At 61.1% G+C, this 95,639-nt stretch carries 90 protein-coding genes and 2 tRNA genes; 77 read left to right on the forward strand and 15 right to left on the reverse strand.

The genetic code is table 11. The features are described 5' to 3' along the window. The first annotated feature begins 81 nt into the window (after positions 1–81). A complete protein-coding gene (locus tag DXC52_RS01925; RefSeq protein ID WP_117745928.1) occupies positions 82–1,536 on the forward strand; it encodes a sugar nucleotide-binding protein in 1,455 nt (484 codons plus the stop codon). A gap of 102 nt (positions 1,537–1,638) precedes the next feature. Here the strand turns inward: DXC52_RS01925 and DXC52_RS01930 are convergent, their stop codons facing one another. Further along, positions 1,639–2,610 carry a glycosyltransferase family 2 protein gene (locus tag DXC52_RS01930; RefSeq protein WP_117745929.1) on the reverse strand — a complete coding sequence of 324 codons (972 nt, stop codon included), beginning with the start codon at positions 2,608–2,610 and terminating at the stop codon, positions 1,639–1,641. 160 nt (positions 2,611–2,770) lie between these two features. On the opposite strand from DXC52_RS01930, the gene DXC52_RS01935 reads away from it, so the two are divergent. The 3 genes from DXC52_RS01935 (at position 2,771) to DXC52_RS01945 (ending at position 4,526) form a co-directional block, all read left to right on the forward strand. After that, entirely contained in the window at positions 2,771–3,616 is an 846-nt protein-coding gene (locus tag DXC52_RS01935; protein WP_233504732.1) for an ABC transporter permease, read from the forward strand. Positions 3,617–3,627: 11 nt separating this feature from the next. Then, positions 3,628–4,395: an ABC transporter ATP-binding protein gene (locus DXC52_RS01940; protein WP_006236046.1), complete on the forward strand. Its 768-nt coding sequence runs from the start codon at positions 3,628–3,630 to the stop codon at positions 4,393–4,395. A 54-nt stretch (positions 4,396–4,449) separates the two neighbouring features. Further along, positions 4,450–4,526, forward strand: a tRNA-Arg gene (locus DXC52_RS01945). Positions 4,527–4,833: 307 nt separating this feature from the next. On the opposite strand, the gene DXC52_RS01950 is transcribed toward DXC52_RS01945, so the two are convergent. The 10 genes from DXC52_RS01950 to aroF all read right to left on the reverse strand — a co-directional run bounded on the left by DXC52_RS01950 (position 4,834) and on the right by aroF (position 14,862). Continuing rightward, complete coding sequence (locus DXC52_RS01950; RefSeq protein WP_055249956.1) at positions 4,834–5,835, reverse strand: hypothetical protein; 1,002 nt, start codon at positions 5,833–5,835, stop codon at positions 4,834–4,836. Beyond that, positions 5,835–6,284, reverse strand: coding sequence for a DUF4869 domain-containing protein (locus DXC52_RS01955; RefSeq protein WP_117745930.1), 450 nt, complete (start codon positions 6,282–6,284; stop codon positions 5,835–5,837). Before DXC52_RS01955 ends, DXC52_RS01950 begins: the two co-directional genes overlap by 1 nt. 130 nt (positions 6,285–6,414) lie before the next feature. Further along, positions 6,415–6,852, reverse strand: coding sequence for a type II 3-dehydroquinate dehydratase (aroQ, locus tag DXC52_RS01960; RefSeq protein WP_117745931.1), 438 nt, complete (start codon positions 6,850–6,852; stop codon positions 6,415–6,417). Between the two features lie 64 nt (positions 6,853–6,916). Further along, positions 6,917–8,167 (reverse strand): shikimate kinase, encoded by a 1,251-nt coding sequence (locus DXC52_RS01965; RefSeq protein ID WP_117745932.1) that lies wholly within the window; start codon positions 8,165–8,167, stop codon positions 6,917–6,919. Continuing rightward, positions 8,168–9,313 (reverse strand): prephenate dehydratase, encoded by a 1,146-nt coding sequence (gene pheA / locus DXC52_RS01970; protein ID WP_117745933.1) that lies wholly within the window; start codon positions 9,311–9,313, stop codon positions 8,168–8,170. Positions 9,314–9,366: 53 nt separating this feature from the next. Next, positions 9,367–10,464: a chorismate synthase gene (aroC, locus tag DXC52_RS01975; protein WP_117745934.1), complete on the reverse strand. Its 1,098-nt coding sequence runs from the start codon at positions 10,462–10,464 to the stop codon at positions 9,367–9,369. Between the two features lies 1 nt (position 10,465). Then, positions 10,466–11,785, reverse strand: a complete 1,320-nt coding sequence (gene aroA / locus DXC52_RS01980) for a 3-phosphoshikimate 1-carboxyvinyltransferase (protein ID WP_117745935.1) — start codon at positions 11,783–11,785, stop codon at positions 10,466–10,468. Beyond that, entirely contained in the window at positions 11,779–12,885 is a 1,107-nt protein-coding gene (gene aroB, locus DXC52_RS01985) for a 3-dehydroquinate synthase (RefSeq protein ID WP_117745936.1), read from the reverse strand. The genes aroA and aroB overlap by 7 nt, the downstream gene beginning before the upstream one ends. Before the next feature lie 36 nt (positions 12,886–12,921). Beyond that, positions 12,922–13,836, reverse strand: a complete 915-nt coding sequence (locus DXC52_RS01990; protein ID WP_117745937.1) for a prephenate dehydrogenase/arogenate dehydrogenase family protein — start codon at positions 13,834–13,836, stop codon at positions 12,922–12,924. A 3-nt stretch (positions 13,837–13,839) separates the two neighbouring features. Next, the gene (aroF, locus tag DXC52_RS01995) at positions 13,840–14,862 is read right to left on the reverse strand and encodes a 3-deoxy-7-phosphoheptulonate synthase (RefSeq protein WP_117745938.1); all 1,023 of its coding nucleotides are present in this window, start codon (positions 14,860–14,862) and stop codon (positions 13,840–13,842) included. Positions 14,863–15,066: 204 nt separating this feature from the next. Between aroF and DXC52_RS02000 the strand changes: the two genes are divergently transcribed. The 20 genes from DXC52_RS02000 (at position 15,067) to DXC52_RS02095 (ending at position 35,818) form a co-directional block, all read left to right on the forward strand. Then, positions 15,067–15,143: transfer RNA gene (locus DXC52_RS02000), tRNA-Arg, on the forward strand. A 76-nt stretch (positions 15,144–15,219) separates the two neighbouring features. Beyond that, the gene (locus DXC52_RS02005) at positions 15,220–17,937 is read left to right on the forward strand and encodes an HAD-IC family P-type ATPase (RefSeq protein WP_117745939.1); all 2,718 of its coding nucleotides are present in this window, start codon (positions 15,220–15,222) and stop codon (positions 17,935–17,937) included. Positions 17,938–18,040: 103 nt separating this feature from the next. Continuing rightward, positions 18,041–19,183: a zinc ribbon domain-containing protein gene (locus DXC52_RS02010; RefSeq protein ID WP_158554575.1), complete on the forward strand. Its 1,143-nt coding sequence runs from the start codon at positions 18,041–18,043 to the stop codon at positions 19,181–19,183. Positions 19,184–19,290: 107 nt separating this feature from the next. Continuing rightward, a complete protein-coding gene (locus tag DXC52_RS02015; protein WP_006236059.1) occupies positions 19,291–19,833 on the forward strand; it encodes a peptidylprolyl isomerase in 543 nt (180 codons plus the stop codon). Positions 19,834–19,844: 11 nt separating this feature from the next. Further along, positions 19,845–21,152 (forward strand): tetratricopeptide repeat protein, encoded by a 1,308-nt coding sequence (locus DXC52_RS02020; protein ID WP_233504736.1) that lies wholly within the window; start codon positions 19,845–19,847, stop codon positions 21,150–21,152. 124 nt (positions 21,153–21,276) lie between these two features. Continuing rightward, positions 21,277–22,308, forward strand: coding sequence for a rod shape-determining protein (locus DXC52_RS02025; protein WP_006236061.1), 1,032 nt, complete (start codon positions 21,277–21,279; stop codon positions 22,306–22,308). 78 nt (positions 22,309–22,386) lie between these two features. Next, a complete protein-coding gene (mreC, locus tag DXC52_RS02030) occupies positions 22,387–23,328 on the forward strand; it encodes a rod shape-determining protein MreC (RefSeq protein ID WP_082421788.1) in 942 nt (313 codons plus the stop codon). 11 nt (positions 23,329–23,339) lie between these two features. Further along, positions 23,340–23,906: a hypothetical protein gene (locus tag DXC52_RS02035; protein ID WP_117745941.1), complete on the forward strand. Its 567-nt coding sequence runs from the start codon at positions 23,340–23,342 to the stop codon at positions 23,904–23,906. A gap of 13 nt (positions 23,907–23,919) precedes the next feature. Next, positions 23,920–25,989 carry a penicillin-binding protein 2 gene (mrdA, locus tag DXC52_RS02040; RefSeq protein ID WP_117745942.1) on the forward strand — a complete coding sequence of 690 codons (2,070 nt, stop codon included), beginning with the start codon at positions 23,920–23,922 and terminating at the stop codon, positions 25,987–25,989. Between the two features lie 9 nt (positions 25,990–25,998). Next, positions 25,999–27,225, forward strand: a complete 1,227-nt coding sequence (locus DXC52_RS02045) for an FtsW/RodA/SpoVE family cell cycle protein (protein WP_117745943.1) — start codon at positions 25,999–26,001, stop codon at positions 27,223–27,225. 18 nt (positions 27,226–27,243) lie between these two features. Beyond that, positions 27,244–28,173 carry a YcjF family protein gene (locus tag DXC52_RS02050; RefSeq protein WP_117745944.1) on the forward strand — a complete coding sequence of 310 codons (930 nt, stop codon included), beginning with the start codon at positions 27,244–27,246 and terminating at the stop codon, positions 28,171–28,173. Between the two features lie 10 nt (positions 28,174–28,183). Then, positions 28,184–30,061: a TIGR03960 family B12-binding radical SAM protein gene (locus DXC52_RS02055; RefSeq protein ID WP_117745945.1), complete on the forward strand. Its 1,878-nt coding sequence runs from the start codon at positions 28,184–28,186 to the stop codon at positions 30,059–30,061. Continuing rightward, the gene (locus DXC52_RS02060; protein WP_117745946.1) at positions 30,058–30,870 is read left to right on the forward strand and encodes a TIGR03936 family radical SAM-associated protein; all 813 of its coding nucleotides are present in this window, start codon (positions 30,058–30,060) and stop codon (positions 30,868–30,870) included. The genes DXC52_RS02055 and DXC52_RS02060 overlap by 4 nt, the downstream gene beginning before the upstream one ends. A gap of 67 nt (positions 30,871–30,937) precedes the next feature. Beyond that, positions 30,938–31,312 (forward strand): 50S ribosomal protein L21, encoded by a 375-nt coding sequence (gene rplU, locus DXC52_RS02065; protein ID WP_035138585.1) that lies wholly within the window; start codon positions 30,938–30,940, stop codon positions 31,310–31,312. Between the two features lie 33 nt (positions 31,313–31,345). Beyond that, positions 31,346–31,603 (forward strand): 50S ribosomal protein L27, encoded by a 258-nt coding sequence (gene rpmA, locus DXC52_RS02070; RefSeq protein WP_006236075.1) that lies wholly within the window; start codon positions 31,346–31,348, stop codon positions 31,601–31,603. 85 nt (positions 31,604–31,688) lie between these two features. Continuing rightward, on the forward strand, positions 31,689–33,155 hold the full coding sequence (gene obgE, locus DXC52_RS02075; RefSeq protein ID WP_172544921.1) for a GTPase ObgE: 1,467 nt from the start codon (positions 31,689–31,691) through the stop codon (positions 33,153–33,155). A 3-nt stretch (positions 33,156–33,158) separates the two neighbouring features. Beyond that, complete coding sequence (nadD, locus tag DXC52_RS02080; RefSeq protein WP_089573445.1) at positions 33,159–33,836, forward strand: nicotinate-nucleotide adenylyltransferase; 678 nt, start codon at positions 33,159–33,161, stop codon at positions 33,834–33,836. A gap of 87 nt (positions 33,837–33,923) precedes the next feature. Beyond that, positions 33,924–34,457, forward strand: coding sequence for a bis(5'-nucleosyl)-tetraphosphatase (symmetrical) YqeK (yqeK, locus tag DXC52_RS02085; protein WP_192934390.1), 534 nt, complete (start codon positions 33,924–33,926; stop codon positions 34,455–34,457). Positions 34,458–34,484: 27 nt separating this feature from the next. After that, a complete protein-coding gene (gene rsfS / locus DXC52_RS02090; RefSeq protein ID WP_117745948.1) occupies positions 34,485–34,940 on the forward strand; it encodes a ribosome silencing factor in 456 nt (151 codons plus the stop codon). 137 nt (positions 34,941–35,077) lie between these two features. Further along, positions 35,078–35,818 (forward strand): transposase, encoded by a 741-nt coding sequence (locus DXC52_RS02095; protein ID WP_117745949.1) that lies wholly within the window; start codon positions 35,078–35,080, stop codon positions 35,816–35,818. 77 nt (positions 35,819–35,895) lie between these two features. Here DXC52_RS02095 and dinB read toward each other — a convergent pair whose 3' ends face one another. Beyond that, positions 35,896–37,149, reverse strand: a complete 1,254-nt coding sequence (gene dinB, locus DXC52_RS02100; protein ID WP_199409415.1) for a DNA polymerase IV — start codon at positions 37,147–37,149, stop codon at positions 35,896–35,898. A gap of 201 nt (positions 37,150–37,350) precedes the next feature. On the opposite strand from dinB, the gene rpsP reads away from it, so the two are divergent. The 26 genes from rpsP to DXC52_RS02230 all read left to right on the forward strand — a co-directional run bounded on the left by rpsP (position 37,351) and on the right by DXC52_RS02230 (position 63,979). Further along, complete coding sequence (rpsP, locus tag DXC52_RS02105; RefSeq protein ID WP_022094749.1) at positions 37,351–37,692, forward strand: 30S ribosomal protein S16; 342 nt, start codon at positions 37,351–37,353, stop codon at positions 37,690–37,692. A gap of 42 nt (positions 37,693–37,734) precedes the next feature. Beyond that, a complete protein-coding gene (locus tag DXC52_RS02110; protein WP_171021534.1) occupies positions 37,735–37,980 on the forward strand; it encodes a KH domain-containing protein in 246 nt (81 codons plus the stop codon). Between the two features lie 4 nt (positions 37,981–37,984). Further along, entirely contained in the window at positions 37,985–38,506 is a 522-nt protein-coding gene (rimM, locus tag DXC52_RS02115) for a ribosome maturation factor RimM (RefSeq protein WP_117745951.1), read from the forward strand. A gap of 10 nt (positions 38,507–38,516) precedes the next feature. Next, a complete protein-coding gene (trmD, locus tag DXC52_RS02120) occupies positions 38,517–39,275 on the forward strand; it encodes a tRNA (guanosine(37)-N1)-methyltransferase TrmD (protein WP_117745952.1) in 759 nt (252 codons plus the stop codon). Between the two features lie 2 nt (positions 39,276–39,277). Then, on the forward strand, positions 39,278–39,841 hold the full coding sequence (gene lepB / locus DXC52_RS02125) for a signal peptidase I (RefSeq protein WP_035138578.1): 564 nt from the start codon (positions 39,278–39,280) through the stop codon (positions 39,839–39,841). 59 nt (positions 39,842–39,900) lie between these two features. Further along, a complete protein-coding gene (locus DXC52_RS02130; protein WP_117745953.1) occupies positions 39,901–40,812 on the forward strand; it encodes a glycine--tRNA ligase subunit alpha in 912 nt (303 codons plus the stop codon). Between the two features lie 3 nt (positions 40,813–40,815). Further along, entirely contained in the window at positions 40,816–42,912 is a 2,097-nt protein-coding gene (gene glyS, locus DXC52_RS02135; RefSeq protein WP_117745954.1) for a glycine--tRNA ligase subunit beta, read from the forward strand. Positions 42,913–42,946: 34 nt separating this feature from the next. After that, a complete protein-coding gene (locus DXC52_RS02140) occupies positions 42,947–43,813 on the forward strand; it encodes a pyruvate, water dikinase regulatory protein (protein WP_117745955.1) in 867 nt (288 codons plus the stop codon). A 250-nt stretch (positions 43,814–44,063) separates the two neighbouring features. Then, positions 44,064–46,814, forward strand: coding sequence for a pyruvate, phosphate dikinase (gene ppdK / locus DXC52_RS02145; protein WP_117745956.1), 2,751 nt, complete (start codon positions 44,064–44,066; stop codon positions 46,812–46,814). A 209-nt stretch (positions 46,815–47,023) separates the two neighbouring features. Further along, positions 47,024–47,365 carry a 50S ribosomal protein L19 gene (gene rplS / locus DXC52_RS02150; RefSeq protein WP_006236098.1) on the forward strand — a complete coding sequence of 114 codons (342 nt, stop codon included), beginning with the start codon at positions 47,024–47,026 and terminating at the stop codon, positions 47,363–47,365. 93 nt (positions 47,366–47,458) lie between these two features. Beyond that, positions 47,459–48,247: a ribonuclease HII gene (locus DXC52_RS02155; RefSeq protein WP_117745957.1), complete on the forward strand. Its 789-nt coding sequence runs from the start codon at positions 47,459–47,461 to the stop codon at positions 48,245–48,247. Between the two features lie 189 nt (positions 48,248–48,436). Next, positions 48,437–48,922 (forward strand): YraN family protein, encoded by a 486-nt coding sequence (locus DXC52_RS02160; RefSeq protein ID WP_117745958.1) that lies wholly within the window; start codon positions 48,437–48,439, stop codon positions 48,920–48,922. Further along, positions 48,922–50,445, forward strand: a complete 1,524-nt coding sequence (locus DXC52_RS02165; RefSeq protein ID WP_055250022.1) for a YifB family Mg chelatase-like AAA ATPase — start codon at positions 48,922–48,924, stop codon at positions 50,443–50,445. Before DXC52_RS02160 ends, DXC52_RS02165 begins: the two co-directional genes overlap by 1 nt. Continuing rightward, complete coding sequence (locus tag DXC52_RS02170) at positions 50,442–51,377, forward strand: DNA-processing protein DprA (protein WP_055250024.1); 936 nt, start codon at positions 50,442–50,444, stop codon at positions 51,375–51,377. The genes DXC52_RS02165 and DXC52_RS02170 overlap by 4 nt, the downstream gene beginning before the upstream one ends. A 14-nt stretch (positions 51,378–51,391) precedes the next feature. Continuing rightward, positions 51,392–52,729 (forward strand): methylenetetrahydrofolate--tRNA-(uracil(54)-C(5))-methyltransferase (FADH(2)-oxidizing) TrmFO, encoded by a 1,338-nt coding sequence (gene trmFO, locus DXC52_RS02175; protein ID WP_117745959.1) that lies wholly within the window; start codon positions 51,392–51,394, stop codon positions 52,727–52,729. Positions 52,730–52,737: 8 nt separating this feature from the next. After that, positions 52,738–53,646 carry a tyrosine recombinase gene (locus DXC52_RS02180; RefSeq protein WP_265333306.1) on the forward strand — a complete coding sequence of 303 codons (909 nt, stop codon included), beginning with the start codon at positions 52,738–52,740 and terminating at the stop codon, positions 53,644–53,646. A 219-nt stretch (positions 53,647–53,865) separates the two neighbouring features. After that, positions 53,866–54,594, forward strand: a complete 729-nt coding sequence (rpsB, locus tag DXC52_RS02185; protein WP_006236109.1) for a 30S ribosomal protein S2 — start codon at positions 53,866–53,868, stop codon at positions 54,592–54,594. A gap of 45 nt (positions 54,595–54,639) precedes the next feature. Beyond that, positions 54,640–55,509: a translation elongation factor Ts gene (gene tsf / locus DXC52_RS02190; RefSeq protein ID WP_022094736.1), complete on the forward strand. Its 870-nt coding sequence runs from the start codon at positions 54,640–54,642 to the stop codon at positions 55,507–55,509. Positions 55,510–55,627: 118 nt separating this feature from the next. Next, entirely contained in the window at positions 55,628–56,350 is a 723-nt protein-coding gene (gene pyrH / locus DXC52_RS02195) for a UMP kinase (RefSeq protein WP_117745961.1), read from the forward strand. Positions 56,351–56,352: 2 nt separating this feature from the next. Beyond that, positions 56,353–56,889: a ribosome recycling factor gene (frr, locus tag DXC52_RS02200; protein ID WP_089573404.1), complete on the forward strand. Its 537-nt coding sequence runs from the start codon at positions 56,353–56,355 to the stop codon at positions 56,887–56,889. Between the two features lies 1 nt (position 56,890). After that, a complete protein-coding gene (locus tag DXC52_RS02205) occupies positions 56,891–57,685 on the forward strand; it encodes an isoprenyl transferase (RefSeq protein ID WP_055309876.1) in 795 nt (264 codons plus the stop codon). A 2-nt stretch (positions 57,686–57,687) separates the two neighbouring features. After that, the gene (locus tag DXC52_RS02210) at positions 57,688–58,587 is read left to right on the forward strand and encodes a phosphatidate cytidylyltransferase (RefSeq protein ID WP_233504739.1); all 900 of its coding nucleotides are present in this window, start codon (positions 57,688–57,690) and stop codon (positions 58,585–58,587) included. Then, entirely contained in the window at positions 58,587–59,774 is a 1,188-nt protein-coding gene (gene dxr / locus DXC52_RS02215) for a 1-deoxy-D-xylulose-5-phosphate reductoisomerase (protein WP_117745962.1), read from the forward strand. The genes DXC52_RS02210 and dxr overlap by 1 nt, the downstream gene beginning before the upstream one ends. A gap of 25 nt (positions 59,775–59,799) precedes the next feature. Continuing rightward, the gene (locus DXC52_RS02220; RefSeq protein ID WP_006236116.1) at positions 59,800–61,161 is read left to right on the forward strand and encodes an RIP metalloprotease; all 1,362 of its coding nucleotides are present in this window, start codon (positions 59,800–59,802) and stop codon (positions 61,159–61,161) included. 13 nt (positions 61,162–61,174) lie between these two features. Then, entirely contained in the window at positions 61,175–62,257 is a 1,083-nt protein-coding gene (gene ispG / locus DXC52_RS02225) for a flavodoxin-dependent (E)-4-hydroxy-3-methylbut-2-enyl-diphosphate synthase (RefSeq protein ID WP_229028270.1), read from the forward strand. Next, entirely contained in the window at positions 62,258–63,979 is a 1,722-nt protein-coding gene (locus DXC52_RS02230; protein WP_233504741.1) for a proline--tRNA ligase, read from the forward strand. A 178-nt stretch (positions 63,980–64,157) separates the two neighbouring features. Here DXC52_RS02230 and DXC52_RS02235 read toward each other — a convergent pair whose 3' ends face one another. The 3 genes from DXC52_RS02235 to rpmB all read right to left on the reverse strand — a co-directional run bounded on the left by DXC52_RS02235 (position 64,158) and on the right by rpmB (position 68,162). Continuing rightward, positions 64,158–64,922 carry an aminoglycoside phosphotransferase family protein gene (locus DXC52_RS02235; protein WP_006236119.1) on the reverse strand — a complete coding sequence of 255 codons (765 nt, stop codon included), beginning with the start codon at positions 64,920–64,922 and terminating at the stop codon, positions 64,158–64,160. 89 nt (positions 64,923–65,011) lie between these two features. Continuing rightward, the gene (gene adhE, locus DXC52_RS02240; protein ID WP_117745964.1) at positions 65,012–67,660 is read right to left on the reverse strand and encodes a bifunctional acetaldehyde-CoA/alcohol dehydrogenase; all 2,649 of its coding nucleotides are present in this window, start codon (positions 67,658–67,660) and stop codon (positions 65,012–65,014) included. Between the two features lie 313 nt (positions 67,661–67,973). Beyond that, positions 67,974–68,162 (reverse strand): 50S ribosomal protein L28, encoded by a 189-nt coding sequence (rpmB, locus tag DXC52_RS02245; protein WP_022094725.1) that lies wholly within the window; start codon positions 68,160–68,162, stop codon positions 67,974–67,976. A 451-nt stretch (positions 68,163–68,613) separates the two neighbouring features. On the opposite strand from rpmB, the gene pyrR reads away from it, so the two are divergent. The 27 genes from pyrR to DXC52_RS02380 form a co-directional block, all read left to right on the forward strand. Continuing rightward, entirely contained in the window at positions 68,614–69,198 is a 585-nt protein-coding gene (pyrR, locus tag DXC52_RS02250; protein ID WP_006236123.1) for a bifunctional pyr operon transcriptional regulator/uracil phosphoribosyltransferase PyrR, read from the forward strand. Positions 69,199–69,202: 4 nt separating this feature from the next. Beyond that, entirely contained in the window at positions 69,203–70,147 is a 945-nt protein-coding gene (locus DXC52_RS02255) for an aspartate carbamoyltransferase catalytic subunit (RefSeq protein WP_035138537.1), read from the forward strand. Continuing rightward, entirely contained in the window at positions 70,131–71,420 is a 1,290-nt protein-coding gene (locus tag DXC52_RS02260; protein ID WP_117745965.1) for a dihydroorotase, read from the forward strand. The genes DXC52_RS02255 and DXC52_RS02260 overlap by 17 nt, the downstream gene beginning before the upstream one ends. A 116-nt stretch (positions 71,421–71,536) precedes the next feature. Next, on the forward strand, positions 71,537–72,304 hold the full coding sequence (locus tag DXC52_RS02265; RefSeq protein ID WP_117745987.1) for a dihydroorotate dehydrogenase electron transfer subunit: 768 nt from the start codon (positions 71,537–71,539) through the stop codon (positions 72,302–72,304). Positions 72,305–72,318: 14 nt separating this feature from the next. Next, positions 72,319–73,227: a dihydroorotate dehydrogenase gene (locus DXC52_RS02270; protein ID WP_199409418.1), complete on the forward strand. Its 909-nt coding sequence runs from the start codon at positions 72,319–72,321 to the stop codon at positions 73,225–73,227. Then, positions 73,221–73,937: an orotidine-5'-phosphate decarboxylase gene (pyrF, locus tag DXC52_RS02275; protein ID WP_117745967.1), complete on the forward strand. Its 717-nt coding sequence runs from the start codon at positions 73,221–73,223 to the stop codon at positions 73,935–73,937. The genes DXC52_RS02270 and pyrF overlap by 7 nt, the downstream gene beginning before the upstream one ends. Before the next feature lie 240 nt (positions 73,938–74,177). Next, positions 74,178–74,486 carry an integration host factor, actinobacterial type gene (mihF, locus tag DXC52_RS02280; protein ID WP_006236130.1) on the forward strand — a complete coding sequence of 103 codons (309 nt, stop codon included), beginning with the start codon at positions 74,178–74,180 and terminating at the stop codon, positions 74,484–74,486. After that, positions 74,487–75,056, forward strand: coding sequence for a guanylate kinase (gmk, locus tag DXC52_RS02285; RefSeq protein ID WP_117745968.1), 570 nt, complete (start codon positions 74,487–74,489; stop codon positions 75,054–75,056). A gap of 5 nt (positions 75,057–75,061) precedes the next feature. Continuing rightward, positions 75,062–75,343, forward strand: coding sequence for a DNA-directed RNA polymerase subunit omega (locus tag DXC52_RS02290; RefSeq protein WP_055250050.1), 282 nt, complete (start codon positions 75,062–75,064; stop codon positions 75,341–75,343). After that, the gene (gene thiI / locus DXC52_RS02295) at positions 75,344–76,588 is read left to right on the forward strand and encodes a tRNA uracil 4-sulfurtransferase ThiI (protein ID WP_117745969.1); all 1,245 of its coding nucleotides are present in this window, start codon (positions 75,344–75,346) and stop codon (positions 76,586–76,588) included. It begins immediately after the preceding gene. A 214-nt stretch (positions 76,589–76,802) separates the two neighbouring features. Then, positions 76,803–77,513 (forward strand): ComEA family DNA-binding protein, encoded by a 711-nt coding sequence (locus DXC52_RS10200; protein WP_117745970.1) that lies wholly within the window; start codon positions 76,803–76,805, stop codon positions 77,511–77,513. Continuing rightward, entirely contained in the window at positions 77,510–79,813 is a 2,304-nt protein-coding gene (locus tag DXC52_RS02305; protein WP_117745971.1) for a DNA internalization-related competence protein ComEC/Rec2, read from the forward strand. Before DXC52_RS10200 ends, DXC52_RS02305 begins: the two co-directional genes overlap by 4 nt. A gap of 78 nt (positions 79,814–79,891) precedes the next feature. After that, positions 79,892–80,854 (forward strand): DNA polymerase III subunit delta, encoded by a 963-nt coding sequence (gene holA, locus DXC52_RS02310; RefSeq protein ID WP_117745972.1) that lies wholly within the window; start codon positions 79,892–79,894, stop codon positions 80,852–80,854. 133 nt (positions 80,855–80,987) lie between these two features. Next, positions 80,988–81,254 (forward strand): 30S ribosomal protein S20, encoded by a 267-nt coding sequence (gene rpsT / locus DXC52_RS02315; RefSeq protein WP_022094714.1) that lies wholly within the window; start codon positions 80,988–80,990, stop codon positions 81,252–81,254. A gap of 96 nt (positions 81,255–81,350) precedes the next feature. Continuing rightward, entirely contained in the window at positions 81,351–83,162 is a 1,812-nt protein-coding gene (lepA, locus tag DXC52_RS02320) for a translation elongation factor 4 (RefSeq protein ID WP_117745973.1), read from the forward strand. A 4-nt stretch (positions 83,163–83,166) separates the two neighbouring features. Next, on the forward strand, positions 83,167–84,210 hold the full coding sequence (gene dusB, locus DXC52_RS02325) for a tRNA dihydrouridine synthase DusB (RefSeq protein ID WP_117745974.1): 1,044 nt from the start codon (positions 83,167–83,169) through the stop codon (positions 84,208–84,210). Between the two features lie 2 nt (positions 84,211–84,212). Then, positions 84,213–85,445: a radical SAM family heme chaperone HemW gene (hemW, locus tag DXC52_RS02330; RefSeq protein ID WP_117745975.1), complete on the forward strand. Its 1,233-nt coding sequence runs from the start codon at positions 84,213–84,215 to the stop codon at positions 85,443–85,445. 58 nt (positions 85,446–85,503) lie between these two features. Next, positions 85,504–86,607: a DnaJ domain-containing protein gene (locus tag DXC52_RS02335; RefSeq protein ID WP_199409416.1), complete on the forward strand. Its 1,104-nt coding sequence runs from the start codon at positions 85,504–85,506 to the stop codon at positions 86,605–86,607. 81 nt (positions 86,608–86,688) lie between these two features. Next, the gene (gene dnaJ, locus DXC52_RS02340; RefSeq protein WP_117745976.1) at positions 86,689–87,837 is read left to right on the forward strand and encodes a molecular chaperone DnaJ; all 1,149 of its coding nucleotides are present in this window, start codon (positions 86,689–86,691) and stop codon (positions 87,835–87,837) included. A 9-nt stretch (positions 87,838–87,846) separates the two neighbouring features. After that, positions 87,847–89,139, forward strand: coding sequence for a MiaB/RimO family radical SAM methylthiotransferase (locus tag DXC52_RS02345; RefSeq protein ID WP_117745977.1), 1,293 nt, complete (start codon positions 87,847–87,849; stop codon positions 89,137–89,139). Then, positions 89,120–90,106 carry a PhoH family protein gene (locus tag DXC52_RS02350; RefSeq protein WP_117745978.1) on the forward strand — a complete coding sequence of 329 codons (987 nt, stop codon included), beginning with the start codon at positions 89,120–89,122 and terminating at the stop codon, positions 90,104–90,106. Before DXC52_RS02345 ends, DXC52_RS02350 begins: the two co-directional genes overlap by 20 nt. Beyond that, a complete protein-coding gene (gene ybeY / locus DXC52_RS02355) occupies positions 90,103–90,612 on the forward strand; it encodes an rRNA maturation RNase YbeY (RefSeq protein ID WP_117564282.1) in 510 nt (169 codons plus the stop codon). The genes DXC52_RS02350 and ybeY overlap by 4 nt, the downstream gene beginning before the upstream one ends. A 9-nt stretch (positions 90,613–90,621) precedes the next feature. Then, positions 90,622–90,999 (forward strand): diacylglycerol kinase family protein, encoded by a 378-nt coding sequence (locus DXC52_RS02360; protein ID WP_117745979.1) that lies wholly within the window; start codon positions 90,622–90,624, stop codon positions 90,997–90,999. Between the two features lie 12 nt (positions 91,000–91,011). Next, positions 91,012–92,088, forward strand: coding sequence for a GTPase Era (gene era / locus DXC52_RS02365; RefSeq protein ID WP_199409417.1), 1,077 nt, complete (start codon positions 91,012–91,014; stop codon positions 92,086–92,088). A gap of 15 nt (positions 92,089–92,103) precedes the next feature. Next, the gene (gene recO, locus DXC52_RS02370; protein WP_117745980.1) at positions 92,104–92,853 is read left to right on the forward strand and encodes a DNA repair protein RecO; all 750 of its coding nucleotides are present in this window, start codon (positions 92,104–92,106) and stop codon (positions 92,851–92,853) included. Positions 92,854–92,991: 138 nt separating this feature from the next. Continuing rightward, complete coding sequence (rpsO, locus tag DXC52_RS02375) at positions 92,992–93,270, forward strand: 30S ribosomal protein S15 (protein WP_035138510.1); 279 nt, start codon at positions 92,992–92,994, stop codon at positions 93,268–93,270. Between the two features lie 149 nt (positions 93,271–93,419). Next, a partial coding sequence (locus DXC52_RS02380; RefSeq protein WP_117745981.1) for a polyribonucleotide nucleotidyltransferase occupies positions 93,420–95,639 on the forward strand: 2,220 nt, incomplete at its 3' end.

A 95,639-nucleotide genomic window follows, 5' to 3' on the forward strand; every position in this document is an offset into this window, starting at 1 on the left:
GATGCAGGGCATGGGGATGATCCTGCGTCCCCGCGCGGGCGCCCCCGGTTATACAACCTCTTCGATAGGAGCTTTTCCCACATGGCAGACATCGCATTCGAGAAGGACCTCTCCGTCGCGGAGACCGGCATCGGGGGCCTCAAGGTCGTCGACCTCGCCGTCCACGGCGACTCGCGCGGCTGGTTCAAGGAGAACTGGCAGCGCGCCAAGATGTGCGCCCTGGGCATTCCCGACCTCCGCGTCGTCCAGAACAACATCTCCTACAACGACAGCCGCGGCGTCACCCGCGGCATCCACGCGGAGCCCTGGGACAAGTTCATCTCCGTGGCCCGCGGCTCGGTCTTCGGCGCCTGGGTGGACCTGCGCGAGGGAAGCGAGACCTTCGGCAAGGTGTTCACGACCGTTCTGGATCCCAGCAAGGCCATCTACGTCCCGCGCGGCGTGGGCAACTCCTTCCAGGCCCTGGAGGACGGCACCGCCTACACCTACCTGGTGGACGCCCACTGGTCGCTGGAGCTGAAGAAGACCTACACCTTCGTGAACCTCGCCGACCCGGAGCTCGCCATCGAGTGGCCCATCCCGCTCGACGAGGCCACCGTCTCCGATGCCGACCTCAACCACCCGATGCTCAAGGACGTCGTCCCCATGGCGCCCAAGAGGACGCTCGTCACCGGCTGCAACGGCCAGCTGGGCCGCGCGGTCCGCGCGCTCGCCGAGGAGCGCGGCGTGGCGAAGGACTTCGACTTCTGCGACATCGACACCTTCGACATGTCCGACCCGGCGGCCTATTCGCAGTACGACTGGTCGCTCTACGGCACCGTCATCAACTGCGGCGCCTACACCGCCGTGGATAGGGCGGAGACCGCCGAGGGCCGCGCGACCGCCTGGAAGGCCAACGCGACCGGCCCCGCCCTCCTCGCCCGCACATGCTCTGATCACGGGATCACCCTCGTCCACGTGTCCAGCGACTACGTCTTCGACGGCACCGCCGAGGTGCATGACGAGGACGAGCCCCTCAGCCCGCTGTCCGTCTACGGCCAGACCAAGGCCGCCGGCGACATCGCCGTGGCCGGCTGCCCCCGCCACTACATCATGCGCTCCAGCTGGGTCATCGGCGAGGGCCGCAACTTCGTCAAGACGATGAAGGGCCTGTCCGACCGCGTCGCCGACCCCGAGGACGGGCTCGAGCAGGTCACGGTCGTGGACGACCAGCTGGGACGCCTGACCTTCACGCGCGACATGGCCGAGGCCATCTTCCACGTGCTGGGGACGCACGCCCCCTACGGCACCTACGACTGCACCGGCTCCGGCACCGTCAAGTCCTGGGCCGATATCGCCCGCGCCGTCTTCGAGGCCGCCAACGGCAACGGGGACAGGGTCGTGCCGGTATCGACCGCCGACTACTACGCGAGCGCCGAGGGCCCCGTCGCCCTGCGCCCGGTCCACTCCGCGCTCGACCTGTCCAAGCTCGAGGCTGCCGGCTTCCACATGCCCGACTGGGAGGAAGAGCTGGGGGAGTACATCAAGACGCTCTAGCCGCTATTAACTTTTCGAGAGTAAAAGCCGCCGTTCTTTAACGGCGGCTTTTCTTGTTGGTGGCTATCTGCGCAGTGGTGCCAATAGTATTTTGCGGAAGATCTACCTCTCGCTTGGCATGGAAGTAGGGTGGCCGGGCTGGTCGTCGTAGGCGTATTTGCTGTACACGTTGACCTCCCACTGCTTTTTTTCGACCTTTGCTACAGAATCTAGGATGAAGCCGGTCGCAAGGCTCAGGCCGCACAGGAACATAAACGAGGCGGCGAGCACAGAGGTGGGGAAGCGCGGGACGAGGCCGGTCTGGAAATATTCGACAACGATGGGCATGCCCAGGGCGAGGCCGAATACCGCGAACAGAAGCGCAACGAGGCTGAAGAACTTCAGCGGGCGGTAGTCCTTGAACAGCGTGCCGATCATCGCAACGACTTTAATGCCGTCGCTCACGGTGTTGAGTTTGGACTCGGAACCCTCGGGACGGTCGCGGTACTCGATGGGCACATCTTTGATGCGCCAGCGGTGGTCGACGGCGTGGATCGAGAGCTCGGTTTCGATCTGAAAGCCCTCGGAAAGCACTGGGAAGGTTTTAACGAACGGGCGGCTCATGGCGCGGTAGCCTGTCATGACGTCATCGAAGCTGTAGCCATAGATCCACTTGATCATGGCGCGGACCAGATTATTGCCAAAGCCGTGGAAGGCACGCTTGTTCTCCTCGGCGTAGGTGCCGTTGGAAAGGCGATCGCCTACGGTCATGTCGGCCGTGCCGTTAAGGATGGGCTCGCAGAGGGCCTTGGCCGCCTCGGCGGGGTAGGTGTCGTCTCCGTCGACCATCAGGTAGCAATCGGCGTCGATATCGCGAAACATCTGGCGGCACACGTTGCCCTTTCCCTGACGGGGCTCAAAGCGGACTGTGGCGCCGTGCTCGGTGGCGATGCGTGAAGTATCGTCCGACGAGTTGTTGTCATAGACATAGACCGTCGCCTGCGGAAGCTCGCGGTGAAAGTCGTCGATGACTTTGCCGATCGTGAGCGCTTCGTTGTAGCAGGGGATGATCACGGCGATGGATTCAGAATTCACTCAATGCTCCTTAAACATTCAATCCTTGAAAGTATAGCCGTTTGGGCTTGGCATCCTAAGATGTGGGTTAGTTCTCCAGTTTTGTTGCGCGAATCGTTTGCATGACCGTCGGGTCTATACTGTTCGTTTGTCAACGATTACGAGTAAAGGAGTTGCATCCGTGTCGGATCAGACAAAGCAACAAGAAACTCGCAGTCTGCCTGCGACGTTTGCTAAGAACGAATTTGAGAAGGACGCGTTTATCCTTCGTCAGCTGGTTACCAAGGATTTTAAGATCAAGTATCGCCGCAGCGTGTTGGGTGTTGCGTGGTCGGTGCTCAACCCGCTGCTGATGATGATTGTCATGGCCATCGTGTTCTCGACGATTTTTGCCCAGGGCCGCAATGGCTCGATTACGCCCGAGATGTACCCGTTGTACTTGATCGTGGGTAACGTCACCTTTGCCGTTATGTCTGAGTCTACGAATCAGGCGCTGACGTCGATCGTGGGTGCGGCTCCGCTGCTCAAGAAGGTTAAAGTGCACCGCTGGGTCTTCCCAGTACAGAAGGTACTCTTCTCGCTGGTGAACTTTGCCTTCTCTCTGGTCGCCGTTGCCATTGTTATGCTGTGGTTCCACGTTATGCCATCTTGGCATCTCATTCTGCTGCCCGTTTGCCTACTTTTGCTCATGTGCTTCTGCATGGGCCTGGGCATGATGCTATCCGCCCTCACGGTTTTCTTCCGCGACGTTATGCATCTGTGGAGCGTCGTCATCACGGCATGGACTTACATTACGCCCATCTTCTGGACGACCGACTTCATTGCGCAAATGCCGCATCTCGTGCGCATTCTGGTCTATGCGAACCCCATGTACAACTACCTGCAGTTTATGCGTGATATCTTCCTGTTCCAGACCACGCCCTCGCTTATGACGTTTGGTATGTGCGTCGCTTGGGCGGTCCTTGCGCTTGTTATTGGCTACACCGTGTTCCATAAGTCCGAGCGCAAGTTCATCCTCTACATCTAAGGAGTGCTGTGATGACTGAATCTGTTGTTGATTACAGCGAACAGCCTCTGGCTGTCGAGGTCGACGACGTCACCATGATCTTTAACATGGCGTCCGAGTCGCTGACCAACCTCAAGGAGTACTTCATCAAGCTTGCCAAGCACGAGTTGTTCTTTGAGGAGTTTAGGGCGCTCAAGCATATCTCGTTTGATATTCATCGTGGCGAGGTCGTGGGCCTGGTGGGCACCAATGGCTCCGGTAAGTCCACGATGCTCAAGATCATCGCCGGTGTGCTTGAGCCAAGCGAGGGCAGTGTTAAGGTGCACGGTAACATCGCGCCGCTGATTGAGCTTGGTGCTGGCTTTGACCCCGAGCTGACCGCCCGCGAGAACATCTATCTGAACGGCGCCCTGCTCGGCTATACCAAGGAGTTCATCGACGCAAACTTTGACGGCATTATCGAATTCGCAGAGCTGCAGAACTTTGTCGATATGCCGCTTAAGAACTTCTCCTCGGGCATGGTGGCGCGTATCGCCTTTGCAATCGCGACGATTACCGAGCCCGATATTCTGATCGTTGACGAGACGCTGTCCGTCGGTGATGTGTTCTTCCAGCAGAAGTGCGAGGCCCGCATCCAGCACTTTATCCAGAGCGGTGACGTGACGGTTCTGTTCGTTTCGCACTCCATGGAGCAGGTTGAGCGCATCTGCCAGCGTGCCGTTTGGATTGAGAAGGGTGACCTTCGCATGGACGGCCCGGTCGATGAGGTCTGCAAGGCGTACCGCGAGCAGTTCAACTAGGTTATAATTACTTGCGCCTGACGGGCTTGCGCTTGCTTGGGCGTGCGGTTATTTGCTCCATTAGCTCAGTTGGATAGAGCAGGGGACTTCTAATCCCAAGGTCGACGGTTCGAATCCGCCATGGAGCACCATCGTTTATTAAGCCCGGACCGCTTGGTGGTCTGGGCTTTTTCACATGCCGGTGTTCTTTGTTCTTGCCGGGTATACGTTTAGGCCGAAGCCGTGGCGTGAGCTGCTATTGTGCTGCTGATGTGGATTGGTTATACGGCGCGCCAAAGGGGGCTGGAGCCGAGCGTGAGCAAGCCTCTGCTTATGACGCTGCCAGCATCGTGGTTCTTCGCGTCAATCGTACGCTGTGCCTGCGATATTGGATTGGCGTACGTGATCAAGAAGGCGTAACAAAAGCGGGGAGGACCAACTTGGCCCTCCCCGCTGTATCTAGTCTGCCTTCAGGCACTCGGGCAAGACGTTTGCAACTGCATTCATCGCCTGCGGCCTCAGGTACTGCTCATTGAGCTTTACCTTTCTGTAGGCGTAGCGAGTGTCTGCCGAGTATTTGATCAACACATCGGTGAAGAACCGCTCCCAGCTCAGGTAGTCGCGGCTTTCGATATAGCTTGAGGGATCCTCGAGGATTTTTAAGATATCGTTACTGGGAATGAGGCCAGATTGCAGGAGTGTCCACTCGAATGATTCGGGGAGGAACAAGCGTACGTTCTTGTAAACGCGCTGTCCGAGCACCTTTTCGATGTAGGGACCAAATGCTGCTCCGTCTCCAATAGCAAGGATGTTTTGCTCGGGACATTCGTGAATCGTACGTTTTAGATTCGCAACGCCGGTGGCGGTATAGCAGGGGATCCCGAGTCGGTTGCAAAGAGCGTCGTAGAATTGATAGCCAGATTTGCTATCCTCGACAACTACGGCGTCGGGTACCTCGAATCCAACATTTAGATCCTGATACAGCATACTTGCCGTGTGGTCATATAGCGGCTTGGTCACCGAGTAGAAGCGCCTGTCGCTCTTGCGGCCATTGATTGTTTTACTTGTCGTGTTGACTAGCTTCAGGATCTCATCAACGCTGTAGGGGAGCTCGTTGGCATCGCGACGAGATATCAGAACAAAATAGTTGGACGAGCCGTTGACGGCTTTGGCGAAGTCCTTTGAGTAGATAAACTCGTTACCCTCATCTAGAAAGACGATTGAATCTTCGATGATCGATAGCTCGCGCTCCCAGCGTCTGCCGGAAAGCGTTTCGCAAGGCACGTCGCAACTGAGTGCAACGCCGCTTTCCGGTCCTCGGTCGTTGTAGTCGCGAATCATCGAGATGAGCGTCGTTTTACCCGTGCCGCTGTTGCCGCGTATAAAGGAAATATTGCGCTTAAACGTGAGTGTGTATTTGACCTTTGCACGCTCTACGACAACGGTATGCGTTCCCTTCATTACTCATCAACATCCAAAAAGTCATTCGTGGCGCCGACAAACTCCTGCATGTTTCTGACGATGCGGCCATCGTTTTCAACGCGGATTTCAAAGCTCTTCCAGGGGAATTTCATGATGTGGTATAAGGTCACCATCACATCCTGCTCTTTGCCGATCTTGAGTAGCCAGCGGGCACAGTTGTCTCCGCAGGTGGATGCGTTGAACACCATATTTGGGAGATTGCGCACCAGCAGCAGCGTCTTAACGCCGCCGGACAGTTCGAGTGGGGTGATCGAGCCCAGCTGTTTGCTTACGATGTTGTGGGGACCGATGAGCTCTGATCCGTCCACGCTTTTAATAATCTGTGCGGCCATAGGGTCTTCGAACCATGAGTCCAAGTATGAGTTCCTAAAATAGGTTTCGGTATCGTAGATGGAACCGGGGTAATCCCCCAGATGGATGCTTAACATGCGCGTCTCCAGACGTTGTGTGACTGCAATGATTATATGCCAGTAATAAAGTGCCGCCAGTAGCGAGGTTGCTGCTGGCGGCACTGGCATTATTAGCGTGTGAATCGCGTTGATGGATTTGCTCGCGAGGCTACTTTTCGAGACGTTCCCTCAGCAGCTCCAGCGCGTGGGCGTAGCCTTGCAGGCCCTCGCCGGTGATGGTGGCGAAGCAGGCTAGGCGGGCGTAGCTCACCTGGCGGAAGTCTTCGCGCGTCTCTACGGCGCTGATGTGCACCTCGACGGCAGGGATGGCAACGGCCTTGAGGGCGTCGAGGATCGCCACGCTCGTATGCGTGTAGGCAGCCGGGTTGATGACGATGCCGTCGACCTTGCCGTAGGCCTCCTGGATCTTGTCGACGATGTTGCCCTCGTGGTTGGACTGGAAGACCTCGACCTCGTCGAAGCCCTGTGCGGCGCCCGCTTCCTGGCAGATCTGCACTAAGCGGTCGTAGTTGTCGCTGCCATAGATGCCCGGCTCGCGAATGCCGAGCATGTTGAGGTTGGGGCCGTTGATGACGAGTGCTTTCATGGTTGCTTCCTTTGCAGTCGAGAAACCACCACAAAGGTGCCTGTCCCCTTTGTGGTGGTTTTGGTTAGAGGGCGGGTGGGAGGGTGTCGAGGAGGGCTTGGGCGGTGTTGGCGGCGCAGTCGCGTGAGTCGATGATGTAGTCGGCCCAGGCGCGGTAGCGCGGCATGCGCTGCTCGGCAAGTTTATCGATGCCATCACGGGCGGTGATAGGGCGTCCCTTGTGGGCGAGTTCGTCGAGCTTGCGGTTGAGCATCACGATCTGGCTGTTTTGGTGCAGCAGCGGATAGTTTTCGTCGCGCGTGACCACGCCGCCGCCGGTGGAAAGCACCAGGCCGCTGCGCTTGGAAATGTCGGCCAGCTCCGCTGTCTCCTGCTCGCGGAAGGCGGCCTCGCCGCGCTCGACGATAAAGTCGGCGCAGGGCATGTCGAGGCGTTCCTCGAGGGCGCGGTCCAGGTCGATGTGCTCGCGACCCGTGAGCAGGGCAATCTGCTCACCCACGCGGGTCTTGCCCGAGCCCGGCATGCCGATCAGCGCGATGTTCTGTTCGCGGCGTGACAAGCGCTCCGTTATGTCCAGGATGCGCTCGCGCGGGGTGACCTGGCCGGTATAGCGCTCGACGGCCTGTGCCGCTTGGGCCACGAGCATCAGCAGTCCGCCGATGTAGGGGATGCCGCGGCGCTCGGCCTCGAACATCAGACCCGTGCGGGCGGGGTTGTAGACAATGTCGATGACGCCTTCGAGCGCATCGAGTCCTTCGAGCGTGCAGGGGGCGTCGGGGCAGTGGGGGAACATGCCGGCAGGCGTGCAGTTGACGAGCAGCGCGGCATCGGATTGCTGCGCGATGTTGTCGTAATTGACCTCGCTTGTGCGACCCACGGGTACGACGATGGCGCCCAGGTCGTCGAGTACCATGCTGGCCGTAGTGCCGGCACCGCCGGTGGCGCCGAGCACGAGGGCCTTCTTACTGGCAACCTCTACGCCCAGCTCCTCGACCAGGCACTGAAAACCGAAGTAGTCGGTGTTATCGCCGCGCAGGCGGCCGTCGGGCAGGCGCGTGATGGTGTTGACGTTGCCCATGCGCTCGGCGAGCGGGCTCAGCTCGTCCAGGTACTCCATGACGGCGCGCTTGTAGGGGATGGTCACGTTGGTGCCCTCCCACTCGTCGCCCGTCATAAAGGCCGCGAGGTCCTCGGGCTCGCGCTCAAATCGCACGTAATCGAGCCCAGCGAGCTCTTTGTAGATGGTTGGGGTGTAGCTGTGGCCCAACACGCGGCCCAGCACTCCGTAGGGGCGGGTTGCGGCGGTATCGGTCATCTAGAGCACCTCCGTGTAGCTGCCAAAGTAGGTGAAGCTTTCGCACACGTCGTCGATGGAATCGAGCAGGTCGTCGAGGGCCTTGCTGCCAAAGGGGCAGTCCAGATCAAAGTAGAACATAAACTCAAAGTCGCGGCCGGGGATGGGGCGGCTCTCGAGCTTGATGAGGTTGATGTTGAGTGCGTAGAAGCGCTCGAGCACGCGATAGAGGGCGCCCGGCTCGTTGGCCGTGGTGATCATGAGCGAGGTGCGATTAGCGCCGGGGTAGACGCGCGGCTCGCGGATGATGACGACAAAGCGCGTGTAGTTGTTGTCCGAGTCTTGGATATTGGGCTCCAACACCTCGAGGCCATACAGCGTGGCACAGCTGCGCGATGCGATGGCGGCAACATCGGTGCGTTCGGAGTTGGCGACCATCTCAGCCGACATGGCCGTGTTGGGGTACTTGGTGGCGCGCAGGCCGTGGTTCTCGATAAAGCCGGCGCACTGGGCAATGGCTTGGCCGTGGCTGTAGACCTCGCGCACGTCGGCGAGCTTGGTGCCGGGCTTGACGAGCAAGTTGTGGTCGATCTTGAGGCGAAGCGAGCGCACGATGTGGAAGTCGAACTGGGCGAGCAGGTCGTAGACGGCGTTGACCGAGCCGGCGGTGGAGTTCTCGATGGGCAGCACGCCAAACTCGCAGAACCCGTCGCGCACGGCGCGCATGACGCCTTCGAAGGTCTCGAAGAACGCGATGTCGGGTACGTCGAAGAGCTTGCACGCGGCTATCTGGCTATAGGCACCTTCCACGCCCTGGCAGGCGACGGTGGCCGTTTGAGGGAAGGGCGTGTCGGACGCTGCAGCCGTGGCGTGGGCCTTTTGCGAGACGGTGATGCCCTTGAGCTCGTTGATGTAGCGCTGCTGCTCGGCCTTGCTCATGTTCATGAGGAGACGGAACAGGGCGATGGTCTGGGCCTCGTAGCGCTCGGGTGCGCGGCCGGCGAGGTTGTTGAGTTTGGAGCGCTCGCGGGCGGGGTCGAAGACGGCCTTGCCCATCTCGATTTTTGACTTGGCGACCTCGGTGGCAATGTCCATGCGCTCGACAAAGCTGTTGAGGAGCGTGGCGTCGATGCCATCGATGGCCTGGCGAATATCGGCAAGGTCCATGGAGGCCCCTTTCACGTTACGGCTGAGTTGACAGGCAACCCAGGTGAGTCGGGTTAGAGCTGGGCGGCGTCCTCGAGGAGAGCGTCCCAGATGGCGAGGGCGGCGGCTGCCTCGGCTACGGGTACGGCGCGCGGGACGATGCAGGGATCGTGACGGCCGTGGACCGAGAGCTCGGCATTTTCCATGGCGTCCATGTCTACGGTCTGCTGCTCGCGGCCAATTGAGGGCGTCGGCTTTACGGCCATGCGCCACATGACGGGCGCGCCGGTCGAAATACCGCCCAGGATGCCGCCGGCGTTATTGGACTCGACCTTGATCTCGCCGGTCTCGGCATCGATGCGATACGGATCGTTGTTCTCGCTGCCGCGCATGGCGGCCACGGCAAAGCCCATGCCAAACTCCACGCCCTTTACGGCGGGAATGCCAAACGCGATTTGCGCGATGCGGTTCTCGATGCCGTCGAACATGGGGTCTCCCATGCCCGTAGGCAGTCCGTAGATGCCGCACTCCACGATGCCACCGATGCTGTCGAGTTCATCGCGCGCGGCCAGAATCTCCTCGCGCATGCGACCGGCAGCGGCGGCGTCAATGCAGGGCAGGTCGTTCGTAAGAATTGCCTTGCGGTCGGTCTCGCGATAGACCATATCGTCCATCGGCAGGTCGGAGATGCCGCCGATCTGCGCGACGTGCGCCATGACCTCAATGCCGCGGGCCTCGAGTGCCTGCAGCGCAATGCCGCCGGCGATGCATAAGGGTGCCGTTAGGCGGCCGGAGAAATGCCCGCCACCAGCGACATCGTGCATGTTGTGATACTTCACACGCGCCGGGTAATCGGCATGTCCCGGACGGGGCTTGCGGCGCAGCTCGGAGTAATCCTTGGAGCGCGTGTTGGTGTTCTCGATAATCGCGGCGATGGGCGCGCCGGTGGTATGTCCATCGACAACACCGGCGATGATGTGGGCTGCGTCAGCCTCGCGTCGTTTGGTCGCGGTCTCGTCGCGTCCGGGGGCGCGACGGTCGAGGAAGGCCTGCAGCTTCTCCTGGTCCACGGCGATGCCCGCCGGGATGCCATCGAGCGAGCAGCCGATAGCGGGGGAGTGCGATTGACCGAAGATGCTTAAGTGCAAGACGTTGCCAAAGGTCGAGGCCATGCTATTCCTCCTCGAGTGTGACCTTGCCGCCCAGCAGGCGGTAGTGGTCGAAGAAATCGGGATAGGACTTGTTGACGGCCTCGGCGCCGTGGATCACGACCTCGCCGGTGGCGCGGCTCGCGGCGATGGCGGCCATCATGGCGATGCGGTGGTCGTTGTGCGAATCGACCTCACCGCCGGTGAAGGCATCGACGCCCTTGATGATGAGGTCGTCGCCGGCAATACGCACCTGCGCGCCCAGCGCGGTGAGCTCGCGGGTGGTGGTGACCAGACGGTCAGATTCCTTGATGCGCAGGCGCGCACAGTCACGGATGAACGTGCGGCCCTGTGCCAGTGAGGCCACGGCCGAGATAACGGGCACGAGGTCGGGAATGTCGTGGGCGCTCATCTCAAAGCCGGCGAGCTTGTCGGACTGCACGGTGGCGGCGTTGGTGGAGCGCACGATGCGGGCGCCAAAGCGCGAAAGCGCGGCAAGCACGTTGCGGTCGCCCTGTGCGGAGCTCAGGGACACGCCCTCGACGGTGATGGGGTCGGTGCCGATAGCGCCGGCACACAGCCAAAAGGCGGCGTTGGACCAGTCGCCCTCGACGGCTACGCTGCCGGGCGTGCGGTACGAGCCGCTGTTTACGCGGAAGTTCGTGACCTCGGGCTGGCTGTCCTTGGACGGAATACGCTCGACGTTGACTTCGACGCCAAAGGCTTTCATGGCCTGGATCGTCAGGTTGATGTAGGGGCGGCTCTCAATGAGGCCGGTCACCTGCACGCAGGAGGGCTGGGCGAGCAACGGGGCTGCCAGCAGCAGGCCCGAGATGTACTGCGAGCTTACGTTGCCCGGCAGCACAAAGGTGCCCGGGCGCATGCGTCCGCTCGTCTTGAGCGGAAAACCGCCCAGGCCCTGCAGGTCGCAGCCGGCGGCAATGATCTCATCGGAGAGCGGGGAGAGCGGGCGGGCGCCCAGACGGCCCTGGCCCACAAAGGTTGCCTCTGCCCCCAGCGCGCAGGCGACGGGCAGCATAAAGCGGAGCGTGGAGCCGCTCTCTCCGCAGTCGAGCGTGCCGCCCGCAAGTGCCTTGAGCAAGCCGAACTCAATACTCTTCATAGTGGGATGGACCTGGAAGCCGTCCTCAACGGTCTCGATGCGGGCGCCCAGCGCCGTAAGGCAACGCACCGTGGCCTCGATGTCGGCGCAGGTGGTGTTACAGGTGACGTGTGTCTCGCCGTTGGCAAGCGCAGCGCAGATGATCAGGCGGTGCGCCATCGACTTGGACGCGATGGCGGGAACGGTACCCTTAAGTGGGGACGGGGTGATGCGGGCTAGCATGCGGATGCGTCTCCCTTCTGGCCGAGGCCCTCGGCAATGAGTTCGTGGAAAGTGGAAAGCGGCGTGCGGTCGATGCTGCAGCGGCCAATGCCGTGCGGAATCACCAGGTCGATGGTGTCGCCCGCGCGCTTCTTGTCGTGGAGCGCCTCGGCAAAGACGGCATCGGCATTGAGGTCGCAGCGGGTCTTGAGGCCGTGGCGGGCGCAGAGCTCCTCAATACGGCCGGGCAGTGCAGCATCGCAGACGCCGTGCAGGGCCGCGGCGCGCGTGATGATGCCCATGCCGATCGACACGCAGTTGCCGTGTCCAAGCTCAAAGTGCTCGCAGGCCTCGACGGCGTGTCCGGCGCTGTGTCCAAAGTTGAGGAGCTTGCGTTGGTTGGTTTCGCGCTCGTCGGCGACGACCACGGCGCGCTTGATGTCGATATTGCGGGCGATGATGAGCGCTGCGCGGGCCACATCGTGGTTGAGCAGCTCCAGCGTGAGCGGGGTCTTCTCCAGCTCGGCGAAAAGCTCCGGGTCGGCGATCACGGCGTGTTTCACAACCTCGCCGCAGCCGTCGGCGAACTGCTCGGGCGTGAGGGTGGCCAGGCACCCCACGTCGGCGATAACCACGCTCGGCTGCCAAAAGGCGCCGGCCAAGTTCTTGCCAGCAGCCAGGTCGATGGCCGTCTTGCCGCCCACCGACGAATCCACCATGGCGAGCAGGCTCGTCGGGATCTGCACAAACTTGCAGCCGCGCATGTAGGTGGCGGCCACAAAGCCCGCCACGTCGCCCACGACGCCGCCGCCGAGTGCCACGATCACGTCGGAGCGCGAAAGCTCGTGCTCGGCCACAAACTCCAAAATGGCAACATAGGTTTCGGCGCGCTTATGGGCCTCGCCGGCCTCGAAGGTGCAGATGCTCACCTCGTAGCCTGATGCCTCCAGGCTCTGCTTAACGGGCATCTGGTAGAGCGGGCCCACGTTGGTGTCCGTCACGATGACTGCCTTGGCGCCGCCGGCAGTGGCGCGCACGAGCGGTCCCGCCTGCTCCAGCAAAAACGTGCCAACATGCACCTGGTAGGGGCGTGCAGTGTCGATATCGATGGTAATCGCCATAAGCTTCGGTCCTTTCGACCTGGCGTGATAGGTGGTCTAGTGGGAGGCCTCGTCGTCGAGCGCGCGCTTAATGCGGTCGCCCTCGGCAAGGAGATTCTCCAGATAGCGCTGGTCGCGGTCCTTGAGCGCACGGCTGTAGGCGCCAAGCGACTCGATCAGGTGGTCGATTTCGAAGGCGAGCGCGTCGGCGTCGTCGATCATGAGCTCGGACCACATTTGCGGGTTGAGGTGCGCCACGCGGGTGAGATCGCGGTAGCTACCGGCCGAAAAGCCGTGGTGGACCTGGGCGGTCGGGCTTTTGACGTAGGCGTTGGACACCACGTGCGCAAGCTGACTCGTGAAGGCGATGACGCGGTCGTGCTCGGCGGCGCTGGTCACGCTGAACTTGCCAAAGCCCAAGGGGCGCACCATCTCGCGCACCTGGCCCAAAAGCTCCAGCTTAAGGGCATCGTCTACCGCGGGCGGAATGAGCACGAGCGGGGCGCCCTGGAACAGGTCGGCGCGGGAGTGCGCATAGCCCGAGTACTGCGTGCCCGACATGGGGTGCGCGCCCACAAAGTAAAAGCCGTGCTCGCGGGCAAGCTCAAAGGCGCGCTCGCACACAATGCCCTTGACGCCCACGGTGTCGATCACCACGGGACCCATGATGGCCTCGGTATCGGTGGCGTCGGCGAGTGCCTGGGCATGCGCCTCGAGCCACTCGATGCATGCCTCGGGATAGCAGGCAAGGACGATGATGTCGCATTCGCCGAGTGTCTTGTCGTTGAGCTCTCCGGCGACAGTGCCCATGCTGGCGGCCGTCATGACATCGTCATCGGGGTCCCAGGCCAGCACGCGGACGCCCGCCTGCGCATAGCCGCGGGCAAAACTGCCGCCGATGAGGCCAAGGCCGACGATGCCAGCGCACTTGGGGCCGCCCTGGTTAACGCGCGCGTTTCTCACCGTACCCATGGTTTACTCCATGGTCTCTTGGCAGACAACCTCGCGGATGGCGCGGATGCGGCGCATGGTGTCGTCGAATTGATCGGGGGTGAGGGCCTGGGCGCCGTCGGACCAGGCGCGGCTCGGCTCGTCGTGGACCTCGATCTCCAGGCCGTTGGCACCGCAGGCGGTCGCAGCGAGCGCCATGGGCTCGACGTAGCGGGTGTAGCCGGTGGCGTGGCTGGGGTCGGCAACGACAGGCAGGTGTGACAGGTGGTGCAGCACCGGCACGGCGTTGAGGTCGAAGGTGTTACGGGTGCGGGTCTCGAAGGTGCGGATGCCGCGCTCGCACAGGATGACGTTGTCGTTGCCCTCGCTCATGATGTACTCGGCGGCCATAAGCAGCTCATCGATCGTGCCGGACATGCCGCGCTTGAGCAGGATCGGGGTCTTGGTCTTGCCGACCTCCTTGAGCAGGGGGAAGTTCTGGGCGTTGCGGGCGCCGATCTGCATGACGTCAATCTTCTTGTCCAAGAAGACCTGCACGTCGCGTGGGTCCATGATCTCGGTGACGATCGGCATGTCGAGCTCGGCAGACGCCTCGCACAGCAGGTCGAGGCCGGCGGGGCCCATGCCTTGGTAGGCGTAGGGGGAGGTGCGGGGCTTGTAGGCACCGCCGCGCAGCATCGTGGCGCCGGCGGCCTTTACGCGGCGTGCGATGCGAATGAGGTTCTCGCCCTCGACGGAGCAGGGGCCGGCGATGACTTGGAACTGGTCGCCGCCGATCTTGACGCCGTGGCCACAGTCGATGACGGAGTCCTCGGGGTGGAACTTGCGGTTGGCACGCTTAAAAGGCTCGGAGACGCGCTGCACGCGCTCGACGACATCCATGGACTCGAGCAGGAACGGGTCGATCTTGGTCGTATCGCCCACCAGGCCGATGATGGTCTCGTTCTCGCCGCGCGAGACATCGGTCTTCAGGCCTTTTTTCTCAATCCAGCTGACGATATGGCCGACGGCCTCGTCGCTGGCGCTTTGCTTTAGAATTGCAATCATGGTGTGCCTCTCACCTCGATGGATAACCCTTGCAAAAACGGCCCGCATCGCGAGCCGTGTATATATGGTGCATGAGAGTTTATACTATCTGACTCGCTTTTGCCTTCTAAAGTGGGTCGTTGCACCGCGTCTTCCTCGGAATTGCAAAGCTTTTTCTTTTATTTTGATAGCCCGTGGCGCACTTGGGTATAATGCTAATCGTTGGCCCTATTAGCTCAGGGGATTAGAGCGTCTGCCTCCGGAGCAGAAGGCCGTTGGTTCGAATCCAACATGGGGCACCATCGAACGTAAGACCGTCCGAACCTCGCATGGTCCGGGCGGTTTTTCTTATACCGACGCGACGTGATGGGACGTGGTATGACAGCAACGGATATCGAGCGCGGACTTTCGACCGCCGAGGTCGAGGAGCGCATCGCCGCCGGTAAGATTAACCGCAACATGGAGCTCAAGACCAAGTCGGTCAAAGAGCTCATCATCGAGAACCTCTGCACGTTGTTCAATTTGATCAACGTGATCTTGGCGTTCCTGGTCATTCTGACCGGTTCGTTTAAGAATCTGACGTTCCTGTTCGTGGTGTTCCTCAATACCGCTATTGGCGTCATTCAATCCATGCGTTCCAAGAAGATGGTCGATAAGCTCACGCTGCTGACCTCTAAGAAGGCCATCGCGGTGCGCGACGGCGCCGAGGTGGAGCTCGACCTGGACCAGATCGTGCTCGACGACATCATCCGCCTGGGGCGCGGCGACCAGATTCCCGCTGACGCCGTGGTGGTTTCGGGCGAGGCACTCGTGAACGAGAGCCTGCTGACGGGCGAGAGCGACCTTATTAAGAAACAGCCCGGTTCCGAGCTCATGAGCGGCAGCTTTATCGACTCGGGCCTGCTGCGCGCCCGCGTGATCCATGTCGGCGCCGACAACTACGTGGCCAAAATTAATAACGAGGCCAAATACGTCAAAAAGGTCAATTCCGAGATCATGAACGCGCTTAACGCCATCGTGCGCTTTGCGAGCATCATCATGATCCCGCTCGGTTTGGCGTTGTTTGCCTCGAGTGTGAGTGGGCTGTGGGATGCCGCGGGAACCCCGGGCGATAGCGCGCTTTCGTGGTGCTTCTCCGAGCTGTTTGCTGGTCATGTGCCTTCGTCGGCGCTGCTGTCCACGGTGGGCGCCCTGCTGGGCATGATCCCGCAAGGCCTGGTGCTGCTGACCTCGTCAGTGCTCGCCATCGCCACGGTGCGCCTGGCCCGCCGCAAGGTGTTGGCGCAGCAGCTCTACTGCATCGAGACGCTCGCTCGCGTCGACGTGCTGTGCCTGGACAAGACGGGCACCATCACGTCGGGCCGCATGGAGGTCGAGGGCACGTATCCGCTGCCGGTTGAGGGTGTGAGCCTAGGCGCCGGCTCGGACGAGGCGGCTGTTCCCGTCGATACCACGGTGCTCGATTTTGCGCTGGCTAACGTCGCGCGTGCGACTTCGGCCGATGCCAATGAGACCTGTCAGGCGCTGCTCAACTACTACGCCGACCGCCCGGTCGAGGCGTCTGAGCCGCTGGCGGTCATTCCGTTCTCGTCGTCCAAAAAGTGGAGCGGTGCCTCGTTTGCGCAGGGCTCCTATGTGATGGGCGCAGCGCAGTTTGTGCTCTCTGATCGTGCGTTTGCGCAGGTCGAGAACCGTGTGGCCGAGCTTGCCGACACCTGCCGCGTGCTTGTGGTGGCTCGCGTGGACGGCTTTACGCCCGATGGCGATATGGTGGGCGAGGCTGAGCCCGTGGGCTTTGTGACCATCCGCGACGAGATTCGTACCTCGGCGGCCGAGACCATCGGCTACTTTAACGAGCAGGGCGTGACCCTCAACGTGATCAGTGGCGACGACCCGCGTACGGTGTCGTCGATCGCGCGTGTGGTGGGCGTGCCGGGGGCGGACGCTTATGTGGACGCCACGACGCTCGATACGCCGGCCAAGCTCGATGCCGCGGTGGACCGCTACCATGTCTTTGGTCGTGTGACCCCGCAGCAGAAGCGCGAGCTCGTGCAGGCGCTCAAGCGCCGCGAGCATACCGTGGCCATGACGGGCGACGGCGTCAACGACGTGCTGGCGCTCAAGGAGGCCGACTGCTCCGTGGCCATGGCGGCCGGCTCCGATGCCGCGCGCAACGTGGCCGAGATCGTACTCGTCGACAACGACTTTGCCTCGATGCCCGCCGTGGTGGCCGAGGGCCGTCGCTCCATCAACAACCTACAGCGTTCGGCCTCGCTGTTCCTGACCAAGACGCTGTTCTCGATGGGCCTGGCGGCGCTGTGTATCGCGCTGCCGCCGTACCCCTTCGAGCCCATCCAGATGACGCTCATCAACTTCTTCTGCATCGGCGCGCCGGGCTTTGTGTTGGGCCTGGAGCCCAACAATGCTCGCGTGAAGGGTGCGTTTTTGACCAACGTACTCAAGCGCGCACTGCCGGCGTCGATTGCGGTCATTTTGGCTGCGGCGCTCGATATCTTTGTGGCGCGCGTGTTTGGCTTTAGCCAGCTCACGCTGTCTACGATGTGCCTGCTTACGTCGTGCGCGGCGAGCGTCAGCCTGATTTGGCGCATCTCGCAGCCTCTCACGCCCTTACGTGTGGTGCTCTTTGTGTTTGTCGTCGCCGGCATCCTAGTGGGCGTTATCGGATTCCCGGAGCTGCTGTCTATTGCCAACCTGTCGATGGGCCAGATGGTTATCTTGGCTGTCATCGTGGTCTTTACCTGCTCGGTGTTCTTTAAGCTCGCCACGATGATGGATTCGCTCAAGCCGCGTCGTCGTCATGCCGCAACTGGTTTTGGCCGCGGTGTGCGCGTCCACCTGGGTCGCGGTGGCGGCAAGGTGAGCTCGACGGGCTCGACGGCCGAGCGTTTTGCCAAGCGCGTTGCCGCCGACATGGCGCAGCGACGCGAAGATCGCACCGCTCGCGAGGCCCGCGCACTCGAGGGCGTGGCCCAGGCCCAGCCCAAGAAAAAGAAGAGTACCGGAGCTAAGCGCTCTCGTGTGACCAAGTCCGCCCAAGGCATCAAAGTCTCGATGCCAAGCAAAAAGAAGAAGTAGCTACGCGCCCTGGCGATGTTGAATTGGTGCCTTGTTCCTGTGGGGCCGTGGCGATGTTATGCTCTAACCTCGATTGTTTGAATTGCTTCGAAAAGAGGATGCCGTGATCTGCCCGCATTGCCTTAAGACTATCGAGGACGGCGCCTCGTTCTGCCCCTACTGCAACGCCTATGTGGGTCCGGGCGATGGTCCCGAGCACACCGAGTTCGTGTTCTGTGAGGGCTGCGGTGCCCGTCTTTCTCCACATGATCGTACGTGCCCCAAATGCGGACGCCCCGCTCCGGGTATCCTCTCCGAGGACGCGGCCGCATCCGACCTGGCGGCGGGCCGCACGGCGGGCTTTCCGCGCCTAACGCAAGAGCAGATCGATACCGAGGTGCCGCATGCGCCGGCCTCTGCCGCTGCGGTGCTTTCGGATGCCGCCGATCCTAACGAGACCTGCGTGCTGCCGGCTTTCGATAAGGATTTCGGTATCCCCAAGGTCGATATTCCCACGCCCGTTTCCCTGCATGACGATGCTCAAAAACCCAAGCGCAAGGTGCATCCCGACGAGGATGCCTATCACAAGCACAAGCGTCATATCCCCAAGCCGCTCATTATCATCGCGGTCCTTGCCGTCGTTTGTGGCGGTGCCTATTGGTTCGTGACGGCCGATCCCATGGGTGTCATGCCTGGTTTTTACGACCAGTTTGGCCAGGCTGCGCAGACGACCTTCCCCACGCGCCAAAAGGGCGAGGCGACTGAGGACGATGCCAAGCAGGACGATGCTGCCGAGGTGGTCCAGGAAGAAACCGTGCTCACCGATGATCAGCTCTATACCAGACTCGACGGTCTGTATCAGACCATCGTGTCCTACGGTGATGAGGACCAGATCGGCGAGGTCATCGATTCCTTTAACAACGGCTATCTCCGAACGCCGCTGTCCACTCGCCAGGAGCTGTCGCAGAATGCCTACGCCCTGCGCGACCAGATCAAAAAGACGCAAGATGAGCTTAACAACCTTAAGTATCAGGACGATACGGTCTATGCGGATGACATCGCCCACTTAAAACAGCTTGCCGAGTGGATGTATGAGCGCGTCGACGTGATCTGCCAGAGCTGGGACATCTCGCTGGCCATTCCCGATGGTGAGTCGATGAGTTCCCACCAAAGCGAGATCCTGGCGCCCATCGCGCAGGGCGGCAACAGCGCGCTGAACCAGTACGACGCCAATGTGGGTTCCTGGAAGCCGCAGCAGCGTTCCTAAAATTAGTTCGCCATAGTCGGCATAATCTACGTGCGCAATTGATGTAAGCACGTGCTTATTGCTACAATTCGTACAAATATGCTTTAAACGCACGAGGAAGGAACCACATGTTTGGTTTTAAGAAAGAGCTCTACACGCCCGAGTATCAGCTTGCCGGCGACGAGTGCGCCGTTATCGAGACGTCGAAGGGTACCATCAAGGTCAAGTTTGACGGCGAGGGCGCTCCCATTCATGTCGCGAACTTCTGCGAGCTTTCCACGATGGGTTTCTATGATGGCCTTAAGTTCCATCGCTATGTGCCCGGCTTTGTCATTCAGGGCGGCGACCCCAATACCCGCGATATGTCCGGCGCCGACGTTGCTGCCGGTCTTGAGGGCCCCGACGGCATGCCCGGTACCGGTGGCCCCGGCTACTGCATCAAGGGCGAGTTTGCCACCAATCCGCGCAACAGCCATGTCGATGGTGCCCTTGCCATGGCACGCTCCATGGACCCCGATTCCGCGGGTTCGCAGTTCTACTTCTGCCTGGGTGCCCAGCATAACCTCGATTCCGGTTACACCGTCTTTGGTACCACGGTCGAGGGTCTCGATGTGATTTCGCAGCTGCGTGCCGGCGACGAGATCGTCCATGTCGAGATCGTTCACGAGTAAAGGGGACTTCCTTGAATAGCCAGCTGATCCAACAGGGCCGCGCCGCTTACCGCGCGGGTGATTTTTCCGCTGCAGCCCAGATGCTTGGGGCGGCAAAGACTCCCGATGAGATTATGGGCGAGGCCGACCACCTTCGTGGCAACGCCCTGATGCACCTGGGCATGTATGCCGAGGCCGCCGAGGCCTATGCTGCCGCCCTCAACGACGGCACCTATGGCAAGCGCGGCGCGCTGCTCACCAACCGCGGCAAGGCGCTCGCCGCCGTGGGCGACTACACGACGGCCGCTCAGGCGTTTTCTGCCGCTACGCAGGATGCTTCCTACGCCACGCCGTTCAAGGCCTATCTGGGCCTGGGTAACGCGCTGTTCCAGTCGGGTGACTATGCCAACGCGGGTACTGCTTTCCGTCAGGCTGCCATCGACGGCGCCAATCCGGCTCCTGCCGCCGCACTCGGCGAGCTCGGTCTTTGCTTCATTAAGCTCGGCCGTCCGGCAGATGCCGTGGAGACCTATCGCACGGCTATCGACTTTGCCGGCCCCCGCGACGACACGCGTGCGCTCAACGCCGGCATGGGTCAGGCGCTTTCTGCCGCCGGCCGTCCCTCCGACGCACTCGACGCCTTTAACGCCGCTACTGCCGATGGCATCTACCAGCTCACCTCCGAGCAGGCCGATGAGCTTGCCCGCGTGCACGATTCGCTTGCCGCGCTGTCTGCCCAGACGGCTATGGCCACGGCTCCGGCACCCGCGATGGACGCTCCTGCCGTTGATCCGCTCGATCCTACGGGCGCGACCGGTCAGTTTATGCCCGACCCCTCGGACACCGGTTTCTTTACGCTGTCCGAGTCCGAGATGGTCCAGCAGGATCGTCAAGATCGCAAGCAGGCCAAGGTCCGTCGTCGCCATCGCCACACGGGTCTCAAAGTCTTCATCGTGCTGCTTCTGCTCATTTTGATCGCCGCGGGCGGTCTGGGCTTTGCCTACACGCGCGGCTTTGGCTTCCCGTCCCAGGAGTCTGTCGTTACTGATCTGTTCCAGGCTGCCGGCGACGGTGACACCGCAAAGGCCGAGTCTTGCCTGGCCTCGAGCCTGCCCGAGGACGCCAAGTCGATGATCATCTCCTCGATTCCGCAGGGTGCCACCGTGTCCGTCGAGGGCATGGATCAGTCCATGACCGAGACGACCGCTAAGGTGAAGGCATCGCTGTCCAAGGGCGGCGAGCAGGAGTACACCGTCAAATTCGTGCGCTCCGACAACCATATCGGCTGGGCCGTTTCCTCGCTCGATATGGATTTCTCGGCTGCTGACAACCAGCAGTGACCTTATGGGATTTAGCTTTGCCCGGTGCTTCACCGCAAGTGAGGTGCCGGGCTTGCGCTAGTATGATGAGTTAGTAGTTTTCCAGCAATCATCCAACACATCAGGAGTTGCGTTGTTTTCTTTGATGGATATGTTCTTCGGTAGCTATGCGGGCGATCTTGCCATCGACCTCGGCACCGCAAATACGCTTGTCTCCGTGCGCGGCAAGGGCATCGTTATTCGCGAGCCCTCTGTTGTCGCCATCGACAAGAACGACGAGCGCATCCTGGCGGTCGGTATCGAGGCAAAGCGCATGCTCGGCCGTACGCCCGGCAACATCGTGGCCGTTCGTCCCCTGAAGGACGGCGTCATCGCCGACTTCGATGTTACCGAGGCCATGCTCCGCTACTTTATCGACAAGGCTTCCGAGAAGCGCTATCCGTGGACCCCGCGTCCGCGCGTTGTCGTCTGCGTTCCCTCCGGTGTCACGTCGGTCGAGAAGCGCGCTGTCTTTGAGGCCACGATCCAGGCCGGCGCTCGCCAGGCCTACCTGATCGAGGAGCCCATGGCCGCCGCTATCGGCGCCGACCTGCCCGTCGAGGAGCCCACCGGCTCCATGGTCATCGACATCGGTGGCGGTACCACCGAGGTTGCCGTTATCGCTATGGGCGGCATCGTCGTCTCGCAGTCCATCCGTATTGCCGGTGACGAGTTCGACCAGGCCATCCTCACGCACGTTCGCGATGCCTACAACCTGGCCATCGGCGAGCGTACGGCAGAGGACATCAAGATCAAGGTCGGCTCCGCCGTGCCGCTCAAGGACGAGCTCGATGTCGAGGTCAACGGCCGTGACGTGATCACGGGCCTGCCCAAGACCGTGCGCATCGAGAGCGAGGAGATCCGTCGCGCGCTCAACAAGCCGCTCGACGAGATGGCCAAGGCCGTTAAGGACGCCCTCGATGCCACGCCGCCCGATCTTGCCTCTGACCTTATGTACTACGGCATTTTGCTGACCGGTGGCGGCGCGCTGCTGCGCGGTCTCGACGTGCGCCTGCGCGATGAGACCGGCGTTTCGGTCAACGTCAGTCCTACGGCGCTTGATAACGTCGTTAACGGCTGCGCCCGCGTGCTCGAGGCCAATGCGTTTGATGGCGGCTTCGTCCAGACCAATGCTTAATTTCCAAAAGGTGGATTCCATTTGGCACGATCTTCGGGTTTCTCCACAAATCTGAATACCAAGCGACAATCAACGGGTATGCGCCCGTTGATTGTTTTCAGCCTGATTTCGGTGTTGCTGCTCACGTTTTACATCCGCGAGGGCGAGGCGGGACCGATTCATGCCGTGCGTTCGGGCGTAACGACGATTACCTCGCCGGTGCGCTTTGTGGGTTCGGCTGTGGCGGCTCCCTTCAATGCGATCGGCAACGTGTTCTCTAACCTTACGGCGTCGCAGGACACGCTTGACGAGCTTAAGAAGCAAAACGAGGAACTGACCTCTAAGGTCGCCGAGCTTTCTGAGGCTCAAAAGACTGCCGAGCGCCTGGAGGGCCTGGTCGGGCTGCAATCGACCTACAACCTCAAATCGACCGCTGCTCGTATTGTCGGCGCCTCCGGCGATGCCTGGACCTCGACCGTCACGATTGATAAGGGTTCTGCCGACGGGCTTACCATCAACATGCCTGTGACGAGTTCGGCCGGTGTTATCGGCCAGATTATCGAGGTATCGGCCAAAACGTCGACCGTGCGCCTGATTGGCGACGAGAACTCGGGCGTGTCCGCCATGGTGCAGGACACGCGCGCCCAGGGCATGCTGCAGGGTCAGGCTGACGGCACGCTGCGTCTTGAGTACGTGAGCGTCGACTCCGATGTTAAGGTTGGCGACATCATCGTGACCTCGGGCATCGGTGGCGTGTTCCCCAAGGGTCTACCGCTCGGCACCGTCTCGTCGGTTGAGAAATCGGCAAACGATGTGTACTACACCATTGTGGTGCGTGCTCAGACCACGGCCGAGAACAACGAGGAAGTGCTGGTTATTACCTCGCTGACCGACGAACAGTCGGCCTCGGATGAGGACGTGAGCACGGCCAACAGCACGCCGCAGGGAACGTCGCGCGATGCTGCGACCAAGACGAAGGACGAGAGCTCGGATGACAGTTCCGACACGTCCGAGACGACCGATTCTGGCTCGAGCGAATAGGGGGCATGTCCATGGATCTACACGAGCAGGGGATGAGCTCCCGCACGTTTGTGATCGCCGCCATCGTGTGCGTGCTGCTGCAGGCAGGCCTGGCACCGCAGATCTCCATTGCGGGCGGTCGCGTCAACTTCATGATTATCCTGGTGTGCCTAAGCGTGTTCTCGGGCGACCCGACCCGTGCCGTCGTGTGCGGTTTTTGCAGCGGCTTGTTTTATGACCTGTCCGCTGCCGTGCCGGTGGGCGTTATGTCGCTCCTGCTGACCGTGGGTTCTTTTGCCCTGGTGCACAGCGCCGTCGGTCAGACGGGCGGTACCCCGAGTGCGCGCGGCATCACTGTGGGCGCCTTCGCGCTCGTCATTAATGTGATCTACAGCATCATCTTGCTGTTTATGGGTTTGGAGACGAGCTTTGTTGTGGCGATCTTCGGCCATGCGCTGCCGTCCTCGATCCTGACGGGTCTGGTTGCCATTCCGTTTTTGATGTCCGGCGTCGTGCCGCAGTCCGGCTATGGATTCTCCGCACGTGGCGGACGCCAGACGGGTATGCGCTTTAAGCCCAAGACCCGCAAGCTCAAATAGGGGAGGCCCGTAGATGTCTTCCCAGTTGACGGTTATTATCGCCGGTATCGTGCTGGTTGTGGCCATCGTGGTCGCGCTGGTCATCATGCGTCGTGGCGATTCCCGTTTTACCTACGATACGCAGCATGGAACGGCCCCGCGCGCCACCGAGGGCGAGGGCAATACCGCGGCGACCGCCTTTAAGGGCCGCTTTTCCATCCTCACCACGGGTGTGGGTGCGATGTTTGCGGCACTTGCCGTCAAGCTGTGGGGCATGCAGATGGTCTCGTCGGACTATTACGAGAAGCAGGCCAATAGTAATCAGACTCGCACCGTTACCACACCCGCTGTGCGTGGTCGCATCCTCGACCGCAATGGCGTGGCGCTTGTCCAGAACCGTCCCTCACTTGCTGTCGTGGCCTACCGCGACCTTGCCGAGGATGAGGTTCTGGTTCGCCATCTTGCCAACGTGCTTGGAATGCCTTATGTGGCGGTCCTTCGCAATATTCAGGACAATACAGAGGGCGCTCAGAGCCTGCATACCATCGCGACGGACGTCCGTCGCTCCACGGTTGCCTATATCAAGGAGCACGCCGGCGAGTTCCCGGGCGTCAAGATTGCCGAGCGTACCGAGCGCCAGTATCCATACGGCGAGACGGCATGCCATATCTTGGGCTATACCGGCACCATTACCTCCGAGCAGCTCGAGGCCCAGAATAAGAAAACCTCTGGCGATGATGATGCTTCTGCTGGCAAGATTACGTACCAGTCGGGCGATATCGTGGGCCAGGCGGGCGTTGAGAGCTACTACGAAAACCTGCTGCAGGGTATTCGTGGCGAGCAGACCGTCAAGGTCGATGCCTCGGGCAATGTGACCGGTCAGGCCGGCGCCGTGTCCGCGAAGGCCGGCTCCGACATTAAGCTCACGCTCGACCTTAAGATCCAACAGGCCTGTGAGACGGCGCTGGCGAGCGCTATCGAGCTTGCCAAGACCACTGGCTACAGCAATGCCGGCAACGGCGCTGTGGTGTGTCTCGATCCCAACAATGGCGAGATCCTGGGCATGGCGAGCCAGCCCAAGTTCGATCCGTCCGTCTTTATCGGCGGCGTCTCAAATGACGTGTGGACCGAGCTCAATGATGACAAGGGTTCGCACCCGCTGCTCAACCGCGCCATTAGCGGACAGTACATGTCGGCCTCGACCATCAAGCCGCTCTCGGCACTGGCCGGTCTTGAGTTTGGAACCTACACTTCAACGCAGACAACCAACTGCACGGGTTATTGGACGGGTCTGGGCAAGGCTTGGGGCAAGCGCTGCTGGCTGACGTCTGGCCACGGCACCATGACGCTGCAGTCGGGTATCGCCAACTCGTGCGACCCCGTCTTCTACGACATGGGTAAGGCGTTCTTTTATGACGAGCAACATCCCGAGGGCCTGCAGGAGGTCTTTCGTCGCTGGGGCCTAGGCAAGACCTGCGGTATCGATCTGCCGAGTGAGGGCGCGGGTCGTATTCCCGATGCCGAGTGGAAAGAGTCGTACTTCACCGACGCCTCTGCCGAGGACCGCAAGTGGAATGCCGGCGATATGACCAACATTGCTATCGGCCAGGGCGACATCCTGGTGACGCCCCTGCAGATGGCGTGCGCCTATATGGGTCTTGCCAACGGCGGCAAACAGTACGTGCCTCACGTATTTTTGTCTGCCGTGTCGCGCGATGGCGACGGCGATGCCTATAAGTACAATGGCAAGGGCAAGAAGAAGCGCCTGGAGGCCAAGATCAACAGCGATTCGGATTTGGCTCTTGTTCGCAACGGCATGCACGACGTGATTTACACGGCATCGACGTCCCTGGCGGCGCACTTTGGCACCCTGACGCCGCAGGTATACGGCAAGTCGGGCACGGGCGAGAAAAGTGGCGAGGACGAATACGCGTGGTTCTGCGCCTATGCACCGGCCGATGATCCCAAGTATGTCATCGCTACCGTCCTGGAGCAGGGCGGCGGTGGCTCAGATACCGCGATGCATGTCGTGCGCGACGTGCTCGGCGTGATTTATGACGAGCCCGATACCTCTTCGGCCTCGGGCGATTCTTCGGTTCGATAGGAGGTTGCGATGGATTTTTCTCCGGCGGATCTGTTCCGTTCAACCAAGACCGGCTCTCGCAGCAGCCTGGACCGCGTCAACAAGCAACTTTCGGTCTCGCGCGGCACGTTTCGCCAAAAGGTGCATATCGGTGTGCTCGTGGCTACTGTGGCGCTCGTCGCCTACGGTGCCATCATTATCTGGTCGGCTTCGCAGTTTAAGGCCGATGCATCGTTTTCACGCCATCTTCTGGGAATTGGCATCGGGGCGGTGCTGGCGGTGCTGGTCTGGCGTACCGACCTGCGCGGTATTTCCAATTTCTCGACGGCGTTGCTCGTCATCGACCTGATCGTGATCTTCTCGCCCAAGATTCCGGGTCTGTCCTATACGGGCGGTCTGGGCATGACGGGCTGGATCAAGATTCCCGGTATCGGCTTGACGTTCCAGCCGGTTGAGCTTGCCAAGCTCATCACCATCTTCTTTATTGCTACGCTTGGTTCGCAGTATAACGGTCGCATCGATACCGTTCGCGACTACGTCAAGCTCTGCGGCATGCTGTCCATTCCGTTTTTGGCCGTCGTTGCCATGGGTGACCTGGGCTCGGGCCTGGTCGTGCTGGTTTCGGGCGCCATCGTCATCTGCATGAGCGGTGCACGCCGCGAATGGGTGCTGTCGACCCTGGCCCTGCTCGTGGGCCTGGTGGCCCTCGTCCTGGCGCTTGATTCGGTCTTTGATTCGTTGCTCGGCCACGATGTGCTCATCAAGCAGTATCAGATGAACCGTCTGACGGTCTTTATCGACCCCGATAATGCCGATTCGGACGATGCCTACAACCTGCAGCAGTCGCTTATCGCCGTTGGCTCGGGCGGCTTCTTTGGTAAGGGCCTGGGGCATGCGACGCAGTCGGCCGGCGGCTTTCTGCCTGAGTTCCACACCGACTTCGTCTTCGCCTTCCTGTCCGAGACCTTTGGCTTTTGCGGTTCCTTTTTGCTCCTGTGCCTCTACGTGCTGCTGATCTTTTCGACGATTCGCGTCGCCTTTAAGTGCGAGTCGCTGTTTTTGCGTCTTTCGTGTGTGGGCATCGTTGGCATGTGGGCGTTCCAGACTTTCGAAAACATCGGCATGTGCATCGGCATGATGCCGATTACCGGTATTCCGCTACCGTTTATTAGCTTCGGTTCGTCTTCGATGATGATTCAGCTGCTGACGGTGGGTATCGTACAATCCATATGGCGGCATCGTTCGGGCGCCGCGTAACCGCTGGAGGGGTTTGCTATGAAAATTCCCGTAGATAAGCTGACCCGCGCTTTTAAGATGGGCGCGTCCGTTAAGAAGGATTCCGATACGCCGGTGCGCGTCTCGGTCTATCTGGATTCGTCCGCCTCGCGCTTTCTGGCCGAGACGGTGCGTGACGCCTTTGTGCCGCAGACGACCTCGGGCATTGTGCGCGTCGAGCGTCTGGGGGAGGAGCGAATTGCTCCAAAGACCGATACCGATGTGGTGCTGGTGCTCTCGTGTGGTTCCGACCGCTTGGAGAGTGCCGTGCAGGAGCTCGTGATCGCCGGCGCGCCCGTGTGCGTGCTTGCCGAGTCTGCTGTGGAGGTGCCGTTTATCGAGGAGTCCACGCCCATGCTCGGCGTGGTAGCGGCAATCGATAAGACGTATCTGCTCGAGACGCTTGCCCGCTGGATTCTCGATCGCACCGACAAGGAAACGGCTTTTGCGGCGAACTTTGCCTTCATGCGCATCGCGGCGGCCAACCGTATCATCACCTCGTGCGCGCTCACCAATATGGCGACCGGTGCACTGGTGTTTTTGCCGGGCGCCGATTATCCCGTTATGGCGCTGGCGCAGGTGGGCATGCTCTTTGAGCTCGCGGCCGTCTTTGGACGCGGCATTAAACCCGAGCGTGGCTACGAGGTCGCGGGCGTGCTTGCCGGCGGTCTTGTGATTCGCGCGGTCACCCGCGCGCTCGTCAAGCAGACGCCGCATATTGGGTTTGCCGTCAAGGCGCTCACTGCTGCCGCGGGCACCTATGGCATGGGCCGTGCGCTCGTTTCGCTCTACGAGCGCGATGTCGACTACAGCCGTGCCAATGAGGTGGTCACTGCCACGTTTTCCCGCGTTCGCGATCTTGTGACCACGGTCGCGGGCGCTACCCGTCCTATGGCGTCCTACCAGGACGCATCAGATCTCGCTGCTTAGGGGTTTTCCGTTGCGCGTTCCGTACCAAGATTGTTTTCATTTAATTGAGCCGTTGCTCGCCAAGGTCGAGAAGCCGAGCCGCTATATCGATCACGAGTGGGGCACGCTTTCCAAGGCCGATGCCGACTACCGTTGCTGCCTGATCTACCCGGATGTGTACGAGGTTGGTCTGCCCAACCAGGGCATCGCCATCCTCTACAACATCCTTAACCAGGCCGAGGGCATCTCCTGCGAGCGCGGCTATGTGCCGTGGCCCGATATGGGTGACGCCATGCGCGAGGCGGGCATTCCGCTGCTGTCGCTCGAGGGTGCAGCGCCGGTCGCTTCGTTTGATATCGTCGGCCTGCATGTGCCGCACGAGATGGCGGTGACGAACTTCCTCGAGGCTCTCGACCTCGCTGGCATTCCGCTGTTAGCGGCCGACCGAGGTGAAGACGACCCCATCATCATCGCCGGCGGCCCCTCGGTGTACAACCCCGAGCCGTACGCGGCCTTCTTCGATGCCATCCTCATCGGTGAGGGCGAGGAATCGCTGCTCGAGACCTGCCAGCTGCATCGCCGCCTGCGTGACGAAGGAGTCCCGCGCGCGCAGATTGTTGAGCAGCTTGCATCCATTGCCGGCAACTACGTGCCGTCACTCTATGAGGTTCGTCATGACGAGCCCTGCTCGCCGCATGGCTACACCGTGCCACGTGAGGGCAAGGATGCGCCGACCGTGGTCTACAAGCGCGTCGTCGAGGATTTCGGCGCCACGAATCCGCTGTCGCAGTCGTGCGTGCCCTATGCGCAGCTGGTTCACGACCGCCTGTCTATCGAGATCCTGCGCGGCTGCGCCCGCGGCTGTCGTTTTTGCCAGGCCGGCATGACGTATCGCCCGGTGCGCGAGCGCTCGACCGACCAGATCGTCTCGTCGGTGATTCAGGGCCTGGAAAAGACTGGCTATGACGAGGTGTCGCTGACCTCGCTCTCCACGACCGACCACTCCTGCATTCGCGACGTGCTCGGCAGGCTCAACCGTCGCCTGGAGGATACGGGTATTCGCGTGTCTATTCCGTCGCAGCGCCTGGATTCGTTTGGCGTGGATATGGCCGAGTCGGTCGCCGGCGAAAAGAAGGGCGGACTGACGTTCGCGCCCGAGGCCGGCAGCCAGCGCATGCGCGACATCATTAACAAGAACGTGACCGAGGAGGACCTGGACCGTGCGGCCAAGGCGGCCTTCGAGGCCGGTTGGAACCGCATGAAGCTCTACTTTATGATGGGCCTTCCCGGCGAGCGCGATGAGGACATCGTGGCCATCGCCAATCTGGCCGATCACGTGCTGGAGCTCGGTCGTTCCGTGGTGCCCAAGGCTCGTCGCGGCTCGATTTCGGTGTCGATCTCGGTTTCGGTCTTTATCCCCAAGGCTGCCACGCCGTTCCAGTGGTGCCCGCAGCTCGACTACGACGACGTCAAGCGTCGCCAGAAGCTGCTTATCACGAGCGTTCGCAACCGTGCCGTCCGCGTGCATTACCACGATGCCGAGACCTCGCTCATCGAGGCCGCGCTTTCCCGCGCCGGTCGTGACATGACGCCCGTCATCATCGATGCTTGGCGCTCGGGCTCTCGCTTTGACGCCTGGGTAGAGCATTTCTCGCTCGATAACTGGAAGGAAGCTGCTGCCAAAAACGGCATCGACCTCAATGAGCTCGTGCACCTGCCCTACGAGTTGGACTGGCGCCTGCCGTGGGAGCACGTGAGCCCCGGCTGCACGCGCGGCTTCCTCGAGCGCGAGTACCGTCGCTCGCTCGAGGGCGTCACGACTCCCGACTGTACCCGCACGTCGTGCACCGGCTGCGGGATCTGCCCCACGCTCCACGCCAAAAATGTATTGATGGGTGATCGCGCATGAGTGAGCGCCTGACCGACAACCCCACGCTCTTTAGACTTCGTGTTCGCTATGGCAAGCGCGATCGCCTTAAGTACCTGGGCCATCTCGAAGTGATCCATACCATTGAGCGCATCGTGCGCCGTGCGGGACTTCCCTATGCCGTCACGCAGGGCTTCTCTCCGCACATGCGCGTGGGCTTCTCTTCGGCGCTACCGGTTGGTACGTCGTCGACCTGCGAGTGGTATGACCTGTTTATGACCGAGTTCGTGGCGCTCGACGAGGCGTTTGAGCGCCTGGCTGCGGCGTCTCCGGCCGATCTGGCGCCCATCGAGGCGGCGTACATCGACGTGCGCACGCCGGCATTGACGGCGCAGCTCACGCGCCTGTCGTATCGCATCGACTTACACCTGGATCCCGAGGCGCCCGTAAGCGCCGACGAGGTGCGTCGTGCGATCGACACGCTGCGCGCGGATCATGGCATCGACTACGCGCGCGGCAAAAAGAGCAAGCGCTTGGATTTGGATCACACGCTCGTTGGCTATGAGCTCACGGCGGGGGAGCGCCCGGACCATTTGGTTCTCATGCTCGACACCCATGCCGACAACGAGGGCTCTATGCGTCCGGAAATTTTGCTTTCTGCTGCTGATGTTTTGTTGCAGGGCTTGACCCCGGGCGTGGATGCACCTATTGTTTCCACCGGTATGCAAGACCTCGTGACCATCTGCTCCTACGATGTCGAGCGTCAGAATCAAGCATGCGAGGACGACGAGGGCCGACTCGTCAGCCCCATACCTGTGCGAACTTGTGGATTTGCTCCACATACTCGTTGACGGGGGTATTTTCGCCTGCTACTATATTCGGCTGTTGCACTAACTGATGCATGAAGGGCAAGTAAACATGTACGCAATCGTTAACACGGGCGGCAAGCAGTACAAGGTCGCCACCGACGATGTCATCACCGTCGAGAAGATCGAGGGCAATGAGGGCGACAAGGTCACCCTGCCGGTTATCTTCCTCAACGATGGTAAGAAGATCGTCACCGATCCCGACAAGCTGGCCAAGGCCAAGGTTACCGCTCAGATCGTTGAGCAGTTCAAGGGCGAGAAGCAGCTGGTCTTCAAGTTCCACAAGCGTAAGCGCTATCGTCGTCTGAAGGGTCACCGTCAGCAGCTCACCAAGCTGAAGATCGTGAAGGTCCAGGCTACGTCCCGCGCCAAGAAGGCTGTCAAGGCAGAGGCCGAGGCTGTTGCCGAGGCTCCCGTCGCCGAGTAGATTACACTCGTAACGAAAGAGTAGGTATACACAATGGCACACAAAAAAGGACTCGGTTCCTCCCGTAATGGCCGTGACTCCCGCGGTCAGCGCCTTGGCACGAAGCGCTATGCCGGCCAGACGGTAACCACGGGCACGATTCTCGTCCGTCAGCACGGCACGCACATCCACCCGGGTGAGAACGTTGGCCGTGGTAAGGACGACACGCTGTTCGCGCTGGTCGACGGTACCGTTGAGTTCCACAAGGGTATCAAGCACAGGGTCAGCGTACGCCCGCTCGCGAACGCGTAATTCACCCTTCATAGAGCACATATGTGGGAGGCACTTGAGTTTTAGGATTCAAGGGTCTCCCTCTTTTTTGTAGGAGGCGATTCTGTTGTCACAGTTCACCGATATCAGCCGCATTAACGTGTGCGGCGGCGACGGCGGAGCCGGATGCATGTCGTTTAGGCGCGAGGCATTTGTCCCCAAGGGCGGCCCCGATGGCGGCGACGGCGGTCGTGGCGGCAATGTCGTCATCCAGGCCGATGCTCAGCTGTCTTCGCTGATCGATTACCGCTTTAAGCATCACTTCCGCGCCGAGCGCGGCACGCACGGGCAGGGTGCCCGTCGTAACGGTAAGAGCGGCGAGGACCTGATTCTCAAGGTCCCTATGGGTACCGTGGTGCGCGAGCTCGATCCCGAGACGCAGACCCCGATGTTCGAGATTGCCGACCTGGTGCACGACGGCGAGCGCGTCGTCGTGGCGCCCGGCGGTGCCGGCGGTCTGGGCAACACACACTTTGTGACGTCGGTGCGTCGCGCTCCGGCCTTTGCCCAGCTCGGCGAGCCTGCCGAGGAACACTGGATCGAGCTCGAGATGAAGCTTATGGCCGATGCCGCGCTTGTGGGCTTTCCCTCGGTGGGTAAGTCATCGCTCATTGCGCGCATGAGTGCCGCCCGCCCCAAGATTGCTGACTACCCGTTTACCACGCTCGTGCCGAACCTCGGCATGGTGCGTGCCGGTGAATATTCTTACGTCGTTGCCGACGTTCCCGGTTTGATCGAGGGCGCGAGCGAGGGCAAGGGCCTGGGTCACCAGTTCCTGCGCCACATTGAGCGTACGGCACTCATCATGCACGTCGTCGATATGACGGGTGGTTTTGAGGATCGCGATCCGGTCGAGGACTATCGCATCATCAACCGCGAGCTCGAGCAGTATGGCGCCGAGCTTTCGGAGCGTCCGCAGATCGTCGTTGCCAACAAGTGTGATGCGCCGGGCACGGCCGACAAGATTGCCGACCTTAAGCGTGCGGCGCTCGACGATGGCCATATGTTCTTTGCCGTGTCTGCTGTTACGGGCGCCGGCCTCAACACGCTGATGCTTGCCGTGGGCGAGCAGGTGGCTAAGCTTCGCGCCGAGCTGGCGGTCTCTGATGAGCCGGTCGATCTGCGCGACGAGGAGTGGGAGCGTCGCCGCCTGCAGCGCGAGAAGCGTTTCCGCATTGTCCAGGAAGAGCCCGGTGCCTTCCGCGTGGTCGGTCGTGCCATCGAGCGCATGGTCATCCAGACCGACTGGGAAAACGAGGAAGCCGTCATTTACCTGCAGCATAAGTTTGCGCGTATGGGTGTTGACGACGCGCTCGAGAAGGCCGGTTGCCGTGCGGGCGACGAGGTCCGCATTTGCCAGCGCGCTTTTGACTTTGAGGGCGCCGAGGACTTCTCGGAGTACGAAGAGCTCGAGGATGCTGGCGAGGACGTTGCCGTCGAGGCCATTGACGTGGCCGATGCTGCGGATGAGGGCGTCGAGGTTGTCGATGCGGCGGATGCCGAGGACGATGCCGAGACCTCGGAGGGCGAGTAAGCCATGTCGCTGCGCGGTGGAATCGGTCTGCCCGAGCTTCCTCTAGAGGACGGGCAGGAGTTTAGGCTCGGCATTATGGGTGGCACCTTTGATCCCATCCATTACGGGCACCTGGTGACCGCTGAGCAGGCGCGTGAGTCCCTCGACTTGGATGCCGTGCTCTTTATGCCGGCGGGCACGCCTGCCTTTAAGCTTGACAAGCCGGTGACGCCTGCCGAGGACCGTTATGCCATGACGGTCCTCGCCACCGCCGCGAACCCGGCCTTTTTGGCGAGCCGGTTCGAGATCGACCGCCCGGGCGTAACCTATACGGCTGATACGCTTCATGCCCTTCGCGACTTTTACCCGCCGCAGGTAAAGCTCTACTTTATTACGGGCGCCGATGCGATTATCGATATCGTGACCTGGCATGATGCCGAACGAATCGCTGAGCTTGCTACCTTTATTGCGGCGACACGACCGGGCTTTGATATCGATACAGCGCGTGCCCGAATCAAAGAGTCGGGGCTGCCGTTCGACGTGCGCTATATTCAGATTCCGGCGCTGGCGATCAGCTCGACGAACATTCGTAAGCGAGTTGCCCGCGGCATGAGCGTGCGCTATCTTACGAGCGAGTCCGTGCTCGGCTACATTCGCAAACGCAGGCTATATGCCGATTTGGGCCAAGAAGATTTTGAGTGATGGGGGTCTACGTTGTCGGTAGAGGATCAGTTTGAGGGCGATGAGCGCGCACTGCTCAAGCGCATTCAAGAGCTGCTCGATGTTCGCATGAAGGATAAGCGCAAGCGCTATGTGCATTCGCTGGGTGTTGCCGAGACCGCACTTCATCTGGCCGAGGTCTACGGCGTTGACCGCTTTGATGCCGCTGCTGCCGGTCTGATCCACGACTGGGACAAAGTGCTCTCCGACGACGAGCTGGTTACGCGCGCTCTGCATTACGGCATTAAGATTGCCGGTTCTCCTTCCGCCGCGACGCCGCTTTTGCATGGTCCTGTTGCCGCCTATGAGCTTCCGCAGCTTTTCCCCGAGTTGTCGCCGGCCGTTTTCCAGGCTGTCGACCGTCATACCGTGGGCGCTTGCGACATGACGCCGCTCGATATGGTGGTCTTTGTGGCCGATGCCATCGAGCCCAACCGCCACGGCGACTATGCGCATGCGCTGCGCAAGATGGTGGGGGAGTCGTCGCTCGACGAGTTGTTCTTCTCCTGTTTTGCGCAGGGTTTGGTCTATGTGATCCAGTCCGGGCGCTATCTTTATCCCACGGCTATTTCGATTTACAACCATTACGCCCAGCTGCGCTAGCTCGGGCTGTCTAGAAAGAGGTATTCCATGGCCGACGAGACCATGACCGACGAGCAGATTCTTGAACATGTGGAGCACAAGAGCTTCGCCGCCACGTCCGACCGCACTGCCGCCTCGCTGTCCGCGAGCGGTGTCGCCGCCGAGGATGTCGCCCGCGCCGCCGCACAGGCCGCCTACGACAAGAAGGGCGAGGACGTTCAGGTGCTCGACCTGACCGAGCTTTCCGACGTATGCGACTACTTTGTGCTTGCCACCGGTACCAACAACCGCCAGGTCGATTCTATCGTCGACGAGATCGAGGAGAAGGTCGCCGAGGCTTGCGGCGAGCACCCGTTCTCCATCGAGGGTCGCGAGCAGAAGACCTGGATGCTCATGGACTACGGTTCGGTTGTCGTCCACGTCTTCACTCCCGAAGCCCGCGACTTCTACCGCCTCGAGAAACTCTGGGGAGACGCCCCCCAGCTCCCCCTCAATCTCCTCTAAATGATTTTTCTGGGACGGGGATAAAATAATCATTGCTACCGTTTGCCGAACCGCTCACCTTTGTTGGGCGGTTCGGCCTTTTTCTTCCTTTCCTTTTGTATGCTGTGACTACTGCATCCTTGGAAGGGAGAGTTTCGATGACTCGTGTTGCCCGTGCGTTGTCCGAACTCGGCCATTATCACGTCATGCTCAAGGGCTGTGCTGGCCAGCTGATCTTCGAAGACGATGACGATCGCCTTTATTTTCTCAATCTATTGAACAGACGATTTACGTCCGCTCATATTCGTCTTCTTGCCTGGTGCCTCATGGACAATCATGTTCACCTGCTATTTGATGATCTCGATTATCAGATGAGCGTTGCTATGCATGCGATTGATACGGCATATGCGAAACACTTCAATCAAAAAACCGGCCGCCGCGGACCGGTGTTCCAGGAACGATTCAAGAGTGTGATCATTTCTGACGACAAACAGCTGCTCCGTTGCGTCCGATACATACACGACAATCCTGCAAAAGCAGGTATTTCTTCTGCTCCTCTGTATCGCTGGAGCAGCTTCCATGAGTATTTCTCTCATCCCGAAATTTGTGATTGTGAAGGTATTCTCAATCTGTTTGGGGGTACGGAAGCGTTTTATCTTTCGAGTACCGACGGCAAGCCTAATCCCTATTTTATGCCCGAAGGTAAGCATATCTCCGATATGGATGCGCTGGAAGTTGCCCGGGCTCTTTTGGCTCCGCATGAGCCTTATCAGCTTAAAACTTTGCCGAAATCAGAGCGAAATCGTCTTCTGGCAGTGTTGAGGCATCGGGGGTTTACGATTGACCAGATTTCGCGTCTGACGGGAATTGGGACCAATATCATTCAAAGGGCGAAATGACGCTCCAAATGATTAAAAAATCCCCGTCCTAGAATAATCATTCGCAGCTGCCCGGCTTTCTTTTTGTCCAAAGGCGGTTAATCGTTGAAGCGGGATTGGCGGCCGAAGGATAGGGCGGTGTCGCCGAATTTGTCTCGGACGGCGTCGATGGCGACCGAGAGGTCGCGACGGTCGCTGGATTGGGCTCCGCGGTCGTCGACTTCGCAGAACAGGTCGGTCTGGATGCCGCCCTGATGGTCGAAGTCGCTCATGCCGATGCCCGCCAGGCGCACATGCATGCCTTCCTGCCAGATGTTGTCGAGCAGCTCGAGCGCCACCGCTACAAAGATGTTCTCATCGTCGGTCGGATGCGTCAGCCGGCGCTGTGCCGTACGCCCGCTGCCATACGAATACTTAAGCTTGAGCGTTACCGTGGCACCCGTCAGCCCCTGACGGCGCAGACGGCGTCCCACTGACTCTCCCAACAGCGCAATCGCCGCTTCGATGTCCCCGCGCTCAGTCAAATCTTTCGCAAAGGTGCGTTCATTGCTGACCGACTTGACCTCGCGCTCTTCATCGAGACTTGTGACTTCGGAGATTTCGAGCCCCAGCGCACGTTGGCGCATGCGTTCGCCGTTGACGCCAAAAATAGAGGCCAAGGTGGATTCCGGTGCGCGTGACAGCTCGCCAAGCGTGTAGATGCGCATGCGGCGCAGCCGTTCCTCGGCCGAGCGTCCGATGCCGCTCATAGCAGATACCGGCAGCGCGGCCAAAAAGCGCTGCTCGGTTCCAGGGCGCACGATGGTCAGCCCAAACGGCTTGTCCCGCTCGCTTGCGATTTTTGCGACCGTCTTGTTGCAGCCCACGCCAATGGAGCAGGTCACCCCCAGCGCTGCCACGCGATCGCTGATGCGCTGCGCAACCAGCAGCGGGTCTTCGGGCGCAAAGCGACCCGGTGTGATATCGATAAAGGCTTCGTCGATGGATACGCGTTCAACGCGCGGGGTCTCGTCGGCGAGAATCGCCATGACCTGCGCGCTCACCTCGTGGTAGCGATCAAAGTGCCCGTGCGTCCAAATGGCTTGCGGGCACAGGCGCCGCGCCTCGGCCGAGGCCATGGCAGAGTGCACGCCAAAGCGACGCGCCTCATACGAACACGTGGACACGACGCCACGCGAATCGGCGTCTCCGCCCACGATGAGCGGCTTTCCGCGCCATTCGGGATGATCGAGCATTTCCACGCTCGCAAAAAACGCATCAAGGTCCATCAGGCCCACCGCCGGACCCGTCCAGGGAGGCGGCGTGACGCCCATGGCATCCTCATAACCGTATGTATGTTCGCGTCTTTCCATGTCATGAGTATACCGCGCAGCTCATGTGGGGTGCGTGTATGTGCTTGCAAATCCCGAATTCTTGTCTAAGATATGGATTTGCCCTCGACTACACCGAAGAAGTTGGTCTCACGGACTTCACCTGCCCGCGTCGATGGCGTATTATGTTCAACTGTTTGTTTGTAGTTGCAGCCTAAAGCTGCTTGGTTGGAGGAGTTTCCTTTGGCAGTCAAGATTCGCCTTGCTCGTCACGGCGCTAAGAAGCGTCCGTACTACCGTGTCGTCGTCGCCGATTCCCGCGCCCCGCGTGACGGTCGTATCATCGAGGAGGTTGGCCGCTACAACCCGATGACCGCCCCCAAGACCATCAACCTCGACCTCGAGAAGATCGCCGACTGGCAGTCAAAGGGCGCTCAGCTCACCGACGCCGTCGCCGCTCTGGTCAAGGCCGCCAACGAGGGCGAGAAGACCGAGACCGTCGTCAAGAAGTCCAAGAAGCAGCTCGCCAAAGAGGCCGAGGCCGCTAAGGCTGCCGCTGAGGCCGCTGAGGGTGCCGAGGAGTAAATCGTGCCTGAGGTTGACGCTGCACAGCTCGAGGGTGAGGCAATGCTCTCAGATCGCATCGCCGATCTCGTCGAATATCTCGTTGTTCAGATCGTCGACGACCCGGATTCCGTGAGCCTTGAGGTCATCGATGGTGACGACGCCTCTACGATTGAGGTTTCGGTCGCCGAGGATGATGTCGCTAAGGTCATCGGCCGTCGTGGCCGTACCATCAAGGCCATTCGCACGCTCGCCCGTGCACTGGCCGCTCGCCTCGACACTGCTGTCGAGGTAGAGGTTCTGGGCTAGGACCTTGAGGTCCCAGTACAAAAACATCGCCCGTGTGGTCAAGCCGCACGGAAGGAAGGGGGAGGTCCTCGCGCAGCCGCTGCGGGGGCTTCCTTCTGTATTAGAGCCGGGTATGCGCGTCGCCCTGACGCCGCCGGCGCTCAAGCGCGACCGCTTTTGCACGGTCGTGTCCGTCACCGATACGGGCGATGGCGATCTGGTCTCGTTTGAGGGCATTGACGACTTGACGGCCGCCGAGGGCATCACGGGATGCTACGTGCTGGCAAATCGTGACGACTTTGAGCTCGATTCGCTCGACGCTGCCTATACCGACCTGATGGGTCGCGAGGTGGTCGACGAGCGCTTCGGTTCGCTCGGTACGATCGTCGAGATCATGTCGACGCCCGCCAACGATGTTTGGGTTGTCGAGGGTGATCGGTACGGCGAGGTGCTGATTCCCGTGATCGAGCAGGTCGTGCTCGATCTTCCCGACACAGGAACATTTTCCGTCCACGTTATGGACGGCCTGATCGATATGGACAAGTAGGGAGGACAACATGCTGATCGAGACCCTTTCGGTCTTTCCCGAGATGTTTGAGCCCGTCATGTCCACATCGATCTTGGGCCGCGCCCGCAAGGCCGGCCTTTTTGATTTTAAGGCGTATAACCTGCGCGACTGGACGCACGACCGCCATCGTACCGTCGATGACGAGCCGTACGGCGGCGGGCAGGGCATGCTCATGAAGGTCGAGCCTATCGCCGAGGCCATCGAGGCCATTAGCGCAGAGGGTCCCAAGCCCACTGTGGTGTTCTTTACCCCCTGTGGCGAGCCCTTTACGCAGCATGTGGCCGAGCGCCTGCTCAAAAGTGAGCGCCTGCTGTTTGTGTGCAGTCGCTACGAGGGCGTCGACGAGCGCGCGTATGCGTATGCCGATGAGCGTCTGTCGATCGGCGACTACGTGCTTACGGGCGGCGAGCTTCCCGCTATGGTCGTTGCCGATGCCGTCGTACGCCTGATTCCCGGCGCCCTGGGCGACGAGATGAGCAACGTCGACGAGTCGTTCTCGACCGCCGAGGACGGAGGACTGCTCGAGTACGCGCAGTACACCCGTCCTGCCGAGTTCAACGGCGAGGGCGTGCCGCCGGTGCTCGTGAGTGGCGATCATGCCAAGGTCGATGCCTGGCGTCGCAAGAACGCCATCGAGCGCACCTGCCGCTGGCGTCCCGATCTGATCGAGACGGCGCGCCTTACGCCCCAGGAGCGCGCTTACGCGCAGGAGATTTTGGACGCTGCGTATTCGCAGAGCGAGGAGTGAGAATGGTTCCATCGCAGCATTCCGCGTTGAGGGGCGCTTTTGAGTGGATCGCGGTCATCGCGATCGCGCTCGTGGCCACCTTCTTGATTCGCTCGTTTGTGGTCGAGCCCTTTGTGGTGCCCACCGGCTCCATGGAGTCCACGATCGAGATTGGCGACCAGATCCTGGCACAAAAGGTGAGCCTCGAGCTCGGTCAGCCCGTCAAGCAGGGTGATATCGTGGTGTTTCACAACCCCGATGGCACCTCCGAGCATGATGTTCTTGTCAAGCGTGTTATTGCCACGGCCGGCCAGACGGTCGACCTGCAGGATGGCAAGGTGGTCGTTGACGGCCAAGCGCTCGACGAGGACTATACGACGGGCATGAGCTGGCCACTTTCGGTCCAAGCGCCCGGCGCTCAGGTAAGCTATCCCTACACCGTTCCCGACGGGTGCGTGTGGGTGATGGGCGACAACCGCGAAAACTCTGCCGACTCACGCTACTTTGGTCCCGTCGATCGCTCTGATTTGATCGCTGTGGCGCTTGTGCGCTACTGGCCGCTCAACCGCATCGGCGCTATCGACTAAAAACCGCTATAGTACAGTACCTAACCGTGTAATCGTTTCGACGAGGGGATATTAGAGGCATGAACGCTTCATCGCTTTCCTTCCAAGACATCATCTTGCGTCTCCAGCAGTACTGGGGCGAGCAGGGCTGCGTCATTATGCAGCCCTATGACTCCGAGGTCGGTGCCGGTACCTTCCATACCGCGACCACGCTGCGCTCGCTCGGTCCCGCCGAGTGGCGCACCTGCTATGCGCAGCCTTGCCGCCGTCCCGCCGACGGCCGCTACGGCGAGAACCCCAACCGCATGCAGCACTACTATCAGTTCCAGGTGCTCATCAAGCCCTCTCCGGTCAACGCCCAGGAGCTTTACCTGGGGTCTCTTGCCGCTATCGGTCTGGACCCCAACGACCATGACGTCCGCTTTGTCGAGGACGACTGGGAGAGCCCGACGCTCGGCGCCTGGGGCCTTGGCTGGGAGGTCTGGCTCAATGGCATGGAGGTCACGCAGTTTACGTACTTCCAGCAGGTGGGCGGCATCGAGGTCGACCCCGTGCCCGTCGAGATCACCTACGGCCTGGAGCGTATCGCCATGTACGCCCAGGGCGTTAACTCGGTCTACGACCTGGTGTGGAGCTACCTGCCCGACGGCACGCCCATGACCTATGGCGACGTGTTCCTCGAGAACGAGCGCGAGTTCAGTGCCTATAACTTTGAGGTCGCCAACGTCGAGATGATGCGTCAGAAGTTTGACGACTACGAGGCCGAGTGCCATTCCTGCCTGGAGCGCAAGCTGCCGCTGCCGGCATATGACTGCGTCATGAAGTGCAGCCACACTTTCAACCTGCTCGATGCTCGCGGCGCCCTGTCCGCGGTCGAGCGTGCCAACTACATCCTGCGCGTCCGCGCCGTCGCCAAGGCGTGCTGCGAGGCCTACATGGCCGAGGTCGCCGGAGTCAACGAGAATGCCGATCAGGAAGGCGAGGTGGCGTAAGCCATGGCAGACGCTAAGGATTTCCTGTTTGAGATCGGTACGGAAGAAATGCCCTCCGCACCGCTGAACAATGCCGTCAAGCAGCTTGGCACCATGATCGCCAAGGGTCTCGACGAGGCCGGTCTGGCCCACGGCGAGGTCCGTGTGATCTCGAGCCCGCGCCGCCTGGCTGCGCTCGTTGCCGACGTCGCCACCGCGACCGACGAGGTTCACGAGGTCAAGCGCGGCCCCGCGGCCAACATCGCCTTCGATGCCGACGGTAACGCCACCAAGGCCGCCCAGGGCTTCGCCCGCAAGTGCGGTGTGGCTGCCGAGGATCTGGTCCGTCGCGAGGACACCGACGGCCGTGAGTACGTCTTTGCCGAGAAGAACATCCCTTCCGCCCCGGCCACCCCGATCCTGACGGCCCTGTGCGAGAAGACTATCGCTGGCCTGCAGTGGCCCAACTACCGCTCTCAGCGCTGGGGTCACGAGCATGCGACCTTTGTTCGTCCGGTCCGCTGGATCTGCTGCCTTCTGGGCGAGGACGTTGTGCCCGTGTCGTTTGCCGACGTGACGAGTGGCAACACCACGCGTGGTCATCGCGTGCTTGGCCCTGGCGACCATGTGGTTGCCAGCCCCGCCGTCTACGAGCAGGTGCTCGAGGACGCCGGTGTGCTTTCTGCCGAGCGTCGTCGTGAGGCCATCCTCGCCGGTATCGCCGAGGTCGAGGCTGCCCGTCCCGGCTGCCATGTCGATACGCCCAAGAAGGTCTTTGAGGAGGTCATTAACCTCTGCGAGTGGCCGACGGTGCTCGTCGGTACCTTCGATGAGGAGTTTCTCAAGGTCCCGCACGAGATTATCTGCGAGTCCATGCTCACCAACCAGCGCTACTTCCCGATCTATGACGGCGAGGGCAAGCTCACGCGTGAGTTCGTGGTCGTTTCCAACAGCAAGCCCGAGAATGCCGAGCGCGTGATTGACGGCAACGAGCGCGTCGTGCGCGCCCGTCTGGACGACGCCAAGTTCTTCTACGAGGAGGACCTGAAGATCTCCCTCGACGAGTTCCGCGAGCGTCTGGCCAAGGTCGCCTTCCAGGAGAAGCTCGGTAGCGTGCTCGCCAAGTCCGAGCGCATTGAGCAACTCGCGCTTGCCATCGCTCGCGAGGCCCATCTGGGCGCCCACCTGGCCGCCGACGCTGCTCGCGCCGCGCACCTGTGCAAGGCCGACCTGGTGTCTAACGCCGTCGTCGAGTTCACGAGCCAGCAGGGCGTGATGGGCGGTTATTACGCGACCGCGATGGGGGAGAACGACGAGGTCGCCCACGCCATTCGCGATCACTATCGTCCCCGCTTTGCCGGTGACGAGCTGCCCGAGGGCACCGCTGGCTGCATCGTGGCCTGTGCCGACAAGCTCGATACCATTGCCGGTATCTTTGCCATCGGCGAGCCCCCGACCGGCTCCTCCGACCCCTATGCGCTGCGTCGTGCCGCTATCGGCATCATCAACATCCTGCGCGACCGTCTGCCGATCGACCCCACGTCGCTTATCGACTTCGCCCTCGAGCTCTATGGCGAGCAGGGCATTGAGTTCGACGCCGCCGAGGTCGCCCAGCAGGTTCGTGACTTCTTCCATGGCCGCCTGGTGAGCATGGCCCGCGACGAAAAGATCCCGGCCGATACCGTTGCCGCCGTCTCCGCGGTGCACATCATCGCTCCGTCCGTCTTCTTCGCCCGCTGCGCCGCCCTCGACGAGGCCCGCAAGAACGACGCCGAGACGTTCGACAACCTTGCGACCGCCTATGCTCGCGCCGCGCATATCTCCAAGCCCGAGCTGGGCGTGGAGTACGACCGCAGCCTGATGGGCGAGGTCGAGCTTGCGCTCGCCGACGCCTCCGAGGCTGCTCAGACCGCTGTCGATGCCGCCCTTGCTACCGAGGATTATCCGGCCGCATTTGCTGCCCTCGCCGCCCTGCGCGCGCCCATCGACCGTTTCTTCGACGAGGTCATGGTCATGGACAAGGACGAGCAGCTCCGCGATAATCGCCTTAAGCTGCTCAACCGCTTCGAGGCCGTTTTCTCCGGCATCGCCAACATCGGTGAGCTTGCTCGTAAAAAGTAAGCCAGCCTGCGCGTAAGCGCAAAAGGAGCCCCGCATGGATTGCCCGGTCACCGCTCGTCCCACCGTTATCGTTATCTCCGACTCGCTCGGTGATACCGCTTGTGAGGTGGTGCTTGCGGCGTCCGGGCAATTTGATGAAGGGGCTTTTCGTTTGTTGCGCCTGCCCAAGGTGACCTCGGTGGAGCAGGTGGAGTCGTTTGTGGGCCCGCGCGTCGATGCCGACCATCGCGATATTGCCGTGTTTCACACCATTGTCGATCCGGCGCTTCGCGCCCGCGTGCTCGATTACCTGGGCATGCTGCATATCCGTTCGGTCGACCTGATCGGTCCGACGCTCGCCGTGCTATCGTCGCTCATCGGTGTGCCGCCCAAAGGCGTCGCGGGCGTGATTCACAGGACCGATGACCGCTATTTCCATCGTATCGAGGCCATGGAATATTTCGTTGAGCACGATGACGGGCGCGGTTGCGACGATTTGTCGGGTGCCGATATCGTGCTGCTGGGCGTATCGCGCACGTCCAAGACGCCGCTGTCGATGTATCTGGCTTATCAGGGCTACAAGGTTGCCAATGTTCCGTTGGCCCATGGCATGGAGCCGCCGAAGTCGATTTACGAGGTCGACCCGATGCGCCTGTTCGGCCTGATTTCGACCGTCGATGTGATTTCCGAAATTCGCGATAGCCGCTTGGGCGATGACTACGCTCGTGCCGTTGCCGGCTCCTATGCCGAGCCCGAGAGCGTGCGCAGCGAGCTTGAGGAAGCTCGTGCCCTCATGAAACGCCTAGGCTGCTTTGTGGTGCGTACCGACGGCAAGGCCATCGAGGAAAGCGCTGCCGAGATCATTAGCCACTTGGAGGAAATCCAAGAAGCTCGCGCCCGCCGAGCCACCAGCCGCGCCTAATATTAGTAGCATTTTGATAAAGCGATTTAGCAAAAACATCGCATCTGACCTGCTTTTTTATTGTAGTGGTATCTTCATAAGGTAACCAACTTTACCTACCGTTTACCGCCAGTTTTAGCACGTTTACCAAACCGCGTATCCTCTGCTCAAGCCCGTTCAAATCCGGCCGTATAGTTCCCTCACGGCCCGCATCCGGCGGGTCGATTCGTTACCACGGTCGTGCGCGTAAGCGCATGGAAGGGGAAGTATCGTGAGCGATTGCAAGAGGGTTTACCGTTTTGGTACCGACGCCCAGGGCACCTGTGTCACCGAGGGCGACAAGTCCATGAACTTCGTGCTTGGCGGCAAAGGCGCTAACCTTGCCGAGATGAGCCGTATCGGCCTGCCGGTTCCCGGTGGCTTTACTATTACCTGCCAGACTTGCGTCGAGTACTCCGGTGCCGGCAACGTGTGGCCCGAGGGTGCACTCGATGAGATCGTTGCTGCCGAGGCGGACCTCGAGGCCCGCTGCGGCAAGAAGCTCGGCGACGCCTCCGATCCGCTGCTCGTGTCGGTTCGTTCGGGCGCTCCGTTCTCCATGCCCGGCATGATGGACACGGTCCTCAACTTAGGCCTCAACGACGACTCCGTTCAGGGGCTCATCGCCCAGACGCAAAATCCGCGTTTTGCTTGGGATAGCTACCGCCGCTTTATTCAGATGTTCTCCAACGTCGTTATGGGCGTTGACGCCGACCTGTTCGAGAACGCGCTGACCCAGGCACGCCTGGTCGCCGGCGTCCGCGTCGACTCCGAGCTTTCGGCCGAGGATCTGCAGGAGCTCGTCGAGACCTTTAAGGGCATCTTCTCCGAGAACGTCGATGCCTCCCTGTATCCCGAGCTCGAGGTCGCCGACGGCAAGCCCGTCTTCCCGCATGATCCGGAGCTCCAGTTGCGCCTTGCCATCCAGGCCGTCTTTGGCAGCTGGATGAATGAGCGCGCCTGCATCTACCGCAAGCAGCATGGAATCTCCGACGAGCTCGGCACCGCCGTCAACGTGCAGGCCATGGCCTTTGGCAACAAGGGCGAGACCTCTGCGACCGGTGTCGCCTTTACACGCAACCCGGCAGACGGCACCAAGGAGTTCTACGGTGACTTTTTGGTTAACGCCCAGGGCGAGGACGTTGTCGCCGGCATCCGCAACACCGAGCCCATCGCCGACCTCAAGGCCACCCCGGGCCTCGAGTCCGCAGGCAAGGAGCTCGAGCGCGTGTTCCTGACGCTCGAGGATCATTACCGCGATATGTGCGATATCGAGTTCACCATCGAGCAGGGCAAGCTCTGGATGCTCCAGACCCGCGTGGGCAAGCGTACCGCAACCGCCGCTCTGCGCATCGCTATCGAAATGGTCGAGGAAGGACTGATCACCCGCGAGGAGGCCGTAAACCGTATCGATCCCGCGCAGCTCGACCAGCTCCTGCACCCGCAGTTCGATGCTTCCAAGAAGTATGAGGCGCTGGCCTGCGGTCTTAATGCCAGCCCCGGTGCCGCCGTGGGCGAGGTCGTTTTCTCGAGCGATGACGCCGTCGCGCGCGCCAACGAGGGTCACAAGGTCATTTTGGTTCGCTGGGAGACTAACCCCGACGACCTGAAGGGCATGGTCGCCGCCGAGGGTATCCTGACCAGCCACGGTGGCAAGACGAGCCATGCCGCCGTTATCACCCGCGGCATGGGTACGCCCTGCGTCTGTGGCGTTGAGCGCTTCCATATTGACGCCGCCGAGAAGGTCGTGCGCATCGAGGGCAGCGACCGCGTACTGCGCGAGGGTGATGTCATCTCCATCGACGGCACCCAGGGTATCGTCGTCGACGGCGCCGTTGATCTGGTTTCGGCCGAGCTCACCGGCGATCTGGACACCATCCTGTCCTGGGCCGACGAGATCCGTCTGGACGAGACCGACGGTCACGCCAACCACGTGCGCGTCAACGCCGACAACCCCGAGGACGCCGCGCTCGCACTCGAGTTTGGTGCCGAGGCCATCGGCCTATGCCGCACCGAGCACATGTTCCTGGGTGACCGTAAGAACATCATCCAGAGCTTTATCCTGTCTGACGATGAGGCCGTGAAGCAGCAGGCCCTGGCCGACCTGCTCAAGGTCCAGACCGAGGACTTTCTGGCGATGTTCAAGACCATGTCCGGTCGCGATGTGGTTGTCCGCCTGCTCGATCCGCCGCTTCATGAGTTCTTGGATAATCCTCGCGAGCTCGAGGTCGCCATCACCAAGAAGGAAGCCGCTGGCGCCAACGAGGAAGAGCTTGCCGCCCTGCGCACCCGTCTGCGTCGTATTGACGGCATGGTCGAGTCCAACCCGATGCTCGGCCTGCGCGGTGTGCGCCTGTCCGTCGTCTTTAGCGATCTGCCGTTTATGCAGGTTCGCGCCGTCGCTACGGCTGCTGCCCGTCTCATCAAGGAAGGCGTCGATCCGCGCCCCGAGATCATGGTTCCGCTCGTCTCCATCACGGCCGAGCATGTCCAGACCCGCGAGGTTATCGAGCGCGTAATCGCTGAGGTTTCCGCCGAGGAGGGCGTCGAGCTCAATATTCCCGTGGGCACGATGCTCGAGCTGCCGCGCGCCTGCATGGTCGCTGACGAGATCGCCCATCACGCAGACTTCTTCTGCTTTGGCACCAACGACCTCACCCAGACGACCTTCGGCTTCTCCCGCGACGATGCCGAGGCCAAGTTCATCCCGCTGTACATGCACAAGAAGATCTTGAAGGACAATCCCTTCGAGACCATCGACACGGCAGTACTCGAACTGGTGCGCATGGCTGTCGAGAAGGGCCGCGCCACCAACCCCGACATGCACTTTGGCGTGTGCGGCGAGCACGGCGGCGACCCTAAGTCCATCAAGGGCCTGTTTAACGTGGCCGATGTTGACTACGTGTCCTGCTCGCCCTACCGCGTGCCCCTCGCACGCCTGGCTGCCGCCCAGGCCAAGCTCGAGGCCAAGCGTTCCGCCTAACGTTTTGGGTTTAGACGCCTAGCGTAGCCCCCTTCATGCCGCCCGTCTCATTCGTGAGACGGGCGGTTATCATGTGCGGGTTTTGTCTTTTTGTCTGCGTAAAAAATTGTTCTTGCAGCAGAAACCCGCGCGTGTATACTGGAATACGTTTGTTCAACTACGTGCCGGCCAAGGTGGTACGGCACCTCTAGAAGAGTAAGGAATTGCACATGGATTACATCCGCGCAATCGAGCGTCAGCAGATCCGCGAGGACATTCCTCAGGTTCGCGTCGCCGACAACGTCAAGGTTCACTACCGCATTAAGGAAGGCGACCGCGAGCGCATCCAGGTCTTCCAGGGCGACGTCATCCGCATGGCCGGCGCCGGTGCCCGCGAGACCTTCACCGTCCGTAAGATGTCCTTCGGTGTCGGTGTTGAGCGTACCTTCCCGCTTCACAGCCCCAAGATCGCCAAGCTCGAGGTCGTTCGTCATGGTCGCGTCCGTCGCGCCAAGCTGTACTACCTCCGCGACAAGGTGGGCAAGGCTGCTCGCATCCCCGAGAAGCGCTAAGAAGATCGCAGCGTCTGTCCACTCGTTTGGACACAAGGGTCACCTTCGGGTGGCCCTTCTTTTTATCTGATTTGCATGCAAGGAGGGCCTAGTATGGCCAACATGACGAGCTCGGTTTCGGCATCGCAAGTTGCCGGTGAGTTGGCGAGCGCTACGTTTGAGGAGATTCCCGCCCTCGTGGAGCATTATCGCGAGGACCCGCGCCAGCAGGTGATCAAGGCTTGCGAACGCGCCCTCAAACGTCATGCCAAAGAGCTTGCCGAGCGCGAGCGCGTCAATGACATGTACGAGCTTATGCATGAGCTTGGCGGCGATGGGGTGGTCGTTGGTGTCGACGAGGTGGGTCGCGGATCGGTGGCCGGTCCTTTGACGGTATGCGCCGTCTGTCTTCCTATGGAGCCGCGCATCTGGGGCATCAACGATTCCAAAAAGCTCACGCCGGCGCGCCGCGAGCTGCTCTCGGTTAAGATTGCCGAGGTGGCGACTGCTATCGGCTTTTGCCATATCGCTCCTGCAGATATCGATGAGATGGGTATGGCCCGCGCCATCCGCGCTGCCGTTGCGGGTGCGGTGGCCGATACGGGACTTGAACCCGACTGCGTCCTCATGGATGGCAACCCCTTGGGCGCCGTTCCCAATGAGCGCGACGTGGTTAAGGGCGATGCCAAGATCGCCTGCATCGCCGCGGCGTCCATCATGGCCAAGGTCACGCGTGACGAGATGATGGTCGAGTACGACGCCGAGTATCCCGAGTACCATCTGGCCGAGTCGAAGGGCTATGCGAGCCCCGAGCACATCGAGGCCATTCGCAAACATGGACTTTGTCCGCTGCACCGCGTGAGCTTTTGCGGAAACTTTCTGCAGACTGAGCGCCTTTTCTAGGCCAATTGTGGAGACATGGACCTCTGGGGTTTTATAAACCTGCTGGTAGCGGGCCGTATGCAACACCATTGTTGCGTACGGCCCGTTTTTTGACGGCATTTGGTCAGCTTTTGGTTTGCTTCCGGTACTTACCCGCATGAAAGGTGCCCTCATCATCGGGGCAATGCAGTGTGCGGGAAAGGAGACCCCATGAGTGCCGCAAGCAAAAAGAGCAAGACGCAGCAGCTCAAGGAGCGTTGGGAAAACGGCGAGCTCGACTCCGGGGCGATGACGCCCGAGTTTATCAAGGGACTCAGTCCCCGCGAGCTAGGCATGCTGGGCGAGCTGATCACCATCGACTACTTTAACGAGCGCGGCTACACCTTGCTGGAGCAGGGCTATCGTTGCACCGAGGGCGAGGCCGATCTGGTGCTGCTCGATGAGCTCGACGATGTCGTGGTGATGGCCGAGGTCAAGACGAGACGCGTCGCCCTGGATTGCACCACGCGGGTCTTTCCCGAGGAGGCCGTGGACGCCCAAAAGCAACGCCGCTACCGCCGCATCGCAAGCTGCTATCTCATGGAGTATTATCCGCTCAAGGCGATTCGCTTCGATGCTGTGGGTGTCACCATCCGCGGCGGGCATATCGCCGAGATCGAGCACCAGTACAACGCGTTCGATTGGCAGGTGTCGTGATGGCGTTCGAGACGTTTGCCGTTCACGCGGCCTGCATCCGCGGCGTCGAGGCGATTCACGTCACGGTCGAGGTCTCGCTTGCCGGTGGCGTTCCGGGCATCCAGATGCTCGGCATTCCGAGTATGGAGGTGATGGAGTCACGCGGTCGTATTCGCTGCGCGATGCGCTCCGCCGGGTTCGAGATCCCGCGCTCGGGCATTACCGTTAACCTGGCACCCGGCGATATCCGCAAGACCGGTAGCGGCTTTGACCTGCCCATCGCCATCGCGGTTCTAGCGGCCGATGAGCAGATTCCCCGTGACAACCTCGATCGCTGCCTTATCGCAGGTGAGCTTGGTCTGGACGGTACGGTGCTTCCCGTCAAGGGCGAGGTGGCGTTTCAGCTATTGGCTCGCGACATGGGGCTGTCTTTTATCGCCGGCAGGTCCGACCAGCATGTGCCACTCGCGGGCGTAGATTGCGGCTTTATCGACCATCTGTCTCAGCTTGCTCACGGCATGGGCGATGCCGCACGGCACTACTTGGATTCCGAGGGTGTCGAGGCGACCTTTGAGCCCGAGCTCGACTATGCAGACGTGCTGGGGCAGGAAGTCGCTAAACGCGGCATGGCGCTTGCGGCGGCAGGAGAACTCGGCTTGCTCATGATCGGGTCTCCGGGATCGGGCAAGACGATGCTCGCACGCCGTATGACCGGCATCCTGCCCGAGCTTTCCGTTGAGGATCAGCAGGAGGCACTGTGCATCCATTCGGTTTTGGGTGAGAACATTGATGGCTTGTTGGCGGGGCACCGCCCCTTCCGCAGTCCCCACCACAGTATTTCGACCGCAGGCCTTATCGGCGGCGGGCGCCCGGTGCACCCGGGTGAGATCAGCCTTGCTCATGGCGGCGTGCTCTTTTTGGACGAGCTTGCCGAGTTTCCCACTGGCGTGCTGCAGACGCTGCGTCAGCCCATCGAGCGCGGCTACGTGAGGATCGTACGCGTCGACGGGGCTTTTACCTTCCCGTCGCGCTTTCAGCTGCTGGCTGCGAGCAATCCCTGCCCCTGCGGCTTTTTGGGCGATCGCGAGGTGCCGTGTCGCTGCTCGGCGGCGATGGTCGAGCGCTATCGGTCTAAACTGCGCGGTCCTTTGGCCGACCGTATCGACATGATGATCGATGTGACCCGTCCCGACCCTCAAGTGATTATCGAGGGTGCGGAGGGCATGTCGTCGGCCGAGTTACGTGACTACGTTGTGCGCGGTCGCGCCTTTCGCGCTTGGCGCGAATCCCGCATGGACGATGCGGATGCCGAGGCCGAGGATGACGAGACTCGGTCCATTGACGGCGTCGTTTCGACCTTTGAGCTCGATGATGCGGCGGAGAAGTGTGTGCTCGGCCTGTCGAAGCGCACGCATCTCACAGGGCGTGGCATCGTGCGCCTTGTTCGCATTGCGCGCACGATCGCAGATGTCGCCGAGAGCGAGCAGGTGACGCAGGACCACGTGCTCGAGGCGGCGATGTACCAGGGAAGGAGGGACCAATGATGGCTGAGGGGACCTTCGAGCTGCATCCAGGTGACGCGTTGTATCCCGAGACCGTTTTGGAGCTTTCTGATGTACCTCAGACGCTCTATGTGCGCGGCAACCCCGAGGCGCTTTCGACGCCCGCGCTCTCCATCATCGGTGCGCGAAAGGCCTCGCCGTATGGTCTTGCCGTGGCAGAGCTTGCGGCGAAGGTGGCGGTTGAGGCGGGAGTGACGGTAGTTTCGGGCGGTGCGGTCGGTTGTGACCAGGCCTCGGGTTGGGCTGCGGTCAACGCCGGCGGCAAACACGTCGTGGTGCTGGGGACGGGCGCCGACGTGGTCTACCCGCGTTCGAGCGCGGGGCTTATTACGCGCACGCTCGATACGGGCGGCGCGGTCGTGTCGATCTCTCCGTGGGGCATGGGTCCGCGCAAGTTTGCCTTTCCGCGTCGCAATCGCGTGATCGCGGCCCTGTCGCAAGCCCTCTTTGTATCCGAGGCGGGTATGCCTTCCGGGACGTTTTCTACAGCCGAGGCTGCTATGGATTTGGGGCGCGAACTTCTTGCCGTGCCGGGGTCGATCCTATCGCCCGAGTCGCGTGGCACGAATTACCTCATTGCGAACGGTGCCTGCTGCATTGTCGACGAGGAGTCCATCGAGATGGCTATCTCTCGCATATACGGCACCCTGCGCTACTCGCGCCCCGATGCTCCCGGCATTGCCGACCTGAATCCAACACAGCAGACCGTGATGCATGCGCTCATCGCCTCGCCGCTCAAGGTCGACGACATCGCGGCGCTCGTCTCACTCGATGCTGTCGGCGTACTCAAACTCTTGGGTTCGCTTGAACTCGAGGGCCTTATCGAGCGCATGATGGATGGAAGGTATGCGCCCTCCAAGTTTGCCCTTCACGCCCAGACGCCCTTCGGTCACAATGGAAAACGTGTCAATTAGAAAGGTGTTTGCAGATGCAGTTCGATCAGGTGACGGTTATCGGTGGCGGTCTGGCGGGTTCGGAATGCGCGATCCAGCTGGCAGACCGCGGGTTTGCCGTAAAGCTGTGCGAGATGCGCCCCCAGGTGAGCTCCCCGGCTCACCATACCGATCACCTGGCAGAGCTCGTCTGCTCCAATTCGTTTAAGTCGACCCGTCCGGATTCCGCGGCTGGTTTGCTGAAGGCCGAGCTTGAGCGCATGGGTTCAGTCCTGCTTGACTGCGCCCATCGCGCTGCTGTTCCCGCTGGTGGCGCCCTGGCGGTCGACCGTGTTACATTCTCCGAGCTCGTCGAGGCTGAGGTTGCCGCCCGCCCCAATATCGAGGTCGTTCACGGCGAGGTCACCCAGATCCCCGAGGGCCACGTGGTCATTGCCGCGGGCCCGCTGTGTTCACCGGCGCTGAGCGAAGAGGTCATGAAGCTCGTCGGTGGCGACGCCCTTGCGTTCTTCGATGCCGCGGCGCCGATCGTCGATGCCTCCACGCTCGATATGGACGTGCTGTTTTCGCAGTCGCGCTACGAGGAGCAGGGGAGCGGCGACTATCTCAACGCTCCGCTCAACAAGGAGGAGTACGAGGCCTTTATCGAGGCGCTCACCACGGCCGACCGCGTGGTGCTCAAGGACTTTGAGGGCGGCGATCTGTTCCAGGCCTGCCAGCCTGCCGAGGAGGTTGCGCGCACCGGCAAGGACGCCATTCGCTTTGGCGCCATGAAGCCCGTCGGCCTCACCGACCCGCGTACCGGACGTCGCCCTTGGGCGGCGATTCAGCTGCGTGCCGAGAACAAGGAGAAGACCGCCTATAACCTGGTGGGCTTCCAGACCAACCTGACCTTTGGCGAGCAGAAGCGCGTCTTCCATATGGTGCCGGGCCTGGAGAACGCTGAGTTCTTCCGCTACGGTGTCATGCACCGCAATACCTTTGTCGACGCCCCGCACGTGCTCGATGGCACCTTTGCCGTGCCCGGTACCGGCGTGCGCCTGGCCGGTCAGATCACCGGCACCGAGGGGTACATGGAAGCCGTGGCGACCGGTCTGCTCGCGGCGCTCAACACCTATGCAGAGGCTATCGGCGCCGATTCCGTCGAGTTGCCCCGCGTGGGCGCCCTGGGTGCGCTCGTGGGCTATGCGACCGATCCTGCCACCGTGGGCTATCAGCCCATGCATGTCAACTTTGGCCTGGTGCCGCCACTCGAGGATGGTAAGCGCCGCAGCAAGCGCGACCGCTACCAGGCCTATGCGGACCGTGCGCTCGAGGCCCTTGACGCCTATCTGGCCACTCGCCCCGATCTGTTTGGAGGCGACCGGTCATAGCCTTTGACCTGTACGACACCGTCGACTCGTTTATCGCCTATATCGCACGCGTCGAGGGACTTTCTCCCAACACGGTGACGGCCTATGGCTCGAGGCTGGAGCGCTTTGCTGCGTGGTGCGAACGCGAGGGCATCGACGCTCGCGCCGCCGACGTACGGACCGTTCGTTCCTATTTGGCCGAGCTGTCGCGTGGCCAGGTGGCGGCTCGGACCCTTGCGGCACACCTGTCTGCCATTCGCTCACTCTATCGGTGGATGGCTGTCGAGGGGATTGTCGAGGGCGATGCGGTCTCGGCGATCGCATCGCCCAAGCTGCCGCGCGACCTGCCGGGCGTCCTTACGACTCAACAGGTGGAGGCACTCCTCAAAGCCCCCGATACCTCAACACCCGCGGGACTGCGCGATGCGGCGATGCTCGAGTTGCTCTATGCCTCGGGTGCCCGCATCTCAGAGCTTGCGGCGCTCAATGTGGAATCCATCTCATGGTCCGAGCGCACGCTGCGCCTGTGGGGCAAGGGGAGCAAAGAACGTATCGTCCCCCTGTATCGTCGTGCGCTCGAGGTGACTCGTTTCTATATTGAGGAGGGGAGGCCGGTGTTGCTCGCTCAGGCAAAGCGCCGTGACCCCGCCACCGGGCCGCATCCGCTGCTTATATCGGCGCGCGGCAATCGCATGAGCGCCGCCATGCTCCGGCGGCGGTTCCATACGCTGGCGACGCTCGCCGGCATTCCGGCCGACATCGCCCCGCATGCGATGCGCCATACCTTTGCGACCGACTTGCTCGAGGGCGGTGCGGACCTGCGCTCGGTCCAAGAGCTGCTGGGTCATGCGAGCCTGTCCACGACGCAGATCTACACGCATCTCACACCCGATCGGCTTAAGCGGGCTGTGGCTCAAGCCCATCCCCGCGGCGAATAGTTGCTGGGACGTCCCGCGCCGCACTCAGGTGTGTGGTTTTGATTGCGGGTTGGCAGGAAGAAGCATTCCTGCTATCATTCATCGGGTTGCTTCACGGCAACATGTTTTTATCACGCACGCGCGGCTACTTCATACCGTGGTGCCCGGGCTTTGGTAGCACATGTCCGGGTTGGTTTTGGAGGATGACCCCGCGCGGAGGCAAACCACAGGAGGTTTAACATGGCTACCAAGATTAATATCCGCACCCTGCTCGAGGCCGGCTGCCACTTCGGTCACCAGACCCGTCGCTGGAACCCCAAGATGAAGCCGTTCATCTTCGGTGAGCGCAACGGCATCTATATCCTTGACCTCAAGCAGACCATCCTCGACGCCGACCAGGCCTACACCTTCGTCAAGAACGTCGCCAAGGGTGGCAACGTGCTGTTCGTCGGCACCAAGAAGCAGGCTCAGGAGGCCGTCAAGAACGCTGCTGAGCGCGCCAACATGCCTTACATCAACCAGCGTTGGCTCGGCGGTATGCTGACCAACTTCGTCACCATCCGCTCCCGCATCAACCGCATGGAGGAGCTCGAGGCTATGGTCGAGGACGGCCGCATGGCTGTTCTGCCCAAGAAGGAGCAGGCTGTTCTCGGCAAGGAGCTCACTAAGCTCCAGACCAACCTCGGTGGCGCCCGCGACATGAAGGGTCTGCCCCAGGCTCTCTTCGTCATCGACACCAAGCGCGAGGAGAACGCCATCAAGGAGGCCCAGCGCCTGAACATCCCCGTCGTCGCCCTGATCGACACCAACTCCGATCCCGACGAGGTCGAGTACGGCATCCCCTGCAACGATGACGCTATCTCCGCTGTCACCCTTATGTGCGAGCTCATGGCTGACGCCTGCCTCGCTGGCTCCGGCAAGGAGCAGGTCTCCGAGGCCGAGATGGCCGCTGAGCCCAAGGCCGAGTAAATCAGTCTTAGTTAATTCTTTTTCATCTCTTTGAAAGGAACCACAATGGCCCAGATTACCGCCGCTATGGTTAAGCAGCTCCGCGAGATGACCGACTCCCCGATGATGGAGTGCAAGAAGGCTCTCGTCGAGGCTGACGGCGACATGGACGCCGCTGTCGACGTTCTGCGTAAGAACGGCCTTGCCAAGGCTGCCAAGAAGGCTGGCCGTGAGACCAACGAGGGCGCTGTCGCCGCGTTCGTCTCCGAGGATGGCAAGACCGGCGCTCTGCTCGAGCTCTCCTGCGAGACCGACTTCGTTGGCTCCAACGCCAAGTTCACCGGCTTTGCTTCCAAGGTCGCTGAGGTTGTCGCTACCACCGAGCCTGCTGACGTCGACGCTCTGCTCGAGAAGCCGATGGGCGAGGAGACCGTTTCCTCCGAGCTCACCGAGATGATTCACATCATGGGCGAGAACATGAAGATCTCCCGCTTCGCTGCTCGCAAGGCTGAGAACGGCGCGCTCGCTTCTTACATCCACATGGGTGGTAAGATCGGCGTCCTCGTCGAGTTCGCCTTCGAGAAGGCCGAGACCGCTCAGGCTGAGTCCTTCAAGACCTTCGCTCACGACGTTGCCCTTCAGGTTGCCGCCGTCGCCCCGATCTGTGCTACCCGCGATCAGGTTCCGGCCGAGACCGTCGAGCACGAGAAGCAGATCTACATGGCTCAGGCTGCCGAGTCCGGTAAGCCCGAGGCTATCCAGGAGAAGATGGCTGTCGGCCGTCTGGAGAAGTTCTACAAGCAGTCCGTGCTCACCGAGCAGGAGTTCATCAAGGACAGCTCCCTCACCATCAAGAAGTACGCTGAGCAGGTCTCCAAGGAGCTCGGCGACACCATTACCGTCGTTGCCTTTGACCGTCTGGTTCGTGGCGAGTAAATAAGCTCTTGTAGCTGGTAATGAGCAGGCTGTGGGTTTTACTCACAGCCTGCTTTTTCATGGCTCTTCTTAGAGCCTTTGATAGAATGTTGAGAGTTCAATCTAAAGGAGGATCGCTTTGTCCGACATCCGATATAAACGCGTGCTTCTTAAGCTTTCTGGCGAAGCACTGATGGGCGACGGCCAGTATGGCATCGACCCCAAGGTTACCGACCATCTTGCCAAACAGGTCAAGGAGCTGCTCGCCGTTGGCCATGAGGTCGGCGTCGTTGTCGGCGGCGGCAATATTTTCCGCGGCATGGCCGGCGCTGCCGGTGGCATGGAGCGTGCTCAGGCCGACTACATGGGCATGCTGGCAACCGTTATGAACGCGCTCGCCCTGCAGGATGCCTTCGAGCACAACGATGTTCCCTGCCGCGTTATGAGCGCTATCCAGATGAACGAGATCTGCGAGCCCTATATTCGCCGTCGCGCCATCAACCACCTTTCCAAGGGCAACGTCGTTATCTTTGCCGCCGGTTCGGGCAATCCGTACTTTACGACCGACACCGCCGCGGCTCTTCGTGCGTGCGAGATCGGCGCCGAGATTCTGATTAAAGCCACCAAGGTTGACGGCATCTACGACAAGGATCCCGTCAAGTGCGCCGACGCCGTCCGTTTTGACAAGATTACCTATCACGAGGTGCTCGTCCGCGGTCTGCAGGTTATGGATTCCACGGCTACGGCACTGTGCCAGGACAACCGTATGCCGATTTTGGTCCTCAACATCGATGGCGAGGACGCCGTCAAGCGCGCGCTCGCGGGTGAGCCCGTCGGCACGCTCGTCTATCAGGAGGATTAAGCATGGCAGAGAACATCACCGCCCATATGGACAAGTCGCTCGAGTCCCTCAAGCATAACTTCTCCAAGGTCCGTACCGGCCGCGCCAATGCCAACATTCTGTCCGACATCACCGTCGATTATTACGGTGTTCCCACGCCGGTCACGCAGATTGCCGCCGTCAAGACCCCCGAGGCCCACATGCTGCTCATCGAGCCGTGGGACAAGGCACTTATCAACGCTATCGTCAAGGCCATCGGCGCTTCCGATCTGGGTATTACCCCCAACTCCGATGGCACCGTCGTTCGTCTGCCGTTCCCGGCTCCCACCGAGGAGCGCCGTCGCGAGCTCGTCAAGGAGTGCCGCGAGTACGCCGAGCAGGCCAAGGTGTCTATCCGTAACATCCGTCGCGACTTCAACAACAAGCTCGAGCGCGATGAGGAGCTCACCGAGGACGATGTCCGTCGCGAGCAGGCCAAGGTCCAGAAGCACACTGATGAGTATGTCGCCAAAGTCGAGGAGCTTCTGAAGGAAAAAGAAGCCGAGGTCATGGAGATCTAAGGTGCAATACGACGAGCATAAACTGGTCGAGTACTTTGCCGACGCCCCTGCGGGCGTCGGTTTTTCCGACCTTGACCTCAATAACATTCCGCACCATATCTCGTGCATCATGGACGGCAATGGTCGTTGGGCCACATCGCGCGGTCTTGCACGCACTGAGGGCCACAAGGCGGGTATCGTCTCCCTTCGTGAGATTATTACCGCCTGCGTGCGTCTGGGCGTCGACGTGCTTTCGGCCTATGCGTTTTCTACCGAAAACTGGAACCGCCCGCAGCATGAGGTCAACGTCTTGATGCACCTGTTTGCCAAGACGTTTATCGACGAGCTGCCGCTTCTGAAGCGCGAAAACGTGCGCGTTGTCTTTTTGGGTGACATTTCCGCGCTGCCCAAGAAGACCCGCGACGTTTTTGAACGCGGTCTTGCCGAGTGCGCCAATCACACCGGCATGACGCTGGCGCTTGCCGTCAACTACGGCGCGCGTGCCGAGATTACCCGCGCTGTCCGTCAGATCGCACTCGACGCTGCCGCCGGTAAGATCGATCCTGGCGCAATTGATGACGACATGGTGGCTTCCCACCTCTATACCGCCGGCCTACCCGATCCTGAGCTTGTGATTCGCACCTCTGGTGAGCTTCGCCTTTCGAACTACCTGCTGTGGCAGGTGGCTTATTCAGAGTTCTACGTCACCGATACCTATTGGCCCGACTTTGATCGTTGGGGCCTTGTCGACGCCATTTTGGCCTATCAGGGCCGTGACCGTAGGTTTGGTGGACTGAGCAAGACCGAGGAGGCTTAATCGTGTCCGATCGTCCCAAGGCATCTGCTCCCAAGACGCCTGCGCGCAAAGCTGCCACTGCGGGAGCGCCTGCAGCGAAGAGCGGCACCGGTTCGTGGCTGGCGGGCTTTATTACCCGTGCCGCTGCCGGTATCGTCTACGCCGTTGTCTTTATCCTGTGCTTGGTTTTGGGTATTGTGCCCACGGCCATCTTTGTTTCTGTCATGAGCGGTCTGTGCTGCTATGAGTTTTTCCGTATGACGAGGCTCGATGGCAAGATGGCTAACGAGCGCATGGGTATCGCTGCCGCCGTACTCTTTCCGCTGTCGGCGTTGGGCGATTCGATGTTGCTGAATGCCCTGCTTTTTGCCCTGATGCTCGCTGTGGGCATTTGGTATGTCTGGTCGCCGCGTACCCGCATCTCTGATGTGGCCGTGACGCTCATGGGTCCCATCTACACTGGCTTTATGCTGTCGGCTATCGTGCTGCTGCGCGATGCCGTGCCCGGTTTTGCCGGCGCCCTGCTTTCGGTGGGCGTTTGTGCGTCCCTTTGGGTCTCCGATTCGTTTGCCTACATCGTGGGCAGCCGTATCGGTAAACACAAGATGGTTCCCAAGATTTCTCCCAAAAAGAGCTGGGAGGGGTTTGTCGGCGGCATCCTGGGCTCGGTTTTGATTTGGCTCATCCTGTGGGCGACGCATTTCTACAAGCTCAGCCTGCCCTATGCGCTGCTGTGCGGCGTGGTCGTGTCCATTTTGGGCGTTATCGGCGACCTTATCGAGTCTCGCATCAAGCGCGGTGTGGGCGTTAAGGATTCCGGTAACCTTATCCCGGGCCACGGCGGCATGCTCGATCGTAGCGATTCGCTTATCTTCGGCTGCATCACAGCGCAGCTGATGCTGATGATCGGAGGCGTGCTGTAATGTCATTCCAGACGACGTATGGCTCCGATGGACGTCTCCGTGTTGCCATCCTGGGCTGTACGGGCTCTATCGGCGCTCAGGCGCTCGATGTGTGCCGTCAGCATGCCGATCGCCTGCAGGTGACGGCGCTATCCGTTAACTCCAGTACCTCCGAGCTCGTTGCCGCTGCCCGCGAGTTCTCGGTTCCGGCGGTTGCCGTGGCCGATGTCGCTCATGGCGATGACGCCGTGCTGCAGGAGTTGCCCGAGGGAACGAAGCTCGGCGTTGGCGCGCAGGCGGTTTGCGAGCTCGCGCGTCGCGACGATGTCGACTGCGTGCTCGTCGCTATTGTGGGTGCCGCCGGTCTCGAGGCGAGCCATGCGGCCTTGACCTCGAATAAGCGTCTTGCCCTTGCCAACAAGGAGTCCCTCGTCGTCGGTGGCGACTTGCTTATGCCGTTGGCGCAACCGGGCCAGCTTATTCCAGTCGACTCTGAGCACTCCGCCATCTACCAGTGCTATCTGGGGGAGGACCCGCGCGAGGCTCATTGTATTTGGCTTACCTGCTCGGGCGGTCCGTTCTTTGGCCGTACGCGCGACGAGCTCAATCGCGTGACGCGTGCCGATGCCCTCGCACATCCCACGTGGGCCATGGGTGCCAAGATCACCATCGACTCCGCCACCCTCATGAACAAGGGCCTAGAGCGCATTGAGGCCATGCATCTGTTTAACTGCGACCTCGATTTCATTAACGTGGTCGTGCAGCGTCAGTCCAAGATTCACTCTATGGTCGAGTTTGCCGACGGCTCCGTGATGGCGCATCTCGGTGCTTCCGACATGCGTATTCCCATCCAGTTCGCGTTCTCGTATCCCGAGCGTTGGGATACCCCGGCGCCTCGTATCGATTTCCGCGAGCTGGGGCAGCTCACGTTTGATGCTGCCGACATGGATACCTTCCGCTGTCTGGCACTGGCCGAACGTGCCGGCAAGACGGGTGGCACCATGCCGTGCGTGCTCAATGCCGCCAACGAGGTCGCCGTCGATGCCTTCCTGCACGATGGCTGTAGCTTTACCGATATCGATTGCATTGTGGAATCCTGCATGGATGCCCACGATATGCAGGCGGTCGATTCGTTTGAGCAGCTTCGCGACATCGATGCGTGGGCGCGTGAAAAGGCTGCGCAGGTGCTCGCCGCAACCCGTTCCTAACCCATAAGGATTGCTTTTTCGTTTTATGGATACTGTTCTGAGCGTTCTCTCATCGGTCTTTTGGGGCCTGCTGATGCTTTCCGTCCTCGTGTTTTTGCACGAGGGCGGCCACTTTTTGGCGGCGCGTGCCTGCGGCGTCCGTGTGACCGAGTTCTTTTTGGGCCTGCCGTGCCGCTTTGACATCCATTACACGTCGCGTCGCATTGGAACCAAGTTTGGCGTGACCCCGCTGCTGCTGGGTGGCTACGCTGCCATCTGCGGTATGGATCCGACCGATGTCTCCTGCGCCGATCGCGTGCTCGCGGCTATCTATCGTCATGGTCGCGTGACCGTGGCCGACCTTGCTGTCGAGCTCGAGCTATCCGAGGAGGTTGTGCTCGAGGCATGCGCCTTGCTCTTGGGTTGGGGCTCTATCGCGCCTTGGTATGAGGAAGGGGAGAAGCCCTCGCCGAGCTACTATCCCACCAAGTATCAGACGCTGCCGCGAGACGCGGCGGGTTACACCACCTTTGACGGCCGTCGTTTCGATCGAGAGCATGCGACTACCGAGGGCGATGTGTGGGAGCTGCCGTGCGGCGAGGCTGATTTCTTGGCGCAAGAGCGCTCGCACACTTATCTGGGCCAGGGTTTTCTCAAGCGCGCCTTTATGCTGCTCGCGGGCATTCTCGTCAATATCCTGACGGGCTTTTTGCTGCTTATGAGCATCTACTCTATTGCGGGTGTCACCGTGCCGATGGATACCAACGTGATTGGTCAGGTTGACGAGGGGTCTATTGCCGCCAAGGCGGGTATCGAGGGCGGCGACGCGATCCTTTCGGTTGACGGAGTATCGTGCTCTACCTGGATGGACGTTTACGATGCCATCGGCAAGGCCGCCGGTAAGGACGATATCGCCATTGAGTATGAGCGCGACGGCAAGCAGCATTCGACCTCGGTTGCGCTCAAAGAGGACGAGCGCCTAGGTGTGTATGCCTCTACGCAGGTGGTCCGTTTAGACCCCATCACGTCGGCTCGCCTTTCGTTCTCCTATGTCGTGCAGACAGCGGAGGGCGTGATGCGCCTGCTCCAGCCGCAGCATACGATGGAGATTCTCGATCAGTCTTCTTCGATTGTGGGCATTAGCGTTATGTCTTCACAGGCTGCTGCTGCCGGCCCTGCCACGTTCCTTTCGTTTGCCGCCCTCATTTCGTTCTCGCTTGGCTTTATGAACCTGCTGCCCATCCCACCACTCGATGGCGGCAAGCTGGTCATCGAGATCATTCAAAAGATTGCTGGCCGCGAGCTTCCGCTCAAGGTCCAGACGATTGTGAGCTATGTGGGCATCGCGCTCTTTGCGCTGCTGTTTGTCTATATGCTTCGTTCCGACATCCTTCGATTTATTCTGTAGGGGAGTGTTTGGATTGTCTTTATCCCATCCTTTGCCGCGCGAGCTGACGCGCCCCGTGCATGTGGGCGGTGTGCAGATCGGTGGCGGTGCGCCGGTGGTGGTCCAATCCATGACCTGCACCGATACCGCTGATGCCCAGGCAACACTTGCGCAAGTGTGCGCGTTGGCGCAGGCTGGCTGCGATATCGTGCGTGTGAGCGTGCCCACTGAGGCCGCGCTTGAGGGTTTCCGCACCATCTGTGCCGAGTCTCCGGTGCCAATCGTTGCCGATATCCACTTTAACCACAAGCTGGCCATTGGCGCTGTGGAGGCCGGTGCCGCCAAGCTCCGCATCAATCCCGGCAACATTGGCGATTGGGCCAAGGTCGATGCCGTGATCGATGCCGCGGGCGCCGCTGGGTGCGCGATTCGCATTGGCGTGAACGCGGGCTCGCTTGAGCAGGATATCGCCGAGCGCGAAGACCTCACGCAGCCCGAAAAGCTCGTGATGTCGAGCGAGCGCTTCGTCAAGCACTTTGAGGACCGCGGCTTTACGAACATTGTGCTTTCGGCCAAGGCCCATAGCGTGCAAACGACGCTCGATACCTATCGAGCCCTGTCGCGTGAGATTCCCCACGTTCCGCTTCACCTGGGCGTGACGGAGGCGGGGACCAAGCTCCAGGGCACCATCAAGAGCTCTGTAGGCTTGGGTATTTTGCTTTCCGAGGGCATTGGCGACACCATGCGTGTGTCGCTCACGGCCGATCCGGTCGAGGAGCCGCCGGTCGCCTGGGGAATTTTGCAGTCGCTGGGCCTGCGTCGTCGTGGTCCCGAGATTGTCTCGTGCCCCACGTGCGCCCGCTGCCAGGTTAACCTCATTCCCATCGCCGAGGAGGTCACCGAGCGGCTTAAGAACTACTCCGCGCCGCTTTCGATCGCCGTTATGGGATGCGCGGTCAATGGCCCCGGCGAGGCTTCTGATGCCGACCTGGGCGTTGCTTGCGGACGTGGTCAGGCCTTGCTCTTTTCGCATGGCCAGATCATTGGTAAAGTAGCTGAGGACCAAATTGTCGACGCGCTTATGGCAGAGGTCGACAAGCTTATTGAGGAGAAATAAATGACCCGAGCAATGTATATGTCTAAGCTCTATGCGCCGACGCTTAAAGAGGATCCGGCGGACGCTGAGCTCGCCAGTCACCGCCTGCTGCTCCGTGCCGGCATGATCCGCAAGGAGGCCGCCGGCCTGTATTCCTACCTGCCGCTTGCCTGGCGCTCGATCCGTAAGATCGAGAACATCGTGCGCGACGAGATGGACGCTGCCGGCGCCCAGGAGCTTATGATGCCTATCATGGTCGACGCCGAGTTGTGGCGCGAGTCCGGCCGCATCGACGCCTATGGCAAGGAGCTTGTGCGCTTTGACGACCGTCATGGTCGCGAGTTCGTCCTGGGCCCCACGCACGAGGAGACCGTCACGGCCCTGGTGCGCAACGAGCTACGCTCCTATAAGCAGCTGCCCGTCAACCTGTATCACATTCAGGACAAGTTCCGCGACGAGTTCCGTCCCCGCTTTGGCCTGATGCGCGGCCGCGAGTTCATCATGAAGGACGCCTACAGCTTCTCCGCCACGCAGGAGAGCCTGCAGGAGGAGTACGACAAGATGAAGCAGGCGTACGCCAATATCTGCGAGCGCTGCTACATCAAGGCTCTGCCCGTCGTCGCCGATTCTGGCGAGATCGGTGGCGATACCTCCGTCGAGTACATGGCTTTGGCTGACGCCGGCGAGGCTTCGCTCGTCTACTGCGACGATTGCGGCTTCGCTGCCGATGACGAGGCTGCAAGCACCAAGGTCGTCGTGACCGAGGGTCCTGGTGACGGTACGCTCACCAAGGTTGAGACTCCGGGCATGGGCACCATTGAGGCTGTTGCTAAGTTCTTTGGGTTCCCCGAGAACGGCACGCGCAAGTCGCTGGCACTCATCGACGCCGAGGGCAAGCCGGTCGTGGCCATTGTTCCGGGCGATCACGAGCTCAACGATTGCAAGGCCGAGCACGTCTTTGGCAAGGGCTATCGCATGATGACCGACGAGGAGCTTCAGGCGAACGGTCTGCACAAGGGCTTTATCGGACCGGTTAACCTGCCCGATGGCATTCGTCTGGTCTGCGACGAGAGCCTGCGCGAGTCCAAACAGTGGGCCTGCGGTGCCAACGAGGTCGATTATCACTTTACCGGTGCCTGCCCCGAGCGCGACTTTACCGTCGATGAGTGGGCCGATCTGGTCACCGTTGTCGCCGGCGACCCCTGCCCGCACTGCGGCAAGCCGCTCTCCGCTGCCCGCGGCATCGAGGTCTCTCAGGTCTTCCAGCTGGGCACCAAGTACTCCGAGGCCATGGGTGCCACCTTTATGGATGAGGGCGGCAAGGAGAAGCCGCTCATCATGGGTTGCTACGGCGTGGGCGTGTCCCGCTCGCTTGCTGCCGTCGTGGAGCAGCACAACGACGAGCACGGTATCGTCTGGCCGGTCTCCGTTGCCCCGTACGAGGTCGCGGTGATTCCGCTTGATCCCAAGAAGGAAGAGTGCGCTACCGTCTGCGAGCAGATTGTTGATGGCCTGTGTGCCGAGGGTATCGAGGTCGTCGTCGACGATCGCGATGAGCGTCCGGGCTTTAAGTTTGCCGATAACGACCTCATGGGCTTCCCGTATCAGGTGGTTCTGGGCAAGCGCGGCCTTAAGAATGGCACCGTTGAGCTCAAGGACCGTGCTACGGGCGAGCGCGAGGACGTGGCGATCGACGAGGTCGTTGCCAAGGTTGCCGAGCTTGTTAAGGCAGCCCGCCGTTAATCGACGATTTCGCTTGTAGTTCGATATGTGGGACGGCCCCGCATTTCTCCAATCGGGGAGATGCGGGGCCGTCCTATTATCTTGTAGCATCCTCGATATCTAAAAGGAAAACCCCACAGCCCATGCGAGCTGCGGGGTTTTCCATTATGCCTCCGATGCGAAATAAATCGCTCAGATATTACTGATAATCGACGACGTCGATCCAGTTCTTCAGGAACTCATCGTTCACGTTGCGCTTACGAGCGAGCTCGGAAGCGGCGACGATGCTCGTCCACTGACGCACGACCTGCATGGGCATGTCGGCACGGTCGCAGTAGAGCTCCAGGTAGGCCTCGGCCTGGTCCTTGCTGTTGAGGGCAAAGAGCAGGTAGGTGGTGGCAACGTCGGCAGCTGGGGAGCCCTGGGTGGCGTGTGCCCAGTCGCACACATAGAGCTGGCCGTCGTCGCCGACGATGACGTTGGAGGGGTTGAAGTCGCCGTGGCAGACCTTGAACTCCTTGGTCATGCCGTCCAGACGCTCCTGAAGGTTGTAGCGCGTGGTGGCATTGAGCTGATCAAGGCTGTCGATCATGCGGGCGAACTTGTCGCGCTGACGGTTGAGCAGCGGGGAGGTGTAGCCGTGGATCTCGATCTGGAGGTCGACGAACATCTCGAGGTACTCACCAAAGCGCTGGGGCTCGGCAGTCATCTTCTCGGCAAGGGTGGTGCCCGGAACCTTCTCGGTCACGAGCGCCCAGCCGTTGGCGTTCTCGAGCTGGGAAACCTCGAGAGCCTTGGGGCTGCGGATGCCGCACTCATTGATGCGGGCAAGATTCAAAGCCTCGTTGAACACGTCGGAGACAGGCTTGGTCTCGTTAAAGACCTTGACGATCTTGTCGCCCAGGTCGTAAACGACCTTGTTGCCACGGCGGACGAGCTCGGTCTTGGAATCGGGTAGCAGCATGGTTGCATCCTTTCAACGATGCGATAGAAGCGACGGCGGGGGTGTGTGAAACACCCGTGCACCCCCGCCGCAAAAAACCGTGCTAAAAACTAGCAGACGGCGTAGTCCTGGGGCTCGCGGCCGTAGTAGGCGTCCAGGTAGAGCTCCTTGATCTCGCTCATGAGCGGGTAGCGCGGGTTAGCGCCGGTGCACTGGTCGTTGAATGCCTGCTCGGTCATCTCGTCGAGGGTGTCGAGGAAGTACTGCTCGTCAACACCGTAGTCGGCGATGGTCTTCTTGACACCGATGAAGTCCTTGAGCTCCTCGAGCTTCGTGATGAAGTTCTCGAAGACCTCCTTGTCGTCCTTGCCCTCGATGCCGCAGTACTTGGCCATCTCGGCGTAGTTGTGCAGCGCGTTGGGGTAAGGATACTGGGAGAAGGTACCCATCTTGACGGGAGCCTCGGCGGCGTTGTAGCGCATGACGCGGGTCAGGATGACGGCGTTAGCGATGCCGTGGGGCAGGTGATGGAAAGCGCCGAGCTTGTGAGCCATGGAGTGGTTGAGGCCCAGGAAGGCGTTGGCGAAGGCCATACCGGCCATGCAGGAGGCGTTGTGCATCTCCTCGCGGGCGTGCGGGTCCTTGGCGCCGTTCGTGAAGCTGGAGGGCAGGTTCTCAAAGACGAGCTTGGCAGCGCGCTCGGAGAGGCCCTTGGTGTAGTCGGAAGCCATGATGGAGACGTAGGACTCGATGGCGTGGGTCATGACGTCGATGCCGGAGGCAGCGGTCAGGCCGCGCGGGGCGGTCATGCAGTTGTCGGCGTCGACGATAGCCATGTTGGGGAGCAGCGCGTAGTCGGCGAGCGGCCACTTGATGCCGGTCTCCTTGTCGGTGATGATGGCGAACGGCGTGCACTCGGAGCCGGTACCCGAGGAGGTCGGGACGGCGACGAAGTAGGCCTTCTTGCCCATCTCGGGGAAGGTGAAGATACGCTTGCGGATGTCCATGAAGTCCATGGCCATGTCCTCAAACTTGCACTCGGGGTGCTCGTACATCATCCACATGATCTTGCCGGCGTCCATAGCGGAGCCACCGCCGACGGCGATGATGACGTCCGGCTCAAAGAGAGCCATCTGCTTGGCACCGCGACGTGCGCACTGCAGCGACGGATCGGGCTCGACGTCATAGAAGCAGTCGTGGGCGATGCCCATCTCGTCGAGCTTGGCCTCGATGGCGCGGGTGTTGCCATTCTTGAAGAGGAACTGGTCGGTGACGATGAAGGCGCGCTTCTTGCCCATGACGTTGCCCAGCTCGTCGAGGGCGACGGGCGTGGAACCCTTCTTGAAGTAGACCTTCTCGGGAGCGCGGAACCACAGCATGTTCTCACGGCGCTCGGCCACAGTCTTAACGTTGATCAAGTGCTTCACCCCAACGTTCTCGGAGACGGAGTTGCCGCCCCAGGAGCCGCAGCCCAGGGTCAGAGACGGCTTCATGCCAAAGTTGTACAGGTCACCGATGCCGCCGTGCGAGGACGGGGTGTTGATGACGATACGGCAGGCCTTCATGACGTGCTCGAACAGGCTGATCTTCTCGGCCTGAGCGGGGTGCACATACAGAGAGGCGGTGTGGCCCGGGCCACCGGCGAGCACCAGGTGCTCGGCCTTGTCGACGGCCTCCTGGAAGTCCTTGGCGTGGTACATGGCCAGGACCGGGGAGAGCTTCTCGTGGGAGAACTCCTCCTTGGCGGGGTCGGTGGAGGTGACCTCGGCGATCAGGATCTTGGTCTTGGCGGGAACCTCGATGCCGGCGAGCTCGGCGATCTTGGCGGCAGCCATGCCGGGGATGCGGTGATCGAGGGAGCCGTTCTTGAACATGGCGGCACGCAGGGCCTCCATCTCGGCACCCTGCTTGACGAAGTAGCAGCCGCGCTTCTGGAACTCGGCCTTAACCTGGTCATAGATGGTGTCGATGACGGTCACGGACTGCTCGGAAGCGCAGATCATGCCGTTGTCGAAGGTCTTGGAGTGGATGATGGAGTTGACGGCGAGCAGCACATCGGCGGTGTCGTCGATGATGACCGGGGTGTTACCGGCGCCAACGCCCAGGGCGGGCTTGCCCGAGGAGTAAGCGGCCTTGACCATGCCCGGGCCACCGGTGGCGAGGATGATGTCGACGTCGCGCATGACCATGTTGGTCAGCTCGATGGAGGGGACATCGACCCAGCCGATGATGCCCTCGGGGGCGCCGGCCTTGACGGCGGCGTCAAGCACGAGCTTGGCGGCGGCGATGGTGCACTTGGCGGCTGCCGGGTGCGGGGAGATGATGATGCCGTTGCGGGTCTTCAGGCTGATCAGCGTCTTGAAGATCGCGGTGGAGGTGGGGTTGGTCGTCGGGATGACGGCGCCCACGATGCCGATGGGCTCGGCGATCTTGGTGATGCCGTAAGCCTCGTCGCGCTCCAGGACACCACAGGTCTTGGTGTTCTTGTAAGCGTTGTAGATGTACTCTGCGGCGTAGTGGTTCTTGATGACCTTATCCTCAAGAACGCCGCGGCCGGTCTCCTCGATGGCCATCTTCGCCAACGGGATACGAGCCTTGTTGGCGGCCATGGCGGCCTCATAGAAGATCTTGTCGACCTGCTCCTGCGTGTACGTAGCAAAAAGCGCCTGGGCCTCTCGCATCTGAGCGAGCTTAGCCTCAAGCGCCTCTACGTTGTCCACAATTGCGGGAGTAGTGTTTTCCGGTGACTTTTTCACCATTTGTGTCTCCTTGCGATCGGAGATTTACCCTACGCCTTGCATGATAGCAAGAAATTATTCGGCGAACGGTCAGATTCCTCTAAAAGGCACACTAAAACGCTTCAATAAAATGAAACGTTTTAAGCAAACTAATTACCAGTGCATCGCCTCGTTCATTGGGGATCGACTTATATGAGCGCTTTCACTCATGTAAGTCTGTCCCAAATGAGTGCAAAAAGGCGCCCTCCGTTGGGGAGGACGCCTTTGGTAAGTTCTATGTGAACGCGAGGTCTTTGACCCGGAGAGTCCGAGGTACTTGTTGGTAAGACCTTATTTAGGAGCGCGCAACCTTGCCGGACTTGAGGCAGGTGGAGCAAACGTTCATCTTGCGACGGTGACCATCGACGACCACGTAGACGCGCTGGATGTTGGGGCGGAACTTACGGTTGGTGACGCGGTGAGAGTGGCTGATGGAGCGACCGGCAACGGGGTGCTTACCGCAAACTTCGCAAACTTTGGACATAACTGACCCTCCTTGGGCGACAAACGAACATGTCGCGTTAACAAACAAGCCTGAACTATAGCACAGAAGCAGTTCCCTGTGCGTAATCTACACAGAGATATTTCTCTTTTGGCGATAGTGCTCACGCCACGGCCCTGGACGTAGATCCGATTTGCGTGCAGCAGAGGGGATTATGCCAGCTCGTGCGTACGTTTTCAAGCTCGTCCCACAAATATATATAGGTTTATTGAGCATTGGGCTCCGTTTACGGATTGCCCTGTATTTATGCTCGCAATTAAGCTCGAGGTTGGCTACACTATCCCTTGACCATTAAAGGGGTACGAGATACCCACATGGAATTACATAGCTGCCAAAGAGCAGCCCTTCCTGTGGGTGTCTGGTCCGCTTTGAGCGGTCGGGCATCTATTTTTTTGACTGTGTCAGCAGTCAAGACATGTGAGGAAGGAGATCGATGGGCACGACTTCCCCCAAGGCGGTCATCATGGACGAGACCGCCGTCAATCGAGCGATGACCCGCATCGCGCACGAGATTCTCGAGCGCAACGAGGGCTGTGAAGACCTCGCTCTGGTCGGCATCGTCACGCGCGGCGACCTTCTGGCAAAGAAGCTCGCCGAGGAGATCAAGGAGATCGAGGGCGTCGACGTTCCGCTCGGCAGCCTCGACATCAGCTTCTACCGCGATGACTACGCTACCAATTTCGCTCCCGCGATCCACGCCACCAACATTCCCTTTAGCGTCGACGGCAAGCGCGTCGTGCTGGTGGACGACATCCTGTATACGGGCCGTACCATTCGCGCCGCTCTCGACGCCGTCATGGACCTGGGCCGTCCGAGCCGCATCGAGCTGGCAGTCCTCGTTGACCGCGGCCACCGCGAGCTCCCCATCTCGCCGGACTTTGTCGGCAAGAACGTTCCCTCGTCGCATGAGGAGAACGTGCACCTATATATGAAGGAAGTCGACGGCCACACCGCTGTCGAGATTAACGACGTCGCGCCGGGTTCCCACGTGGGCTCCGCGCCGCTGGGAGGTGAGTAGTACCGTGGCGTTCAACCATAAGCACCTGATCGACATTACCGAGTACTCCGAAGAGGACATCAAGCTCATCCTCGAGACCGCCAAGGCGTTCTCCGAGGTCAACGAGCGTGCGATCAAGAAGGTCCCCACGCTCAAGGGCAAGACCATCGTCAACATGTTCAACGAGCCCTCGACGCGCACCCGCAGCTCCTTTGAGCTCGCCGAGAAGCGTCTTTCGGCCGACAGCCTCAACTTTGGCGGCTCCTCGACCTCCACGGTCAAGGGCGAGAGCCTCGTCGACACCGTCGAGACCCTCAACGCCTATAAGATCGACTGCATCGTCGTGCGAGATAAGCACGCCGGTGCTCCCTACATCGTCACGCAGAACTCGCCCGCGAGCGTCATCTGCGCCGGCGACGGCAAGCACAACCATCCCACGCAGGCCCTGCTCGACCTGTACACCATCTGGGAGCACAAGGGCGACTTCCACGGTCTGAAGGTCGCCGTCGTCGGCGATATCGCGCACTCCCGTGTTTGCGGTTCGCTGATCCCCGCCCTTAAGATCATGGGCTGCGAGACCTACGCCGTCGCCCCCGGCACGCTGCTGCCGCCGGCGCCCGAGGTCCTGGGCTGCGACCACGTGACGAGCGACCTTGATTCCGTCCTGCCCGAGCTGGACGTCGTCTACATGCTGCGCGTGCAGCAGGAGCGCCTCGAGGGTGCCCCGTTCCCGACCATTCGTGAGTACCACAAGCTCTTCGGTCTGACCAAGGACCGCGAGAAGCTCATGAAGCCCGATGCGATCATCTGCCACCCGGGCCCCATCAACCGCGGCGTCGAGTTCGACTCCTATATGGCCGACCACCCGCAACGCTCCGTCATCCTGGAGCAGGTCTACGCCGGTATCTGCGTGCGTATGGCTATCCTGTATCTGCTGCTTGGAGGTGCCGATAATGGCCTTGCTTCTTAAGAATGCCCACGTCGTCGACCCGTCCGTCGAGCTTGACGGTGTCGTTGACGTCCTGATTGACGGCGATAAGATCGCCGAGGTCGGCGAGAATCTCGCCGTCGAGGGAGCCGAGGTCCGCGACCTTTCCGGCAAGTATCTCGTCCCCGGCCTGGTGGATATGCACGTTCACCTTCGTGAGCCCGGCTACGAGGTCAAAGAGGACATCGAGAGCGGCACCCGCGCTGCTGCCAAGGGCGGCTTTACCGGCGTGTGCGCCATGCCCAACACCGATCCCGTCACCGATAACGGCACCGTCGTGGAGTTCGTCAAGTCCCGTGCTGCCGAGGTCGGTCACTGCCGCGTCTATCCGTCGGGCGCCATGACCCGCGGTCTTAAGGGCGAGGCCATGTCCGAGATGGGTGATATGGTCGCCCACGGCGCCGTCGCCTTCACCGACGACGGTCGCGGCGTGCAGGGCGCGGGCATGCTCCGTCGCTGCATGGACTACGGCAAGATGTTCGGCAAGGTCTTTATGAGCCACTGCCAGGACGAGGACCTGGTCGGCCACGGCCAGATCAACGAGGGCAAGGTCTCGACCCGTCTGGCTCTCGAGGGCTGGCCGGCTGCCGGCGAGGAGCTCCAGATCGCTCGCGACATCGAGATCGCCAAGCTGACCGGCGCCAAGCTGCACATTCAGCACATCTCCACCGCCCATGGCCTGGAGATCGTGCGTGCCGGTAAGGCCGCTGGTGTTCAGGTTACCTGCGAGGCCACTCCGCACCACATGTTCCTGACCGAGAACGACCTGGACGAGACCTACAACACCTCGCTCAAGGTCAACCCGCCGCTGCGCACCGACGAGGACGCCGAGGCCATCCGTCAGGGCGTCATCGACGGCACCGTCGACGCTATCGTCACCGATCACGCTCCCCACACCCCGTGGGAGAAGGCGCGCGAGTTCGAGCTTGCGCCCTTTGGCATGATCGGCCTCGAGACCTCGCTGTCGCTCGTACTCACCGAGCTGGTCAACACGGGCAAGATGAGTATGGGCCGCATGGTCGAGCTCATGGCCATCAAGCCGCGTGAGATCCTGGGCCTCGACCAGGTTCAGGTCAAGGCGGGCTCCGTTGCCGACCTGACCGTGTTCGACGCGTCCGCCACCTGGACGGTCGGCGAGGATGGATACGAGTCGCGTGCCGAGAACTCCGGTTTTGCCGGCCGCACGCTCACTGGTCGTGCCACCGATGTGTTTGTCGGCGGTAAGCAGACGCTCGCCGACGGCTGCATCTGCTAGCATAGCCTTATCGCTTTTGTGCGCGGTGCCCTTGCGGTGCCGCGCTTTCTGTTCGTTTTGACCATGCAACCGCATGGGGGATTGGAGCGTCTATGCCCACACCTTCCACTGCACGCATGCACGACTTTGAGGTCGTCTCGAACCGGGAGATTGCCGACGGCATCTTCTCGCTCGTCATCTCGGCCCCCAAGCTTGCAAGTGCGCTCAAGCCCGGTCAGTTTGTGAACATTGCCGTGCCCGGTGATGCGTCCTCGCTGCTTCGCGTGCCCCTGAGCTTCTATCGCGCCGACGCCCAGGCCGGCACCGTCGAGCTGTGGTACGCCGTCGTGGGCGACGACACCCGTCGTCTGTCGCAGATGGCCCCCGGTTCCACCTCTAATCTGCTGGGCCCCGGCGGACGCGGCTGGCTTGTGCCCGAGGGCACTAGGAAAGCGCTGCTCGTTGCGGGCGGCATCGGTGTTCCGCCCGTGCTGTGCCTTGCCGGTAAGCTTGCCGAGCAGGGTGTGGCCGTCGACGTGTGCCTGGGCTTTGGCACCGCGTCCAAGGCTGTGGGTATCGATGAGTTCCGCGCTCTGTGCGATACGGTCGACGTTTGCACCGACGACGGCTCGCTCGGCACGCACGGTTTTTGCACCGATCCTGCCGCCGAGCTGCTCGGCGAGGGCGGCTACGACTACGTCGCCAGCTGCGGTCCCGCCGTCATGATGAAGAAGGTCGCCGCCGCTGCTGCCGAGGCCGGTGCGTACTGCGAGGTGTCGCTCGAGCGCATGATGAGCTGTGGCTTTGGCGCCTGCAACACCTGCAATGTCGAGACGGTCGACGGTATGAAGGGCGCCTGCATGTGCGGCCCCGTGTTCGATGCTTCCAAGGTGGTGGTCTTCTAGTGGGTACTGTGAACATGGCCGTCGATTTCGGCGGCGTCAAGATGCAAAACCCCATCAACACCGCAGCCGGTACCTTTGGCTACGGTTGGCAGTTCCAGAACTTCTTCGATGTCTCCCAGCTGGGCGCCATCACCACCAAGGGTTGTGCTGCCGAGCCCTGGCCCGGCAACCCCGCGCCCCGCATGGCTGAGATCCCGGGCGGCATGATCAACTCCGTGGGCCTTCAGAACCCCGGCGTGGCTGCCTTTGCCCGTGAATCCGGTCCGTGGCTCGAGCAGCTCTCCAAGGACGGTTGCCAGGTCATCTGCCAGGTCGCCGGTCACTCCGTCGAGGAGTTTGTCCGCGCGCTCGAGATGTATGTCGAGCTGTGCCCCTGGGCTGCCGGCTACGAGATCAACGTGAGCTGCCCCAATATCGCCGCCGGCGGTGCCGCCATGGGCTCCTCGCCCGAGGGCGCCTCTGCCGTTATGGCTGCCTGCCGTAAGGTGACCGATAAGCCGCTGTTCGTAAAGATGGCTCCGGTTAACGTCGCCGAGATTGCGAAGGCTCTCGAGGCCGCCGGCGCCGACGGCCTTTCGGTCATCAACTCTATCCAGGGCATGGCCATCGACGTTCACACCCGCAAGTCCCGCGTGGCCAAGCCCAAGGGCGGCCTTTCGGGCCCGCTGTGCCACCACATCGCCGTGCGCATGGTCTGGGAGGTCGCTCAGGCCGTCGATATCCCCATCAACGGTGTCGGTGGCGTCATGACGGGCGAAGATGCGGCCGAGTTTATCCTGGCCGGCGCCACCTGCGTGTCGGTCGGCATGGCTAACTTCGTCGATCCGTGCGCTTCGATTAAGATCGCTCGTGAGCTCGAGGCCTGGGCGGAGTCCCAGGGCGTGAAGGACATCAACGAGCTGGTAGGTGCTTTCGAATGCTAGAAAACGATGCCCGCGACCGCGTTATCGTCGCCCTCGACTGCGACCGTGAGCGTGCGCTCGAGCTCGCCCACGAGCTTTCTGGTCATGCCGCTTGGCTTAAGGTTGGCATGACGCTCTATTACGCCGAGGGCCCCGAGATCGTCAAGACGTTCAAGGACTTGGGCTTTAAGGTCTTCCTCGACCTCAAGTTTCATGACATTCCGCATCAGGTGCGCGGTGCCGCCCGTTCTGCCTCGCTTGCCGGCGCCGACCTGCTTTCGGTCCACGGTCTGGGCTCAGGCGCTATGCTCGCTGCCTGCCGTGAGGGTGCCGAGGAGGCGCGCGAGGACCGCGCCAAGCTCGTTGCTATCACCGTACTTACGAGCATGAACCAGGATTCGCTGGCCGAGATCGGCGTTGAGTCGCCTGTGGCCGAGGAAGCCGCCCGTCTGGCAAAGCTTGCCCAGGCCAACGGCATCGACGGCATCGTGTGCTCGCCGATGGAGGCCCACGACATGCGCGAGCTGCTGGGCCCCGACGCGCTGATCGTGACTCCGGGCGTGCGTCCGGTTGGCGCCGCCCTGGGCGATCAATCCCGCGTGGCGACGCCCTCCCAGGCTATCGAGCGCGGTGCGAGCCACATCGTGGTGGGCCGACCCATCACCGGTGCCGACGACCCGGTTGCCGCCTTTGACGCTATCGTTGCCGAGCTGGTCGAAAACGTCGCCTAAAAGTTTCCCTCAAGTCACCACTTTTGGGTCTCATTAGCACAAATTAGCCCCTGTGCCTGCGAAAACTTTCCCATCCTTTGTGTGGAATCGCAGGTCAGGGGCCTAACTTTGACCTCCGTATATTGCACTTTTCGCAGGTATCGTCTAACCTATGGTGCCGTCGATTGGGCATTTAGTGCGTTTGACGTGCTAAAATGCCAATTATTGAATCAGATATAACCCAACTATTTGGAGGTTCGAATGGCACTCCCTCAGCTTACCGACGAGCAGCGCAAGCAGGCTCTTGAGAAGGCTGCCGCCGCACGTCACGCTCGCGCTGAGCTTCGCGAGCAGATCAAGAAGGGCGAGAAGTCCCTCGAGTCCGTGCTCAACTCCGATGACCCCATCGCTTCCCGCATGAAGGTTTCCACCCTCATCGAGTCTCTGCCCGGTTATGGCAAGGCCAAGGCCGCCAAGATCATGGAGGAGCTCGGCATCTCCGCTACCCGTCGCGTCCAGGGCCTCGGTGTCCGTCAGCGCGAGCAGCTTCTCGAGCAGCTGACCAAATAAGTGAGCGCTCAGGATTCAAAGCTCTTTGTGATTTCTGGACCGTCAGGTGCAGGCAAGGGCACGCTCGTCACTCGTGTGCGCGAGCGTCGCTCGAACCTGGGCCTGACGGTTTCGGCTACCACGCGAGCACCACGCAAAGGTGAGGTCGACGGCGTCAACTACTTTTTCCTGACGCACGAGGAGTTCGACCGCCGCGTGGCAAACGGTGAGTTTGTTGAGTGGGCTGAGGTCCACGGCAACTGCTACGGCACGTTGGTGAGCGAGGTCACATCCAAGCTCGCCTCTGGCTCGTCTCTGATCTTGGAGATTGATGTCCAGGGCGCCCTGCAGGTCAAGGAGCGTTTCCCCGAGGCCGTGTTGATCTTTATCAAGCCGCCTTCGCTCGAGGTGCTTCGCGATCGCCTGGTCGGTCGCGGTACCGAGACGCCCGAGACGATTGAGCTGCGTATGGCAAACGCCGCCGATGAACTTGCCCTTGCCGACCGCTACGACGACGTCGTGGTGAATGACGATCTCGACCGCGCGACCGATGAGCTCGTTCGCGTTCTCGATATGCATGAAAGGATCTGAGGTCCGTGTCCGTTGTAAAGCCTTGCATTGACGATCTTCTGGAGAAGACCGATCACAACCGCTTCCTGCTCGCCTCGCTTGCCTCTAAGCGCGCCTGCGACATTAACAGCATGCTGCGTGGCCAGCACAACCGTGTGCTCGCCGTCCAGGATGTCGACGACATCACCATTGCGCTCTCCGGCGCCGATACCATCTCGATGGCTATGGACGAGATTGTCGACGGCGATATCTCCTACGACGAGGCCCGTTACGAGAAGGCGCTCGGCCACAAGGTTGCTGAAGCCTAAATGGCAGCCCGCGTCTGCCTGGTCCACTATCACGAGGTTGGACTGAAGGGCAAGAACCGCGCACATTTTGAGCATATCCTCATGGATAACATCAAGGCGGCCTTGGCCGCCTTTTCCGTGAATGCCGTGTCTCGAATTTCCGGTTATATCCTCGTGACCTTTAACGAGCATCAGGCCGACGAGGCGGCGCGCGTCATTCGCACCGTCCCCGGCGTTGCCCGCGTGTCCCTGGCATATCACACGAACCGCGACCCGCAGGAGTACTGCGCCGCCGCCGTGAAGGCGCTGCGCGAGTTTGGTCCCTTCGAGTCGTTTAAGGTTCACGCCAAGCGTTCGAACACCGACTATGAGCTCACCTCGATTGATATCAATCGGCAGGTAGGCGAGGTGCTGTGCGAGGCGTTTCCCGATAAAAAGGTCCAGATGCACGACCCCGACGCGATGGTGCACGTGCTGGTGGTCCAGGGTAGCGTCTATGTGTATGCGCGCTCTGAGCGCGGTGTGGGTGGCCTTCCGGTGGGGTCTGCGGGCAAGGTCGTGACGCTGCTGTCGTCGGGTATCGATTCCCCGGTGGCGACCTGGATGCTCGCGCGTCGCGGCGCGGTGTGCGTGCCGGTACATTTCTCCGGTCGTCCGCAGACACCCGATACGAGCGAGTATTTGGTGCAGGACATCATCCGTGCGCTTGAGCCGGGTGTCCAGATCGGCCGCCTGTATGTGGTGCCGTTTGGCGACTGCCAGCGTGAGATTTCGGTCACCTGCCCCAGCAACCTGCGTGTGATCATGTATCGCCGCATTATGTATTCGGTTGCCGAGCGCATCGCGCATATCGAGGGCGCCAAGGCCATTGTGACGGGCGAGTCGCTTGGTCAGGTTGCCTCCCAGACGCTTGAGAACATCATGGCCGTCAACGAGGCCGTGAAGATTCCCGTGTTCCGTCCGCTCATTGGTTCTGATAAGCAGGAGATCATCGCGCGTGCCCAGGAGATCGGCACGTTTGATATCTCGACCGAGGCTGCTCCCGATTGCTGCACGCTGTTTATGCCGCGCCGTCCCGAGACGCACGCTAAACTCGATGCCGTGCATGAGGCGTGGGAGCTGTTCGATCACGAGGAGATGATTGAGCGTTTGCTCAAACAGACCGAGTATATCGACTTCGAGAGCAACACGTATAAGGCCCCTAAGACCTTAAAACGCAAACATTCCGAGCTCGCTCCACGTGAGATTTACCAAGATCACGAATAATATTGTGTATAGACCGGCGGTGATTTTGCATCGTCGGTCTTTTTCTATCTGGGCATTAGGCGACAAACGGTTCATCTGTCGACGTCTGCCTGAATAAATGGACACTTTTCAGCAAGGTTTTGGTCAGCTTTTGGTTTGACCGTGGAAACTGGTGTGGGCGTGCGGAGTCTGCGGCGCTCGTTTCCTGACACGATGGTGTTGGGAGGTGTTTGCTATGGCGCAGCGCGAGCAACACGAACGGGTTAAACGGATGGACCGCTGGGCAGAAAAGCTGCTCGGCCATAAGGCGGTGGTCGTGGCGATTCTGGTTGCCATTGCCGCTGCGAGTGGCCTGGCGATGGCAAATTTTGGTGGCCATTCCAGCAACGTGTCGTTTGAGCGTAGTGACGAGGCAGGCGCCTCGGATGTGCGAGGGGACGGGGATGTGTCACCTGATGATGCCGATGAGTCGTCTGCCAAGAGTTCTTCTGCTGCCGAGGTGTACGTCGATGTGGATGGCGCCGTTGTGAGGCCTGGCGTGTACCGGCTCAAAGGCGGAGCGCGGGTATCCCAGGCAATCGATGCTGCCGGAGGGCTTACGGCCGAGGCGGATGTGACAGGGCTTAATCGTGCGTCCAAGATCACAGATGGTCAAAAGATCTATGTGCCGACGGTGGGGGAGCAACAAGCGGCTGTGGCGGTCGGCGGGGCCGAAAGCGGTGCTGCCACGACTCCTGGTGCGGGGTCTTCGTCGGGGCTCGTGAACATCAATACGGCAAGTGCGGCGGAGCTGCAGACGCTTTCGGGCATCGGGCCTTCTATGGCCCAGTCAATTATCGACGAACGGACGCAAAACGGGGCCTTTGCCTCGGTTGATGACCTTATGCGCGTATCGGGGATCGGTGAGAAGAAGCTCGCCAAAATCAAAGATTGCATCTGCGTATGAGTGCGACCGAGCGCGAGCATGTGATGCCACCGCGGCCCTTGATGCCGTGGACGATGGTCCTTTGTGCCGGTTTGTGTGCGAGCTGTGGCTTGGTGCTTAACGTGGCAGCCGATGTGCTGCTGGGAGAGCGGGCAGCGCCCGTTATATTGCTTATGGCCATTCCCGTTGCGGCTGCGGCGTGCATCGTATTGGCTCGGTCCTGCATGCGTCTTGTGCGATGGAAGCGATGGCTGTATGCCGCGGCTCTCGGCCTCGTGGCGGGGGCGGTCGTGTCCGCTGGTTGGGCGATAGGGGCGCTGCGCGCTTCGAGGGCATTGGATAATCGGGCTGCGAGCAGTCTCGAATTTTATGTGCAGGGCGATCCGTCCATCAATGACGGTTCGTACTCCTATACCTGCGATGCGTATGCGGGCGAAAAGCGCTTGGGTCAGGTACGGCTGTCGTGTGATCATGAACTCGACGCCGGTTCGCATATACGTGCTATCGGTCGAATTTCGCGGTTTGAGAATGATGCTTATGGGCGCTCACGCGTGCTTCGGGGCGAGCTTCGAAAGGTTAAAGTCGTCCGGTTGGTATCGGTCGACGAGGGCTCTCCAGGGCCGTTGCTTCGGCTACGAAACGAGCTCCTTGCCGTTATCGCGCCCGCGACCGATTCGGCGTGCTCGCTCATTGCCGGCGTTGTCTGTGGACGCTCGTCCGAGCTGCGTGCCCAGCCGGCGGGCGATTGGTTTTCGGTAACGGGCACCGCACATCTTATCGCCGTTTCGGGCAGTCATCTTGCCATTGTGGGGTTTGTGATTGAGAGCGCCCTGCAAAAGACGCATCTCTCTCGTGGGCTGCAGCGGGGGTTGCTGGTTCTGGCCCTTGCTGCCTATTCCGTCTTTACGGGCGCCTCGCCCTCGGCCGTGCGCGCGTGCTGTATGGTGGCGGTGACGCTTGTCGCCAACGGCGCCGGACGTCGTCGGCATGGCCTCTCGGCTCTATTTTTGACCATGGCAATTTTTGTGTTGCTGCGGCCGACGGTATTGTTCGAAATGGGTTTTCAGCTTTCGTGCGCCAGTGTTTTTGCCATCCTTTGTTTTTGCCCCTACGCCACCTACGCCTTGGGCGAGCTGGGTGTGCCATCGGGCGTCGCCAGTATTTTGTCTGTCACGCTGTGCTCGCAGCTGGCGACACTTCCCGTTACGATTCCCGCATTTGAGACGTTTTCGCTCATTGCCCCGCTCGCAAATGCCGTGATCGGTCCGGTGATAAGCGTGCTGCTCGCTATATCGATTGTGCTGGTGCCCTGCTCGCTTGTGCCGCTGTTGCGTCACGGGGCGCTCGTGGTGCCCATGATTGTCGCTCGCTGCGCCCTGTTCTTTGAGCAGCTCTTTGCTGCCGTTCCGGGCGCATCCGTAAGCGTGCCGCCCGGTACACCCTTGGTATACGTGGTGCCGTTTGCGCTGGCCGTCCTCTTGGTCTGGTGGCCACGCCCCTGTGCACGGCCCATGGCAGTGGGGCTGTTGTGTTTGATGCTTGCAGCGGGTGTTCCGTATGTCTATTGGGATCGATGCGCACCGCCTTCGGTAACGGTCCTCGATGTTGGCCAGGCCGATGCGATTCTGGTTCGTCAGGGTGGCACCGTAGCGCTCGTCGACTGTGGGCTCGATGAGCGCGTGGTGTCGGCGTTGGTTCGCAACAATGTCCACCATATCGACGCCGTCTTCGTGACGCATTGGGACGAAGACCATTGGGGTGGTCTTCCCGATGTGCTCGATCAGTTTTCGGTTGGAACCATTGCGGTCGCGGCCGATGCGCTAGAAGGCGCGCCTGCTGAGGTTCTGAATCGCCCCGGCGTTACGTATCGGCAGGTGGCCCGCGGAGACACGGTCGATATCGGCGCATTTCGGGCTCGTGTGATGTGGCCGTTTGACACGGTGGATGGCGAGGGCAATGAGGACTCGCTTGTCTTGCTGCTCTCCTATGCTCAGGAAGGCAAGAGCCTGCGCGTGCTCCTCACCGGTGATGCCGAGCTCGATCAGGAGCGCGAGTTTGTGCAGGCGGTGGGCGATATCGATGTGCTCAAGCTGGGGCATCACGGCTCAAAAGTTTCCGTCGACACTGACCTACTGGAAACGCTTAAGCCCGAGCTCTCTATCGCGAGTGCGGGCGAGGGCAACCGCTACGGTCATCCATCCGATGCCTGCATCGATGCCGTTCGCGATGCGGGTGGCGCGTTCGCATGCACCATCGAACAGGGAGATATCACTGTCTCGCCGACTGCAACCGGTTTTGCCATGCGATGTCAGCGACCTTGATGCTGCCGTTGGCGTGGGACCAACCCGTGGGATAGAATGACACGGTACGAGCACGAGAGCCTGCGGGAGGGGAGCGCGATGTCCGAAACCGGTCTTTTGCCGGCGTATCTGATCGTCGGTACCGACGGAGTCAAACGCGACCACGCCGTCTCGCGTATGAAGGCTCGTCTGGAAAAGACGGGCATGGTCGAGTTCAACCTCGACGAGCGCGATATGACCAAAGACCCCGATATCGAGTCGATTATCGGGTCGCTTAACACCTTTCCCATGGGAAGCGAGTTTCGCCTGGTAATCCTTGACGGCTGCTCAAAACTCGTCAAAGCGATCTCCGAGCCGCTTGTCGAGTATCTGGCGAGTCCCAGCCCCACGACGGTTTGCCTCATCATCGCCGATTCGCTTGCCAAGAACACGCGCCTGTACAAGGCAATCGCCAAGATTGACAAGAAGGCCGTGATCGACTGTTCGGGCACCAAGCGCTGGGAGCTCCCGCGCCGCGTGCAGCAGATGGCGACGCAGCACGGAAAGTCCATCTCGACGGCGGCCGCCGAGGAGCTCGTTTCGCGCTCGGGTGAGAACACTCGCATGCTCGATAACGACTTGGCCAAGCTTGCCCAGATGGTCGAGGCGCCGCAAATTGAGCTTGCCGATGTGGAACGCTGGATCGTGCGCACGGCCGAAGTCCAGCCCTGGGATTTTCTCAACGCGGTCTCGGCTCGTGATATGCGCCGCTCGCTTGAGCTCTTTGGGCTGTTACCCACCAAGAGCTATGTGTGGACCTACACGCTGCTGTGCGGACGCATTCGCGAGCTTATCGTCGCCAAGGCACTCGATGCGCGTGGACAGGGCCGCGAGCTTGCCGCGACGCTCAAGCTCCAGTCTTGGCAGGTCAAGAATCACCTGACCTGGGCGCGTCGTTTTTCGATGACCGAGCTCGTTGCCGCGCTCGAGGGCGCGGTCGATGTGGAGCTCGCATTGAAGGGTTCGGCTGATTCCCAGACCGCGCTTTTGCTCTGGATTACGAACATCTTGAGAAAATCGTGATGATACCTGCCTATTTGACAAATTCGTTCTATCCCTTTGAGGGGGAGCGTGCTATAGTAGGCGCTTGCATGACCTCACCGTGTCTCAGAGGTGTCATACATTTTTTGCAAGGAACTCGAAAGGAACTCCAGAAGTGGCAAACATCAAGTCTCAGAAGAAGCGTATCCGCACCAATGAGGCAGCTCGCATGCGTAACAAGGCTGTCAAGTCCGAGCTCAAGACGCTGACCAAGCACGTCCAGTCCGCCGTCGCCGAGGGCGACGCCGAGAAGGCCCAGGCTGCCCTCAAGACCGTCACCAAGCGTCTCGACATGGCTGCCGCCAAGCATGTTATCCACAAGAACCAGGCTTCCAACCGCAAGTCCGGTCTTGCCAAGCTCGTGAACAGCATCAACGCCTAAGTTGTAAATTTCACACCACACAGATTACGCGCATAAATGGAGCCTGTTTTATGGAACAGGCTCCATTTTTTGTACCGCTCGGGTAAGATAGTCCGCATGGATACTTCAATTGACATTTCCCACATCCGCAACTTCTCGATCGTTGCGCACATTGACCATGGCAAGTCCACGATTAGTGACCGCATCCTCGAGCTCACCCATACCGTCGACGAGCGCGACATGGAGTCGCAGCTGCTCGATACCATGGATATTGAGCGCGAGCGCGGCATCACGATCAAGTCCAATGCCGTTCGCGTCTCCTATGACGCCGACGATGGCGAGACGTATCAGTTCAACCTGATCGATACGCCGGGCCACGTGGACTTTACCTATGAGGTCTCGCGTTCGCTTGCCGCCTGCGAGGGTGCGGTGCTTGTCGTCGACGCCACGCAGGGCGTCGAGGCGCAGACCGTCTCCAACGCGACGCTCGCCATGAACGCCAACTTGGATATCGTGCCCGCCATCAATAAGATCGACCTGCCGTCGGCACACCCCGACGAGGTCAAGACCGAGATCGAGGACGACCTGGCGATCCCTGCCGACGATGCCGTATGCGTATCGGGCAAGACCGGCGAGGGCATCCACGATCTGCTGGAGTCCATCGTCTTTTTGATCTCTCCGCCCAAGGGCGATGCAAACGCGCCGCTCAAGGCGCTCATCCTGGACTCGTATTTTGATGAGTACCGCGGCGTCGTTGCCACGGTCCGCGTGTTTGACGGCTCCATCAAAAAGGGCGATACCCTCCTTATGATGCAGGCAAAGGGTGACTTTTTGGTCGATGGCGTGGGCGTCAAGCGTCCCGCCGAGACACCGGTCGACGCACTGACGGTCGGCGAGGTGGGCTACGTGGTCACGGGCCTGAAGGACCCCGAGGCCGTGCGCGTGGGCGATACCCTTACGTGGGCGTCGAATCCCTGCCCCGAGCCGCTTCCCGGCTACCGTGAGGCCAAGCCCATGGTCTACACGGGCCTGTTCCCGATCGACAACAAGGATTACGAGAACCTGCGCGACGCTCTCGATAAGCTGCATGTCAACGACCCGTCGTTGGTGTGGGAGCCCGAGACTTCGGTGGCGCTCGGCTTTGGTTTCCGCGTTGGCTTCTTGGGCCTGCTGCATATGGAGGTCGTCAAGGAGCGCCTGGAGCGCGAGTTCAACCTGGACCTGATTGCCACGAGCCCTTCGGTGGACTATCACGTCTACAAGACCGACGGCGAGATGATTGATGTTCGCAGCCCGCAGGATCTGCCCGAGGCTACGCGCATCGAGCGCATCGAGGAGCCCTACCTCAAGGCCAAGATTATCTGTCCGCCCGAGTATACGGGTGCCGTCATGCAGCTCGCTATCGAGCATCGCGGCATTACAACCGACATGATCCATCTCACGAGCAAATCGGTCGAGATGCGTTTCGACATGCCGCTTGCCGAGCTCATTCTGGACTTTTTTGACCAGCTCAAGAGCCGCACCAAGGGTTACGCCTCGCTCGACTACGAGTTCAACGAATATCGCCCCTCCGAGCTCGTCAAGCTCGACATCTTGCTTTCGGGCGACGAGGTGGACGCGCTGTCGTTTATCGTGCACAAGGATAAGGCTTATGGCCTGGCCCGCGGTCTGTGCGACAAGCTCAAGGAAATCATTCCGCGCCAGCTGTTCGAGGTGCCTATCCAGGGCGCCATCGGCAACAAGATCATTGCCCGCTCTACCGTCAAAGCGCGCCGCAAGGACGTGCTGGCCAAGTGTTATGGCGGCGATATCTCGCGAAAGCGCAAGCTGCTCGAGAAGCAGAAAGAGGGCAAAAAGCGCATGAAGGCCATCGGCTCGGTCGAGGTTCCGCAGGAGGCCTTTATGGCGATTCTCAAGGTGGACGAGTAGGTCCATGGCACTTTCTGAATACAGCAAGCGGTTGCTTGGAGCCTATGCCGAGCAGCCGTTCCTTATGGCTCCCATGGCGGGCGTGACCGATCCCGCCTATCGCATCATGTGCCGCCGTCGCGGTGCCCATCTTGCCTATAGCGAGATGGTGAGCGTGGCGGGCCTTGCCTATGCCAGCAATAAGACGTGGCGCCTGGTACTGCCGGCCGATGAGGAGCAGCAGATCTGCGTGCAGCTCTTTGGCTCCAAGCCCGATCAGTTTGCGAGCGCTGTTGCTGCCGTCGAGGAGCGTGTGGGCGATCGCCTGTCGCTGATCGATATCAACATGGCCTGCCCGGCTCGCAAGGTCGTCACCAAGGGCGAGGGCTCGGCGCTTATGCGCACTCCCGATCTGGCCGAGCAGATCGTCGAGGCGGCGGTGGGCGCGGCGCATGTGCCCGTGACCGTAAAAATCCGTAAGGGCTTTTACGCCGAAGACCGCAACGCCGCGACGTTTGCCCAGATGCTTGAGGGAGCAGGGGCCGCCGCGGTGGCGGTACATGGTCGCTGCGCCACGCAGCTCTATACGGGCCAGGCCGATTGGTCGGTCGTCGATGAGGTGGCCGACGCCGTCGAGATTCCCGTTATCGGTTCGGGCGATGTGTTCTCGGCAGAGGACGCTGCTGAGCATCTGCAAAGCTCGGGTGCCAGCGCGGTGTTTATCGCGCGCGGCATCTACGGCAATCCATGGGTGTTCGGCGATGCCCGAGCCCTTGCACTCGATGGCACGCCGGTTCCTTCTCGCTCCTCGGTTGAGCGCCTGGATGCCCTGCGCGAGCACCTGACGCTCACGCACGAGCTGTTGCCGCTCATGTCGCGTGCCCGCACGTACGCAAGCTGGTATCTAAAGGGCATGCCCCATGCTGCCGCCTGGCGCGCTCAGGTGGTGCGTTGCTCCACATATGAGGAGTTCATGGCACTGGTCGATGATATCGAGCACGATGTGGTGGCCTGTGAGGCCGCACTTGCCGCCGGCGAGTCGGTGCCCGCTCATCCGTTGGGGGCCTAACGGTGGCCGTTACCGCGCTGTACGTGCATGTGCCGTTTTGCGCCCAAAAATGCCGGTACTGTGACTTTGACTCACGCAGTTTTGCTCCGTGCAACATGAGCGTTGCGCTCGATACCTATTTTGAGCAGTTGTATGCGCGCCTCGATGCTTTTGGCGACGCAGGCGCGCTTGCACAGATCCGCACCGTCTATGTTGGCGGCGGCACGCCGTCGCTGGCGGGGGAGCGTTTGGTAGAATTTGCCCGGCGTATCTCTGCGTGGTGCAAGCCTGTTGAGTTTACCTGCGAGGCCAATCCCGAATCGCTGACCGCAGAGCTTGCCACTGCGCTTGCCGGGGTGGGTGTCACGCGCGTCTCTCTGGGCGTGCAAACGCTCGATAACGCCGAACTTACCGCCATCGGCCGCATTCACGATGCCGATCGGGCGCTCGCTGCCATCACGACGGTCAAGGACGCTGGGCTTGTCGTGTCGTGCGACCTGATGTGCGGCCTTCCCGGGCAGACCGACCTAAGCTGGCAGCGCACACTCGATGGCGTGTTGGCGGCGGCGCCGCATCATGTGTCGGTGTACCCGCTCACGCTCGAGGAGGGCACGCCGCTCTATCGCATGGCGTGTCGCGACGAGTCGCTCGAGCCCGACGAGGATTTTCAGGCTGCATGCATGGATGCGGCGCGTGAGCGCCTGAGTGCGGCCGGCTATCACCCGTATGAGGTGGCAAGCTACGCGCTCGACGGCCATGAGTGCGCCCACAACATTGCCTATTGGACCGGACAGGGCTATCTGGGTTTGGGCCGCTCTGCCGCCGGTATGCTCGATGCCGGGGACTTCGATCGCTTGGCCGGGCTGTTTCCTGACGTACCCGCTCGCGGCGAAGCGTATCGCGTGCGTCTGGTGCAACGCGACGACACCGCGACGACGTTTGATGCCGAGTATCTGTCGCAGCGCGAGGCGGCGGCCGAGGATTTGATGCTCGCCTGCCGCATGACGCGTGGCATTGGGCCCGATCTGTTGGTGCGCTCGGCAAGCGTGATCGCTGCAGACGAGCTGGCGGCGGCCTGTGACCGTGCGCTCGAGTTAGGCCTTGCCACCTGGGTGCCCGATCATGTTGAAGGGCTTTCGGGGCGCGTCGCCTCGAAAGACGTTATCGCGGGTCGCGCCCGCGCCCGCTTGGCGCCCACCCACTTGGGCTGGCTCGATGGAAATGTGCTGTTCGAGCTGTTTTGGGGTCTAGCCTAGGCCGCTCGGGTAGAATTACCGCAATATATACGCTGCTGTGAGCAGGAGGTTGCCGCGCATGGCGACGATGAACGAAAAAGATTACTACGAGATTTTGGGTGTCTCCAAGGACGCCACCTCGCGTGATATTCAGAAGGCCTTCCAGCAAAAGGCCCGTAAGCTCCATCCGGACGTCAACAAAGAACCGGATGCCGAGAAAAAGTTTAAAGAGGTTTCCGAGGCCTACGCCGTGCTTTCGGACGAGCAGAAGCGTGCGCGCTACGACGCCATGCGCTCGGGCAATCCCTTTGCCGGCGCTCCTACGGCTTCGCCCTATGCCGGCGGCTACGCCGGCAGCGCGGGCTACGGCAATCCCTTTGAGGGCGGCTTTCCCTTTGGTGGCGCCTGGGGTCAGCCGCGTCGCGGGCAGGCTGCCTATAATCCCGAGAACGGCGCCAACGTGGTCGTCGATATTAAGCTCGACGCCAAGGAGGCCAAGGGCGGTGCCCGCAAGACCGTCCGCTATACGCGCTTCGATACCTGTGGTCACTGCGGCGGTTCGGGCTCTGTTTCGTCCGAGCATGCACATACCTGTCCGAGCTGCGGCGGTCGCGGCCACATCGATGTCGACCTGTCCTTTCTGTTTGGTGCCGGCACGTTCCAGTCTGTCTGCCCTGAGTGCGGTGGCTCCGGTAAGGTCGTCGCCGACCCCTGTCCCGATTGCGGCGGCAGCGGGCGAACCCGTGTGACCTCCGAGCAGACGATTGAGTTTCCCGCCGGCACGCACGATGGCGACGAGGTCCGTATTGGCGGCATGGGTCACGCCGGCACCAACGGCGCCTCTGGCGGTGATCTGGTCGGTCGGGCCCATGTTGAGGCCGAGCGCCTGGAAGGCAAGGCCCGTACCGGTTTTTACCTGATGGGCATCGTGGCGCCGTTTTTGGTGCTATCGGCCATCTCGGGCGTGTTCTCGGCCTTTGCCGTGATGTGCTTTATTCCGTTTGCCATGGGCCTGTTCATGGTGCTCTCGGACGGCGTGCTGCACCGCAGCCTGCTGTGGTGGAAGCGCGGCGCGATGCAGTTTGCCAACGGTTTTGCCAACGGATTTATGTTTGCGCTCGTGTCGGTTTGGTTTGCGAGCTGCTCGCAACGTGCCATGCTTTCGCCCTACGCAATGCAATAACATCAAACCCTCTGTTTGCGGCCGGCCCAGCTTGGGTATAGGACGCACTGTGACAATAATGAAAGTCGGAAGGATTCGGTCGTGTCGGAAAATAGGGATTACTACGAGGTGCTTGGCGTCGACAAGGATGCCGACGCGCGGACGATTAAGCGCGCGTTTCTAAAGAAGGCCCGTACCGTACACCCGGACGTTTCGGACGACCCCGAGGCCGAGGCTAAGTTCAAAGAGCTCAACGAGGCATATTCCGTTCTTTCCGATGAGCAGAAGCGTGCTAACTACGACCGTTACGGCACTGCCGACGGCCCCGGTGGCTCCGGCTACGTCGATATCAACGATATCTTTGGTGGCATGGGCATGGACGACTTGTTCTCGTCGTTCTTTGGCGGCGGTGCCGGCGGTGGCGCCCGAAATCGCCGTGAGCGTCGTCGCGGCCGCGATATGGCCATCTCCCTTTCGGTGACCCTTGAGGAGGCGGCACTCGGCTGCAAAAAGACCATCAGCTATGACCGCCTTGCCCCCTGTGAGGATTGCAACGGCTCCGGTAGAGCCGAGGGTGCACAGGAAAAGCAGTGCAGCCGCTGCCACGGCACGGGCTATGTCACGACGGTCCAGCGCTCGTTCCTGGGCCAGGTTCAGTCCTCTTCGCCTTGCCCTGACTGCCACGGCGAGGGCACGGTTATCGACCATCCCTGCGAGACCTGCGACGGTCAGGGCCGCACGCCTTCGCATGAAAAGATCGACATCGATATTCCCGCCGGCGTTTCGACCGGTCGCCAGCTGCGCGTGAGCGGCTTTGGCGAGGCAGGCCTTCGCGGCGAGCCCTCGGGCGACCTGATCGTCAACGTGCGCGTTGCCGACCATGAGCGCTTTAAGCGCAACGGTGATGACCTGTACCTGGTGAGTGATATCTCGATTGCGCAGGCTGCGCTCGGCTGCGAGATTGAGGTCGAGGGCATTATGCCCGACGAAGTCGTCAAGGTGACGGTCCCCGCCGGTACGCAGTACGGCGACACCGTTAGCGTCAACAATTTCGGCATGCCGCGCATCGGCGGTGGCGGCTCACGCGGTCGACTGATCGTGCAGCTGCGCGTGGTCGTCCCCACCAATCTCTCCAACAAGCAGCGCGAGCTGCTTCGCGCTTTTGCCGACGAGATGGGCGATGACGTCGCTTCCGGTAAGAAGTCGGTAACTGATCGCATCAAGAGCGCTCTCGACGACATCCTCGATTAAGGAGCCCGCGTGCTCGCACCTCATATCTCTGTCGTCAACCTCGGCTGCCGCGTCAACCGGGTTGAGTCCGACCGTATCACTGCCGATCTTATGCGCCTGGGGTTTGCGATGGTGGAGCCTCAGGATGCTGAGCTGATTGTCATTAACACCTGTGCCGTTACGGGCGAGGCCGAGGCCAAGACCCGTAAGGCCGTTCGCCATGCGCTGGGCTATCCAAACGAGCCCTATGTGGTCGTGACCGGATGCGTGGTCAATCTGCACCCCGAGGAGCTATTGGAGCTTTCGGACCGCGTGATCGCCGAGCCGTCCAAGATTGATGTTGCCGAACGCGTCTGCGAGGTGTTGGGCGTTGAGTCCGATAATGTTCCCGCCTGCAGCGACGGCGAGGTGGTCGATGCACTCGGTCGCTCGCGTCTGGGCGTGAAGATCCAGGACGGCTGCAACCATCGTTGCACCTATTGTATTGTGTGGAAGGCCCGCGGCCCCGAGCGCTCTGTGCCGGTCGAGTCCGTGCTCGAGCAGGTTCGCGAGGCCCAGGAGGCCGGCGTGCCCGAGGTGGTGCTGACAGGTGTGAACCTGGGCGCCTACGATGGCAAGAGCGCGACTGATGAACACGTCGAGATCGATGAGCTGCTCGAGGCGATTATGGAGCGCACGTCTATTCCGCATGTGCGCATTTCCTCGGTCGAGCCCATGGATATCTCCGAGTCCCTGCTTAAGGTCATGGCGCGCTATCCGCAGCGCATCGCCCCGTTTTTACACCTGCCCGTGCAGTCCGGCTGCACACGGACGCTGCATCGCATGGGCCGTCCCTATAGCGCCGAGGCCTTCGAGGAGACGGTGCGCATGATTCGCACCAACTTGCCTCAGGCGTCCCTTTCGTGCGATGTCATCGTCGGTTTTCCCGGCGAGACGGACGAGGATTTTGAGGAGTCGCTGGCGCTGTGCCGCCGCGTGGGCTTCTCGCGTATGCACGTGTTCCGCTACAGCAAGCGTCCCGGTACCCTTGCTGCCGATATGCCCGACCAGGTGCCGCCCGAGGTCATGGCCGAGCGCAGCCGTCGCATGCGAGCCGCGGCGCAGGAGCTCGCCATTGCCGACGCTCGCCGTCGCGTGGGAACCGTCGAGCGTGCCGTGCTCGAATATGGCGACAACCTGACGCTCGGTTCGTTCCATCATGCCCGTCTTGACGATACCTGTGGACTCACAGCCCCGTGCCTGCTCGATGTTGCTATCATCGGAGTCGATGATTCCGGCTTGGTCCATGCACGCAGGGAGGTTCATGGAAGCCTCGAAGATTAGACTTACCGTTCCCGAGGGTATTGACCCCTCGCGCGTTTTGGGCGCCGGCGACGGCGTCCTTCGTGCGCTGGAGAGCTTGGTTCGCGCCCATGTGGTCGCCCGTGGCGACAGCATCGCCGTGAGCGGTGACCCTGACGAGGTCGAGCTCGTGGCGCGCTTTTTCGAGCATGCTTTTCGCGAGGCGGCTGCCGGACGCACGCTGTCTGCCGACGATGTCTCTCGCTGCCTTGCCGTCTTGCGCGACGGTGAGCACGAGGCTACGTCGCTTCGCGACGACGTGCTGCTTTCGTATCGCGGCCGTGCCATTCGCCCCAAGACGCTCGGCCAAAAGCGCTACGTGGATGCTATCCGCTCGCATACCATCACGTTTGGCCTGGGCCCCGCCGGTACCGGTAAGACCTATCTGGCCATGGCACTCGCCGTTGCCGCGCTCAAGCGTCACGAGGTAGGCCGTCTGATCTTGACGCGTCCGGTTGTCGAGGCGGGGGAGAACCTGGGCTTTTTGCCCGGAACCCTCGAGGAAAAGATCGACCCCTACATGCGTCCGCTCTACGACGCCCTTTTTGACATGATGGATCGCGAACGCACCGATGAGCTCATGGAGCGCGGCGTGATCGAGATCGCCCCGCTTGCCTACATGCGCGGCCGCACGCTGAGTGATGCCTTTGTGGTGCTCGACGAGGCTCAAAATACCACGCCCGAGCAGATGAAGATGTTCCTGACACGCCTGGGCTTTAACTCCAAGTTTGTGATTACCGGCGACCTGAGTCAGCGCGACCTGGTGGGTCGTCGTGGCGGTCTTGCCGACGTTGAGCAGATTTTGGGCCGTGTCGACGATGTCGCATTTTCGCACCTCGAGCGTGCCGACGTGGTGCGTCATGCCTTGGTGGGGCGTATCGTCGAGGCATACGACGCTTATGATGATGTACGCGAGAAACGCGTGCACGACCGAAAGGAGTCCCGTTGAGTGTATTGATCAGCAACGATGCCGAGCTCGATACGCTGCTCGACGCGCAGGAGGTAGAGCACATCTGCGAGGTCGTGCTTGCCGCCGAGGGCGTTGAGCGTGAAGTTGAGATTTCCCTTTCGTACGTCGATGAGGACGAGATGCACGAGCTCAACCACGAGTGGCGCGGTATCGACCGTACCACCGATGTCCTCTCGTTTGAATGCGACTCGGCCTTTGACGAGGATATTCCCGCCGATGAGACGCTCGAGCTCGGCGATATCATCCTGGCCCCGCAGGTCATTGCCCGTCAGGCCCCTGGCTTTGGCAATAGCCCTGCCGACGAGTGCCGCCTGATGCTCGTGCATGGCATGCTGCACCTGCTGGGCTATGACCATATCGAGGACGACGAGGCCGAGGTCATGGAGGCTCGCGAGGACGCCATCCTTCGCGATCTGGCGCTCGAGCGCGGCGAGGACCCCAAGCTGGTCCACGTCGGCCCCATCACCAACCACGCCCACGACTAGGAGCCGTCTATGATTCCCGGATCGAACAAGGACCATCCATCCTTCTTAAAGTCGTTCTCCTACGCCATGGAGGGCTTCGTCACCGCCGTCAAGACCGAGCGCAACATTAAGGTCATGCTCGTTGTGGGCGTGTGCACTGTCATTGCCGGCTGCATCGTGGGGCTCGACATTGCCGAGTGGGCCACGATTATCATCTGTTGTGGCCTGGTGATTCACGGCGAGCTGTGCAACACCGCCATGGAGGCGATTGTCGATCTAGCGACCCAGGAACTCCATCCGCTGGCAAAGCGCGCGAAGGATATCGCCGCCGCCTCCGTTTACGTACTTTCCATTACCGCCGCGATTGTGGGCTTGCTGGTATTTGCCCACGCGCTCGGCTTTATTTAGAAAGGGATTTCCATGTCCGACAATATGCAGCCTATCGAAGAAATTTTGGACGACGAGTCCCTGGATGCGGTGGATGCCGAAGCGAACGATGCCTATGAGGATGTCGAGGAGTTCGATCCGTTTGAGGGCATGAGCGACGAGGAGCTCGACGCCCTGTGCGACGAGGACGATAGCCTCGCGGGCTTTGGCGACGTTGAGCCCGGTTTCCGCAGCGGCTTCGTGGCCCTGGTCGGCCGCCCCAACGCCGGCAAGTCCACACTGCTCAATGCCTGCTATGGCAAAAAGGTCGCCATCACCTCGCCAGTGGCCCAGACGACCCGCCGCCGCATGCGCGCCGTCGTCAACCGTCCCGGCTACCAGCTGGTCTTTGTCGATACCCCGGGTATCCATAAGCCCAAGGACGGCCTGGGGTCCGAGCTCAACAAGAGCGCGCTGTTCGAGTTGAACGATGTCGACGTCGTCGCGTTTTTGATTGATGCCACCAAGCCGATCGGCAGGGGAGACGCCTGGGTTGCCGAGCGCGTCAAGAACGCTCGTTCCAAGAAGGTCCTGGTGCTCACCAAGGCCGATGAGGCCGACCCCGCACAGGTCATGGAGCAGCTTAAGGCAGCCCACGAGCTCATGGAATATGACGACGAGATCGTGACGTCGTCGGTCAAGAACTTCAACGTCGATGCCTTTATCGAGACCGTTGCGCACTTTTTGCCCGAGGGCCCGCGTTGGTTCCCCGAGGACATGGGTACCGACGCTTCCGATGAGACGCTCGTTGCCGAGTTTGTGCGCGAGAAGGTCTTGCGCCGCACCCGTGATGAGATCCCTCACTCCGTTGGCGTAATCTGCGACGCGCTCGAGCAGACCAAGAAGGTGCTGCGCGTGCACGCCACCATTTACGTCGAGCGCGAGGGCCAAAAGGGCATCATCATCGGCAAGGGCGGCGAGATGATCAAGCATATCGGTATCGACGCCCGCCGCGATCTTGAGCGTATCTTTGGCACGCAGGTCTTTTTGGAGCTGGACGTGAAGGTCAAGGCCGGCTGGCGTGACGACGAGGCCCAGATTCGCCGCTTTGGCTACAACGCCGAGGACTAAGGGCGCGCGGCGCGCATGGCAGGCTCCCGGACATATCGCACGAAGGTGCTCGTCCTCGACAAGACGAAGCTCAAAGAGACGGACCTGATCCTGACGATGCTTGACGAGCGGGGTCGGCAGGTTCGTGCCGTGGCAAAGGGCGCCCGCAAACCCGGTGGGCGCCTGGCTGCGCGCTGCGAGCTGTTCTGTACTGTCGATATGCTGCTCGCGCATGGACGGTCGCTCGATGTGGTTTCCCAGGCCGAGCTTATGGAGGCGCCGCTCGGAGCTGCGCCCGATTACGAGACGACCTGCGCCGCAAGCGCGATCGCCGAGGTCGCGCGCGTGTGCTCGTTCGAGGATGCCGAGGACCCGTTTACCTTTGCCATCACGCAGCGAGCGCTTGCCCTGGTGGGCAGCGGGCTCGACACGGCGCACATGGATCTACTTGTGGCGGCATATGTGTTTAAGCTGCTATCGCACGTTGGCTATCGACCCGATTTCTCGGCCTGCGTGCTGTGCGGAGACCCCATGCTGTCGTATTTTTCGCCCCAGGCCGGCGGGCTCATGTGCGGCTCGTGCGCGTCGAGCGTTCCGGGTGCAGAGTTGGTATCGACCGGTGAGGTCGCATGGCTGCGCGCCCTCATGTCCATGACCTTCGATGCGCTTTTGGCTGAGAGGATCGATCCCCATACTGCCGCTTTTTTGTTGGGGCTTTCGCATGTCTGGGCGGCAACACATGCCGATCAGCGCCTCCGTGCGATGGAATTCATGTTGGGTCGGTGATGATGCGCGGGCGCGGGCTGCTTGTGGTAACATACCGACCTGTTGGTACCTCGACCTTGGTTGCTCGCTCCACCGGCGGCTTCCCAGTCCGAGGCGAATCGAGTCGCCCGCGGGCGACGTAAAACGAAAGGTGAAACAATGACTGTTTCCAAAGAGCGCAAGGCGGAGCTGACTGCCCAGTTCGGTAACACCCCGGTCGACACCGGTAACCCCAAGGTTCAGGTCGCCATCCTGTCCGAGCGCATCAAGGAGCTGACCGAGCACATGAAGTCCCACCAGAAGGACTTCCACACCCGTCGCGGTCTGCTCATGCTCGTCGGCCGTCGTCGTCGTCTTCTCTCCTACATCAAGAAGAACGACATCGTCGAGTACCGTGAGCTCATCAAGGCTCTGGGCATCCGCGACAACATCCAGTAGGATTTGTACATGCTAAGACCGTCCTGCGCAGCGGGGCGCTCTTTTTGTGTAAGGGCGTGAACAATCACGCTCTGAAGCGTGGCGGGGGCAGGGGGCCCGCGTCACATGAGAAGCCCGCAGGCAAGGGGCCTGTGGGGTAAAGGAGAACAATGACACTCGTATCCAAGACCTTTGAGCTGTACGGCAAGACCTACACCTTTGAGTCGGGCGAGCTTGCCAAGCAGGCTACCGGCGCGTGCCTGGTCAAGCAGGGCGACACCACGATGCTCGACACCGTGGTCGTCTCCAAGGAGCGCAAGAACTACGACTTCTTCCCGCTGACCGTCGACTTCAACGAGAAGATGTACGCCGCCGGCCGCATCCCGGGTGGTTACCTCAAGCGTGAGGGCCGTCCCAGCGAGAAGGCCACGCTTACCGCGCGCATGATCGACCGTCCGATTCGCCCGAGCTTCCCGGACGGCTTCCGCAACGAGGTGCACATCGTCGCCACCTCGCTCGTCGCCGATCAGGTCAACCCCTTCGACGTCATCAACGTCATGGGTGCCTCTCTGGCCATGACGCTTGGCGGCGTGCCCTTCGAGGGCCCGCTTGCCTGCGTGCGCATCGGCCGCAACGTGGAGACCGGCGAGTTTATCGTCAACCCCACCTATGAGGAGCGCGAGAACTCCGACCTGGACCTGGAGCTGGGCGGCTCTGCCGACTTCATCTCGATGGTCGAGGCCGGCGCCGAGGAGATCTCCGAGGACGACATGCTCGCCGCCATGAAGTTTGGCCAGGAGGCCCTTGCTGCCTTCTGCCAGGCTCAGGACGAGTTCGTCGCCGAGTGGGAGCAGGTCAACGGCCCCATCGTCAAGAAGGAGTACCCGCTCGACCAGCCCGTCGAGGAGGTCCAGGAGCGCATCTTCGCCCACTACGACGAGATGGCAGCCGCCCTTCGCGACGCCGACAAGCTCTCCCGTATCGGCAAGGTCGAGGCTCTGAAGGAGTCCATCCGTGCCGAGTTCACCGAGGAGGAGCAGGCCGCTTGGGAGCGCGAGATCCCCGTGGCGCTCAAGAAGCTCGAGAAGAAGGCCATGCGCACCATGGTCGTCGAGACCGGTGAGCGCGTCGACGGCCGTGCCGCCGATGAGATTCGCCCCATCATGGTGAAGGACAACTACCTGCCGCTCGTTCACGGCTCCGGCCTGTTCCAGCGTGGCCAGACCCAGGTGCTTTCCGTCCTGTCGCTCGGCATGCTCAACGAGGGCCAGCGTCTGGATACCATCGAGCCCACCGAGGGCAAGCGCTATATGCACCACTACAACTTCCCGCCGTTCTGCACCGGCGAGACCGGCCGCATGGGCAGCCCCAAGCGCCGCGAGATCGGCCATGGCAACCTGGCCGAGCGCGCCCTGCTTCCGGTGCTCCCCGACGAGAACGAGTTCCCCTACGCCATCCGCGTCGTCTCCGAGGTCATGGAGTCCAACGGCTCCTCTTCGATGGCTTCGACCTGCGGCTCCACGCTCGCCCTTATGGACGGCGGCGTGCCCATTAAGCGCCCGGTCTCCGGTATTGCCATGGGCTTGATCCAGGAGGAGGGCAAGACCGTGGTCCTGTCCGACATCCAGGGTCTCGAGGACTTCCTGGGCGACATGGACTTTAAGGTCACCGGCACCACCGAGGGCATCACCGCCCTCCAGATGGACAACAAGGCCACCGGCCTCACCTTCGACATCTTGGCCCGCGCCCTGCAGCAGGCCAAGGAGGGTCGCGCCTTCATTCTGCAGAAGATGCTCGATGTGATCCCCGAGCCGCGCCACACCACGCGCAGCACCGCTCCGCGCATCGTCTCCATTCAGGTTCCGACCGACAAGATCCGCGACGTCATCGGTTCCGGCGGTAAGGTCATCCGCGGCATCCAGGACGAGACCGGCGCCTCGGTCGACATCCAGGAGGACGGCACCGTCTTTGTCGGCGGCACCGGCGAATCCGTCGACCAGGCCGTCGAGCGCATCAAGCTCATCATCAAGGTTCCCGAGCCGGGCGAGGAGTACACCGGTCGCGTGGTCTCCATCCAGCCCTTCGGCGCCTTCGTGAACCTGCTGCCCGGTAAGGACGGCCTGCTGCACATCTCCCGCGTCGCCAAGGGCCGCGTGGAGAAGGTCGAGGACGTCCTCAACGTCGGCGACGAGGTCAAGGTCGTCGTCATCGAGGTCGACGATCGCGGTAAGATCTCGCTCGATCGTCTGGATAAGCCCGAGGCCCCGGCACGTGCTGAGGGTGCCTCCGAGGGCGACGGCGAGCACTTCCAGCGTCGTGAGCGTCCGCGTCGCGAGCGCTCCGAGCGCAACGACCGTCCGCGCCGTCCCGGTGACAATGGAGGCCGCAAG

The sequence above is a fragment of the Collinsella sp. TF05-9AC genome (assembly GCF_003438495.1).
Classification (GTDB): domain Bacteria; phylum Actinomycetota; class Coriobacteriia; order Coriobacteriales; family Coriobacteriaceae; genus Collinsella.

Coding starts and splice junctions, on each gene's coding strand:
- DXC52_RS01925 (WP_117745928.1), top strand. CDS start 82: ATGGCAGACATCGCATTCGAGAAGGACCTCTCCGTCGCGGAGACCGGC.
- DXC52_RS01940 (WP_006236046.1), top strand. CDS start 3,628: ATGACTGAATCTGTTGTTGATTACAGCGAACAGCCTCTGGCTGTCGAG.
- DXC52_RS01950 (WP_055249956.1), bottom strand. CDS start 5,835: ATGAAGGGAACGCATACCGTTGTCGTAGAGCGTGCAAAGGTCAAATAC.
- DXC52_RS01955 (WP_117745930.1), bottom strand. CDS start 6,284: ATGTTAAGCATCCATCTGGGGGATTACCCCGGTTCCATCTACGATACC.
- aroQ (WP_117745931.1), bottom strand. CDS start 6,852: ATGAAAGCACTCGTCATCAACGGCCCCAACCTCAACATGCTCGGCATT.
- DXC52_RS01965 (WP_117745932.1), bottom strand. CDS start 8,167: ATGACCGATACCGCCGCAACCCGCCCCTACGGAGTGCTGGGCCGCGTG.
- pheA (WP_117745933.1), bottom strand. CDS start 9,313: ATGGACCTTGCCGATATTCGCCAGGCCATCGATGGCATCGACGCCACG.
- aroC (WP_117745934.1), bottom strand. CDS start 10,464: ATGGCCTCGACCTTTGGCAACGTCTTGCACTTAAGCATCTTCGGTCAA.
- aroA (WP_117745935.1), bottom strand. CDS start 11,785: ATGCTAGCCCGCATCACCCCGTCCCCACTTAAGGGTACCGTTCCCGCC.
- aroB (WP_117745936.1), bottom strand. CDS start 12,885: ATGGCGATTACCATCGATATCGACACTGCACGCCCCTACCAGGTGCAT.
- DXC52_RS01990 (WP_117745937.1), bottom strand. CDS start 13,836: ATGGGTACGGTGAGAAACGCGCGCGTTAACCAGGGCGGCCCCAAGTGC.
- aroF (WP_117745938.1), bottom strand. CDS start 14,862: ATGATTGCAATTCTAAAGCAAAGCGCCAGCGACGAGGCCGTCGGCCAT.
- DXC52_RS02005 (WP_117745939.1), top strand. CDS start 15,220: ATGACAGCAACGGATATCGAGCGCGGACTTTCGACCGCCGAGGTCGAG.
- DXC52_RS02015 (WP_006236059.1), top strand. CDS start 19,291: ATGTTTGGTTTTAAGAAAGAGCTCTACACGCCCGAGTATCAGCTTGCC.
- DXC52_RS02025 (WP_006236061.1), top strand. CDS start 21,277: ATGGATATGTTCTTCGGTAGCTATGCGGGCGATCTTGCCATCGACCTC.
- mreC (WP_082421788.1), top strand. CDS start 22,387: ATGCGCCCGTTGATTGTTTTCAGCCTGATTTCGGTGTTGCTGCTCACG.
- DXC52_RS02035 (WP_117745941.1), top strand. CDS start 23,340: ATGGATCTACACGAGCAGGGGATGAGCTCCCGCACGTTTGTGATCGCC.
- mrdA (WP_117745942.1), top strand. CDS start 23,920: ATGTCTTCCCAGTTGACGGTTATTATCGCCGGTATCGTGCTGGTTGTG.
- DXC52_RS02045 (WP_117745943.1), top strand. CDS start 25,999: ATGGATTTTTCTCCGGCGGATCTGTTCCGTTCAACCAAGACCGGCTCT.
- DXC52_RS02050 (WP_117745944.1), top strand. CDS start 27,244: ATGAAAATTCCCGTAGATAAGCTGACCCGCGCTTTTAAGATGGGCGCG.
- DXC52_RS02060 (WP_117745946.1), top strand. CDS start 30,058: ATGAGTGAGCGCCTGACCGACAACCCCACGCTCTTTAGACTTCGTGTT.
- rplU (WP_035138585.1), top strand. CDS start 30,938: ATGTACGCAATCGTTAACACGGGCGGCAAGCAGTACAAGGTCGCCACC.
- rpmA (WP_006236075.1), top strand. CDS start 31,346: ATGGCACACAAAAAAGGACTCGGTTCCTCCCGTAATGGCCGTGACTCC.
- nadD (WP_089573445.1), top strand. CDS start 33,159: ATGTCGCTGCGCGGTGGAATCGGTCTGCCCGAGCTTCCTCTAGAGGAC.
- yqeK (WP_192934390.1), top strand. CDS start 33,924: ATGAAGGATAAGCGCAAGCGCTATGTGCATTCGCTGGGTGTTGCCGAG.
- rsfS (WP_117745948.1), top strand. CDS start 34,485: ATGGCCGACGAGACCATGACCGACGAGCAGATTCTTGAACATGTGGAG.
- DXC52_RS02095 (WP_117745949.1), top strand. CDS start 35,078: ATGACTCGTGTTGCCCGTGCGTTGTCCGAACTCGGCCATTATCACGTC.
- dinB (WP_199409415.1), bottom strand. CDS start 37,149: ATGGAAAGACGCGAACATACATACGGTTATGAGGATGCCATGGGCGTC.
- DXC52_RS02110 (WP_171021534.1), top strand. CDS start 37,735: ATGCTCTCAGATCGCATCGCCGATCTCGTCGAATATCTCGTTGTTCAG.
- trmD (WP_117745952.1), top strand. CDS start 38,517: ATGCTGATCGAGACCCTTTCGGTCTTTCCCGAGATGTTTGAGCCCGTC.
- lepB (WP_035138578.1), top strand. CDS start 39,278: ATGGTTCCATCGCAGCATTCCGCGTTGAGGGGCGCTTTTGAGTGGATC.
- DXC52_RS02130 (WP_117745953.1), top strand. CDS start 39,901: ATGAACGCTTCATCGCTTTCCTTCCAAGACATCATCTTGCGTCTCCAG.
- glyS (WP_117745954.1), top strand. CDS start 40,816: ATGGCAGACGCTAAGGATTTCCTGTTTGAGATCGGTACGGAAGAAATG.
- DXC52_RS02140 (WP_117745955.1), top strand. CDS start 42,947: ATGGATTGCCCGGTCACCGCTCGTCCCACCGTTATCGTTATCTCCGAC.
- rplS (WP_006236098.1), top strand. CDS start 47,024: ATGGATTACATCCGCGCAATCGAGCGTCAGCAGATCCGCGAGGACATT.
- DXC52_RS02155 (WP_117745957.1), top strand. CDS start 47,459: ATGGCCAACATGACGAGCTCGGTTTCGGCATCGCAAGTTGCCGGTGAG.
- DXC52_RS02160 (WP_117745958.1), top strand. CDS start 48,437: ATGAGTGCCGCAAGCAAAAAGAGCAAGACGCAGCAGCTCAAGGAGCGT.
- DXC52_RS02165 (WP_055250022.1), top strand. CDS start 48,922: ATGGCGTTCGAGACGTTTGCCGTTCACGCGGCCTGCATCCGCGGCGTC.
- DXC52_RS02170 (WP_055250024.1), top strand. CDS start 50,442: ATGATGGCTGAGGGGACCTTCGAGCTGCATCCAGGTGACGCGTTGTAT.
- trmFO (WP_117745959.1), top strand. CDS start 51,392: ATGCAGTTCGATCAGGTGACGGTTATCGGTGGCGGTCTGGCGGGTTCG.
- rpsB (WP_006236109.1), top strand. CDS start 53,866: ATGGCTACCAAGATTAATATCCGCACCCTGCTCGAGGCCGGCTGCCAC.
- tsf (WP_022094736.1), top strand. CDS start 54,640: ATGGCCCAGATTACCGCCGCTATGGTTAAGCAGCTCCGCGAGATGACC.
- frr (WP_089573404.1), top strand. CDS start 56,353: ATGGCAGAGAACATCACCGCCCATATGGACAAGTCGCTCGAGTCCCTC.
- dxr (WP_117745962.1), top strand. CDS start 58,587: ATGTCATTCCAGACGACGTATGGCTCCGATGGACGTCTCCGTGTTGCC.
- DXC52_RS02220 (WP_006236116.1), top strand. CDS start 59,800: ATGGATACTGTTCTGAGCGTTCTCTCATCGGTCTTTTGGGGCCTGCTG.
- DXC52_RS02230 (WP_233504741.1), top strand. CDS start 62,258: ATGACCCGAGCAATGTATATGTCTAAGCTCTATGCGCCGACGCTTAAA.
- DXC52_RS02235 (WP_006236119.1), bottom strand. CDS start 64,922: ATGCTGCTACCCGATTCCAAGACCGAGCTCGTCCGCCGTGGCAACAAG.
- adhE (WP_117745964.1), bottom strand. CDS start 67,660: ATGGTGAAAAAGTCACCGGAAAACACTACTCCCGCAATTGTGGACAAC.
- rpmB (WP_022094725.1), bottom strand. CDS start 68,162: ATGTCCAAAGTTTGCGAAGTTTGCGGTAAGCACCCCGTTGCCGGTCGC.
- pyrR (WP_006236123.1), top strand. CDS start 68,614: ATGGGCACGACTTCCCCCAAGGCGGTCATCATGGACGAGACCGCCGTC.
- DXC52_RS02260 (WP_117745965.1), top strand. CDS start 70,131: ATGGCCTTGCTTCTTAAGAATGCCCACGTCGTCGACCCGTCCGTCGAG.
- DXC52_RS02265 (WP_117745987.1), top strand. CDS start 71,537: ATGCACGACTTTGAGGTCGTCTCGAACCGGGAGATTGCCGACGGCATC.
- DXC52_RS02270 (WP_199409418.1), top strand. CDS start 72,319: ATGGCCGTCGATTTCGGCGGCGTCAAGATGCAAAACCCCATCAACACC.
- pyrF (WP_117745967.1), top strand. CDS start 73,221: ATGCTAGAAAACGATGCCCGCGACCGCGTTATCGTCGCCCTCGACTGC.
- mihF (WP_006236130.1), top strand. CDS start 74,178: ATGGCACTCCCTCAGCTTACCGACGAGCAGCGCAAGCAGGCTCTTGAG.
- thiI (WP_117745969.1), top strand. CDS start 75,344: ATGGCAGCCCGCGTCTGCCTGGTCCACTATCACGAGGTTGGACTGAAG.
- DXC52_RS10200 (WP_117745970.1), top strand. CDS start 76,803: ATGGCGCAGCGCGAGCAACACGAACGGGTTAAACGGATGGACCGCTGG.
- DXC52_RS02305 (WP_117745971.1), top strand. CDS start 77,510: ATGAGTGCGACCGAGCGCGAGCATGTGATGCCACCGCGGCCCTTGATG.
- holA (WP_117745972.1), top strand. CDS start 79,892: ATGTCCGAAACCGGTCTTTTGCCGGCGTATCTGATCGTCGGTACCGAC.
- lepA (WP_117745973.1), top strand. CDS start 81,351: ATGGATACTTCAATTGACATTTCCCACATCCGCAACTTCTCGATCGTT.
- dusB (WP_117745974.1), top strand. CDS start 83,167: ATGGCACTTTCTGAATACAGCAAGCGGTTGCTTGGAGCCTATGCCGAG.
- DXC52_RS02335 (WP_199409416.1), top strand. CDS start 85,504: ATGGCGACGATGAACGAAAAAGATTACTACGAGATTTTGGGTGTCTCC.
- DXC52_RS02350 (WP_117745978.1), top strand. CDS start 89,120: ATGGAAGCCTCGAAGATTAGACTTACCGTTCCCGAGGGTATTGACCCC.
- DXC52_RS02360 (WP_117745979.1), top strand. CDS start 90,622: ATGATTCCCGGATCGAACAAGGACCATCCATCCTTCTTAAAGTCGTTC.
- era (WP_199409417.1), top strand. CDS start 91,012: ATGTCCGACAATATGCAGCCTATCGAAGAAATTTTGGACGACGAGTCC.
- recO (WP_117745980.1), top strand. CDS start 92,104: ATGGCAGGCTCCCGGACATATCGCACGAAGGTGCTCGTCCTCGACAAG.
- rpsO (WP_035138510.1), top strand. CDS start 92,992: ATGACTGTTTCCAAAGAGCGCAAGGCGGAGCTGACTGCCCAGTTCGGT.